The sequence below is a fragment of the Arcanobacterium hippocoleae genome (assembly GCF_031456295.1).
Classification (GTDB): domain Bacteria; phylum Actinomycetota; class Actinomycetes; order Actinomycetales; family Actinomycetaceae; genus Arcanobacterium_A; species Arcanobacterium_A hippocoleae.
In genome coordinates this window covers 461,372-576,714 of the sequence record NZ_JAVDUJ010000001.1, presented here as the reverse complement: position 1 = coordinate 576,714, position 115,343 = coordinate 461,372, and the positions used below count along the sequence as shown (strand labels likewise).

The following is a 115,343-nucleotide window of genomic DNA, read 5'->3' as shown; positions in this document are numbered from 1 at the left end:
CGATCGATCAGAATAACGCCTTGCCGTTTATTCTGGGGGGTGTGATTATCGCCTTGATCATTGTGGTGATCGGAACTGTATTTGCGCTGCGCAAACGTGGTGAAAATGCAAAAAATGCGGCTGAGATAATGGCTGACGGCAATTTCGATGCTGAAAAATAACCGCAACTGAAAATGAGGAACGTGAAGTTTTCGTGAGTCAAAATACTGATGCGGCGCATTTGGATCACACCAGTGCGCACGTGCTTGAAGTAGCTGAGCTAAGTGTAAAGCTTGGTGGAAACCAGGTCTTGGATGCTGTGAATTTTGCAATGAGCAGTGGGGAATTAGTGGGCTTGATCGGTCCAAACGGCGCTGGGAAAACTACGCTCATGCGTTCGATCATGCAACTGATTCCAGTTTCACAAGGTCAGCTGGTAAAGCACGGAAGTATTGGCTATGTGCCGCAACGGCAAGACCTTGACTGGCATTATCCGATCAGCGTTGAACAGCTTGTCCGCATGGCATTTACGCGCCCAGGGAGATCAATTTGGCGGAAAAAAAGCAATGGGAGTGCTTTACTGGGTGGTGCGAAAATACAGCAGCCCTTGGAAGCTGCCGGTAAAACCAAGCTGAGCCAAGCTGAGATCTGGGCAGCAGTGTACCGGGCGCTGCGGCAAGTTGATCTCTACGATTTACGCAAACGCACTATTGACGAGCTTTCGGGTGGGCAAAAACAGCGTGTACTGATTGCGCGTGCACTTGCTGACGGACCATCATTATTGCTTTTAGACGAGCCTTTTACGGGTCTTGATCATCCAAATCAGGATGCGCTCGCTGCGCTGTTTCAAAAACTGCGTGATTCGTCAGTAGCAATTTTGATGTCCACCCATGATCTAACCCAGGCTGTCGATATCTGTGACCGGCTCGTGATGCTCAATCGAACTGTTCGTGCAATTGGTGCACCACATCAGCTGCTCGACCGTCAGCTTTGGATGGAAACATACCAGGTGCAGGAAAACTCTGCACTGTTGCGGATGCTTGGAATGGGAGTAGGGCAATGAGTTTATTTGAATTTATCGCAGATTTGGCCAATCCAACGCTTTCATTTTTGCCCAAAGCGCTACTGATTGCGATGATGTCGGCAATTATTTGCGGGGCAGTAGGTGTCCACGTGGTATTACGTGGACTCTCCTTTGTCGGGGATGCGCTTTCGCATGCCGTTTTTCCCGGAATTGCGATTGCATTCGTCTTGCAGGGTTCAATATTGCTGGGGGGCGCGGTTGCTGGCGGTGTGGTGACATTGCTGATTGCTGGATTTTCACAGAATCGCCGCCTGCGTGAAGATTCGATTATCGGTATTTTTTTTGCTGCAGCATTCGCGCTTGGTCTGGTAATTATGAGTCGCGTACCAGGATATACCGGATCGCTTGAATCGTTCCTGTTTGGTTCATTGACGGGGGTGAGCAATACGGATATTCTCACGGTGGCTGGTATTGGTTTCCTGATTCTCGGTACGCTTGCCCTGACACACGAAAAAATTGTGTTGGTGAGTGTCGATCGCGATTTTGCACGTTCACGTGGGATCAAAGTAGTACTTATTGATTTGGTTCTCTATCTTACGATTGCTGCAGCAGTGGTAGTTTCAGTACAGACTATCGGTAATATTTTGGTGCTGGCGTTGCTTATTGCGCCAGCGGCAGCAGCACGCTTCCTTTCGGACCGAGTAGTGCCAATGATGATCATTGCACCTGCAATTGGTGGGATCTCCGCTTTTCTGGGAATTTGGGCTTCATGGGCATGGGATTTACCTACCGGTGCCTCTGTGGTGCTCGCAGCTACGATCATTTTTATCGTGATCTGGCTTGGTGCTCCAAAGCGAGGAGTGCTTGCGGGATTCCTCCGGCGTTAAACTTGCAATAGTGGGGGCTGCCTGTGCGATTACAAATCGCCGCAGGCAGCCCCCACTCATTGTTTGCGAATCTCAATCAATGCTGCTTAGAAAGCTGGAATCACATTCTTGTCTGGATACTTGTTTGTAATGAATTCTTTCACGGCATCACTGTGTAATAGCTCATCGAGTTTCTTGATTGCTGCGAGCTTCTGATTATCGCCCTTCCAAACGAGGATATTGGTGTAAGGGCTATCTTCTGCCGGTTCAATGAAGAGCGAATCGGCAGGCTTCAAACCAGCTTCAAGTGCAAAATTGCCATTGATGACGGCAGCTTCCACATCTGGCAATTGCACTGGAATCGCAGCACCTTCAGACTCTACGATCTTCAGTTGCTTTGGATTTTCCTTGATATCTACGATTCCTGGAATCTCCTTATCAGCATCGAGTTGAAGCAGGTCAGCTGCTTCAAGCAGCTTTAAGCCGCGAGCCTGGTTTGCTGGATCATTGTTGACCACAATAGTTGCGCCATCAGGAATATCGGATACCTGCTGAAACTTCGCTGAGTAGAGCGCTAGCGGTTCAATATGGATTCCTTTGCCTTGTTCAAAAGTGTAGCCCTTTTCTTTAGTTTCAGCTTCCAAGTAGTTTGGAGTTTGGAAGAAATTCGCATCAAGATCACCGGAGTCAAGTGCTACATTTGGCTGTACATAATCGGTGTAGGTTTTGATATCAAGTTTGATTCCGGCATCCTTTGCAAGCTTCTCTGATACAAATTCGAGAATTTCGACATGTGGTACGGGGGTAGCGCCGATCGTGATCGTAACGGTACCGTCAGCGTTCTTGGCATCATTTTGTGCCTTATCGCCCGCAGAACATGCTCCTAATGCAAGTATTGATGCGAAGAGGAGAGCTGTTATTTTCTTTGTTTTTGACATTTTCTTTCCTTCGTTGTGTGTTGTTGTGTAGTGGTACACGTAAAAATTAAGTTCGTACTGGTGAAAATCGTGAATCTTGCCTGCTAAGGCAGTAACGGAAATACGATTCATTGTCAGATCTTGACACAATCCTGATCTCTGATTTTTTTCAGGCGATTCGACTTTGCCAACTGAGCGATCAAGAGATCGAGAAAGGAACTTATCTGCTTTATCTTTGCCATGCAGTCAGCTAGTTATTTTTTGTGTCAGGAAAAATTTTTGAGATCTCGCAGAGATTGAAGTTTTCCGTCTTCCCGGTTGGCAACGCCTTAGCGGTGGTCTACCAACCGGCTAAGCATATCGCCAATCATCTGTACAAGTTGCACCAGCAGGAGAATTACTACGACTACAACTACAATTACATCAAAGTTGTAACGTTGATAACCGTAGTTGATCGCGAGAGCTCCCAGACCACCCGCACCGACAGCTGGCGCCATCGCAGAATATCCGATGATCGTGATTGCAAGAATCGTAATCGATTGAATAATTGACGGCAATGCTTCTCGCACCAGCACTCCAGACATGATTCTGAGCCGACTTGCACCCATCATTTGGGCAGCTTCAACTTTCCCTTGCGCAACCGAAAGAAGATTTGATTCAATCAAGCGTGCAAAATACGGAACAGCGGAAAATACCAGTGCAATGGTAAAAGCCGGCCAGCCAATTGCTTTCAGCCACGGCAGATTAATCGCACGAATCGCAAAGAGCACAATAATTGCCAGGATAATAAACGGGATTGCGCGTCCCAAATTTACGATTATTCCGGTGATGCGATTTGCAATCGGGGAGGCGATCACGCCGCCTTTGCGTGTTTCAGAAAGAAATACGCCGAGGGGTAAACCAATGATTACCGTCGCCAAAGTGGCTACGAATACCATTAGCAGAGTTTCCCAGATTGCCGGTAGGAGCATTTTTTCGATGGCTGGATTCTGCAACCAGGTACCTTCGGTTGCAAAAAATGAAGTGAGGGCGGTTTGCAATGAAAAAACTGATTCATTGAGCATTATGCACGCTCCTTCGCGGAGATCCCATTTTCCCGTAACTTTGCGATCGTCTGATTTACGATGCCGGTAGGCACGGTAACCGCCAATCGTGATACCTGCACTTGACCGATCGTTTCAAAAAATCCAGCTGCAATATCGGCATGGAGATGCGAAATCAGGCTGATCACTTTCGTGCCAGCTGGTTCGCCCGGACGTGCGGTGAAAAAGACATCGATCACTGATTGCCCGTTAAGCTGGGAATAATCCACTTCTGGTAATGGGATTAACTTCAGACTCAAGGGTGAATCGGGATGCGCAACGGATTGTGAAATTTGCTCGGAGGCAATCACTTTTCCGGCATCAAGCAGCGTTACTGAATCACAAATTTTCCGCACCACAGACATCTCATGGGTGATCACAATTACCGTTACACCGAGTCTGTCGCGAACGTCTTTCAAGAGCGTGAGGATCTGCTCGGTCGTTTCAAAGTCAAGCGCTGAAGTTGGTTCATCAGCAAGGATTACCGATGGTTCGTCGGCAAGCGCGCGAGCAATTCCCACACGTTGCCGTTGCCCACCAGATAGCTGGGAAGGATATGAACTTTCTCGCCCAGCCAAACCAATTAGCTCAAATAGTGCTTTTACACGCTTTTGCCGGGTAACTTTATCCATCCCTGAGATTTTCAGCGGATACGCTACATTTTCACCAGCCGTGCGGGAGTCAAGAAGATTCGCCCCTTGAAAAACCATACCGATATCACGTCGCGCGTTGCGTAATTCTTTTTCCGAAAGTTGCGTGAAATCTTTTCCATTTACTGAAATCGTGCCCGAAGTAGGGCGTTCAAGCGCTGTCAAGCAACGGATCAAAGTAGATTTACCGGCTCCTGATTCGCCTACAATACCGTGGATTTCGCCTTGACCAACTGAGAGTGAAAGGTGATCCAGCGCGGTCACATCGCTCGCACCTTTTCTTGGATATATTTTTGTAACTTCGTGAAGCTCAATCATTTCATTTCCCCCATCGGTCTTGGCATTAGCACCCGGCTATCCGGGTTGCTGCAGTTTCACTGAGCCAAGTCTCTCTACTGCTCTTGATGTCCAAATAAATGATTGCATTGAAAAGGGCAGTGGCGCAAGTTCCAAAATTTTTGTTTCACATTTTGGACGGAGTGAGATTTTTCTTGTGTTTTCGTTTATCTTGCCGTTCTTGCAGTGCTGTGGTCGGCGAGAGTTACAGCATAGCGCTGCAGGCAGAGCAGATGGAGAAGCTACGCAATCATTATAAATTCAGGAACCAGACTATAAATCAGCGATCCAAATCTGCTCAGCAATCGGAATTGTAATTTGAATTTTCCGTCCCTGCGCTGGAATCAAAGTGATCGTGCCCAAAGATTGCGAAATCGCAGTGATCTCACACGAAATCCCGGGTGTGATTGCAGCTTGTGCCAAAAAAGCGAGTATTTCTGGGTCTTTATCAGAAACACGTGCAATTTTCACCATGCCAAGTTCGTGTACTTCGCTGAGCATCCGAATTTTTACGTCAGCGATTGATCCAGTAGCCGTAGGGATCGGTGCCCCGTGAGGATCCTCTGTGGGGTGCCCGAGAATTTTATCGATTTGTTCCACGAAACGATCAGAGACGGCATGTTCAAGTGCTTCTGCTTCCTGATGCACTTCATCCCAGTTATACCCCAGTTGCTGCACCAGATAAGTTTCAATCAGGCGATGCTTTCGCGCCATTTGAATCGCAATTTTTGCGCCAGTGGGGGTGAGAGTGATCCCGCTATACCGATGATGCTCAACGTATCCCTGCTCAGCGAGCTTTTTCATGGCTTCTGATACGGTGGACGGACTTAAACCCATATGTTTTGCAAGCGCGCGTACCCCGGCTGTATTTCCAGTTTTTTCACTTAGCAGCCAGATATTTTTCAGGTAGTCTTCGGTTGATTGGCTCAATTGTGAGCTGGGCATTAGTGCGTCTCCTCTCACGGAATCAATAACATGAAAATAAGTATGCTGCATGCACGATTCGACTGCGAAGAATTCGCAATGAGAAACGAAAGGTGCATGCAGCAGTGAAATAGCTGCAGCTAAATTAGCAATGTGCGGCAGCTACTGCGAGCTTTAGCGCCTTCTGGAAATTTGATTCCCGCTCTTCAGCCGTCATATCGCGAGAATCTGATGCGAAGAGATGATCAGAAACGGTGAGTACAGCGAGCGCTTGCCTTCCATAATGCGCAGCAAGCCCGTAAAGGGCTCCTGCTTCCATCTCCACACCCATCGTGCCATTAGCTGCAAGAGCGCGATTTTCTGCTTCGCTGACCCCATAGAATCGATCGCGTGAGATGATCGGGGCAACTACTACGTTTGGATCATCTTCAGCGGCAGCTGCAGCAGCGCGCACCAACTCAAAATCAGCGATTGCTGAATAATGAATACCATCGACCCAATATGTATTGATCACACCTTCATAGTGTGCACCATTGGCAATTATCACATCTCCGATTTTCACCCGTGAAGAGATCCCGCCGCAGGTGCCGACGCGAATAATTCGCTGTACATCGTATTCCATGAAGAGCTCATTAACATAGATCGAAAGTGAAGGCTGCCCCATTCCAGAAGCCATGATCGAAAGTGGCTTACCATTTACCTCGCCAGTAAATCCTAGGATCCCACGCACATCCGTGACGAGTTTTGCCTCTGGCATCAGGTAGCGCGCCATTCGCTCAGCGCGCTTCGGATCACCTGGCATGAGCACAGCTGGCGCAAAATCGCCCTTTTCGGCATTGATATGTGGAGTGGACATAATTCTTCCTCTGTAGTGAACGTAAATATATGTTCAGTCTAACGGCTTTTTTCGTAGCCGTAGCGCTATTTTGCTTTATTTTCCGCTTTCTTTGCGAGCTTCTTTAGCCGCTTGCGGGCTTTCGGGCTCTCATGCTGCACGACTTTTTCGTCAAATTCTTTCCAATGTTCCTGAGCGTACTTACTAAAAGGCTTTTTCGGTCCGCCGGGGCGATTGGGATCGCGATCAAGATAAGGATAAATATCGTGACCGTTAAGATAAAGCACTACGGCATTAAATGCAGCGGAAAATGGCACTACAAAAAGTGCACCCACAATTCCGGCAACACCAGAGCCAGCCATCACTAAAAGCAAAATTGCCAGTGGATGCATATTGAGTGCATTGCCCTGCAAAATTGGTTGGAGTAAGTTTCCTTCAATTTGCTGTACCAGGAGCACGCCAACAATCATGGCGACGGCCATCCAAATATTTCCAGTGTTCACCAGGACCACTAGAATTGCTGCTGAACCAGATACAAGTGCACCAACGATTGGAATGAAAGCACCGATAAATACGAGCACCGCAATTGGAAGCGAAAGGGAGAATGGAGTGCCTAGCAACATTGCGATTGCAGCAACGCCGATCGCATCAACGATTGCAACAATGGCTTGAGTCCGGGTGTAATTACCTACCGTAACCCAAATTCGGATACCAGATTCATTGACGTTATCACGATACTCGGCAGGGAAGAGGCGCACACACCATTGCCAGAGCCGACGTCCGTCTTTCAAAAAGAAGAAGAGTGCAAAGAATGTCACCATTGCTCCCGTGAGGAACGTGGTGACGGAGTTTGAAATTGCAAGTACGCCTCCGGCAATGCGCCCGGAGTTATTTGTGACAAAGCTCTGCAGCTGACTCCAGAACTTCGTAACCTGATCTTCATAGTTGGGGAATCTCTCGCCGATCCAGGCGACTAACGTGCCGATACCATCTTCCACATTTTCGCGTAAATCGAAGAACCCCTGATAGATCCCCGTGCTGGAAGCACCAAGCATGAGCAGTACGATGAGCGTAGCCAGTAACAGTGTTAAACAAGCGGCAAGTGCCGGTGGCCATCCGAAGGAATTTCGCATTTTAGCAGCTACTGGTTCTGCAACTACCGCAATTAGTAATGCAACCATCAGTGCGATGAGAATCGTTGAAAACTGACCCGAAAACCAAATCAGGCTCGTAGCTACGATTGTAATTGCAATCACGCGCCAGCTCCATGCGCCAGCTGTGCGTAAAGCTTGGGGAACCTTATCTTCAATATGTTGATAGTTGCGCTCTGCAGCGCTTTCTCCGGATTTTAGCAATGTATTCTCCTCCCGAAATTACTTTGTAGACTCCATCGTAGATGGTTGCGGAGGTGAATACACCTTGATTTTTCGCTGCGAGAAATCCAGACATTGTTGCCTGATGCATGATCTGCGAATTCAGAATGAAAAATTGGGAAAGTTCTGATTGCAGAAGCATATTTGAAAACAAAAAAGGTCCGGAATTCGGCAGTAACAGCCGAAGCGGAAGGAACAGCGAGGAAGAGCGCAGCTGAAAGCTTCGGTAAGTGAGATCCCTGGCAGTAAAGCGGCATCGCGGATGTGTCTGCAGTTGCGGTCTGAGAACTTCGGAGATAGCTGGTACGATGAGGCTTTAGCAGGAATATAAATATAGAGCAGCTGAAAGCCCGGAGATGCTGGAATGAAGAAGGAGCAGATTTGAGCGAGCAATCTTTAATAGGCGGAAAAAACCTGAATTCATTGAGTGAATTTGAGGAAATTGCTGATCCGGAGATCGAAGAACGGCTGGCTTATTTGCGTGGAGGTGCTTCAAAACATCAAATCGCTGGCGGGGCATCGGCCAAATTTGCTGGAATTATGCTGATACTTTCACTCGTCGGCGGAGCTGCTTCTTTAGCATTGATTATGACGGAAAAAATGCATCTGCGTGATCCGGAAGCTGCGCTTATTTGCGATGTGAACCCATTTATTGGGTGCGGTGATTGGATCGGAGCCTGGCAAAATGAAGTCTTCTTCGGGATTTCAAACTCGGTTCTCGGATTTGCCGCATTCGCTGCCTTGGCTTTCTTTTCCTTGATCCTGCTTACGGGTGCGCAACTACCTGCCGTGAATTGGCGGTTAGTGAGTTGCGGTGCGGCTCTGGCAGATATTTGGCTGCTTTGGTTTATATATCAGTCTTTGTTTATCAAAACAGTGCTTTGCCCCTATTGCGTAATGATTTGGATCGTGACGATCCCGCTCACTTACCTGATTCTTTCGCGATCCTTCCAAGCTGGTCATTTTGGAAATGGTCGTGCACAAAAACTTGGGGAATTTCTTGTCCGGAATCAAGGAGGCATGCTTGGCGGAATTTATTTCATCCTTTTTGCGACGGCATTATTTAATCTTTGGGATGCGATTTCCCGTCTGTTCTGAAAGATAAAGAAAATTGACGCATCCGGGTGCGAATTTCGCGTCGCGATTTCAGCTTAGCTTTCCCATTTCAGCTGGCACATTTTTGCGGTAGCCAAGTGTACATAGCGAATCACGTAATTTTTCCATTGCCGCATCGAGAGCCGCACCGTCAGCCATTTTTGGAGTGCTGATTTTTTTCACTGTATCAGGCGATCCTGGATGGAGATGTAAGTGTACATGTGGCACATCGAAACCAAAGATCGACATGATTGCACGGGATGTACCAAAAGCATGTGCTTGTGCTCGTCCAATTATTTGCGCAACTTTTGCCAGATGTGCAAAAATTTCTGGATCAAGATCGTAAAATTTATCCACTTCGATCCGCGGTACGAGTAAAACGTGCCCTGCTTCGACTGGTTCAATAGTTGCAAATGCAACGCAAACTTCGTCTTGCCAAACAAAACGGCCGGGAATTTCACCGTCAATGATTTTTGTAAAAATACTCATGTTTTAAGTGTAAATGCTCTCATCTAAACTACAAAGAGTCTTCTCTGCATAGCGGATTTGCAACTGGAAGTGAGTTTGCCGTCACCAGGTAAGACGGAACTGTGAGAAGCGAACGGCTGAGGTAGGATTGAACAGCACGTAATTGCGCTTTTCAGTTTTGAGAAGGCACAGTGAGGAATATTTTCAGATTGGATCTTGCCAGATAGCAGGCAGTAGATTCGCGAAAATTACGAAAATCAAGGAGCAAAAGTAGATGAGTAACGAAACGATGGAAGGCACATTCCCGTATCGCTACACCGCTGAGCTTGCAAATGCAATTGAAGCAAAATGGCAAGACAGGTGGGAAGCCGAAGGTACTTTCAATGCACCAAATCCAGTTGGTGAGCTTGCTGACGGCAAAGATGAACTACTACCAGAATCCTACTTTCTCCTAGATATGTTCCCGTATCCGTCAGGTAAGGGATTACATGTGGGGCATCCCTTGGGTTATATTGCTACCGATACGGTGGCACGATATCAGCGGATGCAAGGAAAAAATGTGCTCTATACGATGGGCTTTGATGCATTCGGATTGCCTGCTGAGCAATTTGCAGTGCAGACGGGGCGGCATCCGCGAGCCACAACTGAAGAAAATATTGCAACTATGCGGAAGCAATTACGGCGAATTGGGCTTTCACATGAAGCCCGGCGCTCTTTTGCGACTACTGATATCGAATATGTGAAGTGGACGCAATGGATTTTCTTACAAATTTTCAATTCTTGGTATGATCCGCAAGCTGCGGGACGGATGCCAGGCAGTAAAGGGCGGGCACGGCATATTGATGAGCTCATCGCCGGATATGCTGACGGTTCGATTGCCTTACCTGACGGGCGAAAATGGGACGAACTAAGTGCACAAGAGCAACGTGACGCAGTGGATTCACGCCGTCTTGCGTATATTGATTATGCGCCAGTGAATTGGTGTCCGGGGCTTGGCACAGTGCTCGCAAATGAAGAAGTAACAAATGAAGGACGTTCAGAACGCGGTAATTTCCCTGTCTTTAAGCGAAAATTACGGCAATGGATGATGCGGATCACCGAATATTCGGATCGACTCGCAGCTGATCTGGATTTGGTGAATTGGCCAGATAAAGTGCGCTCGATGCAGCGAAATTGGATTGGAAAATCCTTTGGCGCAAATGTGCAGTTTACTGCACACGGGCGGAGCAAGGATACGCAGTTAACTGTTTTTACCACACGGCCAGATACGCTTTTTGGAGCTACCTTCATGGTTGTTTCACCGGAGCATCCACTGCTGGCGGCAGAAAATATTCCGCAGGAATGGCCAGCTGGCACACGCGAAGCTTGGAAAGACGGGGCGGCTACGCCACGTGAAGCCGTAGCTGCATATCAAGCTCAAGCGATGCGGAAATCAGATGCGGATCGAGCTGATACAACAAAAGAAAAGACAGGTGTCTTTACTGGGATTTATGCTGATAATCCGGTGAATGGAAAATTAACTCCCGTCTTTACTGCAGACTATGTGATGATGAGCTACGGTACTGGCGCGATCATGGCTGTACCAGCTCACGATCAGCGCGATTTTGATTTCGCAAAGAAGTTTGATTTAGATATCATCGCCACGATGAAACCTGCTGAGGGTTTCACCTGGGAAACCGCATGGGTGGAAGACGGAGAAATAATTAATTCTGAGAATTCCGAGATTTCACTAAATGGGCTCACCAAGGAGAGTGGTAAAGCGAAAATTACGCAATGGCTTTCTGAGCGCGGTTTGGGTGAATCCACGATCACCTATCGTTTGCGTGATTGGTTATTCTCCCGTCAGCGCTATTGGGGTGAACCATTCCCAGTAGTGTACGATGCGCAAGGCAATGTACATGCGCTGCCTGAATCGATGCTGCCAGTGAATTTACCTGATACGCCTGATTATTCACCGCGTGCTTTTGATCCAGATGATGCTACTTCCAGCCCGGAGCCGCCGCTGGGCAGATTGCAAGATTGGGTAAATGTTGAGCTCGATTTGGGCGAGGGGCCAAAGGTTTATCAGCGTGATACAAATACGATGCCGAATTGGGCCGGCTCTTGCTGGTACGAATTGCGCTATCTTGATCCGAATCACGATGCTGCCTTCTGCGCACCGGAAAATGAAGCATATTGGATGGGGCCAAAGGAAGGGAAAGCGTGCGGCGGTGCCGATTTATATGTGGGCGGTGTTGAACACGCAGTATTGCATCTGCTCTATGCGCGTTTCTGGCATAAGGTGCTTTTTGATTTGGGATTTGTTTCCTCCTGCGAGCCATTCCATGAACTCTTCAACCAAGGCTATGTGCAGGCGTATGCGTATACGGATGCGCGCGGTCAGTATGTGCCAGCCGATGAAGTTGAAGAGGTTCCGGCTGCTGATGGTTCCGGCGAAGTCACGTATATGTGGCAAGGAGAGCCAGTTGATCGTGAGTATGGAAAGATGGGGAAGAGCCTGAAGAACATTGTGACCCCTGACGAAATGTGTGCCGAATATGGTGCAGATACATTCCGGGTGTATGAGATGTCGATGGGGCCGCTTGATATTTCACGGCCGTGGGAGACTCGTGCAGTGGTCGGCTCGCAGCGATTCTTGCAGCGGTTATGGCGGAATCTGATTGACGAAAAGACTGGTGCACTGATCGTTACCGAGGATGCGCTAGATTTACAAACTGCAAAGATCCTTGCTCGCACGATTCATGATGTTTCCGCTGATTATGCGGCGATGCGGGTGAATACTGCGATTGCGAAAATGATTGTGCTGAATAATCATCTCACTGGGCAGAAAGTGCCGCGTGAAGCTGCTGAAGCTTTGGTGAAGATGGTTGCACCTGTGGCGCCGCATCTTGCCGAAGAATTGTGGGAAAAGCTGGGGCATCAGCAGTCGCTGGCGCATGCGCCTTTCCCGCAGGTCAAAGATCCATCGCTGCTGGTTGATGATACCGTCACCTGTGTGGTGCAAGTGTGCGGAAAAGTGCGTGATCGCCTTGAGGTGGCACCAAATATTTCAGAATCTGAGCTCACGGATTTAGCTTTGGCTTCAGAAAAGGTGCAGCAGTATTTGAATGGTGATCCACGCAAAGTAGTGGTGCGTGCTCCGAAGTTGATCAATATTGTGCCGTGATCTGTTTTCGCTGAGCGCACAATCAAATCTGCAATTTTCTGCCGGAAGATGTGTGCTTTCACTTCTGCTGCCTGGCAGGATGCTCGGGATAGTAGCTAGGGAAATTGCGAAAAAGCAGTGAGAATTCAAATATTGGCGGAAACATTCCAATTTCTGGACGTTTCCGTCAATATTTTTATGCTTGCGCTAGGGTGTAGATGGTTTTCGGTGTGTATTGCGCCGTGGAATAAATACAATCGTCGATTTAAGAATGAAGAATGTGAAAGGGAGCAAATGCCCGGATCAATTTATGCACAGATTCTGCCATGCGATTTTGATGGTCTTCCGGCGTGGGAAATCATCGCAGATTCGGGTGCAAAAGCTGTTGTGACGCAGCTGGGTGCCACGTTGATTTCGTGGGAGCCAAAACCAGGGAAAAATGTGATCGATGGCTATCATAATGCTGCAGAGCTGCGCCAATGCATAGCATCACGCAGTCGTGTGCTTGCGCCTTGGCCGGGTCGTGTAAAAGACGGAAGCTATGTATTCGATGGTGAACGTTACCAACTTGAATTTGATGCAAACGGGGAAGCGATTCACGGTTTAGTGCAGGATTTGGATTTCGCAGTGGTCGCTAAAGATACTGCACTTGTACTTGCTGCCGACTGCCCGGGAGGTGTTGGCTATCCGTGGCCATTTCGGATCGAAGTTACTTTCTCATTAGAAAATGGTGCTGATGGGGTTGAACATTTATCTGTTGTGATTGCTGCAACTAATACTGGCGCGCAAGATATTCCATTGGCATTGGGATGGCATCCGTATTTGCGGATTCCTGATCAAGAAGTTATTTCTAATTGTGAACTGGAGATCCCAGCGCGTACCAAGATTTTAGTTGATGGGAAGAAAATTCCACTTGCTGGCGAAGCGGCGTACGCTGGCGTGCAAGCACCGGTGAAGTATGCATACGTGGGGAACACCGAAATTGATGATTCTTTCCGCGGGTTAGTGCCTGATGAAGATGGTGTTGCTACTACTTTTGTGCGTAGTCTTTCCTCAACACAACAGATCAAAGTGAGCCAGGAACCGATTTCTACTTCAGTGATGCATGTATTTACGGCTGATGATTTGCCGCGTGACTCGCGTAAATCATTTGCTTTGGAGCCGTTATCTAATTTACCTGATGCGTTCAATCGTGCTGATTCGATGGCGAGTGTGCGGTTGCGTCCAGGTGGGGTGAAGACGATTTCAGCTACGCTGAGCTATAGTGAGTAACTGGGTTTGGTCTACTTCTGATAGTGTCTTTGGCAGTATTACTGGTTCGATGGGTTGTCTCCGGCGCTAATTTCTCGAAATAATATTTTGAAATAAAAAGCACTTCACGGTTGTGGAGTGCTTTTTGCAAAGCTAAATCGCGGGCTGAAGTTTTTGCACAGCTACTTCATTGTGTCTGAAGTTTCCACAACTGATATGAGGTGCTTAATTTTGCGGTGCGTCGTTTGTTAAAACAGTTTTATGCAAAATCCGCCACCGAATCGAAATCAGCGCAGTTCGCCGAAATATTTCAGCCAGCTTGCGCTTGCCGCTACATTGGGCGATGAAAGTCAGATTCACGGCGCTCCCACAGTGCGGCAGCGTCGTCGTATTGGGCTTGATCAAAATGCGCTAATCAGTTTGGCAGTTATTTTTAGCGTGGTATTGATTTCGGTGCTTGTCGTAGGGATTTACAATTCGCAATCGACGGCAAAAGCACTTCCGGCCAGAGAAACAAAAGATTATTCTGCGCAGGATCTAACGCAAAAAAGTAGGAGCCAGCCAGAAACTATGTCTGGCTACAAAACCGAAAGTCAGGAGCGTGAAACAAATGAACAGATCATTGTCTATGTATCAGGAGCTGTAAATCGTCCGGGTGTAGTTGAATTACCGCTTGATGCGCGGGTGAATGACGCTTTGCAAGCTGCTGGAGGCCCACAAGAAAATGCTGATATTAATTTGGTGAATTTGGCGCAAACAATTTCAGATGGTGCACAGATCCATGTGCCAGTAAAAGGAGAACCTGCACTTGGTGAACCGTCCCCAGGAGTGCAGCAGGGGCAAGGAGTGCGGGGAAGTAAAGGGCAGACGGTAGCAGGCAGTGCTGGAGCGGAGAATCCAGAAGGTTCACGGCAAAAAGTAAACCTGAATACAGCTACTGTGGAACAGCTTGATCAGATTCCTGGAATCGGTGCAATCACTGCCCGCGAGATTCTTAACTGGCGTGCGCAAAATGGCCCATTCCAGAGTCTTGAAGATTTACTGCAAGTATCGCGGATCGGTCAGAAAACTCTCGAAAAATTGCGGCCATATCTTACATTGTGATGCGAAAAAGACGGTGATCGTGTGCATGACTATCGACTCTTAATGCCTGCTTTGGTGTTTTGGGCTGTACGTGTTGGTTGGATTTCACCATTGCAGACGGTGCTTCTCATTTCGATTGCAGTGCTGATCTTAGCTTATTTGGCGTATACCGGAATCGGTCGAGAGTGTCTTGCGCAAACGGTTGCCGGGATGGTCTTTGCGGCAGTTATTGCGATCGCGGTGGGGCTGATTTTGCCACTTCCGGAAAAATCGTCTCGCTATGGTGCAAATAATTTGCTCCCTAAGGAGTGTAATGCGAGTATTTTCCAAGGTGAAAGCATTTACGCTCACGCAGAAAACTTCAGATGCATAATTCATACGCAATTTCGAATGCTGGGAGCTGATTTTTCCGATCAGACTGCTGGGATTTTACGGGGCGTTGTGCTTGGTGATGCTACGGGTTTGCCCGCAGATCTTCGCAACCAGGTGAAGCTGGCCGGCTTGCAACATTTAGTTGCGATTTCCGGGGCACATATTTCATTGCTGATTGGGGTCGCAATGATTTTGCTGGGGCGGCGCAGGCGCCGTCTTACCGCAATGATTGCAAGTATTTTCTTATTTTTGTTGGTTGGGCTTGTGGGGTTAAGTGCCTCAGTGCTGCGTGCGGCAATAATGGGAATAGTTGCATTGATTGCTTTTTCACTTGGGCGAGGTAGTGGAGTGATTGCTGCACTCAGTCTGGGGGTCATTGTCGGTGCTGCATTTTGGCCAGATCTCGCAGCTGGAATTGGTTTTCAGATGTCTGTGATCACCACCGGAGCGATTATCGTCATTGGAAATTCGTTCCTGCAGATCCCCGCAATCGTAAATCGCCGCTGGGCTACCTGGCTTGTAATACCACTGATTGCGGGGACGGCAATCATCCCAATTTCTGCACAATTACAACCACAGCTTTCGTTGTTTGCAGTTCCGGCAAATATTGTTGTTGCACCGGTCATTCCGGTGATCACGGTACTTGGATTGGCGGCAGCTGTGATTGGCGCATTCATTCCAGCAATTGCAGCTATCTTGCTATTTCCTTGTGCGATTGGTGCATGGTGGGTAAGTCAAGTGGCGCGTTTTTCGACAATGTTTACGGCATTCATTTTTCCGGTCTGGGTAGTAGCAGTAATTCAACTGGGAGGATTAATATTGCTTTTGTTATGGGCACGCAAACAATCTGTGCGAGATTCAGCAAAAATCGAATTTGCACGGCAGGGCTGGCCGCGATTTTGGAGCTGGCCTTATTTTATTATTGCAGGAGTAGTAATTTGTATTTTGCTCATCTTTCCCCTGATGCCAGTGATAATTGGAAACAAGACTTCATTCGCATGGGAATTTATTCAATGTGATGTAGGGCAAGGGTCTGGTTTGCTGGCACGCAACGGTGGAAAAACTGTGCTCATTGATACCGGCAAGGAACGAAGTAATGCGGTACCGTGCTTGAGACGGCATAAAATACGAAAACTTGATTTGCTGATTATTTCGCATCTTGATGCAGATCATGTGGGCGGATTTGAACAAGTATTGGCCGAAGTGCAAGTGGAGCAGGTCTGGTTGAGTGAAAATCAGCATCCACAATATCGGCATAAGCAAGTGTTGGCAGCTGCGCAAAAAGAAGAAATTCCAATAAAACATGTCAAAGCGCATGAAAAATATGCAGATTGGATCGAAATTCTCAGTCCATTGCATATCTATGGTGGTGAAGATGATACAAATACGGATTCATTGGTCTTAGATCTGCGCTTGCAAACACATCGAGTGCTCGTATTATCTGATGTGCCAGCAGAAATTCAGGAAAATTTAGTGCCGATGAAACTACCGCAATTTTCCTGCGTGATTGTGGCCCATCACGGTGCAAAGAGTCAATCTGCGCGACTCGCTGCAAAAATAAAACCAGAAATTTCACTGATTTCAGTTGGACGGAATAATTATGGGCATCCGCATCGCAATGCTTTTGCAGTTTGGCAGGCACCGTTAATCAAAACGACTCTCGATTGTGGAGATATTATGGTGGGTGCAAAACAGTATCAGACGCAAAAGCGTTGTTGAGAGCTATCTCAAAATGGACGGGATTATAAATCCGGAAGATAATTTGTGCTGATTATCAGCAGACGCGTTCCAATATTAGCAGCTATTCAATAATGTGGAATACTAAAGGGTATGGCTATGAAATACGCACTTGAAATTGCTCCAATCGTCTTTATTAAAAGTGACGAACCGGTATATGCAGATCGCGTATTTGAAGATTTGCGTGATCAATTTCGGGCACAAGTGCCGGGGGCACAAGTAACACGGATCGATGCACAAAATGCACAGCCAGGTGAACTTCTAATGCTTACATCTCCGTCATTATTCGGTGAGCCGCGCGCCATCTATATCCCAAATCTAGAACAAGCAAATACTTATTTAAGCGATGAAATCATCGCCTATCTGCCTCATCCCGAGCCTGATGTTTGCTTGATTTTACGGCATAACGGTGGTCAACGCGGGAAAAAACTGAAAGACGCAATAACAAAACAGAAAATCCCCACGATCGAAATTAAACAAGTTAAGACGGCTAATGACAAAGCGCGTGCAGTACAAGATGATGTAACGCAACAAAAACGTGCGATCACGCCGCAAGCAGTCAATGCCCTAGTGGATGCTCTCGGTTCGGATTTGCGTGAGCTACTCGCAGTTACGAACCAATTGCTGAGCGATGTTTCAGGGAAAATCACGGAAGCTGATGTAGCTCGCTACTGTGCAGGGCGAATTGAGGCCACTGGATATCAGGTTGCTGATGCAGTGGTGATTGGAGATGTAGCAAAGGCAGTACAGTTAGCCCGTCATGCAATAGCTACTGGGCTCACCGGAGTTGCAATCGTTGCTGCGCTCGCGGCGAAGTTTCGCAACCTTGCTTATGTGCTCGGGATGCGTTCAGTGCGAATCGATTATCGGCTATCGCTTGCGCCGTGGCAGATTGATCGCGCAAAACGCGAATTGCGTGGCTGGAGTGCAGTGGGGCTCGGGCGGGCAATTCAGGAGATCGCACGTGCCGATGCGGATCTCAAAGGAGGGTCGCGAGATAGTGCATATGCCCTTGAACGGGCACTGCTCGCTATCGGAAGAGCACGGCGTTTGAAATAGGGGTTGACGTTTGAGCGTGGTGATGAAGTGCTGCTTGTATGCAAAACGGCTCAACCGTCACTAATTTAGTTTCAAAATCTTGTGAGTTAGCTTTGATGTGCCTGTTTTTCGCTGATCAGCAGCGCAAAAATACTGGCGATGAGAAGTTTGCTGGCATCGCCAATGAGAAAAGGGGTAATTCCGGTTTCGAGTAAAGTGCTAAAACTGAATCTGCCATTTAAGGAGAGAAAGCCGGTGAGCCAAATCAACCCTGGAATATATGGAATAGCAAGCCCGATTGCGGGTACTGCGATTGCGCGCCAGCCAGATAAACCGCGTTGCGCAAGGTGGGCAACTGCATAGGCTGCGCCAATAAAACCGAGAACAAAGCCAAATGATGCACCAATTCCTGATGTTCCACCAGAAAGAATGGGCGCTCCGAAAGCTGCAAGAGTTGCGTAAAGAGTTAGCGCACTTGCAGCTGAATTGCGGTGTGCCAGCATCCCAACCAGTACTACAGCGAGGGTCTGGCCAGTGAGTGGGATTGGGTGAAATGGGATCACGATTTGCGCGAATATTGCAACAAGTAAAAATCCTGCGATCATTTCACGCAAAAGCGTACGGTTTACAATATTCCATCTTGTAAGTAGTGGATGTGAGATGAGAGTTTGTGTTGCCATATTCAGTTCTTTCTTTGTGAGATTTTAGTGATTAAGATTTTTCCGATCCTGTTTTGGATAGCTGCCTGAGAGTAATCGAATCGATCCACAAAGCACTAGCCATGTGGCTAGTGTGGCATAGATGGCAAGAAAATTTGGGATCCCAAGATGCAGCTGTTTCATATTTGATGCTGCAAAATATGCGCTGTTTATTTCTGTTTTTGCCTGAGAATCAGCCATTTCAGAAGAGAGTTAGGTGGAGAATTTTCTTCCGGGATAAATTCTGAGTGTTGCTAATGTCATAAAAATGGAGCGCGCTCCGAAATGTAAGAGCTCACAAATCTCGAAGTGTGTATCAATCCGCTTGACGACTCCACCTACGCGGGTGTTACTCTGAACTGGAGTGCACTCCGTTTTAGTTTATTTGCAAAGAGATGGCGAAACATATGGAACAGTCTAACCACTTCGAGCTACTTTCGAGAGATTGTGATTCTCTCACCTACTTCGAAAGTCTAACCTCGACACAGGACTTTTTTCAGCAGAATTGGCGTGAAATGCCTCAATTTAGTGTCTGTATTGCAGATTTTCAAGAGCGTGGGCGCGGAAGGTACCAACGTCATTGGCAGGCTCCGAAACAGACTTCACTATTGATGTCAGTACTTATTCCGCTTGACTCAAATATCGACTATGGCTGGGCTACATTCGCTGGAGCTCTTGCCGCGCGCGAAGCATGTGCAAAAATTTTGCCCGCCCAAAAGATCTTGTTGAAATGGCCAAATGATGTAGTAAGCATGCAGGGGCAGAAAATTGGTGGCGTGCTTGGTGAAGTACTTGGCGAACGCGATGGAATGCTATTTGGGGCGATCGGCGTCGGAATCAATATCCTGCAAGCGAAGAATGAACTACTAGCTACTGCTACTTCTTTGCGCATGCTTGATTCATCTTTGCAGGGGGAATTCAAAATTGTCCGGGAAGCTCTCGCGGTTCTTTTCTTGAATGAATTAAAACAAAATCTGCAACTTCAAAAAACCGATGTGCTTTCCAAAATGTCGCTGCACTGCATCGATATTGGAAAAGTGCGTAACCTTCAGACGCGGATCGGGAAAATTAGTGGTACCGTGCGCGGAATCGGGGCGAATGGAGAGTTGATCCTAGGAAACCACCTGATTACCCCAGATCAAATGGCACAAAATGCATTGCTTGAACCAGATTTTGTGACTAAAAAGTGATTTCTCAAGCATCCTTTAATGTTTTGTTTTCTTGCCGTAAATGATTTTGCTTGAAGTTTGTGCAGAGAACTGAATCTCAGAGATGGAAAGGTAAAAATGAAGCTTTTAATTGCAAATCGTGGCGAAATTGCGATTCGCATTATTCGTACATGTCGCGAACTTGGAATTACAACTGTGGTCGGATATTGCGAATCTGAACGTGATGCTGCATACGTAAACATGGCAGATGAAGCTTATTTACTTGGGCGTGATGCAAACGTTTTTATTGATTCTGCTTTGATTCTCGACATTGCGAAACGTGCATGTGTACAGGCTGTGCATCCAGGATATGGATTTCTTTCAGAATCGCCTGATTTTGCAGCTGCAGTACAAGCAGCGGGAATGAAGTGGATCGGGCCTGACCCAAGCGTGCTGTATGCGCTTGGTGACAAAGCAAGTGCGCGGGAAATAGCAGCACGCGTAGCTGTACCGACAGTGCCAGGGATCGAATTATCGCAAGTTAATGCTACTGACATTGAAACTTTTGCGGCGAAGGTAGGTTTTCCAGTCGTAATCAAGAAAGTTGATGGCGGGGGTGGGAGAGGGATCAAAGTGCTTCGTGATCTGAAACAGCTACACGAGTATTTTCAGTTACACGATGGCGCAGTGAATCCAGTGGTTGTAGAAAAATTTCTGGAGCATGCGCGGCACCTTGAAACCCAATGCGTGAGAGATGCGGAAGGGAACTTCGCAGTTATCTCTACGCGCGATTGCTCGCTGCAGCGGCGAAATCAGAAAATGCTTGAGGAAGCTCCCGCATTTGATCTTCCTGCAGAGATCAACGCGCAGTTGATTGAAAATTCGCGCCGTCTTTTTGCAGCGGTAGATTATATCGGTGTAGGCACTTGCGAATTCTTGTATGAAGATAATTTGTATTTTCTGGAAGTTAATCCGCGACTACAAGTAGAACATTCCGTTTCAGAAGAAGTTACGGGTTTGGACTTAGTGCGGATGCAGCTGACGGTTGCGATGGGAACGGAAATTCCACCAATTCCTGAAGTCCGTGGGCATGCGATTGAAATGCGGATCACCAGTGAAGATCCGGGTGCGATGATGATGCCAACTACTGGGGTTGTGGACGCGGTAAGCTGGCCTCTAGGGCTGGGCGTCCGCATTGATACAGGATTGTGTGAAGGTGATGCAGTAACTGCAGAATTCGATTCGATGATTGCAAAAATCATCGTCACTGCGGAAAACCGGCAGCAGGCGATTGTGCGTGCGCAGCGAGTATTGCGTGAATTAAAAATTACGGGAATCAAAACACCGATTGCAATGTATCAAGCAATTTTCACGGAACCTGATTTTGTAAATGGAAATTTCTCAACTCGCTGGTTTGAAGCGGAATTTTTCCCGCAATGGAATCCAGGCGCTGGATCAGAGCGAAATGGATCTGATCCAAATACGGATCTGCCGTCGGCAGATTTTGAAATGCAAACTTTTACGATCGAAATTGATGGGAAGCGCGGCACGATCACGGTGCCAAAAGATTTGATTTCAGCTCAACGCCGGCATATTTTGCCTGCTCAGCCATTACGGCGTTCAAAGCGTCTGATTCATGAAGATGCATTGCAGGTAAGTGATGGAAAAGTAACTTCGCCAATTCAGGCTCTCGTGTTGAAAGTATGCACTGCGATTGGGGCACAGGTGCAAGAAGGGGATCTGCTGGCAGTGCTCGAATCAATGAAAATGGAAAGCTATGTGTATGCGCCATGTGCGGGAACAGTAGTTGACGTGTCTGTTGCAGACGGCGAAAACGTAGTGCCCGGAGCATTGATTGCACGAATTGAGGAATTAAAATGAGCGACAAAAAACCGATCAATAATCAATGTGATACACAAACGCATTTGCATCCATCTGGTTCTGAAAATCTTCCCGCACAAGCTGCGAGTGCTTGGCAGGCGCATTTGCCTGGTGAAGAAGTGACGATTGATCACAGTTCGCAAATAATCGATCGCGAAAAATTTCATGCCTTTGAAATGTCGGTAGTTGATTCTGCTGAAGTCAAAGCGTGTAATTTGCAGCACCCGAAAGGGAAAAAGACAGCACGGGAGAGAATTGCTGCACTGGTAGATGAGCAAAGTTTTCAAGAGATTGGACGCTTTGCTGGCGGTAATATTGCGCATGGCTTTACGGGTGCTGGGGTAGTCACTGGTCTGGCACGAGTCAATGGGAAGCAGATTGCGCTATATGTGCAGGATTTTTCCGTTGCGGGAGGAACGCTGGGCGAAGCAGAAGGCAATAAGATCATTTCGATTATCGATAAAGCGTTGGAATTGCAGATTCCCGTGATCGGGATCTTGGATTCGGGCGGGGCACGAATCCAAGAGGGTGTAGTTGCTTTGAGTCAGTATGGCAGGATTTTCAAACGAACTTGCCAGGCATCTGGGAGAATTCCGCAAATTTCACTGATTCTTGGACCTTGTGCAGGTGGGGCGGTATATAGTCCGGCGCTTACCGATTTCATTATCATGGCCCGTGATAATTCACATATGTTCGTCACTGGTCCAGATGTTGTTCGATCAACTACTGGTGAAGAAGTGAGCTTTGCAGATTTAGGCGGGGCGAGTGTGCATAATTCTCAATCTGGAGTGGCTCATTATCTGGCAGATGATGAAGAAGATGCGATCGATTATGCCAAAACACTACTTTCATATTTGCCGGCAAATTCAAGTGTGCCGGTACCAAAGTACGAATATTCTGAAGCAGCGGCACAAAATGCGCAACTTCAGTGCAGTGATTTAGGGCTACTCGTGCCAGAATCTTCTCGGCAACCATACGATATGGTCGCGGTGATTGAAAAAATCGTTGATCATGGTGAGTTTGTGCAGGTGCAAGAGCATTTTGCGCGCAATATGCTGATTGGTTTCGCTTGTATTGACGGGCAGAGTGTAGGAATTGTTGCGAATCAGCCGATGGTTGATGCAGGCACATTGGATGTGGACGCATCGGAAAAAGCTGCACGGTTTGTACAGATGTGTGATGCGTTTGGATTGCCGGTAATTACGCTTGTGGATGTTCCGGGCTATCGCCCGGGGGCAGAACAAGAACATGCCGGAATTATTCGCCGTGGTGCAAAAATGATTTGGGCCTATGCGACAGCGAGTGTCCCTCTTGTTACCGTGATTTTACGAAAAGCCTATGGTGGAGCATATATCGTGATGGGCTCAAAATCACTTGGGGGAGATTTAGTTTACGCTTGGCCAGGAGCTGAAATTGCAGTGCTCGGTGCGGAAGGGGCAGTAGCAATCATGCATCGGCGGGAGATTTCGCAAGCCCGGGAAAATGGTTGTGAGCAGCAGGTACGTGCAGAACTTAGTGAAAAATATCGGCAAGAAAATGTGAATCCGTATCTTTCTGTGGCTCGGGGAGAAGTAGATGGGATCATTGTGCCATCACGAACACGGGAAATCATTGGCAAATCATTAGCAAATCTTGCGCAGAAACGAAGAAATACATATCGGCACGGAAACATGCCGATGTAATAGTGCGCGATTTTAACGAAGTGCGGCAATCACACATTGCCGCTGATCCAATATCAATAAATATTCCAAATCGAATCTAAACTCAGTTCAAAACCTTTGAAATTTAACAAATTCTGATGCGAAACGAACTTTGAGAGAAAAATACAAGGAGTAAAGGAAATAATGACAACTCTGTTTCAGCAACTCAATTCTGGAGTCCCATATATTTTACAATTTGCTGGTCAAGCTGCACCGTGGAAAGAGGAGCTTGCTCAGCTGCGCGAAGATCCGATCCTTTCTGCTGAACTAATACAGTTGGATCAGCAGGCAACACAAATACTTGCCCCGGTGCTTCCCGAAATTACGCAAATCACGGGCGGTAAATTGCAATTACTTGAGCCGAACGTAGCGAATGCTGCATTTGCTTCTGTACCGGGAATTTTCCTGTGCCAATATGCGGCTTTGCGAGAGCTTGGTTTAAGCGCAAAGCCTTTAGCTGTGCTGGGATATTCGCAAGGGGTTCTTGCGGTTGAATTACTGAAAAATGCTGCTGGTGAAGTGCAAATGGATGGATGCTCTGAGATCAAAGCAGCTCAGATTCTTGCTCTTGCACGATTAATCGGTGCTGCAGCAACGCGTGTGACGCGGAAAATCGATGCAGCTCCGCGTGGCCAAGCCACTTCAATGTTGGCTGTAAGAGGCGTGCCAAATACGCAAATTGCGGAGCTTGCTACCGAATCCGGAGTAACCGTAGCAATCGTTAATTCTGCTAGTCGTGCTACTCTTTCTGGGAATCCGCAATCGTTGATAAAAGCTGCACAGAAAATTGCGCAACTTGCTGATTGGCAAAACAAAGCATTGGAAGAAAAAACTGCTGGTGTGCAAGCGCTTACTCCCAGCTGCGAATTCTTACCCGTTGATGCTCCTTTTCATAGTCCATTACTTGATCCAGCTGTTGCGCTTGTGGCAGCCTGGGTGCAGGATTGTGATTTCGGTGAACTAAATGTCATGAACCTAGCGCGGAAAGTACTCACAGAGCATGTTGATTGGTGCGCGGAGATAACGCAGGCACTTTCACTAAAACCAGAATGGATTGTGGATCTTGGTCCAGGTACAAGTCTGCGCACAATTACTTCTGCGCTGACAGCGGGGCATGGGCTGGGAATAGCAGAAGCTGGTGATGCACATGGGCGCGATTTGCTCCAGCTGCCAGGTGCAAAGTTTGCGAAGTCTGTAAACTATGCGCAATTTGCTCCAAGCATCGCAATGCTCAACGGGAAGAAAGTGTTGCAAACTAAATTCACGACGCTTACTGGACGTGCTCCGGTCTTGCTTGCGGGAATGACGCCAACAACTGTCGAAGCGGAGATCGTGGCAGCGGCTGCAAACGCAGGGTACTGGGTTGAAATGGCTGGCGGCGGGCAAGTGACTGAAGAAGTTTTTCTCAGCAATTTAGCCGATTTGAAAAAACAGTTAAATCCAGGGCAAACAGCACAATTTAACGCAATGTTTATGGATCGTTATCTCTGGAATTTGCAATTTGGTACACAGCATATCGTCAGCCGTGAACGGCGAAATGGTGCCCCTATTGACGGACTCGTGATTTCAGCGGGAATCCCTGAAGTGGATGAAGCGAATGAATTGATTGCGCAGCTGCGTGAAGCAGGATTCCCTTATCTTGCTTTCAAACCCGGTACGGTGGATCAGATTCGGCAAGTGCTGGAAATTGCAAAAGCAAATTCGGAAATTCCAATAATTCTGATGGTCGAAGACGGACACGCTGGCGGGCATCATTCATGGGAAGATCTGGCGCATCTTTTGCTGGGCACATATGCGCAAATTCGTTCGCAAAAAAATACGGTTCTTTGCGTTGGTGGCGGTTTGGGTGACCCTGCGCGAGCTGCACAATTTCTCACGGGTGAGTGGGCATTATCGTACGTGAATACCGTTATGCCAGTTGATGGTATTTTTATTGGCACTACAGCAATGACCGCCAAGGAGGCGCATACCACTGATGCGGTAAAAGAACTACTTGTACGTACTCCGGGGATTTCCTTTGCGCAAAATAATGGTTGGGTTGGCTCAGGCGAGGTTAGCGGAGGGATGACCTCAGGGATTTCGCATCTCCATGCAGATATGTACGAGATCGATAATGCGGCGGCACGTGCTTCGAGACTGCTGGTAAAAGCTAATGACGCGCAATTCCGGCACAATCACCGTGATGAAATTATTGCGGCGATCAATGCAACTGCAAAACCTTATTTCGGTGAACTGGAACAAATGACATATGCGCAAGTTCTCCAGCGGTATGCAGAATTAACTTATCCTGATGCAGATTTGTCATGGGTGAAGCGATTCCATGAACTGCTTCAGCGTTGCGAAGCACGGCTTTGTGATCGTGATGCAGGGGAAATTTCGACGCTTTTTCCAGATTTGAAACAAGCTGAAAATCCTTTTGAATGCATTGAGCAGTTGCTTGCAGTTTATCCGAATGCAGCATCGATTACCTTCACGGTATTTGATGCAGCATGGTTCATTGAACTTTGCCGAAAGTATCCAAAGCCAGTGCCGTTTGTGCCCGCAATTGATGAGTCGCTAATGAAATGGTGGGGAACTGACGGCCTGTGGCAGTCGCACGATCCGCGATACGATGCGGATCAAGTGCGGATAATTCCAGGTCCAGTTTCGGTAGCAGCGATCGAGACGGTTAATGAACCGATTGCTGATATTCTCGCTCGCTATGAGCGTGCAGCAATTCAGGCAGTAGAATCTGCTGCAGATGGTGCAGTTGTGGTTGATTCGCAGCAGGTACCACAGATTTTTGCCCGTATTGCAGCCGATTTTGATGAATATGTGCGCCGGGTGCCGCATATTGTTTGGCATGGGCATTTGATCACGAATCCGGCTCATGTGCTTGATCGGTACCAAATAGAAGTAACAGAAGTTGGGTACGATATCGTAGTTGATCTCGATACGCTTTGGTCAGATAGCAGTGCAAGCCACCATTCGGTGAAACTGCTACGAATTCCATTGATTCTGAACGATGTGGAAAATGGCGCATTACCGGTAGTGGATGATCTCAGATTGCCTGCTGTAATGCATGAGATGCTCTGCGCAACTGCTGGAGTGGGTGCGAAAAACGTGATGGGGGATGATATTCCCCAGTTGCCAAAGATCCAGCCTTCAAACTTGTCTGAATTTGGCGAAGCACGTTATACGTTCCAGATAAATGACGAATTAGGTGCGCTCCATGCAGGAGTTACAGCTAGTACTTTGTCTGCTCAATTACATCTGGCAGAAATCGTGCCAGCTGCTCTGCTGGGGCTTTGCTGGCCTGCAATTTATGCGGCTCTTGGCTCTGCGGAAGTGAATAATTTTCCAGTAATTGAGGGATTGTTCAATGCGGTGCATCTTGATCATTCAGAGACGCTCAATGTGATGCAAATTCCGCAAACTGCCACGATCGAAGCCACCTCATATTGTGCGCAAATTGCTGAATCTGCTTCTGGGCGTATCGTTACTGTGGAAACTATTTTGCGTTTCAAAAATCAGGAGCGGAGCGTCGGTGATCTGGTGAATCCCGATACTGACCGTGAAATTGGTCGTTTCTCGGAGCGTTTTGCAATTCGCGGACGGGCAGAAGGCGCATTATTGCCAGCAGAACCATGGTTGGGGGCACAGATCGAATCGCAAATGCGATCTGGCAAACGCGCTCTGCTTCGGAAAGTCCAGGTAGCGGCACCACAAGATATGACTGCTTTTGCGATGGTTTCTGGAGACTATAATCCGATCCACACTTCTTCCCGCGCAGCGAAAATTGCTGGTCTGGATGCACCGCTCGTGCACGGAATGTGGCTCTGCGCGGCAGCGCAACACACTGTTAGTGCAGAAGATGAAAATGGGATGAGTTGGAATATTGAAAGCTGGCTCTATCGCATGTACGGATTAGTGGCGCTCTCGGATCAAATCGATATTTCAGTTGAGCGTATCGGTACTGCTACAGGTGGGCGAGTAGTGCTGGAAGTGATTTCGAAGGTAGCTGGTGAAATTGTTTCTCAGGCAACGGCAATTGCGAGTCCCAAACGAACTGCCTATGTATTTCCGGGGCAAGGGATTCAAAAGGCTGGGATGGCGCTTGATGAGCGAATTGATTCTGCTGCTGCCCGTGATATTTGGGAACGCGCAGATGCTTATACTCGCAAAGAATTGGATTTTTCAATTCTCGCGATAGTTCGCGATAATCCAACTACGCTGGTAGCCAAGGGAATTACTTATCGTCATCCGCAAGGCGTTTTGAATTTGACGCAATTTACACAAGTAGCATTAGCTGCCGTCGCTTTTGCGCAAACTGCACGTTTGGAAGAAGCTGGTGCGCTGGTAGATGGGGCTTATTTTGCCGGGCATTCGCTCGGTGAATATACTGCCCTTTCTGCTTATGGAAAGATGATGAGTTTAGAGACGGTACTTGGAATTGTGTTCCAACGTGGTTCAACAATGCATCATCTTGTACCACGGGATGAAACTGGTAATTCAGAGTACAAAATGGGGGCACTGCGTCCAAACCAGTTTGGGGTTACTGATGCAGATGTGGCTGCATACGTTGCGCAGGTAAGCCGCGAAAGCGGCGAATTCTTAGAGATCGTGAATTACAATCTGGCTGGCGCACAATATGCAGTGGCTGGCACGAATGCAGGTATTGCTGCTCTTGCGCAGGATGCGACTGCACGTGCCACAGCAGCTGGAGGAAAAACTCCATTCATGTTGATCCCAGGAGTTGACGTGCCATTCCATTCCACTAGACTGCGTGATGGAGTGGAAGATTTCGCTGCTGTGCTTGCACAACGGCTCCCGCATGAGATCGACTTTGCGCGTCTTGAGAATCGCTATATTCCAAACTTGGTTGCCCGTCCTTTTGCTTTTACGAAAGAGTTTTGCAGCAGCATTTTGGACGTGGTTCCATCTGCTTATGTGCAGGATCTGCAGTTGCGATGGGAGACGATCGACTGGGATACAGAGCGAGGGGAAATTGGTCGGAACCTGCTTGTAGAGCTACTTTCATGGCAATTTGCTTCGCCTGTGCGCTGGATCGAAACTCAAGATTTCCTTTTCAGCCAATCTCGGATTGAAGAATTTGTGGAAATCGGTTTAGGGCATGCTCCAACACTTGCAAATTTGGCGGTAAAAACTTTACAGCTTCCAAAGTTTGCAAATAAAAAAGTGAAAGTGCTTAACGTACAACGTGATAGTGCGATTGTGTATCGTGCGGATGAACCGACGGTATTTGCCACAAGCAATTCAAAAACTACAGATTTCGCAGATCGTGAGAGTAAAAATGCTGCCGTCGAAAACACTGTGGCTGAACTGCCAGAAGTGGATTTACCAAATCTCGGTGATACAAATTTGGCGAGAATGGCAGATCCAAATGCAGCATCAGCAGCTTTAATTGCAACTCCTGCTGCTCCGGAAGCATTATCAGCTGGCGCAAAGAATCCCGAAATCAACTTTGATGCAGCTGACGCACTAAAAGTTCTCCTCGCTTATTCGACGAAGATCGACTTGGCACAGATCAGCGCGCAAGACACGATCGAAATACTGACGAATGGCGTCTCGTCAAAACGGAATCAGCTGCTCATGGATATTTCGGCTGAACTTGGGCTTTCCGCACTTGAAGGTGGTGCAGAAGCATCAATTGCTGAGCTGACAAAAAATATTTGTGTTGCTGCGCATAATTACACTCCGTTTGGTCCGGTGCTTTCAGAAATAATTGCAGAGCATATTCGACGTCTTTTTGGCGCTGCGGGGGCATCGCTTTCCGATATTGCAAAACACGTTAGTACGCAGTGGCAGCTTGGCGCGGGATGGCAATCGTGGGTAACAGCTTTCGTTTTACTGCAAACTCGTGAGGGAAAGTCTACGCGGGGTGGTGAATTAGCAGCGCTTCCAATACCGGCAAGTATGCCGGAAGTATTCGCACTGATTGACCAGGCAGTAATAAATGTCGGGAAATTCCTTGCTGTAACGGTAGCGAAACCGTCTGCAAACAATGCCAAAGGTGCAGGCGGCGCAATGGTTGATGCAGCAGCATTGGATGAGTTCAAGAATTTCATTACTGGATCACTTGCCGAAAATGCACGTGATTTACTGACACGATTAGGGCAAACGGCAATAGTCGAAAATAGTGGAGCAACGGATAATGAGCTGATCGAGACGGTTACAGCCGAGCTCGGAGCGTCATGGACAAAGCTTGTTGCGAATGTATTTGATTCACGAAAAGCAGTGGAACTAAATGACCGCTGGGCAACTGCCCGAGAAGATGTCACCCGGATTGCACTTGGGGTGCAGATTTCGGCAAATTTTGCAGCTACCGGAGCTGAAGTAGCACGGCAAGCTGTCTATTTGAGTGAGCAAACATCTGATACTGAGATAAAAACACGTCTGCTGGAAATTGCACAGCAAGCAGTTGACTTCAGCCCAGGTGAATTTTCGGGACAAATTGCTGTTGTTACTGGGATGACCCCGCAATCGATTGCAGGAGCCGTAACCGCGAAACTGCTTGCAGGGGGCGCAACTGTGATTGCAACAGCTTCGCACATTTCGCAGCAGCGGCTAGTTGATATCCGCAATTTATATCGACAATCTGCTCGCGGAGATGCTGCGCTCTGGCTGGTGCCAGCAAATCTTGGTTCGTATCGTGATATTGATGCACTCATTGATTGGATCGGCACTGAGCAAACCGAAAATATTGGCGGTACGACGCATCTGGTTAAACCTGCGCTCAATCCAGACTTACTTTTCCCGTTCGCAGCGCCACGCGTAATGGGCACAATGGAAGAAGCCGGTCCGCGTGCAGAAAATGAGATGCGGATCATGCTTTGGGGTGTGGAACGGTTGATCACCGGATTAGGCATTCTTGGGGGCGAGCATCATATTTCGCACCGTTTGCATACGATACTTCCTGGATCACCCAATCGCGGTCGTTTTGGCGGAGATGGTGCATATGGCGAAGTAAAATCTGCACTTGATGCGATCTGCAATAAGTGGCGTGTGGAGCCGTGGGGAAAGCACGTAACACTAGCACATGCGAGAATCGGTTGGGTGCGCGGCACTGGATTAATGGGCGGTAATGATCCACTCATTGCGGCAGTCGAAGCAAAGGGCGTGCGCACCTGGACAACCTCGGAAATTGCAGAAAAACTGATTGAAATTTCTACTGCCGAAGCCCGCAAGAGAGCACTTGATGCTCCGATTGATGCAGATTTTACCGGTGGACTCGACGAAATTGATTTTACTGAATTAACTGCGCAAGCCGGTGAGCATGAAGCACAAGTGCAAACATCTGCCGAACTTGTGCCAGATCAGATGATTCAAGCGCTTCCGTCTCCAAAACAAATGAAACTGGCGCAAGGCGCTGAATTATTTCCACAAGGCAGCGCTAAACCTGCAGAAATGATTGTGATCGTTGGTATCGGCGAGGTCGGAACTTGGGGCAGTGCCCGGACTCGTTTTGCTGCTGAATTGGGGATTCAAGATGACGGCAAAGTCGAACTCACTGCTGCAGGTGTGCTGGAACTGGCATGGATGATGGGGCTACTTACGTGGCACGAATCTCCCCAGGCCGGTTGGTATGATACCGCAGACAACTTGGTAGAAGAACAAGATATTTATTCTCGTTTCCGGGACGAAGTGGTTGCTCGTTCGGGCATTCGTCGGCTTACTGATGAGGAGTCGATTCATGATGCTGCAACTACTGACATGGTTACGGTGTTCTTAGATCATCCGATTAGTTTCACTGTATCAAGTGAAGCTGAGGCACGGGCATATTTTAATGCCGATCCGCAGTTCACGCAGATTTCACGAGCATCTGATGATCACAAGCTTTGGAAAGTAACACGTTTGAAAGGTGCCACCACATTGGTGCCCCGTCGAACCACACTTTCAAGATTTATCGCAGGCCAATTCCCGCAAGGTTTTGATCCGCAAAAGTGGGGTATTCCTGCAGCAATGCTTGAGAGTGCAGATAAGATGGCTGCATGGAATCTTGTGGCTACCGTGGATGCATTTATCTCAGCTGGTTTTAGCCCTGCAGAGCTATTGCAGGTAGTACATCCAAGTAGTGTGGGATGTACCCAAGGTACGGGCTTTGGTGGGATGAGTTCGATGCGGAAACTTTTTGTGGAACGATTCCTGAATGAATCTGTGCCACAAGATATTTTGCAGGAAACACTGCCAAATGTGATTGCGGCTCATACGATGCAAGCTTATGTGGGTGGTTATGGAGCGATGGTGCAGCCAGTTGCTGCATGTGCAACTGCTGCTGTCTCGCTTGAAGAAGGCGTAGATAAGATTGCAACTGGAAAAGCCAGTTTTGTTGTTACCGGCGGGATCGATGATCTTTCCGTCGAATCGCTTGAAGGCTTTGGTTTTATGAATGCGACGGCAGATTCACAAAGCCTAGTTGATCGCGGCATTCATGAGCGTTTCTGTTCACGTGCAGGAGATTCACGCCGAGATGGATTCGTCGAGGCGCAAGGCGGAGGAACTGTGCTCATTGCTCGCGGAGACTTGGCTTTGGAAATGGGTTTGCCGGTTTACGGTGTAGTTGGATACGTACAAAGTTTTGCTGATGGGATGCATACTTCAATTCCGGCTCCTGGTATTGGTGCGCTCGCGGCAGGGCAAGGAGGGAAAGAATCGCGTTTGGCTTGTGCACTTGCTGAGCTTGGCGTGAGCAGTGATGATATTGCGATTGTTTCCAAACACGATACTTCTACGAAGGCCAATGATCCGAATGAAGCTGAGCTACATCATTTACTTGCACAGGCACTTGGGCGCACGCCAGGTAATCCGCTTTATGTGATTTCGCAAAAGACGCTTACTGGGCACGCAAAGGGAGGTGCTGCATTATTCCAAATTGCTGGAATGACGCAAGTATTTGCTACCGGCATGATTCCTGCCAACCGTTCGCTTGACAATCTCGATCCAGAGTTCGCTGTGCGTGATTATCTGGTCTGGCTGCGTGATCCATTGAATTACGGGGAACATCTGCCAATTAAGGCCGGTTTGATCACATCTCTTGGTTTTGGTCACGTATCGTCTGTAATTGCACTGGTGCATCCAGGTGCATTTGAAGCTGCAATTATGCGTACACATGGAACAGCAGCATTGCAGCAGTGGCGTGAGGCGGCACTTTCACGACTACATGCAGGTGCGCAGCATTTATCACAGGCGATGATTGGGCGGGAGGCACTGTATCAACCACAGACGGGGCGCCGTCTGCCAGATGTGGCGCATGAAGCTGAAATTTCAATGCTGCTTGATCTAGATGCGCGCCTTGGTACGGACGGAAAATACGGTGAATGAGCTAACTGGCACCGAGAGTGAGCTCTAATTGCTTGGCGGAACTGACAGATCGCTGCGGTAATACAGTTGTTGTGCCAGTTCCGCCATGAGCGGCTAACATCAGAGAAAGCAAAAGCTTGTGGGGAATACAGATGCGTAATGAGGATAATTCGCTGGATGCTCAGCTGCAGCCAGTGCTCTGGGAAGGATCAAAGTATGCGCTGGGGATTGGCGTAGATCTTGTAGCTATTCCAGATTTTCTGCTGCAGCTGAACCAAGCTGGTTCGACTTTTCGAAATGTTTTCAGTGCTGCTGAGCTGCGGAATGCGCGCAGGCGTGCAGCTGTTACTGGAAATTCTCCAGATTACCATTTGGCGGCACGTTGGGCTGGGAAGGAGGCGTTCCTGAAGGCGTGGTCAAATCTGCTTTTGGGAAAGCCGCCGGTAATCAATCCAGAAAAAGTAATTTTTTCTGAAATCGAGGTGCTTGCTGATTACTATTGGCGGCCGCAGTTAGTTCTTTCAGGAACGGTAGCAGCAAAATTTCGGGAAAGTTTGGAAAAATCCAGTGAAATTAAGCTGGCTTGTACCGAAACTTGTGATCACATTGGACGGAAAGCACAAGCGCAAATTTCACTTTCGCACGATGGTGAATATGCAATTGCCTATGTGCAGATCGCATTGTTTCCATGTGAGCTATGAATGACGAAAAACGATATGATGGTGCGAAAGATAAATATTGAATAAAGCAGACACATTTGATCACAAGTGTGGTGTGAAATCTGTTTAGTTCAATTGGGCATTTTGAGCAATACTGCAAACCATAAAGGATTATAAGGAAACTGATGGCAGGTAAACGCGAAGCAAAAAATGCGGCGAACGCGCAGCGGATCATGGATGCCGGGAGTGAACTATTTGCGCTAAATAATTATGCTGATGTGACTACAAATATGCTTGCAGAGAAAGCAGGCGTATCAATGGGAACACTCTTTCGCCATATCGGTTCAAAAGCAGCACTATTAGTAAATGTAATTAAAAAAACTTTGCATCAACCAGTGCCGACTAAAAGACCTGCGGTGACGAATGAGCTTGCAATCGAAGCAGTATTGGCTTTGATCGAGCCGTTTGTGGAATTGGCGGTGCGCCAGCCGAAGAACGTCGTAGTTTTCCAGCGTGAAGTATTGTACGGAGATATTGACGGCTCTGATGTGGTGCAAATTGTGCATGGGTTAGAGGCGCAAATCGGTGAGATCGTAGCAGAATTGCGGGGAGTTTCTGATCCACATTTAGCACACGCTGTTTATGCCACGATTTATATGGATTTCTTGCAGGCAACAACCGAAAACAAAGAAATGGAAGATTTACCTGAACGGATGCGTGAATCAGTAGCAGCGATTTTCGCAAGATGGAATTAGTGATCCAATAATTTTAATTTTGCATATTCTGTGTGTGTTTCGCTTTCCTCACGGGCGCGGGGGATGGCTTTTCAAAAGATTGGGAAGATACGGTTTTCGGAAGCTGAACTTTCCGCTGGTTTCACGATGAATCGGAAATGATCTGGCACTGGCGTGGCGTGATGCAGCTGATGCCGGTTTGATCGAGCGGAGATTCACGCGGAAAATGGTACAAACTTGCAGAACGTGAGTAATGAGTAATGAGATACAAAACTGGGTTGAAACAAAAGTTTCAACCCAGTGAGTTTGTGTCAATACGTTTCGGTAGAACGCAGATGCACGATAGCTAAAATTACTTAGCGAGTGCAGCAACCTGCTTGGCAAGCTTAGACTTGCGATTAGCAGCTTGATTCTTGTGAATTACGCCCTTGGAAACTGCCTTGTCGAGCTTGCGAGCGGCAACGCGAAGTTCCTTTTCAGCAACCTCTGCGTCACCTGCTGCGATAGCTTCGCGTGTCTTACGAACGAGGGTCTTTAGCTCAGACTTATAAGCCTTGTTGCGGATCCGACGCTTCTCGTTAGTCTTGATACGCTTCTTTTGCGACTTGATATTTGCCACTTTTAATAACTCTTTCATTTGCTTCTTCACTCTGGCTGGAGTGAAGAATGCGGAATACGGTCGGTGAGGGGTTGCTCAATCCGGACTGCCAGGCGTGGGGACACCCGTGGTTATGGAAGTGAGCCGAATCAGTTCGCCCGACCAGGCGTGCTAATTCAAGGAACAACTCTACCAGTGTGCCTGGCACTCACCAACTGTTTCCACTACAGCCTGGAGGTGTCACTGCTCACGCTTAGCTGCGCACATTGTGAATTTTGCGTAATGCCTTCGTCAGGAGAAGATACATTTCACGATTTAATTTACCGCCCACACGGCGTATTTGCGATTGATGCACCACCCATAACAAATCCAGCCGCGCTTCTGACGGGCGACCGTGAGAGTCCCAATTTCCCGTCCCAATATCTAACCACCAGCGCTCATATTCGTCTTGATACAGTTGCCCAGGTGCATGATCCTTTGAGGTCATTTGGACAAAGAAAATGTATTCTTCCTGCATTGACACTACAAGCACGGGGCGATCTTTTCCGCGTCCGTCCATTTCCTCATATGGTACCCAGGTCCAGACAATTTCCCCAGGATCGGGAAGCGAATCATTATCTGGCGTGTATCTGAGTGCAGGAAGACCATATTTGCCAATATTCCACTGCAGCGGAGGGGCACTTGGCGCCGGGAAATGAGATCTTGATCCTGCCGGTGGAGAGTTTTTCGCTGAAACTGATCTGGCGCCTTTCGCGGCTTGATTTTTATTTTGGCGCACGAGCTGCGCGCCAAAATAGCGTGCAAAACTAACTAATCTTTCGCGCAATCCCATATTTTCCTGCCATTCGTGATTTTGCTTGCTTTATTCAAACTGGAACGCATCAAGCAATCCGGCGCGCACCAGCACCTGCAGTCGTATGAATGAAGTGCGGCTGATTAAATCCAGCAGCTGCAAAAGCTGATTCGACCTGTGCGACTACTGCTGCAGTAGCTTCAATTGGGATAATTGCAATTGCCGAACCGCCAAAGCCGCCGCCCGTCATGCGCGCGCCCAGCGCACCAGCTTTGATTGCTGCAGCGACCGCAGTGTCAAGCTCAGGGCAAGAAACTTTGTAATCGTCACGCAAAGATTCATGTGAAGCCGTGAAGAGCTTTCCCACTGTGACAAAATCACCTGCTGCTAAGGCTTTTGCAGTGTCTTTAACACGCTGGATTTCAGCTACTACGTGTTTTGCAAAAGGTTGTAACTCAGGGCTTAAACGTTTTACGTCTGCTGCTGAAGCATCGCGCAGAAGCGGCAGCCCTAACTCGGCACTAGCAGCTTCGCAGGCAGCACGCCGCTGCGCATACTGCCCGTCGTTCAAGCTGTGTGGGGCACGGGTGTCAATTACGAGCAGTTCTAAACCATGCGCAGCTAAATCAAATGGGATCAACTGCGTCTGCCATGTTTTGCAATCAAGATATAGTGCGTTTCCGGCAGTGCAAAGCAGGGAAGCAGATTGATCAAGCCCGCCGGTAGCAGCTCCAGCGACTTCATTTTCGGCACGGACGCAAGCTGCGGCAAGTGCTTTCCGATCGGCTTCATCCTGCGGTGCTACAAGCGCCATCCCAATCGCGCATTCAATTGCGGCGGATGAAGATAATCCTGCACCTGATGGTACGCAAGTATCGTCAGCGGCATCAAAACCGTGCTTGATTCCCAGCACATAGGCAGCGCCGGCCGCATATTTTACCCAATTCGGAGTTTCCGCTTTTGCGATATCTTCCACAGTTCCTTCCCACGGATGATCAGGATCATGGGCGGAAATAAGGCGCACGCGATTGTCTTCACGTTTTTTATATGCTGCAAATGTGCAATGCTCCAAAGCGATTGGCAGGCAAATACCGCCACTGTAATCGATATGTTCGCCGATGAGATTTACTCTTCCGGGGGCAGCCCAAATGCTGGCAGGAGCAGCGTTGAAAGCTGTTTCAAAAAGCTCCCGCACGCGCTTTGCTCCATCGATATCGCTGATTGCCCGAATCTCTACGCTCATCTTGGCTCCTTAATTTCTTGCTCCATCGCAATTATGGGAAGTATTTTTCGTGTCTTTTTCTGGACGGCGCAGTACAAGCAAATCGATTGCGCCACAAACAGTTACCATCTTAGTACTGATAAAGCTGAAAGCAGGAATTTTAGTTGCGGCGGTTGCTGCTTGCTGATATTCAGCTGCGAAAGTGCCCACCATGCGAGACAATCTTCGTCAGTTCGCGCCGCATTCAGGAAAGCGGTATGCTCGGTGCAAGGGCTTGATTCGGAGATTTTTTAATTTGCGAAATAGCTCTGCAAGTACCATTTTTTTTGAAATACGAGTAAAGAAAAGGAGATGAAGATGGGTTTGCGGAAAATTATCGCTACAGCGACTGCACTTTTCCTGGCAGTTTCGCTAAGCGCATGTAGTCCTTCAAAGAGCAATGATGCTGAAAAGGGTGCCACGAATCATGCAGCGAAATCTGCAGGTGATACTTTCACCGTCGGCTTCGATGCAAGCTTCCCTCCTTTTGGTTACAAAGATGAAGAAACTGGTGAATACACCGGGTTTGATATCGAGCTTGCTGCGGAAGTAGCAAAGCGCAATGACTGGCAGTTCAAACCACAGCCAATTGACTGGGATGCAAAGGATGCTGAGCTGAATTCCGGCACGATCGATGCGATCTGGAATGGTTTTACAATGAACGGGAGAGAAGATAAATACACCTTCTCAGAGCCGTATGTGGATAATTCGATCGTATTTGTAACGAAACAGGATGCAAATATCAAGGACGTGAAAGCTCTTGCTGGCAAAGTTGTGTTAGTGCAGGCCGATTCTTCTGGGTTAACGGCTTTGCAGGACGAAAAGAATAAAGAGCTGGTCGCAAGCTTTGCAGATTTGCAGCAAGTGCCTGAATATAATAACGCATTCATGACGCTTGAAGCAGGTGCTGCCGATGCAATTGCCGTCGATTTAGGCGTCGCAAAATTCCAGCTTGCAAAGCGTGGCACAGACAAATTTGCCATTATGGAGCCACCTTTCCACACCGAACAATATGGAATCGGGTTTAAGAAAGGAAATACGCAACTGCGCGATCAAGTCCAGAAAACTCTTGACGAGATGCGTACAGACGGCACATTTATGCAGCTTGCAAAGAAGTACAAGCTGGAAAACGCGGTCGTGCAAAAGTAATTATTGATTTCATGTTACTCCCGCTGAGTTGCTTAACTCGGCGGGAGTAACATGTATCGGGAAAGTAGTTACGAAAAGCAAGGACACTCTTGTTGCAGCGCGGAAGACGCTGCAACTGATGCGTTTATGATTACGATTTAAAGGATTTTCATGGATCTGGCAAGCTTACTTGAGCTCGGTGCAGGGATGCTCAAATCAATCATGATTTTTGGCTTCACTCTGATTTTCTCACTCCCACTTGGTCTGCTCGTATATGGTGGACGAGTAACAAAAATTGCGCCAATTCGCTGGTTGGTACAACTTTACATCTCGATCATGCGTGGTACTCCGCTGATTTTACAGTTGATGATGGTATATTTCGGTCCGTATTATCTTTTTGGGCTGCAGATTTCTGCCAGTTACCGTTTTTATGCGGTGATTATCGCGTTCGCGATCAACTATGCAGCATATTTTGCCGAGATTTATCGTGGAGGCTTCCAAGCCATCCCGATCGGGCAGCGGGAAGCTGCTTTTGTCCTCGGCTATTCGCGCCCGCGCACATTCTTCACAATCGAATTGCCACAAATGTTTCGCACCGTTCTACCGTCGATCACAAATGAGGTGATCACCCTGGTGAAAGATACATCACTAGCATTTGGTATTGCTTATCTGGAGATGTTTACAATCGCGAAGCAAATGGCTTCTGCGCAAGCTTCGATGATGCCTTTTATCGCGGCAGGTATTTTCTATTACGTATTCAATACGATCGTGGCAATAATCATGGATCGTTTCGAGAAACGCGTAGGCGCATACAAAATTTGATTTCTCCTGCATCCGTCATCGCGAGAAGCAATATAGCAAGCTGCGATGCAGTGCTCAGGAGCAGATAAGATAGATGGGAACAGCAGATGAGTGAGAAAAAGATGCTTCAACTCATTGAAATTGAAAAGTCTTTCGGAACCAATCAGGTCCTCAAAGGAGTAAATCTGGAAGTGCGTGAAGGGCAGGTTTTGGCTGTGCTCGGCCCTTCCGGGTCGGGTAAATCGACTTTGCTCAGATGCGCTACATTCTTGGAAAAAATGGATTCAGGGACGATTCGCTATCACGGTGAAACTGCGCTTGAAATGAAGGCGGGAGTAAAACTCAGCACTGGTGACGAACGGCGATTCCGGAAAGAATTTGGGCTCGTATTCCAAAATTTTAATCTCTTTCCACACTGGACAGTATTACGTAATTTATGCGATGCACCAATCAAAGTGCAAGGACGGCAAGCTGCAGAAGTTACTGCGCAGGCACATGAGTTGTTAGCGCGAATGAATTTAAGTGATAAGGCAAATGCTTTTCCTGCTGAGCTCTCCGGCGGTCAACAACAGCGTGTGGCGATTGCGCGTGCGCTGGCTTTACAACCGAAAATGCTCTATTTTGATGAACCAACTTCCGCTCTCGACCCAGAGTTAACTGGAGAAATTCTCGCAATTATTCGTGATCTGGCGGCGCAAAAAATGACGATGGTGATCGTGACTCATGAAATGGAGTTCGCTGCGCAAGTCGCCGATACGGCTGTATTTATGGATGGCGGGACGGTGCTGGAAGCTGGTGCAGCGCAGGAATTGATCCACAATCCAAGCCACGAACGCACACAACAGTTTTTGCGGAAACTACGTGCAGAGAAATAGGAAATAGGGAAATTTTTCTGATCCCAGTTCCAGAGTTTTTAGCTCTGCTGGTAGTCTTGTTTCAGGTAAATAGAGTGCCTCAGATTCGTGCAAAAGCTGAGGCAAATATTGCGCAAAGTGGAAGCGAAATAGCTGCATTTACACGATGCGCAGGAATCAAACGTATCGCTACACAGCTGAAATCGAATAAGGAGTATCGTGCCCGCTACTACTGCGCAAGAGTTGAAAATGATTCGACCGGCTCACACGCCTGCTGAAAAGATCCGCAATTTTTGTATTATCGCGCATATCGATCACGGAAAGTCCACACTGGCCGATCGAATGCTGCAATCTACTGGTGTGATTGCAGAGCGGGATATGCGGGCACAATATCTTGACCGGATGGATATTGAACGCGAGCGCGGAATCACGATTAAATCCCAGGCAGTGCGAATGCCGTGGACGGTATCTGGGCAGCCTTACGTCTTAAATATGATCGATACGCCTGGGCATGTGGATTTCTCATATGAGGTTTCACGCTCTTTAGCGGCTTGTGAAGGTGCGATTTTGCTTGTGGATGCAGCTCAAGGAATTGAAGCACAAACTCTTGCAAATTTGTATTTGGCTTTGGAAAACGATTTAGCAATTATTCCAGTGCTGAATAAAATCGATCTCCCGGCAGCGAATCCTGATAAATACGCGCAAGAATTGGCTGATTTGATTGGCTGTAGCCCGGATGAAGTCCTTCGGGTATCGGGAAAAACGGGTGTAGGCGTACCAGCTTTACTAGATCAGATCGTTGCAGAAGTACCTGCTCCCGTCGGGGATGCGAATGCGCAAACTCGGGCGATGATTTTTGATTCAGTTTACGATACTTATCGTGGCGTGGTCACTTATGTGCGCGTGGTTGACGGAAAACTTACACCCCGACAGCGGGTGCAGATGATGTCTACGAAGCAGTCACACGAATTGCTGGAAATTGGTGTAATTTCTCCAGAACCGATTCCTTCTGAGGGGATCGGAGTGGGTGAAGTTGGGTATTTGATTACTGGCGTGAAAGATGTCCGGCAATCTCGCGTGGGTGATACCGTCACCGATTTGCATGATTCAGCAAGCGAAGCATTATCTGGATATAAAGATCCAAAACCAATGGTTTTTTCAGGTTTATACCCGATTGATGGATCCGATTACCCGGCTTTGCGTGATGCTCTTGATAAGTTGAAATTAAACGATGCAGCCTTGACGTATGAGCCGGAAACTTCTGTAGCGCTCGGTTTTGGTTTCCGCTGCGGCTTCCTTGGGTTGCTGCACCTGGAAATTGTTACTGAACGTCTCTCTCGGGAATTTGATCTTGATTTGATCGCTACTGCGCCTTCGGTGAACTATGAAGTGCTTACCGAAGCGAATGAGGTGGTGAAAGTAGATAATCCAAGCGAATTTCCGGAAGGAAAAGTGAAGGAAATCCGTGAGCCGGTAGTAGATGCGACGATTCTGACACCCACGGATTACGTGGGGACGGTGATGGAACTTTGCCAGAGTCGGCGGGGCACGATGAAAGGGATGGATTATCTTTCGCAAGATCGGGTAGAACTGCGTTATGTATTGCCTTTAGCCGAGATTGTGACGGATTTTTTCGATCAGTTGAAATCGCGCACAAAGGGCTATGCGTCGCTTGATTACAAGGAGAGTGGTCAGCAGGCTGCTGATTTGGTGAAGGTCAATATTCTTCTTAACCACGAGACGGTGGATGCTTTTTCGGCGATCGTGCACCGCGATTTTGCTTACTCCTATGGTTTGGAAATGACGGAAAAATTAAAGGCGCTGATTCCACGGCAGAATTTTGAAATCCCCGTGCAAGCTGCCGTCGGTACTCGTGTGATTGCGCGCCAAACGATCAAGGCACTGCGCAAAGATGTGCTGGCAAAATGCTATGGCGGCGATGTTTCGCGAAAGCGGAAGCTGCTTGAGAAGCAAAAGGAAGGTAAGAAGCGAATGAAAGCAATTGGGCGGGTAGAAGTGCCGCAGGAAGCTTTCGTTGCTGCGCTCAGCTCAGAGATGCCAGAAGGTAAGAAGAAGTGACGCAAGCAGTTCACGGGAAAGAAGAGGGGAATCTTACGCAAGATAATCCTCATTACGGGCGAATTACTTCATTTTCATTGCGCGGCTCACGCTTGGGAGATAAATACGAGAAATTGATGCAAGAGCGGGGAAGTGAATTTACCTTGCAGGTGCCTGCAGGCTTCGCTCACGCTACTATTGCGCCAGGTGCGCGTATCGATTTGCAGGAAGTTTTTGGGAGAAATGCTCCGATCGTGGTCGAAGTTGGTCCGGGTTCTGGCGAACAATTGATGCATGGCGCGCGAATGCACCCGGAATGGAATTTTCTCGCATTTGAAGCGTGGGCACCTGGTGTGGCTCGATGTGTACATCATGCGATACAGGCAGATGTCCAGAATGTGCGGATCGCGCAGCTTGATGCGGCTCAGGCATTGCCGATAGTTTTCGGTTCACCATTAGCACCAGCTGCGCTACAAACTGCTGCGAACGATCCGGAAAAAGCGGGAGAACCGCAATTTGCTGCCGAGGTCTGGACTTTCTTTCCTGATCCTTGGCGAAAGAAAAAACACCGCAAGCGGCGGATCGTTTCACCAGCATTTGCGCAGATAGTAGCAAGTATTTTGGCACCTGGAGGAATCTGGCGTTTGGCCACTGATTGGGCTAATTATGCCTGGCAAATGCGCGATGTGCTAGCGCAGTCGCCGTGGTTCGATTTGCAATATTTGGGAAAGAATCCAGATGCTGCAGATGAAGGACTCTATGTCGGTGGATTCGCACCACGTTTTGCTGGACGGGCGCTGACGCGTTTTGAAGAACGCGGGATTGAAGCTGGAAGACCAGTGCATGATTTTGTGGCGGTGCGTAATGAAGTGCCGATCCTCAGTCAGGCAGTGCCGGAGGATCCTTGGCTGGCGGCAAAAGCGCAGGGAATTGAAGTACTTGCTGATCGTGGAGGTGAGCGTGCGCCGAGTTCGCGGCGAGGTTTCTTAAAAGCACAAGCTGCCACAGCTGAGCATAAAGCAGATCAATCATCGCAAGGGACTGCAGATGGTGCAGCTTCCTGAAGGTATGCCACTTCCAGATGATGGTCAGCTTGTTGATCCGGATGTGAGTGCAGGATTTTCGGCCTACGTGCATATTCCATTTTGCACGGTTCGTTGCGGATACTGTGATTTTAATACTTATACCAATCCTGATTTTGGAGCAGGCGCTGGGGTGCAGGATTACGCACAAACCGTCGGAAAAGAAATCGAACTTTCGCAGCGAGTGCTTTCGCGGGATACAAAACCCGGGCGGTTACGTTCAATCTTTTTTGGCGGAGGCACCCCAACGCTGTTAAATGTAGCGAGTTTTGCGCAAATTTTGGGTCAGCTGCGGGATACATTTGGTTTTGCACCTGATATCGAGATCACTACTGAAGCTAATCCTGAGACCGTCACTCGTGAGCAGCTAGTTGGCTTGCAGGAAGCTGGGATCAATCGGATTTCCTTTGGGATGCAATCAGCGGTACCGCACGTGCTGGCGACTCTGGATCGGAGCCATACTCCAGGGCAAGTTGCAAAAGTAGCGCAGTGGGCACGGGAACTTGATTTAAACTTTTCGCTTGATTTGATTTATGGCACTCCGGGGGAAAGTGATCCCGATTGGAGAGCATCGCTACTGGCAGCGATAGATCTTTCTCCGCAGCATCTCTCATGTTATGCATTGACGATTGAGCCAGGCACTAAAATGGGTACTGATTTAGCTCGCGGGAGCATGATGGGTACGGACGATGATGTGCTGGCGTTCCGTTATGAGCTTGCCAATGAACTGCTCGCAGCCGCCGGCTATGATTGGTACGAAGTTTCAAATTGGGCCCGTCCTGGATTTGAATGTAAACATAACAGATACTATTGGCAGGGTGCGAACTGGTGGGGGTATGGCGCAGGGGCTCACTCACACATCAATGGCACACGTTTTTGGAATGTGAAACACCCGCGTAGATACGCTGCAAGGCTTGCGGGAAGTCCGGTGCGCACACCGGCGCAAGGACATGAAAAATTGAGTGCAACAGAGCAAACAGAAGAAGCAATCATGCTGGGGATTCGCTTACGTGAAGGGATCAAAATTCCTGCTGGTCTGAAGCGGGAGACTGTTGCCGGTTTTATTTCCGACGGGTTAATTGATCCGCAAGCTGCTTTACGTGAAGATCGGCTTGTGCTTACTGTGCGAGGCAGACTGCTTGCCGATGCAGTGATCCGGGCACTGTGGATGGATTTATAACAAGATAAAATCAAGGGAAATAAATGGGCATTGGAGATTACTATATTGCGATCGTGATCGGTCTGCTTATTGGCGGAGCGGTGTGTTATGGGCTTTTTGCAATCTTTTCCGGCAGCAATAGCGGATATTGGGATTCGCGTGCAGAACTGATTGGAAAACTTCGGGCAAAGAAATACACTTACCGGGAATATGGCAAGGATGCTGCGCAGTTTTTGTTGCATCCGTCTGCAGCTGCCAAGTTATTTTTAGATCCTGCGGGTGTAGCTGGCATCGGGGTGAGTAGTGATATTGGAGCGCATGATTTAATTTCTAACAGTCGCGGTTTGCATTGGCGTTCATGTGGAGTACAGAGCGCTGATGGCAGGGATCTGTATTTCACCTGCGATATTCCGCAGCGTCCCGACGGGAAGCTCTTTTCCAGCCCGGAGATCCTTTTTATTGCTGAAAATGATGCAGCTGCGGGAGAAACTTTAGATGTTGCCGGTACGTCAGGCGAAGGAAATGCGCTAGCTGCTCCAACACAAAATCATGCTGCAGATATTTTTCGCAGCAAAATTGCACAGTGGAATGCGGCAGCGCCGCTTGCTGAGAGTTTGGCAGTTTATCAGGGATCTGATTTTGCCCATTGGATCGAGAAAATGCGCGGATTTAAAGCTGTGCATATTATCGGTGCAAATATCACGCTTGCGATAGAAGGCCAAGGATTTGACGCGCAGCTGCTTGAAATTTATCCAAAGCTTGCAGCGGCAGGTAGTGCTGTGGTGGAGTTCCTGCCACAAGAATATTGGCAATAGCAAAAGGTTTAAGAAACATAGATGCAGTAGCTGCTAACTTTGAAAATTTTAGACTTCTGAAAACTTCAATTGGAAGGCTGGAAGCAGAATCCAAAAAAGCTGATCAGCCATTGTTTAGTGTTCCAATTAATGATTCGTGCCAGCAGCTGTTACAAAATCGATCAGCGCTTCAACTTTTCCTAAAAATGCTGGCTGCAAATCGGTATAAGTATTTACTGCGTCTAATATTCGCTTCCAGCCTAGGCCGATATCTTCTTTTGTCTCATGCGCCCAGCCAAGCCGGCGCAATGTGCCTTTCTTGATATCTTCATCCCGTGGCACTTCTGGCCATGCTTGTAAACCTAGAACAGCTGGTTTTACTGCTTGCCAAAGGTCTACAAATGGGTGACCGAGCACCAATACGCCAGAAATTTTATTTGCCATTTCAGCGATCCGTGATTCTTTTGAGTGTGGTACGAGATGGTCAAGCAGTACGCCGGCGCGTTTCTCGTTTGACGGAGAAAATACTTTCAGCACATCGAGGAGATGGTCCGCGCCAAAGAGCTCTTCGATCATGATCCCCGCAAAAGCTAGATCCTCACCCCATATTTTTGAAATTAGTTCAGCGTCGTGTTTGCCTTCGACCCAGATGCGTGAGGGAAGTGCAATGCGTGCTTTATGCGGCACATGGATCGATCCTGAAGCAGTGAGAGTTTTCCCGTTAACAGTTTTGTTTTTCTGTCCGATATTGCTTTTTGGCGGTGTCGGTGGAAGCAGCTGCACTGGCCGTCCTGCGAACCAAAAACCGGCGCCAAGCGGAAATGAGCGGCGTTTGAAATTACTATCTTCTAATTCCATTTGCCATTGCCCGGCAATTTTTTGAATCTGCATCACTTCCCCCACATATCCTGAAGTGACGTCTTCGAGCACCATCCCCCGTGCTACTGGTATTTCCTGCGCTGCATTACGATAGTTTGGCGGTAACTCAATCTCATTTATCGCATAACGGTCGTCGGGGGATGCATAAATTGGTTGGATCTGCTTGGAAGATGCAGCTTTCTTTGGCTGAATTAATTTTCCAGACGGGTAGCGGTTTGCATAATCTCGTTTCATCATCACTCACCATAGTGCAAAGATCGCTTTGATGGAGACACAAATGCCTCGTGTTTGCTGCGAATTTTTCTTGATCTTACATCTGGAAACGAGTGGTGTTTCGCGCGGAGCGTGAATCGGTGATTGTACGCTAGGAAGTTCGCGGCGAATCGGCGTAGAATTGGCACTCGGTATACCTGAGTGCAAGATCTGCTTGCGTATGAACTGCTGTTGGAAGATGCAGGCATGAGTTGATTCGCTGGCAAGGCATCAGAAGGGGATATTTGCCCTGCACCAGATATTGTTACAGCACGAATCAAGAGAGGAGTAAAGATGGCAAATCCACAAGCGCGACGTGCAGCAGTACTGCATGCGATCGTGGAAGATTATGTCACAACGCGTGAACCTGTTGGTTCTCGGTCCATCGTCGAACGCTATCACCTCGGTGTTTCGTCAGCCACAGTACGTAACGATATGGCGCAGTTAGAAGAAGCTGGGTTAATAATCCAACCGCATACTTCTGCCGGGCGGATCCCAACGGATGCTGGTTATCGTGCTTTTGTTGATTCTCTGGCAGAGATCAAGCCGCTCTCGCGTGGAGAACGGAATGCATTTGAAAAATATTTGCGTGACGGCGTAGACCTCGATGATGTGCTTTCTCGTGCGGTACGATTGCTTGCACAAATTACGAATCAGGTAGCTGTGGTGCAGTATCCGTCATTGCGGAAATCAATGTTGCGGCATATTGAAATTGTTTCGATTACTGATACAACGGCACTGCTCGTATTGATTTCCAATTCTGGTCGGGTAGAGCAAAGGATATTTGAAGTAAACAGCGGGTTGAATGACGATGATTTTTCACGGCTGCGAAAAACGTGCAATGCGCATTTTTGTGAAAAACCATTAGCTCAGCTGCAAGAATCATATCCGCAGGCATTGCAGAATTTGCCGCATCAGTATCAGCATTTGTTAGAACGGATCTTTGATACGATAATCGGCACTTTAGGCGCACAAAATGAAGAACGCGTAGTAGTTGCAGGTACTGGGAATCTCTCTCGCTATGACGTAGATTTTGCATCCTCGATCTCTCCGGTACTCGATGCGCTTGAGGAACAAGTGGTGCTCTTGCAGTTGCTGGCAGCACGTGAAGCTGGGATGAAAGTACAAATTGGGCGGGAAAATGCGCAGACGGCATTGGCTGAAACTGCCGTCGTATCTACTGGTTATGGCAATGGATATGATCAACAAGTCGCACGCCTTGGCGTGATTGGGCCGACCCGGATGGATTACGCGGCTGCAATGTCGTCAGTTTATGCGATCTCGCAGTATCTCACTGAAATCCTGAAAGGCTGATGTGGTGCAATTTTGATGTAATGAGGTGGATATAACTTTTCATTTTCAAATCTGCCGGCTGGATTTGAGGCACGGCAGCATAAAATCAGAGTGAATAATTTTTGCGAAAAGTGAAGCGAAAGATAGGGAATAGTTTTCTTGGCTGATTATTACGAAATTCTCGGAGTTGCGAAGAACGCATCCGAAGCTGAAATCAAAAAGGCATATCGCAAACTTGCACGAAAGCTGCATCCAGATGTGGCTGGCCCGGATGGTGCGGAAAAATTCAAAGAAGTCACAGCTGCTTATGAGGTTCTCGTAAATAAAGAGAAACGGCAAATGTATGATTTGGGCGGCGAAGATGCACTTCGTGGTGGTGGCACCGGATTTAGCGGAGCCGGTTTTGGTGGTTTTGAAGATATTTTTTCGAGCTTCTTTGGCGGTGCTGGTGCCACGGCTCAACGCGGTCCAGCTTCAAGAGCGCGGCGTGGCGGCGATCTCGTTGTGCGGATGCAGATTTCGCTGGCGGAGGCAATTTTCGGTGATGAAAAAACGATCCGTGTGGATGCGGCAATGGAGTGTCCGCAATGCCACGGTGCTATGACGGCGCCAAATACGGAACCCGTGCAATGTACAGAATGTCATGGAAGTGGTTCAGTGCAGCGCGTGACGAATTCGCTATTTGGGCAGATGATGACCACCACCGCATGTGCTGCTTGCCAGGGATACGGTACAAGGATCGTCACCCCGTGTGGCGAATGTGCTGGTGAAGGGCGAATTCGCGGATCGAAGCAAGTTCAGGTGAGTGTGCCTGCAGGGGTCGAAACGGGAATGCGGGTGCGTTTACTTGGGCAAGGAGATGCTGGCGTGGGCGGAGGCCCTGCTGGTGATTTGTATGTGGAAGTAGTGATTGCAGCTGATGCGGTCTTTACCCGTGCTGGCGATGATTTACTCGCTGTGCTTTCAATTCCGATGACGGCTGCAATTTTGGGTACTGAAGTGGAAATTGATACGTTCGATGGGGTACAGGAACTGAAAATTGCTGCAGGTACACAATCAGGTACGGAAATTGTGCTGCCAGGGCTGGGAGTCACTCGGCTGCACCGGAATCGGCGCGGGAATTTGCGCGTGACGATCAATGTGATCACACCGACTAAGTTGGATGATGCACAAAAGAATCTGATTGCGCAGTTTGCGAAATTGCGCAATGAAGAACGAGTTGATGCGAAAATGGATACTGAGGACGACTCATTTTTTGGTCGTCTGCGGGAAAAATTTAATGCATGGAGTGAATCATGAGTTTACCAGTGTTTTATGCCCCTGAGATGCGGATTGAAGCATTGCGTGAAGGTGCTGAATATCTGCTGACAGGGGCAGAAGCGCATCATGCGGCAGTGGTGCGACGGATCCGCTTGGACGAGAAAATCGAGCTGGTCAATGGCAGCGGGTTGCGTGCAAAATTATCTGTCACGAATGTAAGTCGGAAAGAATTACGCGGAAAGATATTGGAGTTCGCACAAGAATATGAACCGCAAGTTCGTTTGATTTTAGTGCAGGCTTTGGCGAAAGGCGGGCGTGATGAGCAAGCGATCGAAACAGCTACCGAATATGGAGTAAATGAAATTATTCCGTGGGAAGCACAGCGGTGTGTAGTTACTTGGGAACGTGGTGCAAAGGAAGAAAAAGCACTTACTAAATGGCGCTCTACCGTGCTCGCTGCAGCGAAGCAATCGCGGCGTTCGTTTTTGCCAAAAGTACACGGTAAATTTAATACACAGCAGGTCGCAGGTTTGATTCAGCAGAGCGTGGAGAATTGTGGTTCTCGGGCGTTTATTTGCCATGAGGAAAGCCTGACGATGTTACCGGTAGAGTTGGAGCGGATCGTAAAATTCGTAGCTGAAGGGCGAATTGAAGTGCCCGCAACACTTATTTTCGTGGTTGGGCCAGAAGGCGGGATAACTCCAAACGAGCTCTTGCAATTTGCTTATGCGGGCGCGCAAGTAGTCACGCTTAGCCCGCATGTGCTTCGTTCGGCAACGGCAGGTCCAAAGGCAATTGCTGCCGCGCAAACAACTCTCTGGGATATAATGCGCAAGCCTGCTAGATAGTGTCATGAAGTTTCGTAGATTGTGATCGATAAAATGGATGAAAGCCGTGAAAATACAAGGATAGTGACGGTGCCGCAAAGGCTTCCGATGATTAATTTATTGGGGCATCATGATGGCATTTTGCGGGTACTCGAAAATGGCTTGCTGCCAGCAAAGATCACAGTGCATGGTAATGAAATCAAGATTTCCGGTGCCGCATCCGAAGTAGATTTTGCTGCGCAGATCATCGTTGAGCTAATTGAAGTAGCAAAGGCAGGCGAGCTGCTGAGTGTGGATGCAGTACAGCGTGCGATTATGATTGCGCGCGACGGTTTAGCTAAACCGACGGCATTGATGCATACAGATATTCTCTCCAGCCGGGGTAAAACGATTCGCCCGAAAACCTTGGGGCAGAAAGCATATATTGATGCGATCGATACCAATACGATCACTTTTGGGATCGGGCCGGCAGGTACCGGTAAGACTTATCTGGCGATGGCGAAGGCTGTCGTGGCATTGCAAAAAAATGAGGTATCACGGATCGTTTTGACTCGTCCGGCAGTGGAAGCAGGAGAATCACTTGGCTTCTTGCCCGGTACGCTAAACGATAAAATTGATCCTTATCTGCGTCCGCTTTATGATTCGCTCTACGATATGGTTGATCCAGAGACGATTCCGAAATTGATGGCAGCTGGCACGATCGAAGTAGCCCCGCTTGCGTATATGCGCGGACGGACCTTGAATGATGCATTTATTATTTTGGATGAAGCACAAAATACTACTGCCGAGCAAATGAAAATGTTTCTGACTCGGCTTGGTTTTGGCTCAAAAATGGTGATTACCGGAGATCTGACGCAAATCGATCTGCCTGGTAGAACACGTTCCGGTTTGCAAGTGGTGCGGAGAATTTTACGCAATGTTGATCAGATCAATTTCACGGAGCTTGGTTCTGCAGATGTAGTTCGGCACCGGATTGTGGCAGATATTATCGACGCATATGCACGTTGGGATAGTGTGCGGAAAGAGAAATAATTACATCTGCTATCGCGAGTGAGCAGTGAAGCAGCAGGTTGCACCGGCTATTTGTAGCTACCTGGAGACAATATAGGGATTGAAAATGATTGAAGTAAATGATGAGTCTGGTTACTTGCCAGCACCTGATGCGGCAGAGATTTCTGCGTTAGCTTCGTGGGTGTTTGATCAGCTGCGGGTGCATCCGCAAGCTGAGTTGAATATTATTTTGGCTGATGAAGAGACGATGAGTGATTTGCATCTGCAATGGATGGATCTTCCCGGGCCAACCGATGTATTGTCTTTTCCAATGGATGAACTCAAGCCGGTACCACCTGGAGTGGAGCCGCAAGTAGGAGTGCTTGGCGATATCGTGATTTGCCCTGCTGTAGCTGCAAAGCAGGCTCGGAGATCTGGGCATGCCACAATGGAAGAGATTTTACTTTTAGCAACGCATGGAATCTTACATTTATTGGGTTTTGATCATGCTGAAGAAGCAGAACGAAAAGTAATGTTTACCTTGCAGCGCCAGCTTTTGCTCGGGTTTCTTGCGCGTAAACCGCAAGATCCGAACCAGCCGCTGCAAGATACATCGAAAATCAGTGATATCGCTCCCACGATCGATTAACCGTTAGAATCAAAAGAAAGCTTGCCTGCTAACTTTTGGCAAGTAGATAGTTGAGTTTTCCAACTCACAAAAGCTCACGGAGAATAAACAAAGAAGGTTGAAATAGCTCAGATGCATGAGATTGCAAATATCCCATTTATCATCTTGATTATCGTTGCAATTAGCGCGTTGATCATTTCAGTATATTTTCGGCTTGTACTTGTTGGGCTGAATCGCTTAACACGTTCCAGTGTAAAAGAGGCGATTGAAAACAACGATGCGCATCATCGTTTGATCGAAGTGCTTGCGCATCGTCCCGCTGCGAAAACTGCTTCACATGCAATTCGAGTCATTTTCATTTCGCTTTTTGCGATTTCATTGATTTTGATCTTAGTTGATTTTATTTCTTACGCATGGCTCGCATTGCTTAGTGCGATTGGGATCATTCTGATCAGCTATGGACTATTTAATCTGCTTTTGCCCTCAGAAATTGCAGTCCGTAAGCCATTGAAAGTGGTGAATGGGGCATTTATCTTGCTTTGGCCGCTTACCAGGCTGACATCATTATTCGTGCGGAAACATGAGCCAGTGGATGAGGAAGAACGCGAGACTCAAAATGAAGACCAAATTGCGTTAATGGTTGAGCGAGTAAGCGAATCAGAAGCGATTGAGGATGATGAACGTTCGCTGATCAATTCTGTTTTCGAGCTTTCACGCACGATCGTGCGGGCCGTGATGGTGCCGCGTACAGATATGATTACGATCAATCAGGATCATACGCTTGATCAGGCAATATCGCTTTTTTCCCGTTCTGGATTTTCGCGGGTACCAGTGATTGGTGATTCCGCTGATGAATTATTAGGCGTAATTTATCTCAAAGATACTATTCAAAAGGTGCATCGTCGTCCAGATAGTTACCGTCTTTCAGTGACGAGTGTGATGCGGCAGCCCACATTTGTGCCGGAAACGATGGTTGCTGATGATTTGCTGCATAAAATGCAGGCGACAGCTGTGCATATGGCGATCGTGGTGGATGAATATGGTGGGATCGCCGGTTTGATTACAATCGAGGATCTACTTGAAGAGCTTGTTGGGGAAATGGTAGACGAGCATGATCAAGCGCAGGCAGAGGTTGTTGCGCTAGGTGATGGTGTATTCCGTGTGCCCGCGCGAATGCCGATTGATGATTTTGGTGCATTATTTGGCAAAACAATTGAAGATGATGATGTTGATACCGTGGGTGGATTACTTTCAAAGAATTTAGGCCGTGTGCCGATTGTCGGCTCTTTCGTGGAAATTTTTGGGATCCATATTGAAGCTGAACGTTATGAAGGACGGCGGAAGCGAATCGCAACAGTGATCGCGTCCCCAGCGGAAGAAACCGAGGCTGAAGATGAGTGAAAAAATACAAGAACAGCAATTAGTGCAGCAGTGGCCTGCAGCATATCGTTCTGGGTTCGTCGCGATTGTTGGTCGTCCAAATGCTGGAAAATCCACGCTGATCAACGCGCTCGTTGGCGAAAAGATCGCAATTACTGCAAACCAGCCAGAAACTACACGTAAGGTGATCCGCGGAATTGTTTCCCGAGAATCTGGGCAGTTAGTACTGGTGGATACTCCGGGGCTGCATCGTCCGCGCACACTCTTAGGGCAACGGTTAAATGATCTGGTTGCTGATGCTTTAAGTGATGTTGATGCAGTAGCTCTCTGTTTGCCGGCAGATGAAAAAATTGGTCCGGGAGATCGTTTTTTGCTGGAAAAAGTTGCCAAGCTGGATGCTCCGATATTTGCCGTCATCACCAAAATTGATAAAATCTCGCGGGAGGAATTAGCGCAAAAATTGCTTGCCGTAAGCGAAATTTTTGAGTTTGCGCAAATCGTGCCAGTGAGCGCTCAAAAAGGGGAACAAATCAAGCTGCTCGAACAACTGATGATCCAGCAGATGCCACTCAGTCCACCGCTTTATCCCGATTCAGCGGTCACTGACGAAAGCGTCGAATCGCGAATTGCCGAGTTGATTCGTGAAGCTGCACTTGATGGTGTGCGTGATGAACTGCCGCATTCGATCGCCGTGGTAATTGAAGATTTTGAAGAACGACCAATGCGGAAAGGCGATTCACGGACTGCTTTGATCGATATCCGTGCAAATATTTATGTCGAACGTGATTCCCAGAAGGGGATCGTGATTGGACGTGGTGGGCAGCGTTTGAAACAGGTCGGGGTAAAGGCACGGCAAGGGATCGAGGAGCTTTTAGGGCGGAAAGTGTATCTCGATATGCGTGTGAAAGTTGCTAAGGAGTGGCAAAAAGATCCGAAATTTCTCGGTCGCTTGGGATTCTAGCTAGCAAATTTTAGTTCTGCGCAAGATGCTGGTGTAATGCGCTGCGTGTGTTTGTTTCAAAAGCTGGGCAGTTCTTCACTGATCACATATTAGTGGTAAATATTATCTATGCGTACTGATTGTTTGAAGAATATGCAGAGCACGTCAGGGATGCCATATCAGAAATATCAGCATTTTCTTGACCGGAACCCGATCTCGCTGCCTGATCGTAGTTGGCCGAATAAGCGACTGACGCGAGCTCCGCGGTGGCTTTCTACCGATTTGCGTGACGGTAATCAAGCACTGATTGAACCCATGAATCCGCGGCAGAAACGCGAGATTTTTGATTTGCTTGTGAAAATTGGAGTAAAGGAAATTGAAGTTGGATTTCCTGCTGCTTCGGAGGCGGACTGGGATTTTGTGCGCTCACTGGTGCGAGATGATGCCGTCCCAGAAGATGTTACTATTTCCGTGCTGACCCAATCTCGTCCAGAGATCATTCATCGGACGATCGATGCGCTTGCCGGATTGCCGCGAGCGACAGTGCATCTTTATAACGCCACATCTCCAACTTTCCGGGATGTCGTTTTCCGCAATAGTCGGGCTCAGACACGTGAGCTGGCAGTCAGCGGAGCACAAGAGGTGCTCGCATATATGGAAAAAACAATTGATGATCATACGATTTGCGGCTTTGAATATTCACCTGAGATTTTTGTCGATACAGAGCTGGAGTTTGCACTTGAAGTAAGCGAAGCCGTGATGGATGTGTGGCAGCCAGGTCCGGAGCGGGAAATGATTTTGAATCTTCCTACGACGGTTGAGCGTTGTACTCCCAATGTGTATGCAGATCAGATTGAATGGATGGCACGGCACTTGAGCCGTCGCGAATATTTGGTGCTTTCGGCGCACAATCACAATGATCGGGGTACTGGCGTGGCTACTACCGAGCTTGCAATGCTTGCAGGAATTGATCGCGTGGAAGGGTGTTTATTCGGGCAAGGTGAGCGAACTGGAAACGTTGATTTGATTACTTTGGCGCTGAATCTTTTTTCGCAAGGGATTGATCCGCAGCTGGATCTTTCGAATATTGATGAGATCCGTCGAGTAGTGGAGGCAGCTACCAGAATGGACGTGTCTCCGCGGGCACCGTATGGGGGAGATTTAGTCTATACCTCGTTTAGCGGTTCGCATCAAGATGCGATCAAGAAGGGATTTGCGGCACGCGAGAAAGCTGTGCAGGAAGCAGGCGGAGATGAAACTGCAGTGAAATGGGATGTGCCGTATCTGCCAATTGATCCCAAAGATGTTGGTCGTTCTTATGCTGCAGTAGTGCGAGTCAATTCGCAGTCGGGCAAAGGCGGCATCGCTTATTTGCTTGCAAGCGAGCATGGTTTGGATTTGCCGCGTCGATTGCAAATTGAATTATCAGCGATTGTGCAAAAATATGCTGATCGCTTTGGCGGAGAAATTTCTGCAGATGTATTGTGGCGGATTTTTGCTGACGAATATTTACCGCACACGGCTGCTCCAGGATTACAGCCCTGGGGTCATTATTTGCTTGGTGGTACTACGATCACTACAGCTGATGAAGCGAATGATTCGATTCTTACCGTGACACTTTCGCAATTAAATAAAACCGGTATTTATGAGAATCAGACGGTTGCTGCGAAAGGAAATGGTCCGATTGACGCATTCGTGAAGGCGCTAGCGCAAGTTGGCATGCAAGTGGCAGTCTTGGATTACGTTGAACATGCATTGTCTGCTGGTGGAGATGCATTTGCGGCATCGTATGTTGAATGTAAATTTGGCGATGAAATTTTCTGGGGAGTGGGGATTGATTCATCTACGATCACTTCAGCTTTCAAGGCGATAATTTCTGCTGCAAATCGTGCATATCGTGCTGCGGATGTAGGCGAAGGAACGGGAGCTGATTTTGCAGTGAGCTAGTTTCTGAGCACTGATCAAAATCGGGTTAAACTATCTGTGTGAATAATAAGACGTATCGTGATCAGGCAATTGTGCTGCGCACTCAAGATTTGGGCGAAGCTGATCGTGTGATCACGCTACTGACACCAAACCACGGCAAGATTCGCGCAGTGGCAAGGGGAGTGCGGAAAACTAAATCACGTTTCGGAGCGCGCCTTGAGCCATTTTCTTATATTGATTTGCAACTTTATACCGGGCGTTCACTAGATGTGATCACACAGGTTGAGTCGATCAACGCCTATCACCGCACGATTATTACTAATTATCATGTATATACGTCAGCAATGGCTTTGCTCGATACGATTGATCATCTTATGGAGCAGGAAGGTGAACCGGATTTAGCCCAATTTACACTGTTGCATGGCGCGGTTCATGCGATGGCAACGGGTGCGCATTTGCCGGATTTGATCTTGAATTCGTATATTTTGCGGGCGATGCGGATGGCTGGCTGGGAATTGGCAGTTTTTGAATGCGCGGTTTGCGGGATTGTTGGGCCGCATCAAGCTATGAACGTGGCACTTGGCGGAGCAGTGTGTGATATGTGTAAAGTGTCTGGTGGCCTCACCCCTGCGATTGAGACATGGCAGCTGCTTGGTGCGCTGCTGGTAGGAGACTGGAAGATCGCAGATTTAGCAGCTCTTCCGACGCGACGGCAGGCGAGTGGAATTATCAGTGCATTTTTACAATGGCATCTGGAACATCCCATGAAATCGCTGCGATATGTGCATTCACGTTTGATTTCCTGATTTTCTCGAAGAGATCTATTGTGTGAGCGATGCAAGCAGCTTCCGCTGCGCAGCTGATTCCTGAATGTAATTATTTCTTGAGCTAGACTGAAGATATGAATGATATCAGCAGAGCCAGCCAGATGGATGGAAGAGAAAGCCATCAGATCGCTAATTTTGACCGTGCTGTTTCGTTGCATATTTCCGGTCTGATGCCGCCAAAATTTGCGCTTAATGAAGTGCCAAAGCATATTGCGATCGTGATGGACGGAAACGGGAGATGGGCAAATGCGCGGAAGTTGCCGCGTACAGAAGGGCATCGTGCTGGGGAAATTTCGCTGATGGATGTGATCGCAGGAGCGATTGAAGCGGGTGTGAAAGTACTTTCAGTGTACGCATTTTCGACTGAAAACTGGCGGCGTTCTCCGCGTGAAGTGCGTTTTTTGATGGGCTATTCACGTGATGTGATTCGTGCGCGACGCAAGCAACTAAATGAGTGGGGAGTAAAGGTAGTTTGGTCTGGGCGGCGTCCAAAACTTTGGAAATCTGTGATTCGCGAAATGGAAACAACGGCAGAATATACTCGGGCAAACACCCGTATGATTCTCAATTTTTGCCTTAACTATGGCGGTCAATACGAGATTTCTGATGCGATGCGGGAAATTGCATTGCGGGTGCAGCGCGGTGAATTGACTGCACGATCAATTACACCTGCGACGATTTCCCGATATCTATATCAGCCTGAACTTCCACCAGTCGATTTGTTTATTCGTACTGGCGGAGAACGGCGTACCTCAAATTTTTTGCTCTGGCAGGCAGCTTATGCTGAGTTGCTTTTTGTGCAGGCGGCATGGCCAGATTTTCGGCGCACTGATCTTTGGAAATGCATCACCGATTATGTGCAGCGCGAGCGGAGATTTGGTGGGGCCATAGAGCAAGTGGCAGCAACATAGCAGTGCTTTAATGAATATTTCCGCCGACGAGTGCGCCGATTGCGTAAGTTACTACCATTGCTACGTTACCCCAGACGATATTGCGCACTGTAGCGCGCATCACAGGTGCCCGTCCGAGATGTGCTGAAACTGAGCCGGTGATAGCTAAGGCAAAGCTGACGGCAAATACTGTCATTGGGACGGCGATACTGCTTGGTGAAAGTACGATTGCGAGTAGCGGAATGATCGCTCCGAGCGCAAAAGCCGCCATTGAAGCCACAGCCGCATGCCACGGGTTGGTCAATTCATCGGGATCGATCCCCAATTCATAATGTGCATGTGCAGCTGCTGCGTCTTGTGCTGAAAGTTCTCGTGCAGTGGCGCGGGCAAGTTCATGCGATACACCTTGCGCACTAATGAAATAAGCTAAACGTTCCTCAGCGCCGACTGGATCAGCTTGGATCAGGAGTTTTTGTTTCGCAATCGCGGCTTGTTCTGCATCGCGCTGAGTAGATACGGAAACGTATTCGCCGGCAGCCATCGAAAGTGCACCAGCTACCATACCGGCGATACCTGAAGCGAATAACGCAAATCCCGTCACGGATGCGCCTGAAACTCCAACCACGAGTCCTGCGGTTGAGACGATGCCGTCATTAGCACCTAATACTCCTGCGCGCAACCAGTTTAGTTTCGAGTTAAGCTGAGCTTCGGCTGAGCGCATCGTCTTTTCCGAAAATGTGGATTGTGCAGGTACATGTGTGAGCGCTGCTTTTGGTTCGCGATCGATAATTGTTTGCATCTCTTGCCCTAGGTAGTTTATTTTGAACGGTTTTTCGTCTATGTGCAATACTTAAGCTGTTGTTTCAAACATAATCAGAGGTTGCATCGAAAACCAGCTAGGTGAGGCTATCCTCGGTCTTGTGAGCTTTAGGAAAAATGGAAGTGGAGGCCCGTAATGGAATCATTTCGGCGGTATCTGATACTTACTCCCTTTGCGGATGCGGCAGTTGTAAGCAGAATCCTAGAGTTGCGTAAACTGCACGCTGCAGTAGTAGATACGGATTCTGGCGTATTGGTTTACCGCGATCTTCCGCCGAAAAAATACGACGACTGGGATATTTCCGAAATTCTTGGCGGCAGCGATACGGGCACAAGCCAGGCAGATCCGAAAGTAGCTTTTGCACCGGATAGTCCAGTAATTGATTTCCAGAATCTGGAATTTACTGCGGAATCTGAACGTGATCCAGTGTTGGTGGCGAAATTTCTTTCGCAGCTTTCACAATATGGTGTAGTACTCTTTACCGTCGAACTTGGTGATGATGTTGGCGGTGAAGCAGGTGTCTCGGGATTAGTCCATGCTACCCGTGTAGTTGCTGGTCAGATGCAAGAAGAACTTGCTCCAGGCTTAACATTGGCGGTGCTTGATCCGAAAGTTGAAGAACTCCTGATTGCACCGCCGAATTTGCCGCCAGCAGCAAATTCAGACTCAACTTCAGCTGAAAGATAAGCTGCTGGAACGAATTGTTTAGTGCCTCGCGCATGAAGATGCAATTGCATCGGGCATGACGGTAGAAAGCAAGAGAGAAGAAAAATATCGATGTCTGCCATATCGAAACTTTCGCGGCCAAATCCTTTTGCCGGTGATCTCGGAGAACTGCAGCAAGCACTTGCACTTGCGTTTGCCGAACCCGTTGAAAGCCGCACAAGTGCGGTGGTTGGGGCAATGGCACGAGTGCTTATCGCAGCTCTCGCGCATCCACATCCGCAGCTGGATAATTTGGGGAAAGTGCAAGCACACTCAGCCGAATCAGATCCATTGAATGATGATGCGACGCTTTTTCGCGGAGAATTTATGGGTGGACGGCGCGCAATCGAAATATTTTCCGATGCTGATACGCTTTTCCAAAGATATCCGAAAGCACGTCCTGTACCAGTGATGATAAGTGATATTGCACGGCTCGCATTGCAACGAGGCGATGGGTTAATGGTGCTTAATCCAAATACTGAGCAGACTCAATACTTAGGGCGCTCGGCAGTTATTGCTTTGGCTACCCAAACACCGTGGGAAGCGCCGTGGGAAGATCCGCAGATCTTGATTCAGTTGCGCGAAACGATCACGCTGATTGACCCAATCTCCGCGCAGGCGTTGCAGGATCTGCAGATCATGCCAGGGGAATTTGGGGTTTGTATTTTGACGCTTGTAATTTCGCAACAAACTCAGCATTCGTTAGTACATCGGCTAATTCGGGCTGTATTGAGTACAATACAGGCAGATCGTTATCTGCGCGCTCGTCTTGACGCATTGGAGATCCGGCCAATATGGGGTTAGGACGCAGAGATAAGAGATTCGTGTGCAAACTCACCAGATTATTTTTACATTTGCGGGATATTTTCTTGGTGGATCTAGGGGATAGCTGGTAGAATCTCTAAACGACCGACTGGCAGATTGCCAGCACGCAAGCGGAGAAATCCCACCTGGATCTCACTAGTTTCGAGATCGGGTTTGGAAATACGGTTTTAGATAGTTGCCGTATGCCCTCTGGGGTCCGTGCGCGTCGCACTTAAAACTAGAGGAGCAGTTATCAACGAGCCACGAATCAACGATCGAATCAACGTACCGGAAGTGCGCCTTGTAGGTCCGGGCGGTGAGCAGGTCGGCGTAATCGCGATCAAAAAAGCATTGCAATTGGCGATTGAAGCGAATCTCGATCTCGTAGAGGTTGCGCCAAACGCCAAGCCACCCGTCGCAAAGCTGATGGACTACGGCAAATACAAGTACGAAGCAGCTCAGAAAGCTCGTGAAGCTCGGCGGAATCAGGCGAATACGCAACTCAAGGAGCTGCGTATTGGTTTGAAGATTGATCAGCACGATTACGAAACCAAGCTCAAGCGAATTTATAAATTCCTTGACGGCGGAGACAAAGTGAAAATTCAGCTGCGTTTCCGTGGGCGTGAACAGTCGCGTCCAGAGGAAGGCGTGAATTTGATGCAAAGAATTGCGCAAGACGCTTCCGAAAATGGTGTGGTTGAATCAGCACCGCGTGTTGATGGGCGCTCAATGGTAATGGTTCTGGCGCCGATACGTCGCAAATCAGAAGCGAAATCAGATCAGCGCCGTCGGCGTGAGGCTGAACGTGAGAATCGGCGTGCGAAAGAAGCATCACGCGCGCAGAAGAATGCGTTGAAGATTGCCGCAAAGGTCACGGAAGTAGCTGAGGCAGATACAGCAATTGCTGAATGAGCCGTCAGACTGATCTAGTTTTTAGCAGACACGAACAGGTACTTCGCAAGAAGTTAGACAGCTGCCGCGTGCAGCTAGAGGGAGCATGAAAAATGCCAAAGATGAAGACACACTCCGGTACGAAGAAGCGGATCCGTGTTACGGGTAAAGGCAAGCTGATGCGCGAGCAGGCAAATAAGCGCCACTTGCTTGAGCACAAGTCATCGCGCCGCACTCGGCGTCTTTCCACTGATCAGCCAGTGGCAAAGGCAGATGTGAAGAAGATGAGCCGTCTGCTTGGCCGTTAATCACGAGTTGTAAAGCTTTTTAGAAACAAGGAGAAATAATCATGGCACGCGTAAAGAACGCCCTTAACGCCAAGAAGAAGCGTCGTACAGTCCTTGACCGCGCATCTGGATATCGTGGTCAGCGTTCCCGTCTTTACCGGAAAGCAAAAGAGCAAGTAACGCACTCATTCGTCTATAACTACCGTGATCGTAAGGTGCGTAAGAATGAGTTCCGGAAACTGTGGATCACCCGCATCAATGCTGCAGCTCGTGCAAACGGTATGACGTACAACCGTTTCATGCAAGGTTTGAAATTGGCTGAGGTGGAAGTTGACCGCCGGATGCTTGCGGAGCTTGCGGTAAACGATCCAGCTGCTTTCACCGCAATCGTTGAGATTGCACGCAAAGCACTGCCAGAAGATGTGAACGCTCCGGTACTTTAATTTGCTAAATCAGTTGTGATTGACAATTAAACGGATTATTGCGGTGTGACCTCTAGCGGGGTCACACCGTTTTCGTATTTGATTTTGTCCTCTCAGCTGGAGTTCAGATCGCTTTTGATGCGTCTGAAAAATTTTGCTTGATTCTTCTTCAGATTTTGTACCACGTAGTAAGGTAAAGTTATGCCAATTAAGGAAATATCTGCAAAGACGGGGCAACTGAAAAAAGTTCAGGGGCTCTATCGAAGTGCAAATCGGCGTAAATACGGGCAAATCATCGTAGAAGGTCCACAGGCGGTACGTGAGTTATTGGCGATGCAACCAGCGCTCGTGCGTGATGTTTACGCTACTGAAAGTGCCCTGGGAATACATCCAGATTTAGCGCAGCTGATTGCGCGTGCAGATTTGTATCTGCATCTTTTACCTGCGGATCTTTTTCTGGAATTAAGTCAGGATGCGCAGGGAATTTTAGCTGTCGCATCGATGCCAGAAGTTCCAGCGCTTTCGCAGTTATTGCAAGAGTCGAAATTACTTGTTTTTGCGCTTCGGAGCGCTGATCCGGGAAATTTAGGCACGATTATTCGGGCTGCTGATGCATTTGGTGCGCAGGGTGTGGTGATTGGTGCCGGCTCAGTAGAAGTGACGAATCCGAAAGTGATTCGTGCTTCTGTTGGCTCGCTCTTCCATCTTCCGGTGGTAGCAGCGCCTGATGCTACTGATTTTGTGGCGCTGGCGCGAAGTTCTGGATTCCAAGTGTGTGCTGCACATGGGCGTGCTGATTATTATCTCGATGAGCTTGCAATGCGAGCTAGTAATGGGAGTGGCACGTGTGATCTGCGTGCGGAGCAGATAGATTTACGCAAGCCGACGATTTGGATGCTCGGGAATGAGGCGCACGGCTTTAGTGAGCAGGAGTTGGCGCTTGCGGATAGTGCGGTGGCAATTCGCATGAGCGGGCGCGCGGAATCTTTGAACGTCGCAATGGCTGCAAGTATTTGCCTATATACCAGTGCTCAAGCGCAGCTTTTGGCATCGCATCTGGAATAACGAATTGTTGTTGAAAATGGGTTTAATGGATGAGGGAAAAGGATGCGTATAAATATGCAGCGAAAGAGTGTCCACAATGCGAAATCGTGCAGGAATTATTCACAGTAGGTGATCTTTATTAGCGCCGTTTCTCTCTGAAGAGTAAGATAGGCGGAAGACGGAGAAGCGTTGAAGCTGTGTTCGTGTCAGCGCCAGAGTATGGGAAATGTGGAAGGGAATCATGGCTTTAAGTCCATTAGACGAAGCGGGAATTGCACAAGCTGTAGCAGCAGCGCAAGCAGCCTTTGCTGCGGCGAATACGCTCAATGAAATCAAAACTGCGCGTTTGGCACATGTAGGTGATAATGCGCCAATTACGCACGCTAATATGCAGATCCGAAATTTGCAGCCAAGTGAAAAACCAATTGCCGGAAAGCTTATCGGCGGTGCGCGGAAAGCGGTACAAGAAGCATTAGCATTAGCCACTAGCCGAATTGAAGCCCAGCTTGAAGCGAAAATGCTCCGTGAGGAACGCGTCGATGTCACGATTCCTACGTCCGGAAAAGCGAAAGGTGCACGGCATCCGCTAGACGTGCTGATAGATGATGTTTCAGATTTTTTCATCGGGATGGGCTGGGATATTGCTGAAGGTCCAGAGCTGGAACATGAGTGGTTCAATTTTGACGCATTGAATTTCGGTCCAGATCATCCTGCTCGGCAAATGCAAGACACTTTCTATGTGGCAGGATATGCGCAGGTAACTTTAGCAGGCGAAGCAAATTTTGTGGAAACTCCGGGGCTCGTGATGCGGACACATACTTCACCGGTGCAATCTCATGTGATGCTTGAACGTGGGGCACCTGTATATATTGCTTGTCCAGGTAAGGTTTATCGCACTGATGCACTTGATGCCACGCATACGCCAGTCTTCCATCAAGTAGAAGGTCTGGCCGTTGATAAAGGGATCACGATGGAGCATTTGAAAGGTACGCTAGACCATTTTGCAAAGGCGATGTTCGGTCCGGAAGCAAAAACGCGCCTACGTCCGTCATATTTTCCATTTACAGAACCGTCAGCAGAAATGGATTTATGGTTCCCGCAAAAGAAAGGCGGCGCGGGCTGGATCGAATGGGGCGGATGTGGAGTAGTGAACCCTGAAGTGCTGAAAAATGCGGGGATCGATCCTGATGTTTATACCGGCATCGCATTTGGCATGGGATTGGAACGTACATTGATGTTGCGTCATGGAATTGCTGATATGCGCGATATGGTTGAAGGAGATATCCGCTTTTCAACTCAATTTGGTACCACTGGAAGAGGGAACTAAATATGCCACTTATCCCAATTGAATGGTTAAAAGAGCACGTTGCGGTTTTACCGGGCACTGGTCCGCAGGAATTGGCTGCTGCGCTGGTGAAAGTCGGACTTGAAGAAGAAGCGATCCACCGGCCAGAAGTACAAGGGCCGATCGTGGTTGGCAAAGTACTAACACAAGATGCCAAAGAGCAATCAAATGGAAAAATAATCAACTACTGTCGCGTTGACGTAGGGCGGCACAATGATGCGCCAGGTACTGGAAAAGAACCAGCGGAGTTAGCTTCACGCGGAATTATTTGCGGGGCACATAATTTTACGGCTGGAGATTACGTTGTTGTCTCACTTCCAGGAGCAGTTCTGCCTGGTGATTTCAAAATTGCTGCACGCAAAACCTATGGTCATATTTCTGACGGAATGATTTGTTCCGTGCGTGAACTGGGCATTGGCGAAGATCATGACGGGATTATCGTCTTAGCTCACGATGCTGCTGAAGCGGCGGCGAAGGGGGTTCCAGCTCCTGGCGAGGACGTCCTGGAATACCTTGGGATCCAAGGTGAAATTCTTGAAATCAACATCACCCCAGATCGTGGTTACTGCTTTTCAATGCGTGGTGTTGCCCGCGAATATGCGCACTCTACTGGGGCGAAATTTAGCGATCCAATATTTACAAGTCAGGCTGCGAAAGCTGTACCGGAAGTAAATAATGCAGGATTCCCAATTGTCGTCGAAGATGCAGCGCCGATTCATGGTGTTTCTGGATGCGACCGCTTTATCACGCGGATCGTGCGTGGTGTAAATACACAAGCTGAATCTCCTCAATGGCTGCAAAATCGGCTGATTGCAGCAGGGATGCGTCCGATTTCGCTTGCCGTTGATGCGACCAATTACGTGATGCTTGATCTCGGTCAGCCTTTGCATGCATACGATTTGGATACTTTGACTGCACCGATCGTGGTGCGTCGCGCAAATCCTGGAGAGCAGTTACATACTCTTGATGGCATTACACGTACTCTGAATACGGAAGATTTGTTGATTGCAGATTCTCAAGGTGGCCACGGCGCAAGGGCAATTGGACTTGCCGGGACGATGGGTGGTCTGGATACTGAGATCACTGCGCAAACTACCGATATTTTGATCGAAGCAGCGCATTTTGACACAGTCTCAGTAGCGCGGATGGCACGCCGTCATAAGCTTCCTTCGGAAGCTGCAAAGCGGTTTGAGCGCGGTGTCGATCGTGAAGTTGCACCGGTTGCAGCCCAAGCTGTAGCGGAGATACTTGTTGAATACGGTGGAGGCACAATCGATTCGGCAAATTATGAATTTGCGCTTGATCCTCAGCTCACCGTCATCGATTTCAATTTTGCGCAGACGGCACGGCTGACCGGACTCACTCTTGATGTCCAAAAACAGATTTCGGTGCTGCGTGAAATTGGTTGTGATGTAACTCAAGTCGATGATGATCGCGCTTTGGTCAGCGTACCGTCATGGCGGCCGGATATCGTTGGCAGCGCACATCTTGTAGAGGAAATTGCGCGTTTGATTGGCTACGATCAGATTCCAGCGGTTGTGCCTTATGCTCCGGCTGGTCATGGTTTGCCGCTTGCGCAACGTCAACGACGCGATATTTCTCGTGCATTGGCAGAACAAGGATGGGTACAAACTCTGAGCTATCCTTTCATTTCGGCGGCAACCTTTGAGAAACAGCAGATTCCTGCTACGGATGTACGGAGAGTAGCAGTTAAATTGCAAAATCCGCTGCAAGAAGATGCGCCATACTTGCGCACTTCCGTGCTTGATTCATTGCTTGAAACTGCACGTCTTAACGTAGCTCGGGGTAATGAGGATGTTGCAATATTTGAAGTTGGGCGTGTGACTCTGCCGACGGGGATTGCGCCAGCGGTTACGCCAGGCACCGGAAAGCGGCCTGCTGCAGAAGAAATTGCGGCACTGAATCAGGCAATTCCTGCACAACCTTATCGGATTGCAGGTGTGGCATGCCCACAGCAGCAATCAGGTAATTTTGGTTATCTGGCGCAAAATTGGGATTGGCGTGATGCAGTGCAAGCGGCAAAGACTGTGCTGGAAACTATAGGTTTGCAAGCAATACTGGAAAATGCGGAATATGCGCCGTATCATCCTGGGCGCTGCGCCCAGGTAAAGGTCAATGACCAGGTGATTGGGTATGCTGGTGAACTGGCGCCAAAGGTTTGCAAATCCACGCAATTACCTGCACGTTCGGTTGCGTTCGAGCTCGATCTCGATTTGATCCATGCCGTTAGAGGTGACCAACCGATTCAGGTTAAACCAGTTGTCACCTTCCCAGTGGCAAAAGAGGATTTTGCTTTTGTGGTTGACGAAACTGTTTCGGCACGTGATCTTGGTGCAGTGATTGAAACAGCAGCGGGCGCGGTTTTTGAGAGTCTGCAGTTATTTGATGTTTATACGGGTGAACAAGTCGCCGAAGGTAAAAAGTCGTTAGCTTTTGCACTGCGGATGCGTGCGGTTGAAGGCACTCTTTCGGCTGCGGAAGTTGCGAGTGTGCGGAAACGAATTGTGAAATGTGCAAAGAAAGAGTTTGGAGCTGAACTACGTAGCTGATACGTGATTCAAGCTGGCGGCTGTATCGTCATTTTCCAATTGGGATGATGCCAATGATGGAAGTTTGCGTACTTGGAGAGTACAGGAAGAACAATTGTGAAAAACGAAGTAATCCCGGCTACTAGAGCCGCGCGTCATGCAAAAATTCTTGAGCTGATTGAGAATGAGAAAATTGGTTCGCAGGCAGAGCTGCAGAGTTATTTGCGTGAAAACGGAATTGATGTCACGCAAGCTACTCTTTCGCGTGATCTCGAAGAGTTGCATGCTTTTAAAGAGTATGCGGCTGACGGACGCCGTGTTTATCGCATTCCGGATGTGACGGAGCTTTCTGAGTCTGCATATGGTGCACGGGCACAGCTTGAACGCTGGGCGCGTGATATTATCATTGGCGCACGCAATGTGATGAATCAGGTAGTTGTGCGAACACCCCCAGGTGCAGCGCAACTTTTAGCGTCTGCGATTGATCGTGCGGTATTAACGGAAATCCTTGGATGCGTAGCAGGTGATGATACAGTCTTGATCATCACTGGGTCAGACAAACGGGCAAAAACACTTGTAAAAGAGTTACTGGATCTGTCTGCGGCGCGGAAAACTGTTAATTAGACCTGTATGAAAACGGTTTCGCATTCACAATCGCGCTTTGCAATAGATCTTTGATAGTCTGATCTGCTTTGCATCGGAGGCGAAGTATGAGAGCTAAACTGGGAGTCATACGGTAAAGAGTCCCGAAATAGCTGGATTGAAATACCACAGAAGTAGTAAAAATTGCTGCTTCAAACAAAAAAATAGTAATCAAACGGAAGGTAGAAAAGTGTCTGGAGTTCTTGATGAACTACGTTGGCGTGGGCTGATTGCTCAACATACAGATATCGATGCGCTCGAAAAGGCGCTTGAAGATGGGCCTTTGACCTTCTATTGTGGCTTTGATCCAACGGCACCATCGCTCCACCATGGGCATCTTGTAGCAGTGAAGGTAATGCGGCATTTGCAGCTGGCTGGGCATCATCCGCTTGTTCTTGTTGGCGGAGCTACGGGATTAGTTGGAGATCCGCGGGCAAAGGGCGAGCGGATGCTAAACGAGCGTGAAACGGTTGCTGGCTGGGCTGATTCTTTACGGGCGCAGCTTGAATCATTACTCGATTTTGACGGTGATAATCCGGCGCGCACTGTGAATAATCTCGATTGGACCAACGAAATGTCGGCCATCGATTTCTTGCGTGATTTAGGCAAACACTTCCGTCTGGGCACAATGATTGCAAAAGATATTGTTGCGCGGCGGCTAAATTCGGAAGAAGGGATTTCCTACACCGAATTTTCGTACCAGATTTTGCAAGCAAATGATTACTTGGAGCTATTCCGTCGTTATGGCTGCACTTTGGAAGTGGGCGGAAACGACCAATGGGGGAACCTTGTTGGTGGAATGGATTTGATTCGCAAGGTTGAAGGCGAATCTGTACACGTGCTCACGAATCCTTTGATTACCAAGGCTGACGGAACAAAGTTCGGTAAGACTGAGGGCGGGGCAGTTTGGCTGAATCCGCAGATGCTTTCGCCGTACAAGTTTTACCAGTTCTGGCTAAATACGGCTGATGAAGATGTAATCCGGATGCTGAAAGTCTTTACCTTCCGTACCCAGGCTGAAATAGCTGAGTTAGAACGGGCTGTGGCAGAACGTCCGCATGCGCGCGAAGCTCAACGCGTTCTTGCGGAAGATGTAACTACATGGGTACATGGGGCTGAAAACACTGAACGTGTAAAAGCGGCATCGGAAGTACTTTTCGGAAAAGCTGATCCACATCATTTAGATGCGGCGACTTTGTGTGATGCAGTAGCTGAACTTCCAAAGATCTCCGGAGAACTTGGTACCGAGATTGTTGATTTGCTAGTGCGCCTCGGGCTCGAAAAAGGGAAGAGTGCGGCGCGGAAAACGATTGCTGCAGGTGGCGTATATGTAAATAATCAGAAAATTACTGACGAAGCATACGTGCTGAGCGAATCTGATTTACTCGCTAATGGTTTTGTACTGCTCCGGAAAGGACGTAAAAATTTGAATCTTGTGCAGATTCCTTTTGGAAACTGAATAATTTCATGGAATCTGACGTGATGCCACACGAAGCTTTGTAATTTGAAAATGGTTTACATGATGTATTTTTTGTAAAGAAATTTTGTAAATCATTTGAATTGCACAGACAGCCATAAAATTGAAAACAAATAAAATTAATGTAGCCTCGACCACGAAAGTCGAGGCTACATTAGGTTTGGAAAATTAAATTTTCCCGTGTTTTAGCGGGGAAAAGTAGGATGAAAAAGAATAATCCAAACCAAAGTGACTGGCGTCACGAAAAATTAATTTGACGGACGTGTTGTTTGTGGGTAGAGTATTTATTCGTTGCGAGGGCGATGGAGATTCTTGGGGCTTTGGTTTTGAGGGTTTTGGTTGTTCTTGTGGTGTGCTTCACTGGGGCTGGTTTGGGTTTTGGTTTGACTCGGGTTTGGTTTTGGTGGTAAGCTTATGAAGTTGCTGCTTCGGGTGGCTGTCCTGGTTTTTGGGGTGGTTGCTTGGGTGTTGGTGTGTTGTTTGGAATCTCAATAGTGTGTCAGCTTTTTATGATGATGTTTTTTTGGGCTGGCTGGTTTGATGGTCTGACTTTTTGTGGGTTGGGTTGTTGGGTTGGTTGGTCTGTTTTTTGCCTGGCTGATTTTTTTGGTTGGGTTTTTTGTTTTGCCAGTTTTTCTGGTTTTTTGAGTCTGTTTTTGGGCTTTCCTTTATTGATTGGATGCCTTTTTTTGGGTGTTTGGTTTTTGTTTGGAGAGTTTGATCCTGGCTCAGGACGAACGCTGGCGGCGTGCTTAACACATGCAAGTCGAACGATGAAGCGGAAAGTTTTCTTTTTGTGGATTAGTGGCGAACGGGTGAGTAATACGTGAGTAACCTGCCCTCTTCTCTGGGATAAGCCTTGGAAACGGGGTCTAATACTGGATATTCTGCTTTAACCGCATGGTTTTTGTTGGAAAGGGTTTCTGGTGGGGGATGGGCTCACGGCCTATCAGCTTGTTGGTGGGGTGATGGCCTACCAAGGCTTCGACGGGTAGCCGGCCTGAGAGGGTGACCGGCCACATTGGGACTGAGATACGGCCCAGACTCCTACGGGAGGCAGCAGTGGGGAATATTGCACAATGGACGCAAGTCTGATGCAGCGACGCCGCGTGGGGGATGAAGGCTTTCGGGTTGTAAACTCCTTTCAGTACAGAAGAAGCGTAAGTGACGGTATGTGCAGAAGAAGCGCCGGCTAACTACGTGCCAGCAGCCGCGGTAATACGTAGGGCGCGAGCGTTGTCCGGAATTATTGGGCGTAAAGAGCTCGTAGGCGGTTTGTCGCGTCTGCTGTGTAAGACCGGGGCTTAACTCCGGGGCTGCAGTGGGTACGGGCAGGCTAGAGTGCGGTAGGGGTAACTGGAATTCCTGGTGTAGCGGTGGAATGCGCAGATATCAGGAGGAACACCGATGGCGAAGGCAGGTTACTGGGCCGTTACTGACGCTGAGGAGCGAAAGCATGGGGAGCGAACAGGATTAGATACCCTGGTAGTCCATGCCGTAAACGTTGGGCACTAGGTGTGGGGCCTTTCCACGGGTTCTGCGCCGTAGCTAACGCATTAAGTGCCCCGCCTGGGGAGTACGGCCGCAAGGCTAAAACTCAAAGGAATTGACGGGGGCCCGCACAAGCGGCGGAGCATGCGGATTAATTCGATGCAACGCGAAGAACCTTACCAAGGCTTGACATACACTGGAATACTGCAGAGATGTGGTAGCCTTCGGGCTGGTGTACAGGTGGTGCATGGTTGTCGTCAGCTCGTGTCGTGAGATGTTGGGTTAAGTCCCGCAACGAGCGCAACCCTTGTCTTGTGTTGCCAGCACGTTATGGTGGGGACTCACGAGAGACTGCCGGGGTTAACTCGGAGGAAGGTGGGGATGACGTCAAATCATCATGCCCCTTATGTCTTGGGCTTCACGCATGCTACAATGGCTGGTACAGAGGGATGCGATTCCGTGAGGTTGAGCGGATCCCTTAAAGCCAGTCTCAGTTCGGATTGGGGTCTGCAACTCGACCCCATGAAGTCGGAGTCGCTAGTAATCGCAGATCAGCAACGCTGCGGTGAATACGTTCTCGGGCCTTGTACACACCGCCCGTCACGTCACGAAAGTTGGTAACACCCGAAGCCCGTGGCCTAACTTTTTGGGGGAGCGGTCGAAGGTGGGATTAGCGATTGGGACGAAGTCGTAACAAGGTAGCCGTACCGGAAGGTGCGGCTGGATCACCTCCTTTCTAGGGAGCCTTTGGTCACTGTTTTTTGTCTAGTTGGTGGCTGGCCTTGCTTTTTGTGGGGTTTTGGTTTTCTTGTGGGCGTCATTGTTTTTAGTTGGCATGCTGTTGGGTTTCGGGGTAACACCTGGTTTGACTGCTTGGGCTGATGGATGCTTTTTTGGTGTTTGTTGGTTTGGTGTTGGTTTGGTGGTTGAGAATTGTATAGTGGACGCGAGCATCTTTGGTTTTTAATCAATTTGTTTTGTTGTAAGTGTTTAAGGGCGTTCGGTGGATGCCTTGGCACGCATGGCCGATGAAGGACGTTGTAGCCTGCGATATGCCTCGGGGAGTTGGCAAACGAGCTGTGATCCGAGGATTTCCGAATGGGGGAACCTGGCTGGGGTTATGCCCAGTTACCGGCATCTGAATGTATAGGGTGTTTGGGGGTAACGCAGGGAAGTGAAACATCTTAGTACCTGCAGGAAAAGATATTGCGTGAGTAGTGGCGAGCGAAAGCGTAGGAGGCTAAACCGGGTGTGTGTGATAGCATCGGGCGTTGCACATTCGGGGTTGTGGGACCGTCTTGGACCTTCCGATAAGGGTCTGGCGAGTGATAAAATCAGGGCATAGATGAAAAGGTTGGGAAGCCTTACCGTAGTGGGTGATAGTCCCGTAGTTGAAATGTTTTGGTCTTGTTGGCGTGTTTTCCCAAGTAGCACGGGACTCGTGAAATTTCGTGTGAATCTGCAAAGACCACTTTGTAAGCCTAAATACTGTGCGTGACCGATAGTGGATTAGTACCGTGAGGGAATGGTGAAAAGTACCCCGGGAGGGGAGTGAAATAGTACCTGAAACCGGACGCTTACAATCCGTCAGAGCCTTCTTTGTGGGGGTGATGGCGTGCCTTTTGAAGAATGAGCCTGAGAGTTAGTGGCATGTAGCGAGGTTAACCCGTGTGGGGGAGTCGTAGCGAAAGCGAGTTTTAAAAAGCGTTTAGTTGCATGTTCTAGACCCGAAGCGGGGTGATCTACCCATGGCCAGTGTGAAGCACGTGTAAGAGCGTGTGGAGGCGCGAACCCACTTCAGTTGAAAATGGAGGGGATGAGCTGTGGGTAGGGGTGAAAGGCCAATCAAACTCCGTGATAGCTGGTTCTCCCCGAAATGCATTTAGGTGCAGCGTTGCGTGTTGCTTGCCGGAGGTAGAGCTACTGGATGGCTGATGGCCCTTATCGGGGTACTGAGGTCAGCCAAACTCCGAATGCCGGTTTAAGTTAGCGTGGCAGTGAGACTGCGGGGGATAAGCTCCGTAGTCGAGAGGGAAACAGCCCAGATCATCGGTTAAGGCCCCTAAGCGTGTGCTAAGTGGGAAAGGATGTGGAGTTGCTGTGACAACCAGGAGGTTGGCTTAGAAGCAGCCATCCTTGAAAGAGTGCGTAATAGCTCACTGGTCAAGTGATTCTGCGCCGACAATGTAGCGGGGCTAAGTACACCGCCGAAACCGTGGCAGCAATTTTTTATTGTTGGGTAGGGGAGCGTCGTGCATGAGGTGAAGCAGTCGTGTGAACGGTTGTGGATTGTGTGCGAGTGAGAATTCAGGCATGAGTAACGAATGAAGGGTGAGAATCCCTTCCGCCGTATGACCAAGGGTTCCAGGGCCAGGTTGTTCCGCCCTGGGTTAGTCGGGTCCTAAGGCGAGGCCGACAGGCGTAGTCGATGGGCAACCAGTTGTTATTCTGGTACCGGCGAAGAACCGTCCGTGCTGAAGCTTGTGATACTAACCATCCAATCCTGGCTTTCTTCCTTTTGGGTTGAGAGTTTTGGTGCGCGTGGGAACTGATCTTGTGGTAGGCAAGCGTGTTAACAGGGGTGACGCACAGTGGTAGCTTCCGCGTGGCTTATGGCTTGCCACGTTTAACAGCGCAGCCCGTTTCTTAGGTAAATCCGGGAGACTTTGTGGGTGAGGCTGGATGATGACCGCATTTTTTGTGGGAAGTAGGGTGATCCTGTGGTGCCAAGAAAAGCCTCGACGTTAGGTTCTAGCCGCCCGTACCCTAAACCGACACAGGTGGTCGAGTAGAGTATACTAAGGCGTTCGAGTGAATCGTGGTTAAGGAACTCGGCAAAATACCTCCGTAACTTTGGAAGAAGGAGGACCGGATACTTGAAGCTCTTTTACGGGCTAGGGTTGATGGTGGCACAAACCAGGGAGAAGCGACTGTTTATCAAAAACATAGGTCTGTGCGAACACGTAAGTGGATGTATACGGACTGACGCCTGCCCGGTGCTGGAAGGTTAAGAGGACTGGTTAGCCCTTTTTGGGCGAAGCTGAGAATTTAAGCCCCAGTAAACGGCGGTGGTAACTATAACCATCCTAAGGTAGCGAAATTCCTTGTCGGGTAAGTTCCGACCTGCACGAATGGCGTAACGACTTCTCCACTGTCTCAACCGCGAACTCGGTGAAATTGCATTACGAGTAAAGATGCTCGTTACGCGCAGAAGGACGGAAAGACCCCGGGACCTTTACTATAGCTTGGTATTGGTGTTTGGTACGGTTTGTGTAGGATAGGTGGGAGACTTTGAAGCATTAACGCCAGTTAGTGTGGAGTCATTGTTGAAATACCACTCTGATCGTGCTGGATGTCTAACCTTGGACCATGATCTGGTTCAGGGACAGTGCCTGGTGGGTAGTTTAACTGGGGCGGTTGCCTCCTAAAATGTAACGGAGGCGCTCAAAGGTTCCCTCAGCCTGGTTGGCAATCAGGTGTTGAGTGTAAGTGTACAAGGGAGCTTGACTGTGAGACCGACAGGTCGAGCAGGTACGAAAGTAGGAACTAGTGATCCGGCGGTGGCTTGTGGAAGCGCCGTCGCTCAACGGATAAAAGGTACCCCGGGGATAACAGGCTGATCCTGCCCAAGAGTTCATATCGACGGCATGGTTTGGCACCTCGATGTCGGCTCGTCGCATCCTGGGGCTGGAGTAGGTCCCAAGGGTTGGGCTGTTCGCCCATTAAAGCGGCACGCGAGCTGGGTTCAGAACGTCGTGAGACAGTTCGGTCCCTATCCTCTGCGCGCGTATGAGAATTGAGAAGGGCTGTCCCTAGTACGAGAGGACCGGGATGGACAAACCTCTGGTGTGCCAGTTGTACCGCCAGGTGCATGGCTGGTTTGCTACGTTTGGAAAGGATAACCGCTGAAAGCATCTAAGTGGGAAGCCTGCTTCAAGATAAATTCTCGATACACTCTTTCGAGTGTGGAAGGCCCCCTATAGACCATGGGGTTGATAGGCCAGAAGTGGAAGCATGGTAACGTGTGTAGAGCTGACTGGTACTAATGGCCGATCACTTCATTATAAAACGATTAAAAAAATTTCTTTTGCAACGCGTCTACTATACAATTCTGAACCACCAAACAAAGAACACACACATATGTGTTTAGCGTGTATGCGTGTGGAGAGTAGTCAGATTTATGACACATATCTAGATATGAGTATGTGTACCCCAAAGTTTTGACGGTGGTCATAGCAGCAGGGAAACGCCCAGTATCCATCCCGAACCTGGAAGCTAAGCCTGCAAGCGCCGATGGTACTGCACCCGCCAGGGTGTGGGAGAGTAGGACACTGCCGTCACCAAAAATTAAATACACAATAGTTTAAAACCCCCACACAAGCCTCCTCCTGAAATAACAGAGAGCACACGTGTGGGGGTTTTAAAAAAAACAACACCCAAAAAAAGATGGGGTTAAAAACCAACAACACAAAACAAAAACAAAAAGAAAAAAAGAGAAGAGTGAAGAGAGGAAAAATCCTCTCTTATTTTTTTGTTTTACAGGCTTATTCATCTCAACAACCGGATAAACCACCCACCTACCTGCACTTTCCACCATAATAAAAAAACCGCTTCGCACTTTCTATTGACTCTTCTGATTGATTAAGTTACCCTCATCACAAGGAACGAAACGTTCTGATGCTAATGCTGAATGCTGAGGAGATAAGATGGCTGAAGAAATTCGTAAAATTAAATATGATCTGTCTGATAAAGTCGCGTTGATTACTGGTGGAGCATCTGGATTAGGTTTAGCTACAGCTAAGCGAATGCTTGAAAGTGGCGCAAAAGTAGTCATTGCAGATTACAGCGATAAAGGTGCTGAAGTAGCTGAAGAAATTGGTGCTCTCTTCATTAAAACTGATGTAACCAAAGAAGACGATATTAAAGCTGCGGTGAACAAGGCTGTAGAAGAGTTTGGCAAACTTGACATCTGTGTAGCAAGCGCAGGTATTGGCGGTATTTCAAAGCATATCGATGACGAACTCCTTGCCAACTGGCAGAAAGTTAATGATGTGGACTATACCGGTATCATGCTCACAAATAAGCATGCAATTCAACAAATGCGTTTACAGGGCAAAGGAGGTGCAATAATTAATCTTGCATCGATGTTCGGTCTTGTAGCAGTGCCTGATAATATTGCATACTCTTCAGCTAAAGGCGGCGTCGTCAATATGACACATGCAGCAGGATGCTCGTATCCAGAAGAAGGGATTCGTGTAAATGCAGTGTGCCCAGGTGTAATTGATACACCACTCATTCCAGAAGATCAGAAAGTAGTTTATCGTAAGCTGCACCCAGCACGTCGTCTTGGTGCAAGCTGGGAAGTAGCTTCGCTGATCACCTTCCTTGCAAGTGATGAAGCATCTTTTATCACAGGTGCAGCCATCCCAATTGACGGGGGCTACACCGCGATCTAGCTTTCATTTCATCACCCTCCTAATAAATACATTCGAACCGATGATCCTGGCTTGATCAGGAATACCGGTTCGGACGTAGTATTTTGCGCTGCACTGCTTCTTGTATAAAAGGGCTTTTGATCAAAAGAACGTAATAATGCTTAAGTTATTCATACTTTAGTATCTTGTGATTAGCCCTTGCTCAAATTATTTTGGGTAACGCTAACCTAAGATAATTTTTATGTGGGATGATTTTGAAAGCTCTGAAAGAGACTTTGCGGGTGATGCCACAAGATGCATTCTCGACGACAATCACTTTTGAATATCGTGATGAGCGCCCTGAAAATATGCTGCCATTATTGCCACCGGCGGAAGATCAGGTGGAGCGGTGTTTAGCTGGGTTCGGGAAAGAATTTTGCGGCAGGAAGTTGAGTAAGGTGAGTGATTTTATTTTTCAGATAGTGAAATAGAGTTTGGCTGCATCCAAAATTTGGATGCAGCCAAACTCTATCTTGTTTTAGTTTTGTTTAGCTGTGTTTGCGAGTGCGGAGCGCAATTATAACGCCCACAATTACAAAGAGTGCAGCTAATGCTCCCGGTAATCCAAGTGTTGAGCCGGTTTTCGCAAGGTCTTGCTGATCTTGCTTCTTTGGCTCGACGATTGGGTCGGAAGGTTTTGGTTGTGGAGTGATTTCTGGCTTCTTTGGTTCAATAATTGGGTCGGAAGGTTTTGGTTGTGGAGTGATTTCTGGCTTCTTTGGTTCAATAATTGGGTCAGATGGTTTTGGCTGTGGAGCGACTGGGTTTTTGGTGAAGGTCCAGTATCCGGTAAAGGTGATTCCTGTTTTGGTTACTTCTGTTGCTGTGGCAGGGTTCCATCCGTCAAAAGTCCATTTGCCGCCGTTTGCCGAATCTTCTTGTGTGCCTGGGTTAATTGGTGTTGGTGTTACTTGTGTGCCGATTTCTGTGGAAGTGCTTGGCGGTAAGTACTTCTTGAGGAAATCTGGGAGGGTCGGGCTGTTGGTGGTTTTCGGGTTTACTGCGAACTTGTAATTGACTGGAGCGACTGGGTTTTTGGTGAAGGTCCAGTATCCGGTAAAGGTAAGTTCTCCAGAAAATGGTAGTGTTGCTGTGGCAGGAGTCCATCCCTTGAAGATCCACTTGCCTCGGTTCACATTGTCTACAATCGGATCAGAATTTACTACTGCCGGCGTTACTTCAGCACCGATAATCGCAGTACCTTGTGCAGGAAGCTTTTGCATTACTGATTGCGGTAATGCAGGAGCGTCTGTCAGCTTCGGGTCGGCAGCAAATTTGTATTTCACATTTCCCTGCCACATTGCGTAGAGTTTGAGATCTTCTACATCGGCCTCGGCGGCATTGAATAAATCCTTAGTGAGCTTAGTGTTCGCATAGACCATAGTACCTGTGCCATCAGCCTTTGTATTCCAGCCGGCGAAGGTGCGAGACGTTCCGTTAACACTGTAATTTTCACCAACGACCCATGCGTGCATCGAGTCGCCTGCAGTCGTCTTCGTGCCATTAGCGTCAGTTAATGGGGCAGGGGCGGTGCCAGTATTGAATACGTCATCTGCGAGTTTTCCGTTGAGCGCAAATTTAGCGTAGCCAAGTGAGGCATCAGTGCCACCGAGTTTTGCACCATTATCAATAAAGTTCACCATTGCCGGAACGAATTTGATGTTAATAGCATTTGATTCGCGCAGGCTGATAGTGTCCGACGGGCTAAATGGGCCTATGGAAGTATGGGCAATAGTTCCAGACACACTGCCGCTTGTGGCGATGATCTGCTGCTCATTTGCAGCTTTTACAGCTTTTTCCTGTGGAATGAAAGCCACACCTTGCGGCATATGTAAAAGCATATCCTGGGTATATTCTTTCGCGGTAAACTTTGAAACTGCATCAATGTTTTTATTATCGTCTGTCTGGTTCTTCGGCTTCGCTACGAGAGTGATGTTCTTTAATCCTGACAAGTTTGCAAGATTAAAGGATGTTAATGGGGACTCTGGAGAGTATTTGGTGATTTCCAAATCCACATCCTTCTTTTTGCCATCAGCGGTGTATCCAAAAGCACGCTTGAGCTGGAAAGTATAGGAGGAGAAAGTTAATCCTTCGATCCGATTCGGAATTGAAACATAATTCTCATCGAGTAACATCGTCATCTCAACTTCAGAATCGCGAAGTGGGGTGCCCCAATGCCCGGCGTTGGTTTTGACGACGAAGGCAATACCTTTGTTGTAATTGAATAGCGCAGTGGCACCAAGATTGTATTGTGGGATCTCTTGATCAATATAAGCGCTGATTGTGGTATTGATATTGTGTTTTCCGCGATCGGTATCTGCGAAACCATTTCCACTATATTTAATCTCATAGGGTTCTTCAGCGTAATCCTTGAGCGTCAAATCGCGAGAGAACATAGTAGAAACTGTATCTTTTGTCATGCCGTGATTCATCCGGATATCAACGTGACGGTTATAGTTGCTATTCGCAAACGGAATGTCTTTACCCAAAAGTGAGATGGACTTGCCGATTCGACCATCATAAAGTGAGTAAAGCGTGATCTCCTTTAATTCTGGATTAGCTTTAACTACCTCACCTACAGTTTGTGTTTCCGAGTAAAGCTGACCTTCTGCAGTTTTATCAAAATCAGCACGCTTTAGCGTTGACCAGCCCATGAATGGGCGCATCTTGATTAAGCCTTCATTGGTATGGGCTAATGCGTTATGCTTTCCAAGTTGTTCTGTGAACTGCTCTGGTTTGTAAACCACTTTTTCAGACAGTTTATAATTGTTTTCGTCATTGGCAGTTACTTTATTCAGTTCACCGTCAACAATATAGTAGTTAATTGTCACCGAATCGCCAGAAGCGGCAAAAGCAGTGCTGGCACTAAAAAATCCGGTACACATCAAAAAGAAAGCGATGAGTCCGGAAATAATCTTCTTTGTCATTCCCCCCCCCTAAGGTGGAAAGGCGCCAAATGCGCTAATTTAATTGTCTTCCTCAGGGTATCTTGAAAAATTAAATTTTGTATGAATAGTTCATTAATTCACAACTTGCATAACTGTTGAAAATTAGCCGAATGTACGCAAAAAGAAGGATTATCGGCAAATTTCAAGACGCTATGTAACGAAAAGTGAAAGCTTACCCCAAAATGCAGGACGGAAATCCCGACACGTCCAGGTGTTGGTGCAGTCTAGCTGCTGAAGAAAAACAGGCAGGACGAAAGTGTTTCATGGCAAGAAGCAAAGCCCCTGCGGTAAACTTCAACTATGAAGATCACTGTTGCGCAAGTCGAAGCCGTAATGCATAAATTCTATCCGCTACAGCTGGCAGAAGAATGGGATCGAGTCGGTCTAGTAGTAGGGGATCCGGCGCAGGAAGTAAAACTTATTGGCTTTTCCGTCGATCCATGTGCAGCTACCATCAATGAAGCAATTGAGCGTGGCGCGCAAATGCTTATCACACACCATCCGTTATATTTGCGGGGCACCTCGTCAGTAGCTGCCCACACTGGAAAAGGCGCATGGGTGCATCGTTTGATCAAAAATGACTGTGCACTTTTCGCCGCGCACACAAATGCTGATGCCGCCCAAAACGGTTCTGCCGACGCGCTCGCAGATCTACTAAAACTCGAAAATCGAAAGCCTTTAGCGCCAAATCCACAGCAACCCGCACTTGGGATCGGGAGAATCGGCGATTTACCATTGACAATGAGCGTGCGCGAACTTGCGCAAAGATTAAAAGCATTGATTCCGCAAACTCCGGCAGGAATTACAATTGGAGGAGATCCGGAAAGAATCGTAAAACGCATCGCGCTTTCCCCGGGTGCAGGTGATTCATTTCTTAGTACAGTACGCGAAGCGCAGGTAGATGCATATATTACGGCAGATTTGCGCCACCACCGGGCAACTGATCATCTTTGGGACGGCGGTTGCGCACTCATTGGTTTAACGCATTTCGCCTCCGAATGGCCGCTTTTGCCGAAACTGCGTGCATTACTTGCTACCGAACTTGAGGTAGATACATATATCTCGACGATAATTACCGATCCGTGGAGAGAGCGAATCTAAAGCCTGCTTATAAACCAAGACTTTGCAGCAGACTTTCGCACCTATTTGGTGAAAGAAATAAAAACGGTTCTCATTTCTGTATCAGCACAAGTTTCTCCGGGCTTTTGGCTGTTTTTCCCGAATGCAGCTCCACTTTTGAGATAGTGCCATCAGCTACGAGATACTCTTGAGCGAACTCGTGCAGTTTTGCGCTACTGGAAATATCTGCTTGTTGTGTGATGAGTGCCCGCGTCAGCATCCCCCGATAATGCTTCGCATTATGCGAGACTACTTTTCTGCGTCCGTCCACTTCTCGTTCGGCAGTAATTGTGATCCAAGCAGCAGATTTTGGTGGATCCCAGACCTGATAGTTCCCCGAACGACAATCAATGATCAATTCATTCTCGCCAATATCGAAACCATGTAACTCTTGTTTCCAAAGATTTTTTGTGTTCCCAAGCAGCGGCAATTTTGTGCCCATTGTAAGTCTGTAGATCGGAATCAAATCTTCCAAGCCGAGTACTCCAAATAGTCCAGAAAAAATTATTACTGATTTTTCAGCAAAACTCTGTTGGCTTGCAGTAAGGCTCGAAAAATCGAGAGCATTGTAAAGCACGCCAGTGTAAATTTGATGAGCTGGCGCGCACGGCAATGCAAACAGATCGGCTTGCGCACGCACCGTATTACTGGCAGCGGCGCCCACCCGCAAAATTTCTAACGCATCTTCACGGACGGAAATTTTGCACAGTTCTTGGGCGATTTCGCGGCGGAGACTATTGAATTCCCGATATTTAAATGTCGCAAAATCAAGGTGTGGGCCGACGGCAGGAGGTGTTTTCCCCTCTGAAGGAGGCAGAAGTATCAGCATATCCATACCTTACCAAAACATCGTGAGATCAGCTGCGAGAAAAGCATAAATCAGCTTTGTGGGCGAAAGTAATCTCGTGTTTTTCAAATTGCTTGCTAGGTGGTGTTTAGTCACTGATCAGCATGTATTTCAAATTCGTGCTGACTCCAGTTAGAATACTTGATGCGAGCGAGTTGGCTAGGCAACCGCGTGCAGTGATCACGATAAGTGAAAATACTGCCCGAGGAACGTCCGGGCTCCGCAGGGAACAGTGGTGGGTAACACCCACTCGGGGTGACCCGCAGGAAAGTGCCACAGAAAACAAACCGCCATCATATTTTGCATTAGCAAAAGCAGTGTATGGTAAGGGTGAAAAGGCGAGGTAAGAGCTCACCGCGTTTCCGGTGACGGAAACGGCATGGTAAACCCCACTGGGAGCAAGGCCAAGCAGCACACCTTGAGGCGTCCCGTTGAGTGTGCGGGTAGGCTGCTAGAGTCTCACAGTAATGTGAGTGCGTAGATGGATGGTTGCCACGGGTTGCCGGCGTTATCTGCCAGCAACCCGGACAGAACCCGGCGTATCGGCCAACTCGTTCGTAAAATATGTCGATGATTCGTAGTTAGAAAGGAATCATCGACAATTAAGCGGAGTGTTATTTTTCAGATTCTTGATACGCAAGCAGCGCCGCTCCCACGATCCCGGCACTATTGCGCAATTCTGCTGGCACAATCTGTGCACGGGTGTCGATCAACGGTACATACTTCTTGTATTTCTTCGAAATTCCTCCACCCACAATGAATAAATCAGGGCTGAAAAGTAACTCGTAATACCGGAAAATTTCCTCCAGCCGCTGTGCCCATTCTTCGTAGGAAAGCTCTTCGCGTTCAAATACGCCAGATGAAGCCCATTTTTCAGCTACTAAACCGTTTGGCATCAGCACATGGCCAAGTTCAGAATTTGGCAAAAGCACACCATTTCGGACCAAAGCTGAACCGATGCCGGTACCTAAAGTGAGCACGATTATCGTACCGTTGTGTCCGTGAGCTGCACCAAAATGTACTTCTGCGTAACCTGCCGCATCAGCGTCGTTGATCACCGTAACTGGCCGCTTCAACACTTTCGTTAAGAGTTCATTGATGCGGACATCTTTCCACTCTTGGGAAAGGTTTGCGATCATTGGCACTACGCCATTGACGATCGGCGCCGGGAAAGAAACTCCGACTGGGATTTCACTGGGAAGATCAAAAGATTCCGAAATCTCTTTGATGATCTGTGCAATCTCGGCAGGAGTACTATTTTCCGGGGTTGGAATACGGAGACGCTCGTCAATGAATTTGCCTGTTTTTAGGCTGACGGGAGCACCTTTGATACCTGAGCCGCCCACATCGATACCGATTCCGATTTTCTGATACTTCTTTTTCAACGCAGTGTCCTTTCGGGAAATATTGCAACTATATCTGGAAATCGATGCCATGCTATTTCTGGCAGATAAGTTCTTTTCAGCTTCACTTCAGTTTACTTTGGAATTGCGGGCGAAGTGAGGTCTTTTGATGGAAGTGTCAGGATTTCTGCTCCGTGATCAGTAACTACGATGGTGTGTTCCCATTGCGCACTGCGGCCACGATCTTTTGTGAGTACTGTCCAATCGTCGTCCCATTGTTCCCAATCGATTTCTCCGAGTGTGAGCATCGGCTCAATTGTAAATACCATTCCTGGCTCGATTATTTCTCCAAAAAGGGGAGCAGCATCATAATGGGGCACGATCAGCCCAGAGTGGAAAGCTTCGCCCACGCCGTGACCAGTAAAATCTTCGACTACGCCATAATTGAATCGCTTCGCATAGGATTCAATTACACGACCAATTACATTAATGGCACGTCCCGGCTGCACTGCTTTGATCCCACGCATCATTGCACTATAAGTACGCTCACAAAGTAACCGTGATTCCTGATCTACTTCACCGGCATAGAACATCGCATTCGTATCCCCATGCACCCCATCGAGATATGCTGTCACATCGAGATTCACGATATCGCCTTCCTGCAGCGGACGATCATCTGGGATCCCATGGCAGATTACTTCATTCACTGAGGTACAAATCGACTTCGGAAAACCCATATATCCAAGGCAGGACGGATAAGCGCCATGATCACACAAATACTCGTGGGCGATGCGGTCAAGCTCATCGGTAGTTATTCCGGGGGCGACGGCTGCACCTGCGGTATAGAGGGCATCGGCAGCAATCTGCGAGGCGCGCCGGATTTTTTCAATCGTTTCTGCACTCTTTACCTCAGGCGCATTTACCTGCTCAGGACCATCGTGAAATAAATATTCCGGGCGCGCGATGCTTGCAGGCACAGCACGACGCGGCGAGAGTTTCCCTGCTTGGAGATCGCCTAAAGGGGCACGGCGCGGATCTTTACTCAATTTTTTTAACCTCAAGTTCTCACAGCTAACAAAATGGACAATTAAAATTTAGTGAACGAGGAGTGCAAACAACAGATTCTGGGAGAGCTACACGAGAAGGAAGACGTAACTCGATGAGCGCAAAGAAAACAGTGAACCCCTGTGATTAACTGCCATCTTCCAACCTGAAGTTGAATCAAGAATCTTATTTTGAACTCAGTTCGTGAAAGAATGTTGCGCATCAGGGAACTGCCGGGTGCGCACAGCCTCATTATAATCTAATGCTGCTGCGGTGAGCGCCTGCCCTACTTGCCCGAAAACCTGCACGAAACTTGGCTGCCAATCCGTCATTCCCGCCATATCTGACCAGACAAGCACTTGCCCGTCACAACCATTTCCTGCACCAATTCCGATCGTCGGAATTTCAAGGGAAGCCGTAATATCGGTAGCCGTCTCAGCAGGTACCATCTCAAGTACAACCGCGAGCGCGCCAGCTTTTTCCACTGCCAGTGCATCGGCTTTCACTTCCTCAGCGGCATCACCGCGCCCTTGTACCCGTGCTCCTCCTAGTGCATTCTGTGATTGCGGCGTGTACCCGATATGTGCCACTACTGGAATTCCTGCCTGTACGATCGCGTTGATCGTGTGTGCTTGGCGTCTCCCGCCTTCAAGTTTCACTGCTTCTGCTCCGGCGCGCACCAATTCCACTGCAGAGTGGACGGCTTCTTCAGGGCACGCCTCATAGCTTCCAAACGGGAGGTCAGCCACAATAAAAGCGCGTTCTGCAGCACTGGATACTGCTGCAGTGGCGCGAACCATGTCGGCAAGCGTTACGCGTACCGTGGAATCATACCCAAGGCAGACATTCCCGTAAGAATCACCTACGAGAAGCATATCGGTGCCGGCATGGTCAAAAATGCGTGCTGTAAGCGCATCGTAGGATGTCAGCATCGTAATCGGGGTGCGTTCATGCTTCATCTGGCGGAAGTGGTGTGCGCGAACCTTCTTTACCAAAATTGCTCCTTATTTTTAGTGCATCGCCGCATTCGCGAAAGCTGCAGCGACCAAATATTTTGATTTGCTGCGAGAAAACTGAACTTTTGCGATGAAATAATAATTTCCGAATTTGTTCCAATCTTAGTCATCTACCTGTAAAAAGTGCAGTTGATACGGCACAATATACTTAAAGCGAAAGAAGGAGAGCGGGATGGATCTGCAAGAAGAAGCGGTTTTACGCAAAGTACAAGAGCAAGGCGTACGTTTTATCCGCTTATGGTTTACAGACGTAGTTGGTACTTTGAAATCTGTGGCGATCGCACCGGCAGAGCTCGAATCGGCATTTAATGACGGAATTGGTTTTGACGGATCAGCAGTCGAAGGACTCACGCGTGTACACGAATCAGATATGGTGATGCATCCTGATGCAAGCACTTTTGAAGTGCTTCCCTGGTACCATTCTGGAGAACTGACGGCACGAATGTTTTGTGATATCCGCACTCCTGATGGGCTTTCTGCGCGTTCTGATCCGCGCGCAGTGCTCAAGCGTGCGCTGCAGCGGGCGGCAGATGCAGGCTTCACTTTCTATGTGCATCCTGAAATTGAGTTTTATCTCTTCCATCAACAAGACGATCCGACGCTTGCGCCGCGCCCGATCGATAATGGCTCATATTTCGACAATATCTCCCGTTCACTGGCACGAAATTTCCGCTCAGATGCCGTCAAAACTCTCGAAGAAATCGGGATCTCAGTAGAGTTTTCCCACCATGAGGCGGGGCCTGGGCAAAATGAGATCGACTTGCATGTAGATGATGCACTCACAATGGCTGATGCGGTAATGACATTTCGGGTGGTAATAGACCAGATCGCGCTGCAGCAAGGTGTGCAAGCTTCATTCATGCCAAAACCGCTCATCGACTACCCTGGAAGCGGAATGCATACGCACTTCTCACTTTTTGAGGGTGAAAATAATGCATTCTTTGATGCAAGCGCACAATTCCAGCTATCGAAGACGGGACGGAAATTTATTGCTGGACTGATTCACCATGCGCGGGAAATCACGGCGATCACAAATCAGCATGTGAATTCATATAAGCGGTTATGGGCAGGTTTTGAAGCTCCAGCGCATATTGCGTGGGGGAAGAACAACCAGTCTGCATTGATCCGGATCCCCACGATAAATCCGCGTAAGCCGCGCTCTGCGCGGATCGAATATCGTGCACTTGATTCAGCAGCAAACCCATATTTGGCATATGCGGCAATCTTAAATGCAGGGCTGGCGGGAATCGAAAATGATTATGAACTAATTGATCCGGTAGATACAGATGTGGCTGCTTTATCTGAGCTTGAACGGAAAATAAATGGCATCGCGCCCCTCCCGTTCTCATTAAAGGAAGCAATCACTGTGATGGAAAAATCTGAGTTGGTGGCAAGTACGCTAGGTGAGGATACTTTCGCGTATTTTCTTCGGAATAAAGAACACGAATGGGAACAGTACCGCTACCAGGTCACACCTTTTGAGCGTTTAGGCTTTATGCGTGGAAATTGATTGGAAATAAAAAAATCAGAGTAAGTAAATTTTACTCCGAAACTATTTTCAATCGCAGAAATGACAAGAAGGCTGAATCATGAATCGGGCAGAGAGCTTTCAGGCACAGTTAGTGCGGGCAGGGTTTGCAGATTCTGCCCGGGCTGCGCAACTTTTTGCCGACCCAATTTTTTCCCAGCTTGCTCCGGAATGGCTACTTGCACAATTGAGTGTTGCAGCCGATCCTGATGCGGCACTCCTCGCTTTCTTAAGACTCAGCGAAGCAGCGAAAACAAAAGGCGAAAAATCGCAGGCAGCACTCCAGGAAATCTGTGCAGATGAGAATGCGGCAAAAGCGCTCTTCCAAGTTCTCGGATATTCGCTGGCTTTGAGCGAATTCCTGATCGCGCATCCACTTGCGGTAACTATTTTTCACTCTGCGCAAATGGCTGATTCACCGTTTGCCACCACAATTGAGCAGGAACGCGAGTTAGCATTCCAGGCGCTCGCGGATTATCAAGACGCATTTGCGTCAAATAGCGAAATTTGTAGATTGGCAATCGCAGCTCTGCGGAAGCATTACTGGCAAAGAATGAGCCAAATTGTAGCTATTGATTTCGCAATGCCAAATTCAGTACACGAATTTAGCGTGATTTCGCGTGCAATCTCGCATCTTGTGGATGCTGTGCTTGCTGGAGCATTGGAGATTGCGCAAAATATCGTGCCTGGCGGGCATCAGATTGATTTTGCTGTAGTTGCAATGGGGAAAGCTGGTGCGCAGGAAATAAATTATATTTCTGATGTGGATTTGCTGTATATCGCAGCACCTGGTGCGCAGGCCCAGCAATCTGCGGAGCCGATATCTGAGTCAGAAGTGATTGCGATTGGCAGTAAAATTGCTGCCGAACTTGCTCGTATTGTTGGGGCAGCGGGGGCGATTCCCGCATTATGGGAAATCGATCTGAATCTGCGGCCAGAAGGGAAAGACGGGCCACTCGTACGCACTCTTGAATCATATTTGCAGTATTACCAAAATTGGGCAAAAGGTTGGGAATTTCAGGCACTCTTAAAGGCACGTCCAGCAGCTGGCTGTACTGAGCTTGCCACAGCACTCATTAAAGGAGTAAATGAGCAGGTATGGAATGTGGCGGAAAGTGAAAATTTTGTTGAATCTTCGCAGGCAATGCGCCGGAGAGTGCTTGCGCATATTCCGCAAAGAGATGCAGATCGGCAATTAAAGCTGGGAAAAGGCGGTTTGCGGGATATTGAGTTTACGGTGCAATTGCTTCAGCTTGTGCATGGGCGTACAGATAAAAGCTTGCGGGTACGCTCCACATTGGAAGCGATTGATCGGCTGAGCGATGGCGGATATATTTCTCGTGTCCATGCAACTCAGCTCACTGATCACTATAAATTTTTACGAACTCTTGAACATCGGATCCAAGTCCGGAGATTTCGCCGTTCACAGCTTGTGCCAACTTCCGCTGCTGAACTAAATGTAATCGCGCGATCTTTACGTGGCAGTCTTGCTGGGATCACGAATGGTGCAGCACTCGAAAAATACTGGCAAGAAATCCGGGTAAAAGTGCGTGCCTTGCATCTTGAACTCTATTACCGTCCACTGATTCCAGCAGTAGCACAGCTTAGTCAAGCTGAAGTTACTTTACAGCCGCAAGCAGCTCAAGCACGGCTTGCCGCAATCGGATATCGCGATCCGCAAGGAGCTTTGGCGCAAATCCAGGCGTTGACGGCAGGTGTTTCGCGTACTGCAATGATTCAACGCCATCTGCTCCCGGTATTAATTGGCTGGTTCGGGAATGGGCCCGATCCTGATCAAGGGTTACGCTCATTTCGGATACTTTCCGAACAAATGGGGGCTACTTCGTGGTATTTGCGCACTTTACGTGATTCTTCCGTCGCCGCGAAACGGCTTGCACAGCTTCTTTCCTGTGCAAAATATGCAGCCCAGGAACTTCCGAAATTATCGGAAGCAATCGCTTGGCTCGATAGTGATGATTTGCTGCAACCGCGTTCTGCAAAAGAATTGCAAGAAGAATTGAATGCGATCCTCGCACGAAAAAATACTCCAGCAGAAATTGCCACAGCTGGGCGCTACCTGCGGCGGAAAGAATTTTTGCGCACCGCAATGGCGCAAGTTCTTGGGCTGATCGATGAAGCGCAAGTGCAGACGGCGTTATGTAATAGTGCGGAAGTTGCGATCGAAGCCGCATTACATGCAGCAAGTATTAAACTTTGCCAGATACACGATCTTCCGCAGCTACCTTTTGAGTTTGCGGTGATCGCAATGGGACGGTTTGGTGGAAAAGAACTCAGTTATGCTTCAGATGCTGACGTGCTCTTGATCCACCGTGCGCTGGATCATGATGCGGTAAATATTGATCTTCTCGCCAATGAATATGCGCGGGAGCTGGTGCAATATCTTAGTGTTGGCAGCACAGAGCCGGCATTAGCAATTGATGCAAGTTTGCGCCCAGAAGGGAAAAATGGACCGCTTTCGCGTTCCTTTGCAAGTTACCAGCAGTATTATTCTCGGTGGGTTGATACCTGGGAGCGGCAAGCTCTGGTGCGAGCCAGATACTGTGGGGGATCAGCACAATTGGGAAGCGAGTTTATGAACTTAGCTCACTCGGTGTGCTATCGCGAAAATGGTCTGGCTGCAAAAGAAATTCGTGAAATCCGTATGCTAAAAGCAAGAATGGAAGCTGAACGGATTCCCAGTGGAATTGATCGCAAGCGGCATCTGAAACTCGGGCCGGGTGGACTGAGCGATATTGAATGGACGGCACAATTTCTGCAATTGTGTCATGGGCAAAAGAATCAGCAATTACGTACTCCAAGTACAATTCAGGCACTGCAAGCCGCAAAGAAAGCAGAATTGCTGGATCATACAGATACACAAATATTGTATGATGCATGGATTTTTGCATCGCGTGTGCGAGATGCAAACTTTTTGGGTACGGCACGCACACAAGCTACAAAAATAGATGTGCTTCCGCTTGATGCGATTGAATATGCTACAGTTGCGGCGATCCTTGGATACCCGATGCATCAGCGGCTCGAATTAAACGAAGATTACTTGCGTCTGGCTCGCAATGCGCGCAGCATCACTGAACGAATTTTCTTTGGCGATAATAATGAGATTGAACCTAGTAACTGATATTCCGCTCGTGGATTTTTATCGGAAACTTTAGTTGCCAATCGCGCTTTGCAACTTTCATTGCAAAATGGGACGTTTACCCCAGAGTATGCCTTAAATAAGTACTCGCTTTGCAAGTTATTCGTGACGATAGTTATATGTAAAAAGAAAACCGCTTAACTTGCTTTCAGCTACAAGTTAAGCGGTAAATATTTCTGATATTCAAAAAGTTGCGAGCTTAGAGATCCCAATAGAGCGAATACTCATATGGATGCGGACGCTGTGCAAGCGGTGCAATTTCTTTCTCACGCTTATAATCAATCCAGGTCTGAATCAAATCTTCAGTAAACACATCGCCCTCAGTAAGATAATCATGATCCGCCTCCAAAGCGCGCAAAGCATCTTCGAGTGAGCTTGGCAATTGCTTGATTTGTGCATGCTCTTCCGGTGGCAGTTCATAGAGATCCTTATCGATTGGTGCATCTGGCTCAATCCGATTCTTGATCCCGTCAATGCCCGCCATGAGCTGCGCAGCAAAAGCAAGATATGGATTTGCGGAAGGATCGGGTGTGCGATATTCCACGCGCTTTGCCTTTGCAGAAGAACCTGTTACCGGAATCCGGATACAAGCCGAACGATTCCGTGCAGAATAAACAAGATTCACCGGAGCTTCAAAACCTGGCACAAGACGATGGAATGAATTTACCGAGGGGTTCGTGAATGCCAATAAAGACGGAGCATGCTTTAGCAATCCGCCAATAAACCAGCGTGCAAGATCGGAAAGCCCTCCATAGCCTTTCTCATCATAGAAAAGTGGTTCGCCATTCTTCCACAGCGAATGATGGCAATGCATCCCAGAGCCATTATCACCAAAGAGCGGCTTTGGCATAAAAGTAGCCGTCTTACCAGCAGCAAAAGCGACATTCTTGATCACGTATTTGAACTTCATCATATCGTCAGCAGCTGCAAGCAGCGAACTGAAAGTATAATTAATCTCGTGCTGCCCGCCAGTGCCAACTTCGTGATGCTGGCGTTCAATTCTTAAACCTACCTGTTGGCAGATTGCCGTCATCTCATCGCGGAGATCAGCTTCTTGATCATTGGGGGAGACGGGAAAGTAACCGCCTTTGATCCTGGTCTTGTAACCAAGATTTCCGCCTTCTTCTTCTTTATCGGTGTTCCACCAAGCTTCTTTTGAATCAATCGCGTAGAAAGAATTTTGCGGTGTATCACCAAAACGAATCGAATCAAAAATATAAAATTCTGCTTCCGCGCCAATATATGAAGTATCGGCAATTCCAGTAGCACGCAAATACTCTTCAGCACGTGCAGCGATATTTCGCGGATCGCGCCGATAAGATTCGCCAGTAAAAGGATCCACTACCGAACAGTTAATAATCAAAGTCTTGCGCTTGCGGAATGGATCTACATAAGCGGTGGAAAGATCTGGGATGAGTTTCATATCTGATTCGTGGATCTCGGTAAATCCGCGAATTGATGAGCCGTCAAACATTAATCCATCGGTGAGGGTATCGTCGTCGAATGCCGAGACGGGGATCGCGAAATGCTGCATGACACCAGGCAGATCACAAAAACGAATATCAATAAATTCAATGCCTTCGGCACGGATAAACTCAGTAGCTTCAGATACAGATGCAAACATCACGAAACCTTCCAAATGCGTTCTATTACAGCAAAATCCGAGTGGATTTACCTAAATCCTGGCAGGTGGCAGTTCAGGTATGCTGGCAGAAAATATCGCTACCACCAGCAGAGTGCTCACCGTTCCCTCTAGAATCTTAACTTATCGAAAAATAATATAAAGAATTTGCACGGTATCCGGACGAGATCTTGAAATATAATGAGATCAGGCAGTGGACGAAGCGAGAGATGCTGCTTCAGCCACTGCCTGATCTTTGATAAATCTGTGCAGGCGAATTTTAACTCTCGTTTATCCGCGCATTGCCCGCCGGCTGGCACGAGCCTTCATCGGATCAATCCCCTTCGGAAGCGGAAGCTGATTTGTATTTACGGCCTGCAAACGGGTAGCGAGTGCAGCTACTTCACGATTAGTGATCTGCTTTGGGAGCTTCCGCATTGCCCGCTGCAGTTTTGCAAGCGGTACCTGCCCTGCACCTTTGCCGACAAGAATTACGCTGACTGGAGCTGACGGAGCAATACGCTTAATTGCTTGCCGTTCTTCGCGAATCATCTTCTGGATCCCGGCACTATTTCCTTCTGCTACAAGTACTACACCAGGCCTGCCAATCGCACGAAATACCATCTCCTTTGAGCGTGGATTGAAGCGTACCGGTTCCTCAGAAAATGCCCATCCGCGCTTGATCTGCCCCATCACCGCAGACGAGGCACCAGGCATATCTTCAATTTGCTGGTAAGAAGCACGCTTTACAAGCTCGGTAAGGAGGAAAAGCGGAGCAGTAATAGCGATCATTACACCAAAAATCGTCCAGAGGATCCAATTTCCAGTGGCAGCTGCAATCAGCAACGATATTGCAAGTAATCCCAGTGATATTCCCAGTAATGCCCAGCCAGTCCATGGATAAGTGCGCCGGGATACCTGATATGCATCTGCAAGGTAAGAATACCACCGCTTTTTCTTCGGCTGCTTTGCCTTTTCTTGCTTGCTATCAGCCTTCACCATTTGCATTCCCCTTAAAATATTTATGATCAATGCGGATATTTAACTACTAGTTGAGTCTAGTTGAAAGCAAAGGAAGCGTCCAAATGAAAGCTGCATCGGCAGCAGGCAGGATTGATCCAGATCAACGGCGGAGTGGCTGATTAGCGTCGTTTCTGTGTGAGAGCAGCGAGTGCCGTCGCGAATGCCATCAAGAAGCCGGCAGCTGCCGGTACATAGAAACCTGCATGCAGATTTACTTCGACTACCTGCCCAGCCACAATCGAAGCAGCCGATACGCCAAGTACATTCATTGATCCAAGTGCCGTCACTGCAACTGCACTGCCACCTTTTGGAGCGTTATCGCCAGCAAGTGTAAAAATAGCTACCGATGGCGGGCCGATCATCAGGCCGGTCAAAAACATGACGATCCCTAAAGGCAATGGAGCAATCATTAACGAACACACCATCGCGCCAAGACCCACGCCAATTGCACCGAAAATAATCCGCTGCTCAGAAGTAATACGCTTGGGCAAAAATACTGCTCCAAGTGCTGTCAGTGCAGCACCTAAGCCTTGAAATGCATAAACTAACCCTGAGCGCCCAGCAATGCCAAGATCTTGCATGAATGCGGTAAGCGCAGCTTGAATTGAACCGAAATACATTCCCAGACAAAACATCGCGATCAGCGGCACGCTCACTGCCCGCATTACCGTGAAGATCCCAGGTCGCAGTTCGCCTGGTGCAAGTACTACCGGTTTTGGAGCATGCTTTGAGAGCGCGAATGGGATCACGCAGGTAGCGATAATAATTGCCGTTACGACAAGCGGTGCGAGCGGAGAAATCGCGGCTGCGATGATTCCCACGAATGCAGGACCGAGCACAAAAGACATTTCGTCAATTGTTGATTCCCATGAAAGCGCTGTGGCAAGTTGCGGAGGCGTTTTCGTCAGTTCATACCAGCGCACACGGGCAAGGGCGCCGATCGGGGAGGTAGTGAAACCGACGATCCCGGCAAGTATTGAAAGCAGAAAAAGATTTGCAAACTGGAAATGTACGGTGATGACGATCCCGATCACAGCACAAAAGCTGATTGGCGCAGCGATAAGCAAAGGAAAACGCTGACCATACTTATCTGAGGCGCGCCCGATGATTGGATTTCCGATGCCAGTAGCGATCGCGTGTACTGACGAAACGATCGCCGCATTCGCTACTGAACCGGTAACTACCGTCACTAGTGTGAGGATCGCGATGATATTCATTGCAAGTGGCATTCTTCCGAGAAAAGAAATCAACATTTCACCGCGTCCCATCAGACGCGGTAAATCACGGTAGCCACTGAAAGTGGAAAGCAATGATCGGGACTTATTCAATAGATTCCTCGTTCGATCTAATTTTTGAAATGGCAGAAACTGTGACAACTCTACCGAAACTTTTTGCTGAAGAAAAAGCGCGGAAATTGATCATTTGCCTGAAAGCAATCAGCACCAGAGCTCGGGCAAGCCGCGGTGACCACAAGCAAAAAGGCGGGCGTGAGAAGTACACGCCCGCCCCCGAAGAGTTTTCCCTGGAAAACTCAAGGCTGGATTTTGCCAGCAAAGATGATTACTGCACTGAAATTAGAGCCCGAGCTCACCGGCAAAATCAGCCTCTTCCAAACGAAGCTTCACATCGCGCAAATAGCGTGAAGCATCTGCACCGTCAATGATTCGGTGATCGTAAGAGATGGCCAGATAACACTTGGAACGAATCGAAATCGTTTCATTTCCGTCCATATCCTGAACAACTGCTGGTGCCTTGAAAATCGCGCCGGTACCGAGAATCGCCACATTTGGCTGATTAATGATCGGCGTATCAAAAAGCGCACCAATCGAACCGGTATTGGTAATCGTGAACGTTGATCCTGAGAGCTCATCAGCACCGATCTTGCCATCTCGTGTGCGAGCGGCAAGATCAGCCACAGCCTTGGAAATTCCTGCGATATTGAGGTTTCCACAATTGCGGATCACTGGTACGAATAAACCTTTCGGTGAATCGACGGCGATCCCCACGTGTTCTTCGCCGTGGTAAACAACTTCGTGATCTTCAATTGAGCAGTTGATCTTTGGATGTGCTTTGAGCGCTTCGGTAGCTGCCTGAATAAAGAATGGCAGATAAGTGAGTTTTACACCTTCGCGAGCCAAGAAAGCATCCTTTGCCTGCGCGCGCAGCTTCACGATCTTCGTTACATCAACTTCCATTACCGTGGTGAGCTGTGCCGAAGTTTGCAAAGATTCAACCATGCGCTTGGAGATGGTCTTGCGTAATCCTGTCATCTTCTGCCGGGTACCGCGCAAAGAAGCAGCCTGTGCAGCTTTGTTGGCAATTTCAGCCTTCACTGATCCAGCAGCCGGAGCTGGAGTTGGAGCTGCTGGAGCGGCGGCAGGAGCAGGAGCAGCTGCCACCTGCACAGCTGCTGCAGCTTTCGCGGCTTCCGCTGCTGCTGTTACATCTTGGCGGCGAATTCGTCCGCCAACGCCGGTACCTTTAACCGAGCTGAGTGAAACGCCCAAATCCTTCGCTAACTTGCGCACAATTGGTGTGACGTATGCTGATTCGTCAGTAGCAAGCGCTGGAGCAACAGCAGGTACGGGAGCTGGAGCGGCAGCAGCGGGTGCGCTGACTGCAGGCTCGGCTGGCGCTGCGGGAGCTGGAGATGCTTCAGGGGCCGCAGCAGCTCCGCCGATAATCGCAAGTACCGTACCAACCTCTACAGTTTCGTCTTCGTGCACAATGATCTTCGTGATCACTCCGGCGCCAGGGGCGGGTACTTCGGTATCTACTTTATCGGTGGAAACTTCTAAGATCGGTTCATCGAGTTCTACAGTATCGCCCACTTGCTTCAACCAGGTGGTAACGGTACCTTCGCTGACGGATTCGCCAAGGGCTGGCATCTTTACTTCCACGCCAGTTCCGGTTTCCACTGGAGCAGCGGCTACTGGGGCTGCAGAAGCCACTGGTGCTTCTGCCACGGCTGCCGGTGCGGTAGCAGCACCAGAACCGTCGCCAATATAGCCAAGGATCGTGCCGACATCAACGGTTTCATCTTCGCCAACCTCGATCTTTTCGAGCACCCCTGCTGCGGGGGCGGGTACTTCGGTATCTACCTTATCGGTGGAAACTTCTAAGATCGGTTCATCGAGTTCTACAGTATCGCCCACTTGCTTCAACCAGGTGGTAACGGTACCTTCGCTGACGGATTCGCCAAGGGCTGGCATTTTAATTGCTTCAGACATGCTATTTTCCGTTTCTTAATTGTGGGTGTGTAGTGGCTTACCAGCGAGAGCGAGTACTGCTTCGCCGACAGATTCGTTTTGGGTTGGATGGGCGTGAATGGTGCCTGCGAAATCTTCGGGGAAAGCTTCCCAAGTAACCATTAATTGACCCTCGCCAACTTGCTCACCCATCCGGGCGCCAATCGCATGGAAACCAACTATTGGACCATCCTTTTGACGTACCAACTTCACAAATCCGGTGGTACCAAGCATTTGGGATTTACCGTTACCAGCAAGGTTGAATTCCACTGATTCCACGTTTTCGCTACCATATTTCGCTGCAGCTTTCTTTTCGCTCAAGCCGACAGAAGCAATTTCTGGATTACAGAAAGTGACTTTCGGAATGTTATTTTCGTCGATCACCTTTGGCTGCATCCCAGCAATTTCTTCGGCTACAAAGATCCCTTGCAAGAATCCACGATGTGCGAGCTGGACGCCAGGCACGATATCACCTACGGCATAGATATTGCCCACGCCAGTATGGAGACGCTCATTCGTCAGTACGAATCCGCGATCAAGTTTTATTCCTTGCTCCTCATAACCAAGATTTGCAGTAGCCGGACCGCGTCCGATTGCAATGAGTAAGTATTCAGCATCGTATTGCTTACCATCTTGGGTAAAGACGTGTACTCCGTGTTCGTCTTCTTCCACGCGGTCAAACATTGTTTTCGTCTTGAATGCAATCTTGCGCTTCCGGAATGCACGCTCTAAATTCTTTGAAATTGCTTCATCTTCATTTGGTACGAGATGATCAAGACCTTCAATAATCGTTACCTGTGCACCATAAGAAGCCCAAACGGATGCAAATTCGACACCGATCACGCCACCGCCGAGCACGATTACTGAACCAGGTACAGTATCTAAATTTAGCGCTTGCTCGGAGGTGATCACTCGGTTTGTGATCTTTTGCCCGATCGTCTTGGAGAAGGATCCTGACGCGAGTACGATATTCTTCCCCTTGATCCGCTGCCCATTCACTTCAACAGTATCGGCAGCAACAAGCCGTCCCCAGCCGTGAATTGTTTCTACACCGCGTGAATCTACCAGGCCCGTCAGACCCTTATACATTTTTTCAATTACGCCATTCTTGTAGGCGTTGAGCGCCTGCATATCAATGCCTGCAAAAGTGCCTTTCACGCCGATCGTGCTGCCTTCGCGCATCTCGTCGGCTACTTCTGCCGCATGGAGCAGTGCCTTGGTTGGGATACATCCGCGGTGCAGGCATGTGCCACCAACTTTGTCCCCTTCGATTAATGCGACTTTCAGCCCAAGCTGACCTGCGCGCATTGCACAAGCATAACCGCCTGATCCGGCGCCAAGTACTACGATATCGTATTCTTGAGTTTCTGACACGAACTTCTCCCTTGAAACAAAACTTATCGCCCTTAAAAATAAGTGCTTAAAATACATTCAATCATTTATTGCGAGATTTTGCAGGTTTATTTCACAAGGACTTAAGTAATTGTTTTAACATCAAGAAAATTTGTTGTTAGCGTGTAGCTAGACCCGCAAAAATCTGTTTTCCGCATTTGCTAAGCTGGACGCATGGGAATCTTTGGAAGACTTTTTAAGATGGACACACCGCAAAAAACGGCTCGTGCCACGACACATGAAAATGCAGAATATTTTGCAGATTTTGTACGTACACGCTCTGGTGTGCGGGCATTCTATGAAGAACGTACTGCACATGATGCTCCTGCTGTGTTGCTCGTTGCTCACGACGGTGAATGGACTCGGCGGACAGTTGCTGATTTTCCACAAGCGCAGAAAGTGGCACAACGCTTGGAAATCTCGCTGAGTAAAGTAGCGGCCGATGGATACCCGCGCGAAATGCGTGAATGGAATATTCGCAACGCAGCGCAACGCCGCCGGTAAAATATGCTTTTCCGGCGGCGCCACTACGGTGTTTGAAGATCTTCAGTTTGCTTCTTAAGAAGCATGGATGACAATGCTGATTGCGTTTTGCATCAGTAGCATTTGGAACGCAATATTTTCTGGTACCGATTCAGGTATGCGCAATTTAGCATTGCGATTCGATGAATTGCACGAGCGTCCGCAGCATTACTCCAGTGCCTCCCTTTGGCGTATGCCCGTAAGCGCTGCCACGGTTGAATGACGGGCCGGCAATATCGAGATGCGCCCAGGGAGTATCGCCGACGAACTCCTGCAGGAACAATCCGGCTACGAGCATTCCACCAAAACGTGATCCGGAATTTTTCATCGTCGCGATATCTGATTGCAGGCTTTCTCGTAATTGCTCCGGCAACGGCATCGCCCAGGCTGCTTCATCAACCTTCTCAGCTGCTTCGACGATTGCATCACGGACTTGCGCAGTGCCCATGATCCCGGTGATCCGCTCACCAAGCGCCACCATTTGCGCACCCGTCAATGTGGCTACATCGATTACTACGTCGGGGCGCTCTTCACAGGCCATGATCAATCCGTCAGCCATTACGAGACGACCTTCAGCATCAGTATTATTGATTTCCACTGACTTTCCATTGCGGTAGGTGATCACATCGTCAGGGCGTGTCGCGTGGCCAGACACCATATTTTCGGCAATACATAGCCACCCCACAACCTTTACCGGAAGTGCAAGCAAGGCCGCGGCAATCACAGTTTCAAGTACGACGGCAGCCCCGCACATATCCGTCTTCATCTCGGTCATGCTTGCTGCTGGTTTGAGTGAGTATCCGCCGGTATCGAAAGTGATTCCCTTGCCAACTAAGGCGACGGAAGCTTGCGCATTTTGCGGATTCCATGCTAAACGTACCAGTCGTGGACCGATACTTGATCCGCGACCGACGGCAGCAAGTCCAGCAAGTTTCTCTGCCGTCAGATCTGCATCGGCGTAGACCTTCACTTCCAATCCGGCTGCTGTAGCAGCTGCGAGCGCGAAATCAGTGAGAGTCTGTGGATTAAGTTCGTTTGCAGGGGTGTTCGTCAAATCACGAACGTGATTAACTGCGGTAGTAATTACCTCTGCTCGATGCGCGAGTGCGGCTGTATCAAGATCAAGATCAGTAATGATCGTAATTTTTGCCACTGGTGCATCAGCGTCTGCAAGATATTTTGTGAAGTTGTAGGCGCCGAGGAATGCGCCTTCGATGATCGCTGCAAGTTGCTCTGCATCATTGTGCGGAAACTCGATTGTTAGTGACTCTTTTCCAGCCGCTGCACGTGCAGCGCTGCCTGCTCCCTGGCGGAGCTCCTCACGCGTTTTAGATCCAAGTCCGACTGCGAATACGAGCGCATCTTGAATCACGAGCTTCGTAAGCGTGCCAACTTTTGCCGCAGCATCGACAGTTTCGACAGCTTTTGCGGTAGCCGTAGTAAATTCGCAAACTGGTAAAACACTTTTGCGTTCTTGATTTTCATCTTCATATACGCCGATGGCTAAGATCTGGCTTTCGGCGTAAGCGGTGTGATCACCTGATTTGGCAAAAACGATCTGCGGCATTTTGTAAATACACCTTTCCTTCATTGTTTATTCGAAATATTTCAAAATCTGCAAAGTAATCCTTAAATTGCGGCTTGATCTCGTTTATCGTGCAGATTTCTTTGCGCCTGCGGGAAACTCTCCGCGTTTGACCATTGGTTTTGGAAGGCGCCAACGGCGGGGATAGAAACAGCGGGAGATCAATTGCAAGGTGTATCCACGCGGTACTTGTGGATCACCAAAAATCTCTCGCGCAATGCGCTTGGCTTTATTTCCAAGATAGATTGCGTGTGCAGCCATGATCCCGAACATCGCGTAGAGGAAAATCGTCAGATACATTGCTGCCTGCGGGAAATATCCTTGCACTACGACCAGCGGCAAAATCATGATTGCCAGTGGCATGAACCATGCTGAGATTGGCCCGGAAGCGTCAATGTAATCGCGCCCCCATCTGCGTACTTTTCCTTTGTACTGGTATGGGAGATTGGCTTCATCGCCAGTGCGCAATGCCTCTTGTTGTTTGCGATAGATTTCATCGGAACGCTGGCGCTCTGCACGCCGACGTTCTTTTCGCTCTTCCTTCGTTAATTTTGCATCATTTGAAATCAATGGGCGTTTGTTTCGCGCCTGCGCTTCTTTGCGCTTTGGTGTGGCGCTACCTTTCGGCGGATTGTAGCCTTTAGGTAGCTGCGCTTTGGGATCATGCTTTGATGCATGATCCGCTGGCGGTGCAAAATGTTTTACTGACGAACTTTTTTTACCGAACACTCATAAACCATTCTCTTGAGACGGGAAAATTTCCGAACACGCTCAAGTCTAACGTATTTAGATACTTTTTCGGCAGTGTCGCCCATTTGGCAATGATGGCGCGAATGTGCATATTTCGCGCTAGGATAGAGCCATGAGTATTGAAAATATTGCCGGCCAGGTGGCCGAAATTTATCCGAAAGCGCTGCAAGAGCTAATTGAATTGGTAGCGATCCCTTCGATTTCAGCAAGTTCCTTTGATCAGAGCACGCTGGAGAAATCCGCACAATGGATCTGTGGAAAGGCACAAAAGCTCGGTTTGGAAAGTGAAGTGATCCAAATCCAGACGGCTGACGGGAAAGTCGGACGGCCAGCTGTGCTTGCTACGCGTCAAGCAAAAGCAGGGAAACCAACGGTGCTGCTCTATGCGCATCACGATGTACAGCCAGTAGGTGAATTAGATTTGTGGGAGCAAAGCGATCCTTTTGCTGCCGTGGAGCGAGATGGTCGTCTTTTTGGGCGTGGAGCTGCAGACGATAAAGCTGGTGTGATGCTGCATTTGGCAGCGATTGAAGCTGCCGATCCAGAGGTGGGGATCGTGCTCTTTGTCGAAGGTGAAGAAGAGGTCGGCTCGCCAACATTTGTGGAGTTCCTGGAAACTTACAAGGAGCGTTTGGCTGCAGATGTGATTGTGGTAGCTGATTCAAATAACTGGAAAGTGGGCACGCCGTCATTGACTACTTCATTACGTGGCGTGGTGCAGGTCGGCGTAAGTGTGGCGGTGCTGGATCATGCACTACATTCAGGGGCTTATTCTGGTCCGACACTCGATGCGCCGACGATTGCGTGCCGGCTGATCAGTACTTTGCACAATGAATGTGGGGAAGTAGCTGTAGCAGGTTTGCTTTCCTATGATGATGCACAAGTGGATTATCCTGAAGCTGATTTGCGCAAGGATATGGGAATGCTTGATGGAGTTGAGCTTACTGGTACTGGTTCACTCACATCACGGCTTTGGACGAAACCAACGATCACTTTGATTGCGATGGATATTACCCCAACTGCAAAAGCATCTAATACACTCTTACCAAAATGCGATTTCGTACTTTCCTTGCGGGTTGCTCCGGGGCAAGATCCGGCAGCAGCTGGTGCCGCATTAGTGCAGCATTTGCAAGAAAATGTGCCATTTGGTGCTCGGATCGAGGTAGCTGTAAACGAATGCGGCCCTGGGTTTGAAGCAAAAGCCGAGACGGAAGTAACGCAAATCGCGAAGTGGGCTTTGCGTGAAGCATGGGGGAGAGACTCTGTTGATATTGGTGTAGGTGGATCGATCCCATTTATTTCAACGTTGGCTGAAGTGTTCCCGCAGGCTGATATTCTCGTTACTGGTGTAGAAGATCCAGATACACGTGCGCATTCGGCAAATGAATCACTTGAATTAGCTGATTGGAAAAATGCGATCTTAGCTGAAGCGCTGCTTTTAACAAAGCTTGGCGCTTAGTTTGATGCGTGCTGCAAGTTAATCATGTAAAGCTAAATCTGCTGTGTGCAACATCGCGAGGAAACTCTGCTGGAGCACACAGCAGCTAGCTCATGCAACTTAATTCGTTGTTTGGACGGGTTTGCGGAGCTCCTTAGCCTTTAGCTGGTGGAGCCATTTGCAAAATGGGCAAAGTGATCCGTTCATTGAAATATCTGAAAAGATGTGAATCTGTGAGAGAAAGACGTAAATTTGCAAATTAGTTTGATTTGCAACTCATTACCTGGAATGAGTGCTGCGATTGTTGGCGATACTTTTTCTCGGGGATGGAATTCTGTTCGTGCGCAGGGCCGTAAAGATGAAATTCGGACTTTTCATTTTTCGCATGGCCGCAAGGTTTCCGGGGTAGCTGCTGATTTACCGCAGATTCTAGCTGAATATTGGGATTTGTCTGCGAAAGACCATGCGTTGATCGATGTGGCGCATTGTGCTTCATGGGCGGGTGGCAATCTTGTACCAGATGCTTCATCGGGATTTATCGGGTTTGGTTTGCGTGAATTGATTGATTCGGGTGCGCAAAAAATCCTGATCCATTTGCCGCTGTTTGCACGATGCAGTGATGCCGGATTAGGGATGCTGATGGCATTTGCTGATGATAATTGCGCATCTGAGATCCGGGAAATTGAAACGATCTCTTTAGCAGAGCGGATTACAAATATTTCTGATTCTTTGCTTGCCCAGGCAATCGCCAATTTTCGTGAGATCACCAAAAATACGCAGATTTTTATCACGTATAGTGATGCGCTGCCGCTCCTTGGCTTTTCTGGGATGGCAAAGAGCTGGATGAACTACGGGATTTCGGCACAATCTGCGCAGGAGACGGAGTATTTAATCGGAAAAATTGCGGGGAGGATCGAGAGCTTGACGGCTGCTCGCAGAATGCTTGGGGTACCACGGAATATGCCTTTTTCCGGAGCTGGCGGTGGTCTTGCTTTTTTGGGAAGCTCATTGGGGATAACAGTTTCTTCGCTGACAGATTTTCTCTTCGCAGCGCAAAGTTACCGGGAGTCAGTAAAGGCTGCATTTGCGCAAAGCGATTTGATTTTTTATATTTGCGCCGATCTGGGTGCACAAATTCCAGCCGGGCTTTTGCGGCATAGCGAGATTGCAGCCGAGGCAGGTGTTCCGTTTGTGCTGATTTCGCTGAAAAGTGATTTACGCAAGGGCGATTTACCGCGGTTGGGATTGGCAGGAAGCTATCACTTGGATTCGGTGGCACCAGAAAAATCAGATATCGATCCGAGATCAGATGGTCTTCCGGCAGCGAAATCCTGCTCCCACTTCGCGGCAAATGGAAGAATCAGCATTTCTTCCCGGCAAGGATTGGTTGATTATCCGGGGTGCGATTTCGATTTATCTGAATTGGTGCGGCAGAATCTGCCAGCGCTGGCTCGTCGCTGCGCATATACCTGGGGCTGGTAATGTGTAATTTCGCTGGAGGTTGAAGCGAGTGGATAATCTTGGCGCAGTTATCGGAATCAATGTAGAGTAGCAATACTTGAGTCATTAGTTATGAGAGGTTAAGAATGAGCGAATCTGCAGATCTTGCTACGCACGGAGTGAACCTTACGGATGTCGCAGCACAAAAGGTAAAGTCATTGCTTGAGCAGGAAGGGCGTGATGATTTACGTCTCCGTGTGGCAGTGCAGCCAGGAGGTTGCTCTGGCTTAATGTATCAGCTCTATTTTGATGAGCGTTTCCTTGATGGAGATGTCACTCGCGATTTTGATGGTGTAGAAGTGATCGTTGATAAAATGTCTGTGCCTTATCTTGACGGCGCCACGATTGATTTTGCAGATTCAATTGAACGGCAAGGATTTACGATTGATAATCCAAATGCGAAGGGCACTTGTGCCTGTGGAGAATCGTTCCATTGAGATGAGCAAGCTGTCGGATTTGGATTTAGCGCGATCAGCATTGATTGTGCCTAGCGATCTGGCAGCTTTGCTGTATCGGCTGTGAAACTTAAAGGAAGAAAGACTTGAAAAATCGAATTTTCGCTGCGTTAGCAGTTGGCACCTCCTTACTCATTGGGATCTCTGGGTGTAATCAGGCTGCACAACAGTCACAAGAGGGAAAATCTGAAAATAAAGCTCAGCAGGCTGAATGGAAAGATGTAAATCTTCAGACCCAAACTAAAGATGGGGTTGTTTCGCTTGTATTCCCTGATACTAAGCCGCCGAAAGATTTGGTGGTGCAGGTACTGAAAGAAGGAACAGGCGCGGAAGTAGCTGCAAAGGATTTTGTGATTGCAAATTACACCGGCCAGGTCTGGGGAAATGAAAAACATTTTGATTCCTCTTTCAAACGTGGTGCTCCATCTGGATTTTCACTCGAACGAGTGATTGAAGGCTGGACGAAAGGTATTGCAGGGCACAAGGTCGGATCGCAATTGATTGTGATTGTGCCGCCTGAGATGGGCTATGGGAAAGCTGGTGGCAATGCCAATGCCGGGATCGGTGCAGACGATGTGATTGCTTTTTACGTCGAGATTGTTGATAGCTATGCTTTGAACCAGGCTAATGATCCGAATGCAGTGGTCGAGGCTGATTTGCAAGCATTACCTGTTGCGATCACCGGTGAAAATGGAAAGCCTGCACAAGTCAAAGTAAAAGACGGGCAGGAACCGCCAAAAGAACCTGGCATTACTGTGATTTCGCGGGGAAGTGGGGCTTTGGTTCAGGAAAAAAATGCTTCTGTGTACGTGCAATACGCAATGTCTCTTTGGGATAATTCCGTTTCGGAAAGTACGTATGGAAAGTATGGTCCGCAAGAAGTGCGGATGGGAGATGGCTCAATGTTTGATGTCTTGAAGGGCATCCCGATTGGTTCACGCGTACTAATTACGACGCCGCAGATTCAAGAATCTGCAAAAGATAAGCCAGCGGCTATTTTAGTTGATATCCTCGGTCAATTACCGCAAGCGGAGCTGCAGGATCCGGCAGAAAAGTAAGTATTACTAGCAAGAGCTATAGGTGTGGGGATAAACCAATTTGGTTTATCCCCACACCCATACTTGCGATTTGACTTGGTGCAGCAATGTAAAGCTGAACTTGCTGCGAAGTGTTTGTAGCGGATTACTTCAATACCAGCTTAGTTGCATTTGCCTTCGCATTTTCGAGCCGTTCATTGAGATCCTGCCAATTTACAATATTCCAAATCGCTTTTACGTAGTCTGCCTTTACGTTGAGGTAGTCTAAATAGAAAGCGTGCTCCCACATATCAAGCATGAAAAGCGGGACGGTAGCTACTGGCACGCCTTGCTGCTGATCGAAGAGCTGGAAAGTGCGTAGCGCACCTGAAATGGTATCGTAGGCAAGAACTGCCCAACCAGATCCCTGAATCCCGGTGGCAGCTGCCGTGAATTGTTTTTGGAAGTTTTCAAAAGATCCAAAAGCATCATCGATTGCTGCAGCGATTTCACCTTCTGGTTTTCCGCCGCCGTTTGGAGAGAGATTCTTCCAGAAAATTGAGTGATTAGTATGCCCGCCAATATTGAAGGCTAAATCTTTCTCAAACTGATTGATTTTTGAAAAATCTCCTGCATCGCGTGCTGCGGCAAGATTTTCTAAAGCCGCATTTGCACCTGTCACGTATGCTTGATGATGCTTTGAGTGATGTAATTCCATGATTTTGGCAGAAATGTGTGGTTCGAGAGCCGCGTAATCATAATCAAGCTCTGGTAGCGTGTAGATACTCATTTGTGTTGTCTCCTTAGCGTGTTGTGTTATTTTGACGGAAAACGGTCTGTGCACCCCGGCAAGACGTGCTTGCTCGCTTTTGGCAGCAATGAGCTTGGAGCTTTGCGCCAGATGTGCTTTGGCAGATCCATTTACCGTCGGGCTAGGTCTAAGAGCCTAACCCTGTCTTGTCCATTATCGCGCAAAGTCGTGATCAGCATAAGGATCACGGAGATAAGTGCGCCATCAGCAGAATCTTTGGTGCTATCGGAATTTTCATTCAGTAAGGATAATTCTAACTTAGAGTTATTTTACAGTTAGAATGGTTTTGTTGAGCGTTTGTTTTGGATTCCCTTCCGTTTCAAGCGTGATGATTTCTGCCCGTCGATCCGTGGAGGATAAAAATGGCTCAAGAAGCTGCCAGCAGTGATGATCAATTTTTAGATGTGCTCGTATACTCTGATAATCGCATTACACGTGAAGAAGTAATGCGCGCAATTGGCTCGCGGATTGCTGCTAATTTGCCTGAGATTCGTTTTACCGAGGCGGCTACATGGGAAGGTGCAGAGCTGAAAGTTCAGGAGCGGAAGTTTGATTTGCTGATTCTGGATGCTGAAACGCCAAAACTTGGCGGGATTGGTTTGGGGATGAAAATCCGCGATGAGATCGATCCGCAGGTGCCGTACATCGTGATTATTGCGCGTCCGCAAGATGATTGGTTAGCGCGTGTAGCAAAGCCGAGAGGAATTGTTTCCTATCCGATCGATCCCCGCGAGTTGAGCGTGCTTGTGCGGGAAGTATTCGCAGGTGCTGGCGCAAAGTGAAGCAGCAGAGTTTCAGTGCAAAGGGTGCTCAGCGGAGGCTGTAAATCTTGTAGCATTGCAAGCCCGATCGTAAGTAAACTTCGCAAAAATTTATCTCAACGAAGAAATAACAAGACAAATAAGAGAAAGGGAAGCGGATGACTGTCCGTCGTGTGGCTCTACTGACTGCAGGTGGTTTTGCGCCATGCTTATCTACTGCAGTAGGTGATTTGATCAAGATTTATACCGAAACAGATCCGAATATTGAAATCATCGGATACCAGTATGGGTATCATGGTCTGCTCACCGGGAATTATGTTGTATTTGATGCTGCTGCACGTGAAAACGCTGAAGTTTTGACGCGCTTTGGCGGATCTCCAATCGGAAATTCGCGCGTGAAGCTCACTAACTCGCAGAATCTTGTAGAGCGTGGTCTGATTCGAGAAGGCGAAAATGCGCTTGAAGTAGCAGCTGAAAATCTGCGTCGCGATGGTGTTGATGTGCTGCATACTATCGGTGGTGACGACACCAATACGACGGCTGCTGATTTAGCTGCATACTTGCATGAGAATGATTATGAATTGACGGTAGTTGGGCTGCCAAAGACCATCGATAATGATATCGTGCCGATTCGTCAGTCACTTGGCGCATGGACTGCTGCTGAAGAAGCTGCAAAATTTGCGCAAAATGTGATTGGCGAGCATCGTTCAAACCCGCGGATGCTGATCATTCACGAAGTAATGGGGCGCAACTGCGGTTATCTTACCGCGCAAGCAGCTCATGATTACCGTGCCTGGCTTGATACCCAAACATGGGTACCATCAGCCGGTTTAACGAAGGAACGCTGGGATATTCACGGCTTGTATATTCCAGAAATTACTTTTGATCTTGATGTCGAAGCGTCACGTTTACGCAAGATCATGGACGAGCAGGGGAATGTAAATATTTTCCTCTCCGAAGGTGCTGGCGTGAAGGAAATCATTGAAGAATTGATCGAGTCTGGGATTGAGGTTGAGCGTGATCCATTCGGGCACGTCAAGCTCGATACAATTAATCCGGGGCAATGGTTTGCAAAGCAGTTTGCACAGGCAATTGGCGCAGAGAAAGTGATGGTGCAAAAGTCCGGATACTTCTCGCGTTCAGCCGCATCGAATGCGCGTGATCTGGAACTGATCGGGCAGATGGCTGCGATGGCAGTTGAATGTGCTTTGCGTGGTGAATCTGGCGTGATCGGTAACGATGAAGAAGATCATGATCTGTTGAAAGCTATTGATTTCAAGCGAATCGCGGGTGCGAAACCATTTGATGTGAATCAAGAATGGTTCCAGCAGACGATGGATTCGATTGGGCAAGCCTGGCAGTCGCAGGCGTAATCTGATGATTTTTCCGGATCTGGAAGGATCATCTTGTGCTGCAAAATGAAAATTTCTCATTTTGCAGCACAATAATTAAGCATCATAAATTCTAGATTTGCTCGCAGAATCGCTTCAAATTCTGCGAGCAAGTCTTTCAATAACTTGGTAAGTAAAATATGTTTGAACAACGTCCTGCAGAATTTGAAAATTGGCGTGATCTTCCTGCTTCGCATCAGCCGCAGTATCCCTTTGCGGAACAGTTGACGCAAGTAACGCGTGATCTCCGGAGCTATCCGCCGCTGGTGTTCGCTGGTGAGGTTGATCAATTGCAGCATTTGATCGCGCAGGCAGCCCAGGGAAAAGCTTTCATTTTGCAGGGCGGTGATTGCGCTGAAACTTTTGCGGAATCTAATGCCGAAAGAATTCGGGCAAAGATTCGCACAATTTTACAAATGGCAGTCGTTTTAACCTACAGTGCTTCAGTTCCGGTAGTGAAACTCGGGCGAATTGCCGGGCAATATGCCAAGCCACGCTCGCAACAATATGAGGAACGTGACGGTGTTCGCTTGCATTCATATTTTGGTGATGCGGTAAATGGGTTTGATTTTACTCGCGAATCTCGCACTCCGAACCCGCAGCGATTGATTGACGCGTATCATCGCTCAGCTACTACATTAAATTTGATTCGTGCTTTTACTGCTGGTGGCTTTGCTGATTTAACTAAAGTACATGAATGGAATAAGGGTTTTTCTTCAAATCCGGCATATAAACGCTACAATCAACTCGCCCATGAAATCGATAAAGCAATGCGTTTCATGAATGCGGCTGGCGCAGATTCTGAGTCGCTGCGTACTGCTGATTTTTTCTCTTCACATGAAGCCTTGTTACTCGAATATGAGGATGCGATGACGCGAATCGATTCGCGCAATGGCAAGCTTTACAATACTGGCGCACATTTTCTCTGGATCGGGGAGCGTACTCGCGATGTTAATGGTGCGCATGTACATATGCTGTCACAAATTGAGAATCCAATTGGCGTAAAGCTTGGGCCAAGTGTGAGCACTGCAGAAATTCAAGCTTTGCTTGAAAAACTGAATCCGTCTGGAAAATTTGGCAGACTTACTTTTATCACTCGGATGGGGGCAAAGCAGATAGTGGAGAAGCTTCCTCCGCTGATCCAGGCAGTGAAAGCTGACGGCCGTCCGGTTACTTGGATTTGTGATCCGATGCATGGAAATACGATCAGTGCATCGAATGGATATAAGACTCGCAAAATGAGTGATGTACTTGCTGAAATCAAAGGATTTTTTGAAGTACACCGCGAATATGGAACACATGCCAGTGGGGTACATATCGAATTAACTGGTGCTGACGTTACTGAAGTACTCGGCGGAGTTGAAGAAGTCGTGGAGGATACACTCGGAAAGCGTTATGAGACACTTGTAGATCCACGATTGAATCACCAGCAATCATTGGAAATAGCTTTCTTGATGTCTGAGATTCTTACCGATAAATCGGAAAATAGTTGATCCGAATATGTTTTGTATTGCATCATGAGCCGTGAGGCAGATCTGGCTGCATTGCTTTCAAAGCAATGCAGCCAGATCTCTTTATGTGTCTTTTGTGCCCGAAAATATTCGCTAAACGATGCTTAATTTAACTGTGCTGCCAGCTTTTACTTTCTCTCCAGCCCCCGGAGTTTGCAACCGAACAGTGCCAAAGAATCCGCCGAGGATTCGGTCAACTTCGACTTTGAATCCGGCACGTTCAAGTACTTGGCGGGCACTTTTCTCTTGTTGCCCAACCACATTTGGTACTGGCACTAATTCGGGCCCTTTTGAAACTACGAGTTTGATCACGTCATTACGGTAACGGGTTTCGCCTTCGGGTACATCCTGGGTAATGACGGTTCCTTTTTCGATATCATCAGAAAACTCTTCTGTTACCTCTAGTTTGAAACCTAAAGTGCTGAGTGTGGCAGTTGCGTCCGAGATTTTAGTACCGGTGAGTTTTGGTACGCTTAGCGGTTCGCGCCCTTTGGAGATAGTGATTTTTACAGTCGAATCGTGCGGGATGGCGGTGCCAGCTGGAGGATCTTGACTCATCACAAGTCCTTGGGCGACATCTTCAGACCATGCCTCACTGGATTCAGGATGGAAGGTTTGCTCAGTGAGGAGCAAGCTAGCTTCAGCGATCGTCTTGCCAATTACATTTGGCACTTCGTGATGCTCAATGCCGTCAGAAATAAGTAATTTTATTTTCGTTGAGGGATGTATTTTCTTGCCAGATTCGGGTTTCGTACCGATCACATTGTCTTTTGCGATGGTGTCAGAGAATTCGTGTTCTAAGCTCACCGTAAAGCCGGCTTGCTCCAGTTTCTTTTGTGCTTCTTGCTGATTCAAGGATTGCACAGCAGGTATTGTGATCCTTAATCCTGGACCAGCAGTAAAATACCAGTAACCTCCGGAAACAAGTAGTGCCAGCAAGATGAGGGATCCAAAAATTCGGCCTAGACGGCGCCGACTGCGTTTTGCTGGAGTTTGCTCCAGGGTGTCTTCCTGCTGATAATTGGCGTGATCAATGACCATTGCCGTGTTTGGATCTGGAAGTTGATCGTGGGGGATCACTGCTGTTGAATTTATGATGCTTGAATTGGAAGTTTCATTCGGATCGGGATCATATGAGGTATTGGGATCGATATCGGATCCTGAATGCGAATTTTGGTTCAGTGCGGAAAGTTTCTCCGTTTGACGCGGCGCATGGTTATCGCCGGGATTAAGTGTATTGGATACTGGCGATGTGGAATTTTCCTCGATCCGCTGCGTATGAACTGCGGTTGTCACATTTTTTACAGGGAAGATTGGGATTCTTCGCAAAAGCACTTCTGGTGAGAGTGATTGGCAAATATCTTCAAGCACATCGAGTGCAGCTGTGCCGTGTTGCGGTCGCTTCAATGGATCTTTTGCGGTGAAGAGCGCGATCAGCGAATCAATTGCTGGAGGCATCCAACTTACGTCATCACTCAGGCGCGGGACGGGCTCATTGACATGCGCATATGCTACTGCAAGCGGAGATTCTCCGGAGTAGGGGAGTTTTCCAGCTAGTAATTCATAAATCATAATGCCAACAGCATAGATATCGGCAGCGGGTGTGACTTTTTCGCGCGAGACTATTTCGGGTGCAATATAGGCAATTGTGCCGAGCAATGACGAGGTTTGCATGCCAGTCGAGGAGGCTGCAGCACGCGCAAGACCAAAATCGGCAACTTTTGCATCAATACTATCGCGAAAGGTGAGATTGGAATTATGGAGTGCGGTGGTTAAAAGGATATTTTCTGGTTTTACATCGCGATGCACGTATCCTTTGGAGTGTGCAGCTGCTAATGCGATCAGTGTTTGGCGGGCAATTTCGAGTGTTGATCCGAGTGAAAAGGAACCATTTTCGTTTAGTGAACGGCGTAGATTTGGTCCGGTGATCAATTCCATTACGAGGTAGGCGCGGTCCCCGTCGGGGGTGAGGGCAATTCCTTGATCATGCACATTCACGATATGCGCATTGGAAAGTGCAGCTGCAGAGCGTGCTTCTTGAATGAAACGGTTCGTGAAATCTGCATGTTCGGCAAGGTGTGGATGAATAATTTTCATTGCGACATCGCGCCCGAGGCGCTGGTCTGTAGCGCGATAAACACTAGCCATACCGCCGCGTGCAATGCGTGCATTGATCAGGTATCGACCGTCGATCAGTTTGCCGATGAGAGAATCGAGATTATTCACTGTTTAAGCCTACCGAAAAAGATGCGGACCGAATTGCCGGCCCGCATCGCGTGTCTGTTTTATTTGCTAATTCCTGTGCAGGATATTCTGCGCGGTGATCCGAATCTGGAATCTGAAGTGTTAGAAGCGCTGCATTGCAGCTTTTACCTTGTTTACGTACCGCACGGTATCAGATTTCATGCCGTATTTCCGCACTCCGCCCAGACCTTGATAATATCCGGCAATTCCTTGTTCAAGTGAATCGGCATTCGCTTGGAGGTAGCGAATAATGGCCACGCCGGCAATGATATTATCTTGCGGATCGAGCAGATTTAACTGCCGACCAACCATCTGACCTGCCCACTTTCCTGAACTTGGAATTACTTGCATGACGCCAATCGCATTTGCTGGTGAGACGGCTGTAGCGTCAAATCCAGATTCGGTGTATGCGTGCGCAAGTGCAAGGCGTGGATTTACTCCCATCTTTTGTGCAGTGGCAATAATCATCTGCTGTACTTGTTGCTTTGATGGGATACTTGCCATCGCGTTCAGTGCGTACTTATTATCATTGGCAGCTGCAACGGTTTTTTCAGCATAGGTATAGCCAGGGAAATTATTTTTTACGAGCTGCTTGCGGGCAGGTGTATTTGCCGTTGTAGTTGCTGTTGGCGAAGGGGTGCTGGTGTTTGAATTACCAGAAATTCGGATTTTTTGTCCAACGTAAATGAGCGACGGATTTTTGATCCCGTTGGCTTGTGCGAGTGCATTTACGGTAGTGCCGAATTTGCGTGCGATTGCCCCGAGGGTATCGCCGGCTTTCACGGTGTAATCTGCTGATGGAGAAAGCTGAGATTTCGCTGGTGTTGCTGCTGGTGCCGGGGTGGGAGCGTGATTCGATCCGCTTGTAGTGCCCGGTGTCAGTTTGAGTACTTGCCCGACATAAATCAGTGACGGATTTTTGATTCCGTTGAGCTTGATCAGCTCAGCAATCGTCACTCCATAGCGTGAGGCAAGTGCGCTCAGTGTGTCTCCAGCTTTCACGGTATGCGTGAGCGGTGTGTTGCTTGCAGTGACTACCGTAGCGGGAGCAGTGCGCGTGCTCGCGAGAGGTGTTTGCTGGCTTGGGATCACAAGATGCTGACCGGCATAAATATAATTGCGCGCATTAATATTATTTGCAGCTTCCAGTGCGGAAACAGTGGTATTGAAGCGTTTTGCGATTGCCCAGAGGGTATCGCCGTGGCGAACCTGGTAGGAGAGTCCAGTAACGGTTTGTTTAACTGTTGCTGGATTGATTGCAGCTTTAAGTGCAAGGCTCCCTACAGTATTTGGTGCTGCCTGTGCGGTTGCCGGAGCGAAAAGAGTGAAGGCAGTCGCGGTGGCGATTGCGGCACTGGCGCCTTTTGCTGCTTGCTTGACCAAAATTCCTCCGATAATGAGTGATTTGAGAATCGTGATAACTATGTGAAAAATAATAGTTTTTGTGTACTGTGATTCTATTGTTACAAATGAGATGATAGTGCATATTGCGGCGTGTCGTAAAGCTATGTTGAAAAATTGCGTTTATTATCCGCTTAGCAGGAAAGCTAATTTGGTTGAAAATCGTGAATGGTGGAAAATAATGGGCTTGCAAGAAGACGAAAATGCACAATGGTTCAGCGTGCCAGAAGTTGCTGAAAAACTTCGGATCCGGTTACGAGATGTGCGTGCAATGCTTGCGCGAAAAGAGATCGTGGCGCTGCGCAGAGGGGTAAATAATGCGTTGCTGCTGCACGAAAGCCAATTCATCGACAGCGCAGCTGGTTTCACCCTGGTACCTGGGCTGAAGGGAACATTTACGGTCTTGGCAGATGGCGGATACAGTGACGAAGAGATGCTTGCATGGATGCTCACGCCAAATACGCAGCTTGCTACAACGCCAATCAATGCATTGCGGGCAGGACGGATCCATGCAGTGCGTACTGCAATTCTCACCAGTATGAACTAAACGAAGACAAGCTACTGAGAATTTTCCAAGTGCGATTTAAGCTTTGCGGTTTGTGAGCAATGTAAGCAGTTCGTGCAAGATCGGTGATGTAGTGTGCAGCTCGGCAACAGCCTGCGCAGCTTGTGCTTCACGTTCATAAATCAATGCTTCATGGGCCTGCAAAGCACCTGAATTTGCAATGAGCTGCTGAATTTTGCTGATTTCACTGTCCGAAAGTGGAAATCCTAAATGCGCGTCAAGAAACTCACGATCAGATTTTGAGAGCAATTTACGAGTCATCCCAATAAGTACCGTCCGTTTGCCTTCGCACAAGTCTCCGCCCGCAGGCTTTCCCGTATGTGCTGCTGACCCGAATACACCAAGATAATCATCGCGTAACTGGAAAGCTTCGCCCAGCGGCTTGCCGATCCTTGATAATTGTGCGATCTGAGCTGTGCTTGCGCCTGCAAGCGCTGCCCCGATTTTGAGCGGACAATCAACTGAATACCGTGCCGATTTATGATAGAGCACTTGGAAAGAATGCTCGATTTGGGCAGTAAAGTCTGTTGTAAAAGGCATAAATTCGGCCTGATTATCTAAGTATTGTCCAAATGCGACTTCCGCCGTCATGGAATGATATAACTCGCGTGCTCGCTGCAGTGCTGCCAGATTGGCAGCTTCGGCAGATTCAAATGTGTGCGCAGCAAGTGAAAGTAAATAATCGCCAAGGAGAATTGCGCTATTCGTGCCGAATTTTTTTTCTGATCCATCCAAATCATGCGATTGATGTAGCGCGGCAAAAGCGAGATGAGCAGCTGGTAGCCCGCGCCGTGAATCTGCTGCATCAATAATATCGTCATGGATTAGCGCTGAAGCTTGATACAACTCAAGTGCGGCACCTGCAGTTATCGGCAATTGCAGATGAGTAGGTGATGATGCTTCTTTCGGCGTGGCAAATAGCTGCCAGCCAGCGGCGAGGAAAGCTGCACGAGTGCGCTTTCCAAGCGTCAATAAAGCAACAGCTGGCTGCACAAAATCGGCAAAGAAATCTTTCGCAGATGGGATGAGCCAATCTGGAGGGCGAAGAGTAGCCGAAATTTTTGTATTGACGAGTGCACGGTATTCATCCAAAGAGGTCATACCTGATAGCTTAAAACACTTCAATTGAAATTTTCGATATCCAAGATCCAAATGCGGATTACCCACACTTTTGAAAATACGTTGCGTTCATCCACAGTAAGCACTTTTGCCTCGTGAAATATTGCGAAAAGCAACAAAATTTTGATTATGAAAACTATCCAAAATCTCCAGCATCCGCATGAATTACTGGTCGTAGCGCCACAAATACTGCGATTTCGCCCCATGAATAAAATAGTCATCACACTTGTCCGATGCGAAACTAGTATGAAAATCAATCTCGATCCAAATCTGATCTACATTACAAGCAGTGCAATTGGGCAAAGTCAAGATTCTGAAGCAGATCAGCGCACACGGCAGCTGCGCTGTCCACGATGTAACCGCAGCAAGCCACACATGATTGAGATTTTTTACGTCATTGATTTCATGGCGAAAGATCTGAAAGTGATCCTGCACAAACTACGCCAACAAATCAATCGAATGCCGATTTCAATAGTCAGCATTGATTGGTATTGCGAAGATCTTGCAGAGACGGTAAATAGCACGATCAATATTTCGCAGATCAAACAGACGCTCGAATTATTCACCAAGCACAAATGGGATCGCGAACGCGAAACTGATCATGCAGCAAGTGAAATAAAACCAGCGCAACAGCAAACAAAACAGAAAGATACTGGAGTAAAGCAAGAATCAACCAGTTATCAGCCGATCATCGTCTCACACATTACTGATTATCAGCATTGGATCGAAACACGGTATGTGCTGGAAAACTTGCAGCCAAAACAAGAAAATCAACCACCTTGCACACTCATGCATAATCTGCGAAACGATCATGAGAAAGCCCAGTTAGCGACAAAAATATGGGGTTATGAGCTGCTAGAGCGAGAAAGCATTGTGCGCAGATGGCTTACACAAGGACGTCCCTCACTTGCAAAAAGAAATCAAATGACGCAGCCACGTCTTACGCATCCGCAAACAACTGCAAAGATTTTAGCTGCAACCGCAAATCTACCCTGCAATATAAAACTTGGACGAGAACAATGGGATAAATATCTGCAAACGAAACAGATGATCAGGTTAGCCCGTGATGAATCAAATCTTGCATTACTTGCCAACCTGATTTCCGCAGCTGAACATCTCGAAATTCGTGATGCAATTTTAATTTACGGAGTGAATCTTAAGATAGCTAGATTTACGCAAATAGATATCGCAAACGCAGAGCGTTATCTACAAGAGGCAAGTGATATTCCACCAGACAATGAACGTATCCAAAAAGTAATTACGAAACTAAATTCAGTGGTCAGATACACTCCGCAAAATCATGCTGCACTATATGCGGCAATTGGCTATCTCCATTGGTGGAACGATTACCCAGCGGCGGCTTTCGAAAATGCACGCTGTGCGCTCGCGGCCAATCCGCATTATTCGCTTGGAAAACTTGTGCAGCAGGCGGTTGAGAGAGGGGTGCTGCCACCGTGGAAAACTAAATAAAAGATGCAGCAGATCAGCAGATCGCGGGTGCGGAAATAATGTAACAGAAGTAATCTGCTGCAAGGAAAATATCCCGTGATGGAGGCGCCACAAATGTGAAGTTTAGCGCCAAGTTTTTTGGAATAATTTGCGCTACCGTGTCGTTGAACGTGGCGAGTACGATATATCTTTCTGGTTTCGGCATTCGAAAACGTGAGATTTAGCCGATATACTGTTTATTTGAAGAAGTGCGAGTTGTGCGCAGATGCTCACTTTTGTGATTGCAGTTTCGCCAATTCTGATTTGCCGATACGAAAGGGCACACGTGGCTGTTTCCAAGAAGACCGTAAACGCTGAGAAAACTGAAAATATTGTGTTGGAGCGTCCAAAGACCATTGCACCCAAAAGTGATTGGGTTGAATACCACGTGAATGTAGGTCATCTAAGTTTTGATGAAGCACAAGCGATGACGAAAAAACAGCTGATGGAATTGCGTGCTGAAGCAGTTACTGCAGGAAGCTCAGCTGAAGTGGATCCGGCTATTGGCGAAAATGTAAAGCAAACGAGTGCAAAATCTGGAAAAACTACGCAGCAGACGAAACAATCGCCCACGAAATCTGCCGGAGTTACCGATGCGGATCAACTCACGGCAGAAACTGATTTACTGGCGGAAAACGATGAGATCGATGAGATCGCAGACGATCTTGCCAGCGTAGCAACTCCCGAAGAACCAGATCAGCTAGAGGAAGAAGAGATCGATCTTGACGAGGAGCCGGGAGAAGTGGACGACGATACCGATGAGGCTGAAACTGAGGGTGATCCAGAAGTGGAATCAGCCGAAGAGATCGAAGAATCTGAAGACGAAAAACACGCTGCAGCTCAGACGCGAAAGTCTGGCGGGTTCGTGATGAAGGATTCGGATGATACTGATGAACCGCAACAGCGAGTAATGGTAGCGGGTGCAACAGCTGATCCGGTGAAAGATTATTTGAAGCAGATCGGCAAGGTTGCTTTGCTGAATGCTGAACAAGAGGTAGAGCTAGCAAAGCGAATTGAAGCAGGTTTATTTGCGCGCCATATTCTTGATAATACGGAAATTGCGGATACAAAATATCGCCGCGAGTTGATTGCAATTTCACGTGACGGGCATGCTGCGAAAAATCACTTATTAGAGGCAAATCTCCGCCTTGTAGTTTCTTTAGCAAAGCGATATACCGGTCGCGGGATGCTATTTTTGGATTTGATCCAAGAAGGCAATCTGGGCTTAGTGCGTGCGGTTGAAAAATTCGATTATGCAAAAGGATACAAATTCTCAACTTATGCTACTTGGTGGATCCGTCAGGCAATTACGCGTGCGATGGCTGATCAGGCACGCACGATCCGAATTCCAGTCCATATGGTGGAAGTGATCAATAAGCTCGCTCGCGTGCAACGCCAAATGCTGCAGGATCTGGGGCGTGAACCAACCGTTGAAGAACTCGCGCATGAACTCGATATGACTGAAGAAAAGGTCGTTGAAGTACAAAAATATGGGCGTGAGCCAATTTCGCTCCATACTCCGCTTGGCGAAGACGGTGATAGCGAATTTGGTGATTTAATTGAAGATTCAGAAGCCGTTGTGCCAGCTGACGCGGTTGGTTTTACCTTGCTCCAAGAGCAGCTGCATCAGGTGC

At 48.2% G+C, this 115,343-nt stretch carries 88 protein-coding genes, 3 rRNA genes, 1 other RNA gene and 1 riboswitch (2 of these 93 running past the window's edge); of the genes, 62 read left to right on the top strand and 30 right to left on the bottom strand.

What is annotated here, in order from left to right; genetic code table 11:
- The 3 genes in view from J2S36_RS02495 to J2S36_RS02485 are tightly spaced (at most 32 nt apart) and all read left to right on the top strand, a layout consistent with a single transcriptional unit that may run on beyond the window.
- A protein-coding gene (locus J2S36_RS02495) for a choice-of-anchor M domain-containing protein (RefSeq protein WP_309955189.1) crosses the window boundary here: on the top strand, positions 1–161 show its end. Its footprint begins 814 nt before the window's first position; 161 of the gene's 975 nt are visible here — the last part of the coding sequence; its start codon lies beyond the left edge, outside the window; it ends in the stop codon at positions 159–161.
- Between the two features lie 32 nt (positions 162–193).
- Positions 194–1,042: a metal ABC transporter ATP-binding protein gene (locus J2S36_RS02490; RefSeq protein ID WP_309955187.1), complete on the top strand. Its 849-nt coding sequence runs from the start codon at positions 194–196 to the stop codon at positions 1,040–1,042.
- On the top strand, positions 1,039–1,890 hold the full coding sequence (locus J2S36_RS02485) for an anchored repeat-type ABC transporter permease subunit (protein WP_309955185.1): 852 nt from the start codon (positions 1,039–1,041) through the stop codon (positions 1,888–1,890). Before J2S36_RS02490 ends, J2S36_RS02485 begins: the two co-directional genes overlap by 4 nt.
- An 86-nt stretch (positions 1,891–1,976) precedes the next feature.
- On the opposite strand, the gene J2S36_RS02480 is transcribed toward J2S36_RS02485, so the two are convergent.
- The 6 genes from J2S36_RS02480 to J2S36_RS02455 form a co-directional block, all read right to left on the bottom strand.
- Positions 1,977–2,807, bottom strand: a complete 831-nt coding sequence (locus J2S36_RS02480; protein ID WP_309955184.1) for a MetQ/NlpA family ABC transporter substrate-binding protein — start codon at positions 2,805–2,807, stop codon at positions 1,977–1,979.
- A gap of 308 nt (positions 2,808–3,115) precedes the next feature.
- A complete protein-coding gene (locus J2S36_RS02475; protein WP_309955182.1) occupies positions 3,116–3,850 on the bottom strand; it encodes a methionine ABC transporter permease in 735 nt (244 codons plus the stop codon).
- Positions 3,850–4,836, bottom strand: coding sequence for a methionine ABC transporter ATP-binding protein (locus tag J2S36_RS02470; RefSeq protein ID WP_309955180.1), 987 nt, complete (start codon positions 4,834–4,836; stop codon positions 3,850–3,852). Before J2S36_RS02470 ends, J2S36_RS02475 begins: the two co-directional genes overlap by 1 nt.
- A 7-nt stretch (positions 4,837–4,843) precedes the next feature.
- Positions 4,844–4,929: riboswitch (SAM riboswitch) on the bottom strand.
- 198 nt (positions 4,930–5,127) lie between these two features.
- Positions 5,128–5,799, bottom strand: coding sequence for a metal-dependent transcriptional regulator (locus J2S36_RS02465; protein WP_309955178.1), 672 nt, complete (start codon positions 5,797–5,799; stop codon positions 5,128–5,130).
- Between the two features lie 124 nt (positions 5,800–5,923).
- Positions 5,924–6,634, bottom strand: coding sequence for a purine-nucleoside phosphorylase (locus J2S36_RS02460; protein ID WP_309955176.1), 711 nt, complete (start codon positions 6,632–6,634; stop codon positions 5,924–5,926).
- 65 nt (positions 6,635–6,699) lie between these two features.
- Positions 6,700–7,968, bottom strand: a complete 1,269-nt coding sequence (locus J2S36_RS02455; protein ID WP_309955173.1) for an AI-2E family transporter — start codon at positions 7,966–7,968, stop codon at positions 6,700–6,702.
- Positions 7,969–8,367: 399 nt separating this feature from the next.
- On the opposite strand from J2S36_RS02455, the gene J2S36_RS02450 reads away from it, so the two are divergent.
- Positions 8,368–9,084, top strand: a complete 717-nt coding sequence (locus tag J2S36_RS02450) for a vitamin K epoxide reductase family protein (RefSeq protein WP_309955171.1) — start codon at positions 8,368–8,370, stop codon at positions 9,082–9,084.
- A 48-nt stretch (positions 9,085–9,132) separates the two neighbouring features.
- Here J2S36_RS02450 and J2S36_RS02445 read toward each other — a convergent pair whose 3' ends face one another.
- A complete protein-coding gene (locus J2S36_RS02445) occupies positions 9,133–9,570 on the bottom strand; it encodes an HIT family protein (protein ID WP_309955169.1) in 438 nt (145 codons plus the stop codon).
- A 253-nt stretch (positions 9,571–9,823) separates the two neighbouring features.
- On the opposite strand from J2S36_RS02445, the gene leuS reads away from it, so the two are divergent.
- The 5 genes from leuS to holA all read left to right on the top strand — a co-directional run bounded on the left by leuS (position 9,824) and on the right by holA (position 18,196).
- Positions 9,824–12,715, top strand: a complete 2,892-nt coding sequence (leuS, locus tag J2S36_RS02440; protein ID WP_309955167.1) for a leucine--tRNA ligase — start codon at positions 9,824–9,826, stop codon at positions 12,713–12,715.
- A gap of 132 nt (positions 12,716–12,847) precedes the next feature.
- Positions 12,848–13,966 carry an aldose 1-epimerase gene (locus J2S36_RS02435; RefSeq protein ID WP_309955165.1) on the top strand — a complete coding sequence of 373 codons (1,119 nt, stop codon included), beginning with the start codon at positions 12,848–12,850 and terminating at the stop codon, positions 13,964–13,966.
- Positions 13,967–14,206: 240 nt separating this feature from the next.
- The gene (locus tag J2S36_RS02430) at positions 14,207–15,049 is read left to right on the top strand and encodes a helix-hairpin-helix domain-containing protein (protein WP_309955163.1); all 843 of its coding nucleotides are present in this window, start codon (positions 14,207–14,209) and stop codon (positions 15,047–15,049) included.
- 21 nt (positions 15,050–15,070) lie between these two features.
- Positions 15,071–17,119, top strand: coding sequence for a ComEC/Rec2 family competence protein (locus J2S36_RS02425; protein ID WP_309955161.1), 2,049 nt, complete (start codon positions 15,071–15,073; stop codon positions 17,117–17,119).
- Between the two features lie 111 nt (positions 17,120–17,230).
- Positions 17,231–18,196: a DNA polymerase III subunit delta gene (gene holA / locus J2S36_RS02420; protein ID WP_309955159.1), complete on the top strand. Its 966-nt coding sequence runs from the start codon at positions 17,231–17,233 to the stop codon at positions 18,194–18,196.
- Positions 18,197–18,282: 86 nt separating this feature from the next.
- Here the strand turns inward: holA and J2S36_RS02415 are convergent, their stop codons facing one another.
- Complete coding sequence (locus tag J2S36_RS02415; protein WP_309955157.1) at positions 18,283–18,855, bottom strand: biotin transporter BioY; 573 nt, start codon at positions 18,853–18,855, stop codon at positions 18,283–18,285.
- Between the two features lie 413 nt (positions 18,856–19,268).
- On the opposite strand from J2S36_RS02415, the gene J2S36_RS02410 reads away from it, so the two are divergent.
- The 6 genes from J2S36_RS02410 to J2S36_RS02385 all read left to right on the top strand — a co-directional run bounded on the left by J2S36_RS02410 (position 19,269) and on the right by J2S36_RS02385 (position 34,316).
- Positions 19,269–20,063, top strand: coding sequence for a biotin--[acetyl-CoA-carboxylase] ligase (locus J2S36_RS02410; protein ID WP_309955155.1), 795 nt, complete (start codon positions 19,269–19,271; stop codon positions 20,061–20,063).
- Positions 20,064–20,159: 96 nt separating this feature from the next.
- Positions 20,160–21,902, top strand: a complete 1,743-nt coding sequence (locus J2S36_RS02405; protein WP_309955153.1) for an acetyl/propionyl/methylcrotonyl-CoA carboxylase subunit alpha — start codon at positions 20,160–20,162, stop codon at positions 21,900–21,902.
- A gap of 176 nt (positions 21,903–22,078) precedes the next feature.
- Entirely contained in the window at positions 22,079–23,584 is a 1,506-nt protein-coding gene (locus J2S36_RS02400; RefSeq protein ID WP_309957452.1) for an acyl-CoA carboxylase subunit beta, read from the top strand.
- A 162-nt stretch (positions 23,585–23,746) separates the two neighbouring features.
- Positions 23,747–32,923, top strand: coding sequence for a polyketide synthase (locus J2S36_RS02395; protein ID WP_309955151.1), 9,177 nt, complete (start codon positions 23,747–23,749; stop codon positions 32,921–32,923).
- Positions 32,924–33,054: 131 nt separating this feature from the next.
- A complete protein-coding gene (locus J2S36_RS02390) occupies positions 33,055–33,603 on the top strand; it encodes a holo-ACP synthase (RefSeq protein WP_309955149.1) in 549 nt (182 codons plus the stop codon).
- A gap of 143 nt (positions 33,604–33,746) precedes the next feature.
- Positions 33,747–34,316, top strand: coding sequence for a TetR/AcrR family transcriptional regulator (locus J2S36_RS02385; RefSeq protein ID WP_309955147.1), 570 nt, complete (start codon positions 33,747–33,749; stop codon positions 34,314–34,316).
- Positions 34,317–34,647: 331 nt separating this feature from the next.
- Here J2S36_RS02385 and rpsT read toward each other — a convergent pair whose 3' ends face one another.
- The 4 genes from rpsT to J2S36_RS02365 form a co-directional block, all read right to left on the bottom strand.
- Complete coding sequence (rpsT, locus tag J2S36_RS02380) at positions 34,648–34,914, bottom strand: 30S ribosomal protein S20 (protein ID WP_309957450.1); 267 nt, start codon at positions 34,912–34,914, stop codon at positions 34,648–34,650.
- A 232-nt stretch (positions 34,915–35,146) separates the two neighbouring features.
- On the bottom strand, positions 35,147–35,719 hold the full coding sequence (locus J2S36_RS02375) for a type II toxin-antitoxin system PemK/MazF family toxin (protein ID WP_309955145.1): 573 nt from the start codon (positions 35,717–35,719) through the stop codon (positions 35,147–35,149).
- Positions 35,720–35,774: 55 nt separating this feature from the next.
- Complete coding sequence (gene galK / locus J2S36_RS02370) at positions 35,775–36,929, bottom strand: galactokinase (RefSeq protein WP_309955144.1); 1,155 nt, start codon at positions 36,927–36,929, stop codon at positions 35,775–35,777.
- 9 nt (positions 36,930–36,938) lie between these two features.
- A complete protein-coding gene (locus J2S36_RS02365) occupies positions 36,939–37,121 on the bottom strand; it encodes a hypothetical protein (protein ID WP_309955142.1) in 183 nt (60 codons plus the stop codon).
- 144 nt (positions 37,122–37,265) lie between these two features.
- Between J2S36_RS02365 and J2S36_RS02360 the strand changes: the two genes are divergently transcribed.
- The 7 genes from J2S36_RS02360 to J2S36_RS02330 all read left to right on the top strand — a co-directional run bounded on the left by J2S36_RS02360 (position 37,266) and on the right by J2S36_RS02330 (position 44,844).
- Positions 37,266–38,096 carry an amino acid ABC transporter substrate-binding protein gene (locus tag J2S36_RS02360; protein ID WP_309955139.1) on the top strand — a complete coding sequence of 277 codons (831 nt, stop codon included), beginning with the start codon at positions 37,266–37,268 and terminating at the stop codon, positions 38,094–38,096.
- 150 nt (positions 38,097–38,246) lie between these two features.
- Positions 38,247–38,897: an amino acid ABC transporter permease gene (locus J2S36_RS02355; protein WP_309955137.1), complete on the top strand. Its 651-nt coding sequence runs from the start codon at positions 38,247–38,249 to the stop codon at positions 38,895–38,897.
- Between the two features lie 86 nt (positions 38,898–38,983).
- Positions 38,984–39,751, top strand: a complete 768-nt coding sequence (locus J2S36_RS02350) for an amino acid ABC transporter ATP-binding protein (protein WP_309955135.1) — start codon at positions 38,984–38,986, stop codon at positions 39,749–39,751.
- A gap of 228 nt (positions 39,752–39,979) precedes the next feature.
- Entirely contained in the window at positions 39,980–41,809 is a 1,830-nt protein-coding gene (gene lepA, locus J2S36_RS02345) for a translation elongation factor 4 (RefSeq protein WP_309957448.1), read from the top strand.
- A complete protein-coding gene (gene trmB, locus J2S36_RS02340; protein ID WP_309955133.1) occupies positions 41,806–42,852 on the top strand; it encodes a tRNA (guanine(46)-N(7))-methyltransferase TrmB in 1,047 nt (348 codons plus the stop codon). The genes lepA and trmB overlap by 4 nt, the downstream gene beginning before the upstream one ends.
- Positions 42,836–44,050 carry a radical SAM family heme chaperone HemW gene (hemW, locus tag J2S36_RS02335; protein ID WP_309955131.1) on the top strand — a complete coding sequence of 405 codons (1,215 nt, stop codon included), beginning with the start codon at positions 42,836–42,838 and terminating at the stop codon, positions 44,048–44,050. The genes trmB and hemW overlap by 17 nt, the downstream gene beginning before the upstream one ends.
- A gap of 23 nt (positions 44,051–44,073) precedes the next feature.
- Positions 44,074–44,844, top strand: coding sequence for a hypothetical protein (locus J2S36_RS02330; RefSeq protein WP_309955129.1), 771 nt, complete (start codon positions 44,074–44,076; stop codon positions 44,842–44,844).
- Positions 44,845–44,970: 126 nt separating this feature from the next.
- Here the strand turns inward: J2S36_RS02330 and J2S36_RS02325 are convergent, their stop codons facing one another.
- Positions 44,971–45,936 (bottom strand): DUF3097 family protein, encoded by a 966-nt coding sequence (locus tag J2S36_RS02325; protein WP_309955127.1) that lies wholly within the window; start codon positions 45,934–45,936, stop codon positions 44,971–44,973.
- Positions 45,937–46,248: 312 nt separating this feature from the next.
- Between J2S36_RS02325 and hrcA the strand changes: the two genes are divergently transcribed.
- The 10 genes from hrcA (at position 46,249) to J2S36_RS02275 (ending at position 56,936) form a co-directional block, all read left to right on the top strand.
- Positions 46,249–47,268, top strand: coding sequence for a heat-inducible transcriptional repressor HrcA (gene hrcA, locus J2S36_RS02320; RefSeq protein ID WP_309955125.1), 1,020 nt, complete (start codon positions 46,249–46,251; stop codon positions 47,266–47,268).
- A 138-nt stretch (positions 47,269–47,406) separates the two neighbouring features.
- Positions 47,407–48,546, top strand: a complete 1,140-nt coding sequence (gene dnaJ, locus J2S36_RS02315) for a molecular chaperone DnaJ (RefSeq protein WP_309955122.1) — start codon at positions 47,407–47,409, stop codon at positions 48,544–48,546.
- Positions 48,543–49,355, top strand: a complete 813-nt coding sequence (locus tag J2S36_RS02310) for a 16S rRNA (uracil(1498)-N(3))-methyltransferase (RefSeq protein ID WP_309955120.1) — start codon at positions 48,543–48,545, stop codon at positions 49,353–49,355. Before dnaJ ends, J2S36_RS02310 begins: the two co-directional genes overlap by 4 nt.
- Before the next feature lie 33 nt (positions 49,356–49,388).
- Complete coding sequence (locus J2S36_RS02305; protein ID WP_309955118.1) at positions 49,389–50,366, top strand: PhoH family protein; 978 nt, start codon at positions 49,389–49,391, stop codon at positions 50,364–50,366.
- An 85-nt stretch (positions 50,367–50,451) separates the two neighbouring features.
- Positions 50,452–50,973, top strand: coding sequence for an rRNA maturation RNase YbeY (gene ybeY / locus J2S36_RS02300; RefSeq protein ID WP_309955116.1), 522 nt, complete (start codon positions 50,452–50,454; stop codon positions 50,971–50,973).
- Positions 50,974–51,084: 111 nt separating this feature from the next.
- Complete coding sequence (locus J2S36_RS02295; RefSeq protein ID WP_309955114.1) at positions 51,085–52,353, top strand: hemolysin family protein; 1,269 nt, start codon at positions 51,085–51,087, stop codon at positions 52,351–52,353.
- Positions 52,346–53,293 (top strand): GTPase Era, encoded by a 948-nt coding sequence (gene era, locus J2S36_RS02290; protein WP_309955113.1) that lies wholly within the window; start codon positions 52,346–52,348, stop codon positions 53,291–53,293. Before J2S36_RS02295 ends, era begins: the two co-directional genes overlap by 8 nt.
- A 108-nt stretch (positions 53,294–53,401) precedes the next feature.
- Positions 53,402–55,219, top strand: coding sequence for a 2-isopropylmalate synthase (leuA, locus tag J2S36_RS02285; RefSeq protein ID WP_374717327.1), 1,818 nt, complete (start codon positions 53,402–53,404; stop codon positions 55,217–55,219).
- Between the two features lie 38 nt (positions 55,220–55,257).
- Positions 55,258–56,004, top strand: coding sequence for a DNA repair protein RecO (recO, locus tag J2S36_RS02280; protein ID WP_309955110.1), 747 nt, complete (start codon positions 55,258–55,260; stop codon positions 56,002–56,004).
- Positions 56,005–56,099: 95 nt separating this feature from the next.
- On the top strand, positions 56,100–56,936 hold the full coding sequence (locus tag J2S36_RS02275) for an isoprenyl transferase (protein ID WP_374717326.1): 837 nt from the start codon (positions 56,100–56,102) through the stop codon (positions 56,934–56,936).
- Between the two features lie 7 nt (positions 56,937–56,943).
- Here the strand turns inward: J2S36_RS02275 and J2S36_RS02270 are convergent, their stop codons facing one another.
- Positions 56,944–57,714: a VIT1/CCC1 transporter family protein gene (locus tag J2S36_RS02270; protein WP_309955108.1), complete on the bottom strand. Its 771-nt coding sequence runs from the start codon at positions 57,712–57,714 to the stop codon at positions 56,944–56,946.
- 156 nt (positions 57,715–57,870) lie between these two features.
- Between J2S36_RS02270 and J2S36_RS02265 the strand changes: the two genes are divergently transcribed.
- From J2S36_RS02265 to J2S36_RS02195, 15 genes are all read left to right on the top strand, one after another.
- Positions 57,871–58,422, top strand: coding sequence for a hypothetical protein (locus tag J2S36_RS02265; RefSeq protein WP_309955106.1), 552 nt, complete (start codon positions 57,871–57,873; stop codon positions 58,420–58,422).
- 90 nt (positions 58,423–58,512) lie between these two features.
- Complete coding sequence (locus J2S36_RS02260; protein WP_309955104.1) at positions 58,513–59,244, top strand: SseB family protein; 732 nt, start codon at positions 58,513–58,515, stop codon at positions 59,242–59,244.
- 219 nt (positions 59,245–59,463) lie between these two features.
- Positions 59,464–60,156, top strand: a complete 693-nt coding sequence (gene infC / locus J2S36_RS02255; RefSeq protein WP_309955102.1) for a translation initiation factor IF-3 — start codon at positions 59,464–59,466, stop codon at positions 60,154–60,156.
- 92 nt (positions 60,157–60,248) lie between these two features.
- Positions 60,249–60,443 (top strand): 50S ribosomal protein L35, encoded by a 195-nt coding sequence (gene rpmI / locus J2S36_RS02250; protein WP_309955100.1) that lies wholly within the window; start codon positions 60,249–60,251, stop codon positions 60,441–60,443.
- 41 nt (positions 60,444–60,484) lie between these two features.
- A complete protein-coding gene (gene rplT / locus J2S36_RS02245; RefSeq protein WP_309955099.1) occupies positions 60,485–60,865 on the top strand; it encodes a 50S ribosomal protein L20 in 381 nt (126 codons plus the stop codon).
- Positions 60,866–61,045: 180 nt separating this feature from the next.
- Positions 61,046–61,909, top strand: coding sequence for a TrmH family RNA methyltransferase (locus J2S36_RS02240; protein WP_309955097.1), 864 nt, complete (start codon positions 61,046–61,048; stop codon positions 61,907–61,909).
- Positions 61,910–62,129: 220 nt separating this feature from the next.
- Positions 62,130–63,215 (top strand): phenylalanine--tRNA ligase subunit alpha, encoded by a 1,086-nt coding sequence (gene pheS / locus J2S36_RS02235; protein ID WP_309955095.1) that lies wholly within the window; start codon positions 62,130–62,132, stop codon positions 63,213–63,215.
- A gap of 2 nt (positions 63,216–63,217) precedes the next feature.
- Positions 63,218–65,803 (top strand): phenylalanine--tRNA ligase subunit beta, encoded by a 2,586-nt coding sequence (gene pheT / locus J2S36_RS02230; RefSeq protein WP_309955093.1) that lies wholly within the window; start codon positions 63,218–63,220, stop codon positions 65,801–65,803.
- Between the two features lie 96 nt (positions 65,804–65,899).
- On the top strand, positions 65,900–66,406 hold the full coding sequence (argR, locus tag J2S36_RS02225) for an arginine repressor (protein WP_309955091.1): 507 nt from the start codon (positions 65,900–65,902) through the stop codon (positions 66,404–66,406).
- A 208-nt stretch (positions 66,407–66,614) separates the two neighbouring features.
- Positions 66,615–67,883 (top strand): tyrosine--tRNA ligase, encoded by a 1,269-nt coding sequence (gene tyrS, locus J2S36_RS02220; protein WP_309955089.1) that lies wholly within the window; start codon positions 66,615–66,617, stop codon positions 67,881–67,883.
- A 723-nt stretch (positions 67,884–68,606) separates the two neighbouring features.
- Positions 68,607–70,128: ribosomal RNA gene (locus tag J2S36_RS02215) — 16S ribosomal RNA — on the top strand.
- Between the two features lie 244 nt (positions 70,129–70,372).
- Positions 70,373–73,458 (top strand): 23S ribosomal RNA (locus J2S36_RS02210).
- A gap of 156 nt (positions 73,459–73,614) precedes the next feature.
- A 5S ribosomal RNA gene (rrf, locus tag J2S36_RS02205) occupies positions 73,615–73,732 on the top strand.
- The 16S, 23S and 5S rRNA genes sit together here, the layout of an rRNA operon.
- 366 nt (positions 73,733–74,098) lie before the next feature.
- Positions 74,099–74,848, top strand: coding sequence for an SDR family NAD(P)-dependent oxidoreductase (locus tag J2S36_RS02200; protein WP_309955087.1), 750 nt, complete (start codon positions 74,099–74,101; stop codon positions 74,846–74,848).
- A 260-nt stretch (positions 74,849–75,108) separates the two neighbouring features.
- Positions 75,109–75,297: a hypothetical protein gene (locus J2S36_RS02195; protein ID WP_309955086.1), complete on the top strand. Its 189-nt coding sequence runs from the start codon at positions 75,109–75,111 to the stop codon at positions 75,295–75,297.
- A gap of 57 nt (positions 75,298–75,354) precedes the next feature.
- On the opposite strand, the gene J2S36_RS02190 is transcribed toward J2S36_RS02195, so the two are convergent.
- On the bottom strand, positions 75,355–77,793 hold the full coding sequence (locus J2S36_RS02190; protein ID WP_309955084.1) for an SHIRT domain-containing protein: 2,439 nt from the start codon (positions 77,791–77,793) through the stop codon (positions 75,355–75,357).
- Positions 77,794–78,114: 321 nt separating this feature from the next.
- Between J2S36_RS02190 and J2S36_RS02185 the strand changes: the two genes are divergently transcribed.
- Complete coding sequence (locus tag J2S36_RS02185) at positions 78,115–78,915, top strand: Nif3-like dinuclear metal center hexameric protein (RefSeq protein ID WP_309955082.1); 801 nt, start codon at positions 78,115–78,117, stop codon at positions 78,913–78,915.
- A 70-nt stretch (positions 78,916–78,985) separates the two neighbouring features.
- Here J2S36_RS02185 and J2S36_RS02180 read toward each other — a convergent pair whose 3' ends face one another.
- The gene (locus J2S36_RS02180) at positions 78,986–79,762 is read right to left on the bottom strand and encodes a YaaA family protein (protein WP_309955080.1); all 777 of its coding nucleotides are present in this window, start codon (positions 79,760–79,762) and stop codon (positions 78,986–78,988) included.
- A 169-nt stretch (positions 79,763–79,931) separates the two neighbouring features.
- Between J2S36_RS02180 and rnpB the strand changes: the two genes are divergently transcribed.
- Positions 79,932–80,338, top strand: an RNA gene (gene rnpB, locus J2S36_RS02175) — RNase P RNA component class A.
- Between the two features lie 56 nt (positions 80,339–80,394).
- Here rnpB and ppgK read toward each other — a convergent pair.
- The 3 genes from ppgK to panB all read right to left on the bottom strand — a co-directional run bounded on the left by ppgK (position 80,395) and on the right by panB (position 83,165).
- Complete coding sequence (ppgK, locus tag J2S36_RS02170; protein ID WP_309955078.1) at positions 80,395–81,165, bottom strand: polyphosphate--glucose phosphotransferase; 771 nt, start codon at positions 81,163–81,165, stop codon at positions 80,395–80,397.
- A 92-nt stretch (positions 81,166–81,257) separates the two neighbouring features.
- On the bottom strand, positions 81,258–82,169 hold the full coding sequence (gene map / locus J2S36_RS02165; RefSeq protein ID WP_309955076.1) for a type I methionyl aminopeptidase: 912 nt from the start codon (positions 82,167–82,169) through the stop codon (positions 81,258–81,260).
- 195 nt (positions 82,170–82,364) lie between these two features.
- Complete coding sequence (panB, locus tag J2S36_RS02160; protein WP_309957442.1) at positions 82,365–83,165, bottom strand: 3-methyl-2-oxobutanoate hydroxymethyltransferase; 801 nt, start codon at positions 83,163–83,165, stop codon at positions 82,365–82,367.
- Positions 83,166–83,355: 190 nt separating this feature from the next.
- Here panB and glnA (J2S36_RS02155) point away from each other — a divergent pair, with 190 nt between their 5' ends.
- Positions 83,356–84,693, top strand: a complete 1,338-nt coding sequence (gene glnA, locus J2S36_RS02155) for a type I glutamate--ammonia ligase (protein WP_309955074.1) — start codon at positions 83,356–83,358, stop codon at positions 84,691–84,693.
- 79 nt (positions 84,694–84,772) lie between these two features.
- Positions 84,773–87,850 (top strand): bifunctional [glutamine synthetase] adenylyltransferase/[glutamine synthetase]-adenylyl-L-tyrosine phosphorylase, encoded by a 3,078-nt coding sequence (locus J2S36_RS02150; protein ID WP_309955073.1) that lies wholly within the window; start codon positions 84,773–84,775, stop codon positions 87,848–87,850.
- 217 nt (positions 87,851–88,067) lie between these two features.
- Here the strand turns inward: J2S36_RS02150 and glnA (J2S36_RS02145) are convergent, their stop codons facing one another.
- From glnA (J2S36_RS02145) to lpdA, 5 genes are all read right to left on the bottom strand, one after another.
- Positions 88,068–89,492 carry a type I glutamate--ammonia ligase gene (glnA, locus tag J2S36_RS02145; protein WP_309955071.1) on the bottom strand — a complete coding sequence of 475 codons (1,425 nt, stop codon included), beginning with the start codon at positions 89,490–89,492 and terminating at the stop codon, positions 88,068–88,070.
- 288 nt (positions 89,493–89,780) lie between these two features.
- The gene (locus tag J2S36_RS02140) at positions 89,781–90,491 is read right to left on the bottom strand and encodes a DUF4191 domain-containing protein (RefSeq protein WP_309955069.1); all 711 of its coding nucleotides are present in this window, start codon (positions 90,489–90,491) and stop codon (positions 89,781–89,783) included.
- A gap of 140 nt (positions 90,492–90,631) precedes the next feature.
- Positions 90,632–91,840 (bottom strand): MFS transporter, encoded by a 1,209-nt coding sequence (locus J2S36_RS02135; protein WP_309955067.1) that lies wholly within the window; start codon positions 91,838–91,840, stop codon positions 90,632–90,634.
- Between the two features lie 246 nt (positions 91,841–92,086).
- A complete protein-coding gene (gene sucB, locus J2S36_RS02130) occupies positions 92,087–93,742 on the bottom strand; it encodes a 2-oxoglutarate dehydrogenase, E2 component, dihydrolipoamide succinyltransferase (RefSeq protein ID WP_309955065.1) in 1,656 nt (551 codons plus the stop codon).
- 15 nt (positions 93,743–93,757) lie between these two features.
- Positions 93,758–95,134: a dihydrolipoyl dehydrogenase gene (gene lpdA / locus J2S36_RS02125; RefSeq protein ID WP_309955063.1), complete on the bottom strand. Its 1,377-nt coding sequence runs from the start codon at positions 95,132–95,134 to the stop codon at positions 93,758–93,760.
- A 219-nt stretch (positions 95,135–95,353) separates the two neighbouring features.
- Between lpdA and J2S36_RS02120 the strand changes: the two genes are divergently transcribed.
- On the top strand, positions 95,354–95,656 hold the full coding sequence (locus tag J2S36_RS02120) for an oxidoreductase (protein ID WP_309955061.1): 303 nt from the start codon (positions 95,354–95,356) through the stop codon (positions 95,654–95,656).
- A gap of 145 nt (positions 95,657–95,801) precedes the next feature.
- Here the strand turns inward: J2S36_RS02120 and J2S36_RS02115 are convergent, their stop codons facing one another.
- Together J2S36_RS02115 and J2S36_RS02110 are read right to left on the bottom strand one after the other, a co-directional pair.
- Positions 95,802–97,241 (bottom strand): leucyl aminopeptidase, encoded by a 1,440-nt coding sequence (locus J2S36_RS02115; protein WP_309955059.1) that lies wholly within the window; start codon positions 97,239–97,241, stop codon positions 95,802–95,804.
- Between the two features lie 84 nt (positions 97,242–97,325).
- Complete coding sequence (locus J2S36_RS02110) at positions 97,326–97,988, bottom strand: DUF3043 domain-containing protein (protein WP_309955058.1); 663 nt, start codon at positions 97,986–97,988, stop codon at positions 97,326–97,328.
- A 133-nt stretch (positions 97,989–98,121) separates the two neighbouring features.
- Here J2S36_RS02110 and J2S36_RS02105 point away from each other — a divergent pair, with 133 nt between their 5' ends.
- The 4 genes from J2S36_RS02105 (at position 98,122) to J2S36_RS02090 (ending at position 102,460) form a co-directional block, all read left to right on the top strand.
- Complete coding sequence (locus J2S36_RS02105) at positions 98,122–99,468, top strand: M20/M25/M40 family metallo-hydrolase (protein ID WP_309955056.1); 1,347 nt, start codon at positions 98,122–98,124, stop codon at positions 99,466–99,468.
- Positions 99,469–99,735: 267 nt separating this feature from the next.
- A complete protein-coding gene (locus tag J2S36_RS02100) occupies positions 99,736–100,929 on the top strand; it encodes a glycerate kinase (RefSeq protein ID WP_309955054.1) in 1,194 nt (397 codons plus the stop codon).
- 104 nt (positions 100,930–101,033) lie between these two features.
- Entirely contained in the window at positions 101,034–101,384 is a 351-nt protein-coding gene (erpA, locus tag J2S36_RS02095) for an iron-sulfur cluster insertion protein ErpA (protein ID WP_309955052.1), read from the top strand.
- Positions 101,385–101,488: 104 nt separating this feature from the next.
- A complete protein-coding gene (locus tag J2S36_RS02090; protein ID WP_309955050.1) occupies positions 101,489–102,460 on the top strand; it encodes an FKBP-type peptidyl-prolyl cis-trans isomerase in 972 nt (323 codons plus the stop codon).
- 124 nt (positions 102,461–102,584) lie between these two features.
- Here the strand turns inward: J2S36_RS02090 and J2S36_RS02085 are convergent, their stop codons facing one another.
- Positions 102,585–103,208 carry a superoxide dismutase gene (locus J2S36_RS02085; RefSeq protein ID WP_309955048.1) on the bottom strand — a complete coding sequence of 208 codons (624 nt, stop codon included), beginning with the start codon at positions 103,206–103,208 and terminating at the stop codon, positions 102,585–102,587.
- A gap of 383 nt (positions 103,209–103,591) precedes the next feature.
- On the opposite strand from J2S36_RS02085, the gene J2S36_RS02080 reads away from it, so the two are divergent.
- The 3 genes from J2S36_RS02080 (at position 103,592) to J2S36_RS02070 (ending at position 106,874) form a co-directional block, all read left to right on the top strand.
- Positions 103,592–104,011, top strand: coding sequence for a DNA-binding transcriptional response regulator (locus tag J2S36_RS02080; RefSeq protein WP_309955046.1), 420 nt, complete (start codon positions 103,592–103,594; stop codon positions 104,009–104,011).
- A 137-nt stretch (positions 104,012–104,148) separates the two neighbouring features.
- On the top strand, positions 104,149–105,363 hold the full coding sequence (locus tag J2S36_RS02075; protein ID WP_309955044.1) for a pyrophosphate--fructose-6-phosphate 1-phosphotransferase: 1,215 nt from the start codon (positions 104,149–104,151) through the stop codon (positions 105,361–105,363).
- Positions 105,364–105,521: 158 nt separating this feature from the next.
- On the top strand, positions 105,522–106,874 hold the full coding sequence (locus tag J2S36_RS02070) for a class II 3-deoxy-7-phosphoheptulonate synthase (protein ID WP_309955042.1): 1,353 nt from the start codon (positions 105,522–105,524) through the stop codon (positions 106,872–106,874).
- Positions 106,875–106,985: 111 nt separating this feature from the next.
- Here J2S36_RS02070 and pknB read toward each other — a convergent pair whose 3' ends face one another.
- Both pknB and J2S36_RS02060 read right to left on the bottom strand, forming a co-directional pair.
- On the bottom strand, positions 106,986–109,118 hold the full coding sequence (pknB, locus tag J2S36_RS02065; RefSeq protein WP_309955040.1) for a Stk1 family PASTA domain-containing Ser/Thr kinase: 2,133 nt from the start codon (positions 109,116–109,118) through the stop codon (positions 106,986–106,988).
- Positions 109,119–109,238: 120 nt separating this feature from the next.
- Positions 109,239–110,519 (bottom strand): LysM peptidoglycan-binding domain-containing protein, encoded by a 1,281-nt coding sequence (locus J2S36_RS02060; RefSeq protein WP_309955039.1) that lies wholly within the window; start codon positions 110,517–110,519, stop codon positions 109,239–109,241.
- A gap of 169 nt (positions 110,520–110,688) precedes the next feature.
- Between J2S36_RS02060 and J2S36_RS02055 the strand changes: the two genes are divergently transcribed.
- The gene (locus J2S36_RS02055) at positions 110,689–111,084 is read left to right on the top strand and encodes an Rv2175c family DNA-binding protein (protein WP_309955038.1); all 396 of its coding nucleotides are present in this window, start codon (positions 110,689–110,691) and stop codon (positions 111,082–111,084) included.
- Between the two features lie 36 nt (positions 111,085–111,120).
- Here the strand turns inward: J2S36_RS02055 and J2S36_RS02050 are convergent, their stop codons facing one another.
- Positions 111,121–112,203, bottom strand: coding sequence for a polyprenyl synthetase family protein (locus J2S36_RS02050; RefSeq protein WP_309955036.1), 1,083 nt, complete (start codon positions 112,201–112,203; stop codon positions 111,121–111,123).
- A 147-nt stretch (positions 112,204–112,350) separates the two neighbouring features.
- On the opposite strand from J2S36_RS02050, the gene J2S36_RS02045 reads away from it, so the two are divergent.
- Together J2S36_RS02045 and J2S36_RS02040 are read left to right on the top strand one after the other, a co-directional pair.
- Complete coding sequence (locus J2S36_RS02045) at positions 112,351–113,691, top strand: hypothetical protein (RefSeq protein ID WP_309955034.1); 1,341 nt, start codon at positions 112,351–112,353, stop codon at positions 113,689–113,691.
- Between the two features lie 304 nt (positions 113,692–113,995).
- Positions 113,996–115,343, top strand: the 5' portion of a protein-coding gene (locus J2S36_RS02040; RefSeq protein WP_309955032.1) for an RNA polymerase sigma factor. It continues 197 nt past the right edge of the window; 1,348 of the gene's 1,545 nt are visible here — the first part of the coding sequence; its start codon is at positions 113,996–113,998; the stop codon falls past the right edge of the window.

What these genes read in the sequence shown, in the direction of transcription:
- J2S36_RS02485 (WP_309955185.1), top strand. Translation starts at nt 1,039, where the DNA reads ATGAGTTTATTTGAATTTATCGCAGATTTGGCCAATCCAACGCTTTCA.
- J2S36_RS02480 (WP_309955184.1), bottom strand. Translation starts at nt 2,807, where the DNA reads ATGTCAAAAACAAAGAAAATAACAGCTCTCCTCTTCGCATCAATACTT.
- J2S36_RS02475 (WP_309955182.1), bottom strand. Translation starts at nt 3,850, where the DNA reads ATGCTCAATGAATCAGTTTTTTCATTGCAAACCGCCCTCACTTCATTT.
- J2S36_RS02470 (WP_309955180.1), bottom strand. Translation starts at nt 4,836, where the DNA reads ATGATTGAGCTTCACGAAGTTACAAAAATATATCCAAGAAAAGGTGCG.
- J2S36_RS02465 (WP_309955178.1), bottom strand. Translation starts at nt 5,799, where the DNA reads ATGCCCAGCTCACAATTGAGCCAATCAACCGAAGACTACCTGAAAAAT.
- J2S36_RS02460 (WP_309955176.1), bottom strand. Translation starts at nt 6,634, where the DNA reads ATGTCCACTCCACATATCAATGCCGAAAAGGGCGATTTTGCGCCAGCT.
- J2S36_RS02445 (WP_309955169.1), bottom strand. Translation starts at nt 9,570, where the DNA reads ATGAGTATTTTTACAAAAATCATTGACGGTGAAATTCCCGGCCGTTTT.
- leuS (WP_309955167.1), top strand. Translation starts at nt 9,824, where the DNA reads ATGAGTAACGAAACGATGGAAGGCACATTCCCGTATCGCTACACCGCT.
- J2S36_RS02430 (WP_309955163.1), top strand. Translation starts at nt 14,207, where the DNA reads ATGCAAAATCCGCCACCGAATCGAAATCAGCGCAGTTCGCCGAAATAT.
- holA (WP_309955159.1), top strand. Translation starts at nt 17,231, where the DNA reads ATGGCTATGAAATACGCACTTGAAATTGCTCCAATCGTCTTTATTAAA.
- J2S36_RS02415 (WP_309955157.1), bottom strand. Translation starts at nt 18,855, where the DNA reads ATGGCAACACAAACTCTCATCTCACATCCACTACTTACAAGATGGAAT.
- J2S36_RS02410 (WP_309955155.1), top strand. Translation starts at nt 19,269, where the DNA reads ATGGCGAAACATATGGAACAGTCTAACCACTTCGAGCTACTTTCGAGA.
- J2S36_RS02405 (WP_309955153.1), top strand. Translation starts at nt 20,160, where the DNA reads ATGAAGCTTTTAATTGCAAATCGTGGCGAAATTGCGATTCGCATTATT.
- J2S36_RS02400 (WP_309957452.1), top strand. Translation starts at nt 22,079, where the DNA reads ATGTCGGTAGTTGATTCTGCTGAAGTCAAAGCGTGTAATTTGCAGCAC.
- J2S36_RS02395 (WP_309955151.1), top strand. Translation starts at nt 23,747, where the DNA reads ATGACAACTCTGTTTCAGCAACTCAATTCTGGAGTCCCATATATTTTA.
- J2S36_RS02390 (WP_309955149.1), top strand. Translation starts at nt 33,055, where the DNA reads ATGCGTAATGAGGATAATTCGCTGGATGCTCAGCTGCAGCCAGTGCTC.
- J2S36_RS02385 (WP_309955147.1), top strand. Translation starts at nt 33,747, where the DNA reads ATGGCAGGTAAACGCGAAGCAAAAAATGCGGCGAACGCGCAGCGGATC.
- galK (WP_309955144.1), bottom strand. Translation starts at nt 36,929, where the DNA reads ATGAGCGTAGAGATTCGGGCAATCAGCGATATCGATGGAGCAAAGCGC.
- J2S36_RS02365 (WP_309955142.1), bottom strand. Translation starts at nt 37,121, where the DNA reads ATGGTGGGCACTTTCGCAGCTGAATATCAGCAAGCAGCAACCGCCGCA.
- J2S36_RS02360 (WP_309955139.1), top strand. Translation starts at nt 37,266, where the DNA reads ATGGGTTTGCGGAAAATTATCGCTACAGCGACTGCACTTTTCCTGGCA.
- J2S36_RS02355 (WP_309955137.1), top strand. Translation starts at nt 38,247, where the DNA reads ATGGATCTGGCAAGCTTACTTGAGCTCGGTGCAGGGATGCTCAAATCA.
- J2S36_RS02350 (WP_309955135.1), top strand. Translation starts at nt 38,984, where the DNA reads ATGAGTGAGAAAAAGATGCTTCAACTCATTGAAATTGAAAAGTCTTTC.
- lepA (WP_309957448.1), top strand. Translation starts at nt 39,980, where the DNA reads ATGATTCGACCGGCTCACACGCCTGCTGAAAAGATCCGCAATTTTTGT.
- hemW (WP_309955131.1), top strand. Translation starts at nt 42,836, where the DNA reads ATGGTGCAGCTTCCTGAAGGTATGCCACTTCCAGATGATGGTCAGCTT.
- J2S36_RS02330 (WP_309955129.1), top strand. Translation starts at nt 44,074, where the DNA reads ATGGGCATTGGAGATTACTATATTGCGATCGTGATCGGTCTGCTTATT.
- J2S36_RS02325 (WP_309955127.1), bottom strand. Translation starts at nt 45,936, where the DNA reads ATGAAACGAGATTATGCAAACCGCTACCCGTCTGGAAAATTAATTCAG.
- hrcA (WP_309955125.1), top strand. Translation starts at nt 46,249, where the DNA reads ATGGCAAATCCACAAGCGCGACGTGCAGCAGTACTGCATGCGATCGTG.
- J2S36_RS02310 (WP_309955120.1), top strand. Translation starts at nt 48,543, where the DNA reads ATGAGTTTACCAGTGTTTTATGCCCCTGAGATGCGGATTGAAGCATTG.
- J2S36_RS02305 (WP_309955118.1), top strand. Translation starts at nt 49,389, where the DNA reads ATGGATGAAAGCCGTGAAAATACAAGGATAGTGACGGTGCCGCAAAGG.
- ybeY (WP_309955116.1), top strand. Translation starts at nt 50,452, where the DNA reads ATGATTGAAGTAAATGATGAGTCTGGTTACTTGCCAGCACCTGATGCG.
- J2S36_RS02295 (WP_309955114.1), top strand. Translation starts at nt 51,085, where the DNA reads ATGCATGAGATTGCAAATATCCCATTTATCATCTTGATTATCGTTGCA.
- era (WP_309955113.1), top strand. Translation starts at nt 52,346, where the DNA reads ATGAGTGAAAAAATACAAGAACAGCAATTAGTGCAGCAGTGGCCTGCA.
- leuA (WP_374717327.1), top strand. Translation starts at nt 53,402, where the DNA reads ATGCGTACTGATTGTTTGAAGAATATGCAGAGCACGTCAGGGATGCCA.
- J2S36_RS02275 (WP_374717326.1), top strand. Translation starts at nt 56,100, where the DNA reads ATGAATGATATCAGCAGAGCCAGCCAGATGGATGGAAGAGAAAGCCAT.
- J2S36_RS02270 (WP_309955108.1), bottom strand. Translation starts at nt 57,714, where the DNA reads ATGCAAACAATTATCGATCGCGAACCAAAAGCAGCGCTCACACATGTA.
- J2S36_RS02265 (WP_309955106.1), top strand. Translation starts at nt 57,871, where the DNA reads ATGGAATCATTTCGGCGGTATCTGATACTTACTCCCTTTGCGGATGCG.
- J2S36_RS02260 (WP_309955104.1), top strand. Translation starts at nt 58,513, where the DNA reads ATGTCTGCCATATCGAAACTTTCGCGGCCAAATCCTTTTGCCGGTGAT.
- rpmI (WP_309955100.1), top strand. Translation starts at nt 60,249, where the DNA reads ATGCCAAAGATGAAGACACACTCCGGTACGAAGAAGCGGATCCGTGTT.
- rplT (WP_309955099.1), top strand. Translation starts at nt 60,485, where the DNA reads ATGGCACGCGTAAAGAACGCCCTTAACGCCAAGAAGAAGCGTCGTACA.
- J2S36_RS02240 (WP_309955097.1), top strand. Translation starts at nt 61,046, where the DNA reads ATGCCAATTAAGGAAATATCTGCAAAGACGGGGCAACTGAAAAAAGTT.
- pheS (WP_309955095.1), top strand. Translation starts at nt 62,130, where the DNA reads ATGGCTTTAAGTCCATTAGACGAAGCGGGAATTGCACAAGCTGTAGCA.
- pheT (WP_309955093.1), top strand. Translation starts at nt 63,218, where the DNA reads ATGCCACTTATCCCAATTGAATGGTTAAAAGAGCACGTTGCGGTTTTA.
- J2S36_RS02200 (WP_309955087.1), top strand. Translation starts at nt 74,099, where the DNA reads ATGGCTGAAGAAATTCGTAAAATTAAATATGATCTGTCTGATAAAGTC.
- J2S36_RS02190 (WP_309955084.1), bottom strand. Translation starts at nt 77,793, where the DNA reads ATGACAAAGAAGATTATTTCCGGACTCATCGCTTTCTTTTTGATGTGT.
- J2S36_RS02185 (WP_309955082.1), top strand. Translation starts at nt 78,115, where the DNA reads ATGAAGATCACTGTTGCGCAAGTCGAAGCCGTAATGCATAAATTCTAT.
- J2S36_RS02180 (WP_309955080.1), bottom strand. Translation starts at nt 79,762, where the DNA reads ATGCTGATACTTCTGCCTCCTTCAGAGGGGAAAACACCTCCTGCCGTC.
- glnA (WP_309955074.1), top strand. Translation starts at nt 83,356, where the DNA reads ATGGATCTGCAAGAAGAAGCGGTTTTACGCAAAGTACAAGAGCAAGGC.
- J2S36_RS02150 (WP_309955073.1), top strand. Translation starts at nt 84,773, where the DNA reads ATGAATCGGGCAGAGAGCTTTCAGGCACAGTTAGTGCGGGCAGGGTTT.
- glnA (WP_309955071.1), bottom strand. Translation starts at nt 89,492, where the DNA reads ATGTTTGCATCTGTATCTGAAGCTACTGAGTTTATCCGTGCCGAAGGC.
- J2S36_RS02140 (WP_309955069.1), bottom strand. Translation starts at nt 90,491, where the DNA reads ATGGTGAAGGCTGATAGCAAGCAAGAAAAGGCAAAGCAGCCGAAGAAA.
- sucB (WP_309955065.1), bottom strand. Translation starts at nt 93,742, where the DNA reads ATGTCTGAAGCAATTAAAATGCCAGCCCTTGGCGAATCCGTCAGCGAA.
- J2S36_RS02120 (WP_309955061.1), top strand. Translation starts at nt 95,354, where the DNA reads ATGGACACACCGCAAAAAACGGCTCGTGCCACGACACATGAAAATGCA.
- J2S36_RS02115 (WP_309955059.1), bottom strand. Translation starts at nt 97,241, where the DNA reads ATGCCGCAGATCGTTTTTGCCAAATCAGGTGATCACACCGCTTACGCC.
- J2S36_RS02105 (WP_309955056.1), top strand. Translation starts at nt 98,122, where the DNA reads ATGAGTATTGAAAATATTGCCGGCCAGGTGGCCGAAATTTATCCGAAA.
- J2S36_RS02100 (WP_309955054.1), top strand. Translation starts at nt 99,736, where the DNA reads ATGAGTGCTGCGATTGTTGGCGATACTTTTTCTCGGGGATGGAATTCT.
- erpA (WP_309955052.1), top strand. Translation starts at nt 101,034, where the DNA reads ATGAGCGAATCTGCAGATCTTGCTACGCACGGAGTGAACCTTACGGAT.
- J2S36_RS02085 (WP_309955048.1), bottom strand. Translation starts at nt 103,208, where the DNA reads ATGAGTATCTACACGCTACCAGAGCTTGATTATGATTACGCGGCTCTC.
- J2S36_RS02080 (WP_309955046.1), top strand. Translation starts at nt 103,592, where the DNA reads ATGGCTCAAGAAGCTGCCAGCAGTGATGATCAATTTTTAGATGTGCTC.
- J2S36_RS02075 (WP_309955044.1), top strand. Translation starts at nt 104,149, where the DNA reads ATGACTGTCCGTCGTGTGGCTCTACTGACTGCAGGTGGTTTTGCGCCA.
- J2S36_RS02070 (WP_309955042.1), top strand. Translation starts at nt 105,522, where the DNA reads ATGTTTGAACAACGTCCTGCAGAATTTGAAAATTGGCGTGATCTTCCT.
- J2S36_RS02050 (WP_309955036.1), bottom strand. Translation starts at nt 112,203, where the DNA reads ATGACCTCTTTGGATGAATACCGTGCACTCGTCAATACAAAAATTTCG.
- J2S36_RS02045 (WP_309955034.1), top strand. Translation starts at nt 112,351, where the DNA reads ATGAAAACTATCCAAAATCTCCAGCATCCGCATGAATTACTGGTCGTA.